Origin of the sequence: Nocardia sp. CC213A (assembly GCF_030766805.1) — a bacterium.
Taxonomy (GTDB): domain Bacteria; phylum Actinomycetota; class Actinomycetes; order Mycobacteriales; family Mycobacteriaceae; genus Nocardia; species Nocardia otitidiscaviarum.
The window spans coordinates 112,921-228,263 of sequence record NZ_JASFXA010000010.1 but is presented as its reverse complement, the minus strand read 5'-3'; the positions used below and the strand labels follow the sequence as shown (position 1 = coordinate 228,263).

The window sequence follows — 115,343 nt, the reverse complement described above, 5'->3', positions numbered from 1 at the left end:
CGCCGGGGTTCTGCCCGTACGGGTCGCCGCCCTGCGGATACTGATTGGGGTCGTACCCACCGCTCGTCATTGTCTCGCCGTCCTCATGTGAAGTTTCGTCCGGTGTGGTGTCGAATCCGTACGTTACGGACCTGGACTGCTCGCAACAAGCCAATCCGGATCGAGTGTCCACGGTTCGCGCGGCAGGTCCGCCGGGCGGAAACGGGGCAGCAACTCGGCCGGGCTGTGCGCCGCGTAGCCGAGCGACCGGGCCAGGTATCCCACCACCTCGTCGACGGTTTCGCCTCGGTCGAGCCGGTCACCGAGGGTGACCGCGCCGTCGCGTTTGGCCAGCCGCTGCCCGGCCTGATTCAGCACCAGTGGCACATGGGCGTACTGCGGCACGGACAGGCCGAGCAGCGTCGCCAGATACGCCTGCCGGGGTGTGGAGGGCAGCAGGTCGTCACCGCGCACCACCTGGTCGACGCCCTGCTCGGCATCGTCCACCACCACGGCCAGGTTGTAGGCCGGGATGCCGTCGCCGCGCCGCAGCACCAGATCGTCCACCGCGCCGCGGTAGGAGCCGTGCAGTTCGTCGGTGATCTCGAATTCGTGGACCTCGGCGCGCAAGCGGAGCGCGGCGGGCCGACCCGCGGCCCGGCGTTCGGCGCGCTGTCGAGCGGTCAGATCGCGGCAGGTGCCCGGGTACGCGCCCATGGGACCGTGCGGTGCCGTGGCCGCCTGCTGGATCTCCCGGCGCGTGCAGAAGCATTCGTAGGTGAGCCCGGCATCGGTGAGCCGGGCGATGGCCGCCTCGTAGTGCGGTGTCCGCTCGGACTGCCGCACCACCGGCGGATCCCACTCCAGCCCGATGGCCGCCAGGTCCGCGAGCTGCCGTTCGGCGGCTCCGGGCCGCACCCGGTCCAAGTCCTCGACGCGCATGAGGAAGCCGCGGCCGGTGGAACGGGCGAACAGCCAGGCCAGCAGGGCGGTGCGCAGGTTTCCCAGGTGCAGATCGCCCGAGGGGCTGGGCGCGAACCGGCCGTTGCCCACGGCGGTGGCCGGGCATGCGGCGGGCGCGGTCTGGTCGGTGGACACGTAGGTCCATGCTAGCGGCGGTACTCACAGCCCTGGCCGTCGGCGAGATGCCGGGGGTGGGTGCACCTGAGCGGCGGCCGATGCGGCGCGGGTGGTCAGCGGATTACTCACGCTCTCGGTCCGATGCCAGCAGCGTCAGCCGCACCCGCAACCTCTCCTCGGCGATGGATGTATCGGTGTCGAAGGTTGCGAGGAGCTCCTTCGCGCGGGCGACGAGTCCGGCGCTGTCGATACCGTACGGCGGTGGTCCGAAGGCCGAGAGGCGGTGCACGGCGCGCTCGAGGAGGGTGCGCGCACCCTTCCGATTCCCCCGCTGAATGTGGGTCAGGCCAACGGCATACTGGGCCAATCCCTGCCACAGCATCCTTTCGGCGAACGGCCCGTTCTTCCACGCGGCCTCCAGGACCTCATGGGCGTTGAAGGCGAGCCCCGCATCGAGGAGTTGCTGGGCGTACTCGAGCGTTTCCGCGGGTGCGAGTTCGAGATCGTCCGGTATGCGAGGTACGCCGACACTGCCCATGGGCAGCGGGCGGCCGAAACGATCACGGGGACGCGCATTCCGCGCACGTCCGCTCTCGTCACGGTCCCGGGAGTCGTCGGCATGCGGTGCATCGGCCATGGCCTCCATCATCCCGGATGTGCGCGACAGCGGCGGCGGTCCGGTTTGCCACCCGGATGCGCACACCCACCCGCAATAAACATGTGCCACCCGATATTCGCCCGTTCAGGCATTCTGCAATTATCTGGCAAATAGTTTGCCAGCAAACTTTGCCACGCATTCGCTGGTTGAATTCGAAAGAATGCGATCTCCTGTTGACGAACCCTGCTACTGTTTAGCCCGGGAATGGTCATCGGGGGAGCATTCCCGTCGTGAAGTGCAGAGAACGAGTTGACGGCACAGTTGCGTGCTACCTCAGGCGCACTGCGGAAGCCGGATTTCACCCTCTTCCGGCCTGTCACGAGAACGATGCCAGCAAGAACTCACGCATGATGCAGCAAAGGAGCTAGAACCGTGAAGGTGGATTTGGCAGGCGCCTCATGGCGCAAGAGCAAACATAGCGGACCGAATGGAAACTGTGTGGAAGTGGCGTTTCTGCGGGACGGCAACATCGCGGTCCGCGACAGCAAGGACCACGGCCACGGCCCGATCCTGGCATTCACGCCGGGCGAGTGGGATGCGTTCGTGATGGGCGTATCCGACGGAGAGTTCAAACGCGCCTGACTGTATGTATTGCCCTCCGCTGCGCTCCGGGCGGGGTTCGCGGCGCTGGAGGTCTCGATTCTTCCCTCCCGCCGCTCCCCCGCTTCCCTCCTCCGCTCTGGTCAGTCCAGAACCGAGACGCGCCGCGAACCCCGGAGTGTGTACCTCGGAGTTCGGGTGGGTGCTTGCGGTTAGTGGGGGTGGCCGTTGCCTTCTTCCTGGGCGCGGCGGAGGACGGCTAGTTGCTTGTGTTCTTCTTCTTGTTCGTTAGCTCGGTGTAGGTCGCGCTCGGCGTCGGGGTCGGGGCGGAAGAAGGCGCCGGTGCCGGGGCGGCCCGCGATGCCCAGTTCGTTCATCTTTCGGGGGACGCGGGCGCCCTGGTATTCCAGCGGGATCGGGTGGCCGTGGGCGTCGACGGGGCCCAGGGGCTGGTGCAGTTCGATGTACTCGCCGTGCGGAAGTCGGCGCACCACACCGGTTTCGATGCCGTGTTCGAGAACCGCGCGGTCACTGCGTTGCAGGCCCAGGCAGAGCCGGTAGGCCACGTAGTAGGCCAGCGGCGGCAGCAGGAGCAGGGCGAAACGGAATCCCCAGGTCGTCGCATTGAGCGAGATATGGAATCCCAGCGCGATGATGTCGTTGACGCAGGCCAGCGTGAGCACGAGGTAGAAGGTCAGCGACATGGCCCCGATCGCCGTGCGGGTGGGCACGTCCCGGGGGCGTTGCAGCAGGTTGTGGTGGGCGCGATCGCCGGTGAGCCGCTTCTCGATCCACGGATAGGCGATGAGCAGCACGAAGATCAGCGGCATGAGGATGGCCACCGCGAACGCGCCGGGCACGGTATGGCCGAAGATGTACAGCTCCCACGGCGGGAACAGTCGCAGGAATCCGTCGGTCCACATGAGGTAGAAGTCCGGCTGCGTACCCGCCGACACCTGGGAGGGGTTGTACGGCCCGAGATTCCAGATCGGATTGATCTGCAACAGCCCGCCCATGAAGGCGAGGATCGCCAGGTTGAACGCGAAGAACGCGCCCTGGTCCAGCGAGAACACCGGCACGATGCGGGTGCCGATCACATTGCGTTCGGTGCGTCCCGGGCCGGGGTACTGCGTGTGCTTCTGGTACCAGACCAGCGCGATGTGCGCGGCCACCAGCGCGATCATGATGCCGGGGAACAGCAGCACGTGCGCGATGTAGAGCCGCGGGATGATGATGGTCCCCGGGAAGTCCCCGCCGAACATGAGCCAGTGCAACCAGGTGCCGATGATCGGCGTGCTCATGGTGATGCCCGCGAAGGCGGCGCGCAGCCCGGTGCCGGAGAGCAGATCGTCGGGCAGCGAGTAGCCGAAGAAGCCCTCGAACATGGCGATGATCAGCAGCAGTGAGCCGAGTACCCAGTTGGCCTCGCGCGGTCGCCGGAACGCGCCGGTGAAGAAGACGCGGGACAGGTGCACGATCATGGACGCGGTGAAAAGCAGTGCGGCCCAATGGTGTACCTGCCGCACGAACAGTCCGCCACGCACATCGAAGGAGATCTCCAGGGTGGACTCGTAGGCGCGTGACATGGTGACGCCACGCAGCGGCTGGTAGGTGCCGTCGTAGACGACGTGCGCCATGGACGGGTCGAAGAACAACGTCAGATACACGCCGGAGAGCAGCAGGATGATGAAGGTGTAGAGCGCGATCTCACCGAGCAGGAACGACCAGTGGGTCGGAAACACCTTGTTGATGGATCGTTTCAGGAATGCGGCGGCTTGATACCGCGCATCCATGGCATCGGCTTGTTCGGCCGCTCGACGACCCGCACGTGAAGTTGCCATTCGCGGTCACCCCGCCCCCGCAGGAGAGTGAAATACTTCTACTACAGACGGTAGCACGCAGTGCCGTTGGGCCGGGCCGGAATTCCGGCCGATATGGTCGCGGGCGTGAACTCGCTGGCGCCTCGGGACGCGACCATGTACTGGCTGTCCACCCGCACCCGCAATGATTTGTTCCTGCTGTACTGCTTCGCCGATACCGGTGTGCCCACAGCGGAATTGCGTACCGCCATCGCAGAGCGAACCACCAGCATTCCAGATTTGCTGGTCCGGGTGCTGGACGTTCCTGCGAACCTTGCGTATCCGCGTTGGACGCCCTGCGAGTTCGCTGACAGCCAGTTCGTCGAGCATGTGCTCGAAAAATCCGACTGGTCTGAACTTCTCGCCGCCCTCGGCAAACTCGTGGACACCAGCCTCGACGCCGCCGACCGCCCTTGGCTGCTGCACCTGTTCCGCGGCGTCGCCGACGCCCCTACCGCGACCGGTCCCGTCATCGTGGCTGTCCTCCAACTCTCCCATGCCCTCGCCGACGGTCGCCGCGCCGCCGACCTCGCCCGCGCGCTGTTCACCGAGCATGACGAAGCGGCACCGATCCCCTTGCCGCTCAGTGGGAACCGCACGGCGGTGGAGCGGGTGAAAGACCGCGATCAGGCCGGGGACGGCAGGTCGTCGAGGCGGTCGGATGACCGTCGGCACGGCACATCGGCAGGGCCGTCCACACCGGATGATGCGACGGCAGCGCGGGGGAGTGGGGGCTCGGCCGGGAAGTGGGCCGCGGTGTTGCCCGATCGCGTGACGAGTTGGTTCGCTGCGGCGACCGCGCTGCCCCGCATACCGCTGGGCATGGCCCGCACCGTATTTCGCGGCTACACCGCCTACCGCGCGCAGCGTGAGCTGGCCGAACTCACCGAGCGGAACGAACTTCCACCACCGGCGTCCGGTTACCCGCCGAATCTGTTGCACGGCAATGGCGCGGTCCCCGGCCACTCGGTCCGCATGCTCGTGTTCGACACGGCGGACCTGCGTACACCCGGGCGCACCGTCACCGTCGTCGCGCTCACCGCGGTGTCACTGACCTTGCAGCGCTACCTCAGCGCCCGGGGCGAGCCAGCCGACGCCCTCGGCGCTCAGGTTCCCATGGCCGTCCCCGGCAACCCCGGCGGCCAACGCAACAGTTACCGCGACCTCTCGGTAGACCTCGCCATCGACGAACCCGACCTGTGCCGTCGCGCCGACCGCATCGCCGCGACCATGGCCACCCGCCGCACCCGGGCGACCCACCCCTTGCACGCCGCTCAGGACGCCGTGACCGCCGCCCTCCCGGCCCTACTCTTGCACCGCGACGTCACCACCTACCCGATCGACATCCTCCCCGACCAGGTTTCGGGCCACACCGTCGTCTCCAGCGTCCACCGCGGCCCCGCCGACCTGACCCTCGGCAACGGCCGCGTCCACTTCACCGCCGGTTTCCCGGCCCTGGGATCCGTCATGCACCTCACCCACGGCATCCACGGTCTCGGGGACACGGTCACCTTCTCGGTGCACGCCGATCCGGTCGTCATCCCGGACCCCGACACCTACGTCCGTCTGCTGTCCACCGCCGTGACCGAGGTGGTCGCCGCGCTGCGCTCGGTGCGTACAACCCCTTCGTGAGCGCCGGTCAGCCCGCCTTGGCGGCGGCCTTCGCCTGCTTCTTGAACTCGCGGACCTGGGCCAGGGATTCGGCGTCGGTGACGTCGGCGACCGAGCGGCGGGAGTGCTGCTCGCCGTAGGCGCCGGCGGCCTCGCGCCAGCCCTTCGCCGCCAGGCCGTCCTGCTTGCCCAGCAGTGCCAGGAAGATGCGGGCCTTCTGGTCGCCGAAGCCGGGCAGGGCCTTGAGGCGCTTCAGGACTTCCTTGCCGTCCGGGTCGCCGTCGGTCCACAGGCCGGCGGTGCGGCCGTCGTAGTGCTCGATGATGTAGTGCGCCAACTCCTGCACCCGCCGTGCCATGGAGCGCCCGTAGCGGTGGATGGCGGGCGGCGTGGCCCCGATCTCCTCGAACTCGGCGGGATCGGCGGCGGCGATGCGGTGGATGTCGAAACCGCCCATCCGGTCCGCGATCTTCTGCGGGCCGCGGAACGCGTGCTCCATGGGGAACTGCTGGTCCAGGGCCATGCCGACGAGCAATGCGAAGTCGTCGGTGGAGAGCAGCTCATCGGCCTGCGGATCCTGCGCGATACACAGCTTGCGGGTCGCCATGGCATCGATCATCGCACTTCGGCACGCACTGTCGAGCGAGAAGGGGTGCGACGGCGGCCGCATCCGTGCGCAACCGGGCGAAGAGCGCTATCGTGACGCATATCACAGACCTTGTGATGCGTCGTCCCCGAACACAAGTAGGCTCGGCCCATGCCTGACACTATGGCCTCCCCCACAGTGGGCTCCGTGCCGCATAACGGCACGCGGTCCGGGCTGGCACCGGATCGGTTCGACAAGAACGGCCAAGACCAACTCGTCGACGTCCGCGACCTACGCGCGGCACTACCCGCCATCCGCAGCCTGCGGCACTGGGCCCATGAGGCGCTCGCCCCGCAGCCCGGCGAAAGCGCCCTCGACATCGGCTCCGGCACCGGGTCCGAGGTGCTGGCCTTCGCCGACCGGGTCGGCCCCACCGGCCTGGCCATGGGCGTCGAACCCGACCCGGCCCTGCTGGCCGCCGCCGAACGGCGGGCCGCCGACCACGGCTCCCATGCGAAATTCATGTCCGGTGACGCCTACGGGCTGCCGTTCGGCAACGACACCTTCGACGTCGCCCTGTGCGAACGGGTCTTCCAGCACCTCACCGCGCCCGCCCGCGCCGCCGGTGAGATCGCCCGCGTGCTCGCCCCCGGCGGTCGCGTCGTGGTGATGGACAGCGACTGGGGCACCGCCATCGTGCATCCCGGCGACCGCCGCGTGGTGAACGAGGTCATCGACACCATGATCGCCAGCACCACCAACCCCTACGCGGGCCGCCAGCTCGCCGGGCAGCTCACCCGGGCGGGACTGGTCATCGACGACATCGGCTCGCACGCGCTGGTCCAGGACCGCAGTGCGGGCGCGGGCGCACTGGTCGCCCGCGTCGCCGATATGGCCGTCGCCCGCCGCGCCATCACCCAGGAGCAGCGCGACCAGCTGGTGGCTGACCTGGAGGCGGGCGCCGCCTCCGGCGATATCCACCTGTCGGTGACCATCTTCGCCGTCCTCGCGCACAAACCCGTCTGACGGCTGAGTTCACGCCGCCCGACGGCGGAGTTCATCCGGAGAAGACCGGCGGCGCGCACCGAGATCCGGTGCGCGCCGCGGCTCGTTCGCGGGCGGGCGTCCCTACTTCCCGTCCGCGAGCAGCTTCTCGGTGGCGGCGAGCAGGACGCAGGTCGCCAGGCCGTCCATGGCCTTCTCGAGTTCCGCTTCCTTGGGGAAGCTCGGGGCGATGCGGATGTTCTTGTCGTCGGGGTCCTTGCCGTACGGGAAGGACGCACCGGCCGGGGTCAGCGCGATGCCCGCGTCCTTGGCCAGCGCCACTACCCGGCTGGCGGTGCCCTCCAGCACGTCGAGGCTGATGAAGTAGCCGCCCTTGGGCTCGGTCCACGACGCCACCTTGGACGCGCCGAGACGGTCCTCCAGAATGCGCAGCACCAGTTTGAACTTCGGCTCCAGGATGGCGCGGTGCTTCTGCATATGCGCGCGCACGCCCTCGGCGTTGCCGAAGAAGCGCAGGTGACGCAGCTGATTCACCTTGTCGGGGCCGATGCTCTGCTTGGCGGCGTGCTTCAGGTACCAGTCCAGGTTGGCGGTGGACGCGCCGACGAAGCTGACGCCCGCACCCGCGAAGGTGATCTTCGAGGTGGAGGCGAAGACGAAGGGACGGTTGGGGTTACCGGCGGCAGCCGCCATGCCCAGCACGTCCAGCACCGGGTCGGCGGTATCGGTCAGCGGATGCACAGCGTACGCATTGTCCCAGAACAGCCGGAAGTCGGCGGCCGCGGTCGGCATCGAAACCAGTTCGCGCACCACCTCTTCGGAGAAGGTGACACCGGTGGGGTTGGAGTAGTTCGGCACCGCCCACAGCCCCTTGACGGTCGGATCGGCGGCCACCAACTCGGCGATGGCGTGCACGTCCGGACCGTCGTGGCGCATGGGGATCGGGATCATCTCGAAGCCGAGTGACTGGGTGATGGCGAAATGCCGGTCGTAACCCGGTGCCGGGCACAGGAATTTGCGCACCGGCTCCTGCACCCACGGCCGCTCCGAATCCGCGGTGCCGTGCAGCATGGCGAACACGACCATGTCGTGCATGATCTCCAGGCTGGCATTGTTGCCCGCCAGCAGATTCTCCACCGGGATGTTCAGCAGTTCGCCGAAGATGGCGCGCAGCTCCGGCAGACCGTGCAGTCCGCCGTAGTTGCGCACATCGGTGCCCGAGCCGTCCCGGTAGTCGTCGACGCCCGGCAGCGAGAGCAGATCCGCGGACAGATCCAGCTGCTCGGGCGCGGGCTTGCCCCGGGTCAGATCCAGCGTGAGCTTCTCGGTCTTGAGCTTCGCGTAGTTCGCGTCCTGCGTCTCGTGTTCCGATACGAGTTCCGCATGGCTCATCAAACCGATTTGCGTCTGCCGGGGCATCCTCGGGCCTTTCCAACGGCGTGGGGTCGATTTCCTTGGGGTCCGCGATGGGGGTCCGCGGACCCAGCCGCCCACGTTACTCGGCGAGCAGGCGGAAGTGGGAGGGATATACGCGGAGCCGATCGGCGAGCGGAGAAAACCGGCCCGGAAATGAAAAGGGGACCCAGCGCACCCGGCAGAGCCCGTTGACCCTTGCTGCCTTCCGGCCCTGGGGGAGTTCACAGGATGCGCGCCGCGCTGGATCCGTCGGCCAGTGTAGCCGCTCACTGAGCCGCCCGCCGCCCGGGGTCGCTACGATCTGTCGGACATTGCGGGGAGGGCCCGCTCTACATCGAGGGGAACAGGCAGTGACAGGCACGAATCCACCACCGGGCGGCGAGCAGAACCCCGGAAATCACTCCGAGACGGCCCAATGGTGGTCCACCCCACCCGCCGCAGCCGATGCCCAGCCGGCCACCGGTGATCCGACCATGCTGAACTACGCGCCGGGACAACAGGTTCCGGACCCGACCATGCTCAACCAGGGTGCGCCGCAGCCATCCGCACCGGATCCCACCATGCTCAACTACGGCGGGGGCATGGGCTACACGCCGCCCCCGCAGCAGACCTACCAGCCGGGCTACACCTCCGGTCCCGCCCCGGTGCAGCAGTTCGCCGCCGGGCCAGCGCAGCCCTACACCTCCGGTCCGGCTCCCCAGCCCGGCTACCCCGGCTATCCGACGCCCCCGCCGTCCGGCGGCAACAAGGCCGGTTTGATCGTCGGCGGCATTATCGGCCTGGTGGTGATCGTCGCTGTCGCCATCGGCGGCATCGCCCTCATGAGCGGTGGCGACGACTCCCCGAACACCGCCGGCGGTGAGACCGAGAACGCCAATGCCGACGGCAAGTACACGATGGACAATGTCGCCAACGCCTGCTCACTGATCGACCCGACCGCGCTGACCCGGTGGTCGCGCACCCCGGAGGGCTCGCCGACGCACACCGAGACCCAGCCCACCTCCTACTCCGGCGGCAAGCTCGAGTGCAAGGCGAGCTACACCGAGCCGAGCTCCGACAAGTACGTCGACAATGACGCCGACATCACACTCGAGGTGTCCTTCCTGGCCGCGGGCAGCAAGTACTACCAGCCCGACCCGGACTACAAGCGCTGGAAGGAATACGACACCCGCTCCACCGGCAGCGGCCTGGCCTCGGGCGATGTGACGGGCCTGGGTGAGGAGGGCTACTGGCACACCGAGACCCGTGACTCCAGCTATCGCAACAACCTCGACTACACGGTCGCGGTGCGCGACAGCAATGTGTCGGTCAAGGTGGAGATCAGCATCGCGCGCGCCGGCGCCGACACGATCAGCACCGAGGAAGTCGGCCAGATCGCCAAGGAGCAGGTCCAGAAGGCCCTCGCCGCCCTCCCGCAGAAATAGCCTCTCAGCTGCCCGTTTTGCCGTACACCCGGATCAGCCGCTATATTGCTCAGCGGAGGATTCGCCTAGTGGCCTATGGCGCTCGCCTGGAACGCGGGTTGGGTTAACAGCCCTCAGGGGTTCAAATCCCCTATCCTCCGCTCTCGAAGGGCCTCGTCCGGATCGATCCGGACGAGGCCCTTCGGCATTTCCGGCGATGAAATGGACGCGGCCGTTGCCGAGAGGCAGATCGGCGGGATGCTGGAGACGACGGCGTGCCCTGAGACGTGGTCGGCGAGGCAGAGGTCGGGCGAGGGCACTGCGGCGCAGCTGAGCGGATGGCGGCCGAGCTGTTACGTGAGCCCGCACCAGGTGGCGAACCCGCGCACGCTCTCGGTGGCGCGTGCTTCCTCACGGGCCAGTTGCAGCACGGTCTCGTGCACCATCGGGTGGTACCGAACCATCGACGGTGCAATGCTCTTCGCGGTCAGCAGCGCTTTCATGACGTCGCGGTGATGACCGCCCTGTAGCAGCCACGCCCGGCCGACGTCGATGTAGTGGTGTCCGGATCGGCTGCGCGGCGTGCCGGGCGGCAGCACCAGCGACGCCGCGCGGTCGAGCGCCTTCGCGCTGTCCATCGCCTCGACGCCGAGAGAAACACCCCAGATCGCCACGTTCACCGGCCCGAAGGTAAGCACAGGGTCGCGGTCGTGTCCGAGCCGGGCGGCGGTGTCGGTTGCTTCGGCGAGGTGGGCATCGGCGGCGCCCTGGTCTCCGGCTCGTGCTGCGGCCAAGCCCGATTGGAGGTGCAGTCCGCCCCAGGCGATGAGGTCGGATTCCTCGCCGGTTCCGAGGCGGGCTTCGACCTCGGCGCGGCTGCGTTCGAGGAAGGCGAGCGCGTTCCGGTAGTCGCCGCCGGAGGTCAGCAGGGAAGCGCGGTGGAACTGGCTCGCGGCGATCCACAGCGGATCTCCGGACTTCTCCGCCGCCCATGACATGCGGTCGATCGCCATGGCGGACAGGTCGAGGTATCCGAGTTTGTGGGCCATCGAGCGCGCGGAGTAGTAGAGCTCGGCGAGCAGCACGAACGCGCGGTCGCCTTCGACCTGCCCGTGTTTGCGGTGGGCCAGCGCGCGGGTTTCGGTCAGCAGATGTGGAAGCGCGGCGGCGAGCTTGTGGGCGGCGACGTCGCGGCGCATACGCCGGACCGCGAGGACATCCTCGGTGATCTGCGGCAGCGGCCGAACCTTGAGATCGGGGTCGTCGAGGTCGTAGGCGACGAGTTCGCTGCGCAGCAGGGAGATCGCGGCGTGCAGCTCGCGGTCGGCTTTGGTCGTGGGCGTGTAGGGCTGACCGGTCAGGTCGGTGATGCTCACCCGCAGGGCTTTGGCGCAGGCGGCGATCAGCGGCGCTGTCGCGGCGCGTTCGCCGCTCTCGGCCTTCGAGACGGCCGAGTAGGACACGTTCGCTTTCGCCGCGAGTTGGCGTTGTGTCATCCCTGCCATCTTGCGCGCGGTCGAGATCCGCTTGCCGACGCCGTCGTTCGGGTCACCCATGATCGCCCCAATCAGTCGATCCCCTGATCGCCAGATTCCCACAGATTGTGGGAGTTCGCATCGGGGATTTGTCGCAGGCTCGGAATTGCCCCTGGTGGCGGGGCTCACATTCGAGGCTTCGCCGCCGGGTAGCCCAGCGAAATCCGGTTCTCAGGAGGACCAGCATGCGGGGAGTCAGCAAGGCGCAAGAGGCGATCCTCTTCGCTCTCATCCACGGCGGGGCGCTGTCGGTCGATCAGCTCGCCCGCGAAGCCCGATGCCTCGGACTACGCACGCGGATCGCGGTCGGCGAGCTCGCCAATCGCGGCGCGGTCGTGTGCCCGTCCGGATCAGCGCGTTACCAGATCACCGCCACCGGCCGCGAACTCGCCGCCGCGGTGGGTGTGAATAGACGGCAGGTACGGGTGTGACGGGCGAGCGCGTACCCGGCCGCCTCGACCAGTGCCAGCAGGCACACGAGCGCACCGGCGGGCCGATGGCGTTCGTGCACGGCAGCGACGGGGTGCTGCGCCCGATCGATGACAGCGGTTGGCCTGTTTGTGAATTCGAGGAATTGGGGCGCGACGTCTATGACGCGCTCGCGCTGCCGGCTGGTGGCGAGCCCGAGGTGATCGACGTCGAGCCCGATTCGGTTGCAGACCATGAAGTCGAGGGGAACTGATGATCTCAATTCTGTTGTGGACGTTACTAATTGGCGGAAATGTGTACGCGCTGTGGTGGTTGGTGATGCGGCAGAGCAAGCCCGTCCCGGCCGACGAGCTGACCGTCGCCCTGGTGATCGAGCGGCTTGCCCGCGAGGCCGCACACGGGACCGACGCTGCGGGTAACGGTCGGCATCGGGCGGTGGCATGACCTACGCGATCCGACATAAGACCCAGAAGTAGTATCTTTCGACCTTGACACGACGCGAGGGGGCCTCGGCCATGAGCGACGACGCATCAACCTCAGAATGGCTCGACGAACAAGCCCAGAACAATCCGGCATGGCAGGAGTGGGCGCGGCCCGAGCGGATCGCCGCCCAAGTCGACAGGCTGTTCGCCGCTACCCTACCCGCGGTGCCGGGAGTTCCGCCGATGCCGGAGGCGGACCGCTACAGCGACACGATGTTGAACTGGGTAGCCGATGCGTTCGAGCACCTGCTGCCCGACGGGGACGCACTCACCGAGCCCGACAACGCTGACCTTGCCGATCAGTTCGTGTGCTATATCGGCGAGACCCTGCGTCAGCGGGCGGGCGGCGAGTGGTTCAACGAGAGTTTCCAGGATGGAAGCGTGCTGTACGGGATGCGCTTCACTCCGGCGATCGGGTACCGCCACGGTGCGTCTCCCGACGACATCACCGACTGGTTGTTCCGGGCCGTGGAAGCAGACGACGGCCCGGACTTCTTCCTGGAGATCGGCACGGAAATCTACTCCCGCGCAATCGCTTACGCCGACGCGCACGGGCTACCGCACGACCTCCGAGAAGTGAGGGAGCAGCACGGTCTCGCCTAGCCCGATGCCATGTCCACCGATGACGAATCCCGACGGCGCAGGGAAGCCGAAGCGATTCGCAGACAGCAGGCAGAACGACGGCGCGAGCGCGAGCGGGGTCGCAAGCACAACGAGAAGGGCCGCCTCTTCCATCGCGGCATGGCCCAGATGCGCGGCGAGACGCGCGAGAACGGCTGGAAGAACGAGCAGCGGATCAGCACCCCGTTCGGTGACCGGGTGCACGACACCGCCCGTGATCGCGGCGGGCGAGAGTTCTCCGAATACAAGTCGGGCCGTCACATCCGCGCGGACAGCCTTCTCCAGTTGGCGAAGGATCGGCACATCCTCGAGGCCGATCCGAATGCGCGCGGCGGCTGGCTGATCCGTGTGGACGCGCGTGTCGATCCCGCTGTTCAACGCCAGATGGACAAGATGCTCGCGTTGTTCCCCGGCAGGTTCACCGTCGAGAAGGCCACCCGGGAGGAAGTTAATCGCGCGATCGCTCTCGGCAAGCAGCTGGAGAAGGAAGCGCGGGGGCAACAGCTCGAGCTGTTCGACTCCACCCGGCTGCGCCAGCAGGAACGGGCCAGGGAACGTGCCGAGCGCGCACGCGAGATCGCCAGGACTCAGGAAGCTGCGGCCCGCGCGGTGGCCGAGAAGGCGGCACGAGAGCTTCGGCTCGCGCGGGAAGCACAGGAACAGGCGCTACGAGCGAAGATGCCGCGGGCACCCGACGAAGTGATCAATATCCTGCTCCGGTCCGGTCCGATGCCTGGCGAGGTTGTGCGCGAAGATCAGGATGTGGCGTCGCGTGGCGGTACGACCCGTGCGGGGCGGAACGCACGGGGAATCGAGCGCGGCATCGCGCGCGAGCGATAGCGACCGGCCTCCGTTGCCTCGGCTGCTCGGCTGCTCGGCTGCGGCGGCCAGGCGGAGCCTGGCCGCGCTGGGTCCATCCGGCAGTCAACTCGACGCGGCAGCGGCGAACGGGGTGGCCGACGGTGGGGCGGCGACCGCGTCGTGTCGCCCCCACATACCGCGTCGCCGCAGGATCGGCAGCACACCCTCGCCGAGCCAATACGCCTCCTCCACATGGGGATAACCCGACAGAATGAAGTGGCGGATGCCCAGCCGCGAGTATTCGGTGAGCCGTTCGGCGACCTCGGTGTGCGAGCCGACCAGGGCGGTTCCGGCGCCGCCGCGCACCAGCCCCACGCCCGCCCACAGGTTGGGCGCGATCTCCAGCCGATCGGTGCTGCCGCCGTGCAGTTCGGTCATGCGGCGCTGTCCCTCGGATTCGCTGCGCGCCAGACTCGCCTGCACGCGCGCCACGTCGGCCGGGTCGATGCCGGCGAGCAGCCGATCGGCCTCCGCCCACGCCTGCTCCGAGGTGTCGCGAGTGATGACGTGAATTCGTAAGCCGTAGTCGAGGACTCGGCCTCGGTCGACGGCCAGCCCGCGAATCCACTCCAGCTTCTTCGACACCGCGAACAATGGTTCGCCCCAGGTGAGGTAGGTGTCGGCGTGGGCGGCGGCCACCGGACCGGCGGCCGTCGACGACCCGCCGAAGAAGATGGGCGGCACCGGGTCCGGATGATTGTTCAGCAGCGCGTCGTCCACTCGAATGTGCTCGCCCGCGAAGCTGATCGGCTCTCGGGACGTCCACAGCCGCCGCACCACGTCCAGGAATTCTCCGGTGCGCCGATACCGCTGCTCCTTGTCCAGGTGGTCCCCGTACGCGCGCTGCTCGTGGCTCTCGCCACCGGTCACTACATTGAGCAGCAACCGCCCTTCGGAATGCCGCTGGAACGTCCCCGCCATCTGCGCGGCCAGGAACGGGCTCACCAGTCCGGGCCGCAGCGCCACCAGGAATTTCAGGGTGCGCGTGGACTCCACCAGCATGGCGGTAGTGAGCCAGGCGTCCTCGCACCACGCTCCCGTCGGCGTGAGCACGGATTCGAAACCGTTCTCCTCGGCGGCTCCGGCGATCTGGCGCAGATATCGCAGCGTGGCGGGCCGATCACCCGACATGGCGGTGCCGTGGCCGCCCGCGACGAGGGCGCGCGAGTCGCCGTAGGTAGGTAGGAACCAGTGGAATGACAGGGACACGGGAGGCTCCGATGCTGGCGGGAGGTTCGGGCGGGGGTCAGGCTGGGGCGAACAGGTCGTTGAAGCGGGTGTCGACGAAGTCGGCGATGGTCACCCGCCGCGGTATCAGCCCGGCCGCGGCGAAGGCGTCGGCCACCTGCTGCTCGGCCGCGACGGTGGCGTCGTCGATGGGGTGGTCCCGGTAGGGCGCGCGAGCTACGGCCAATCGGGTCACCGTCACGGGCAGCCCGGTGACCTGGGCGAAGATCGTCGCCCACGCCTCGGTATCGCCATTGGCCCAGCTGTGTGCGCGACCGATGCGGGCGAGCACGTCACGCAGCGCGGCGGCGGTCGCGGGATTGTCGAGCGCCCGTCGCCCGGCCACATAGAAGGAGTCGCCTCGCACATAGCCGCTGCCGTCCACCAGGATTCGGGCCGCCGCCTGCTCCTGGGCCTGGGCGGTGTAGGGATCCCAGGTGGCCCAGGCGTCGACGCGTCCGGTGCTGAGCGCGGCGAGCGCGTCGGCCGGTTGCAGATACCGCGGCTCGATATCGGCGAAGCCGAGTCCGGCCGAATTCAGCACGGACAGTAGATGGTGGTGTGCGGAGCTGCCCCTGGCGACGGCGATCCGCTTGCCGCGCAGATCGTTCGGCTCCCGCAGCGGCGAGTCCCGGGGGACCACGATGGCCTGTCCGCCGGTGCCGGTCAGATACGCCGAGACGATGCCGATCCCGGCATCGGCGGCGGCAGCGAACACCGGTGGGGCATTGCCGACGCCGCCGATATCGACCGCTCCGGCATGGACGGCCTCCACCATGGGCGGTCCGGAGGTGTATTGGGACCATTCGATGCGATAGGGGATGTCGGTCAGCTCACCCGCCGCTTCGAGCAGGGCTCGGGTGCCGGTGCCCTTCTGATCGCCGATGCGCAGCGTCACCGCCGACAGGTCGACCGAACCGTCGGGTCGCACGGCGTCGCGGTTGGCATCGGTGCCACCACAGGCGGTGACGAGTGTCGCGGCGAGGGCGAGCGCGGCGGCCGTGCGTCGTCGGCCGGTCATGCGGCTCCTTCCGGGGGGACGCCGAGTGTGGCGAGCAATTCGCAACGCAGCGCGAGGAATTCGGGGTGGTCGCGGCGGCGCGGCCGGGGCAGGTCTACCGCGAGGTCGCGGGCGATCCGGCCGTCGCCGAGCACCAGGGCGCGGTCGGCCAATAGCAGCGCCTCGTCCACGTCGTGGGTCACCAGCAGCACGCCGGGGCGGTGCCGCTGCCACAGTTCGAGCACCAGGCCGTGAATGGTGATGCGGGTCAATGCGTCCAGGGCGCTGAAGGGTTCGTCCAGCAGCAGCAGATCGGGGGCGCGCACCAGCGCGCGGGCCAAGGCGGCGCGCTGCGCCTCACCGCCGGACAGCGTGCCCGGCCAGACCTCGGCGCGCTCGGCCAGACCCACCTCCGCCAGCGCGGCCCGCGCGGCCCGCTCCGGCTCCGAATGCCGCAGTCCCAGCGTGATATTGGCCAGAACCCGCCGCCAGGGCACCAGGCGCGGTTCCTGAAACGCCACCGCCACCTCTCCGGCCACCGACAGCGCCCCGGTGTGCTCGGCATCCAGTCCCGCCAGCGCCCGCAGCAGCGTGGACTTGCCGGATCCGCTGCGCCCCAACAGCGCCACGAACTCCCCCCGCCGGATCTCCAGATCGATGCCGCCGAGCACGCGCCGCGTCCCGAATGCCCTGCCGAGGTCGCGGATTCGCGCGACAGGAGCTCCCCTGTCCGGATGCGTCCACGTGTTCCCGGCTTCCTGTGTGGCGAGCTCCGGATGCGCAGCCACTCGAGGCGCGGATGAGGCGTCCGCGTCCTCCGGACGGCTGGCCGTGGTGATCGTGGCCGCCGCTGGATACGAGGCCGCCGCCACCGCTCCCGGGTGCGCCGGGAAGGCATCCTTGTCCGGGGATGGGGCGATCACCGCCGATTCCGGGTGCGCGGAGGTTACGCCCACCGCCGGTTCGCAAGCCGCGGCTGCCGGGTGCGACGTGCTCGCGGCCGGTGGTGCGGCGTTGGCACCCGCCCCCGGCTGCGGGCCGGCGAGTGTGGCGGCGCTGTCTGCTGCTGCGCCGCGAAAACCGTTCAGGGCGTTAAGAATCCGCGTCGCCATGTGAGGGTTCTCCTTTCGATCAGCCGGACGACCGCGTCGGTGAGCAGTCCGAGCACGCTGTAGACGAGCAGGCCGACGACGATGACGTCGGTGCGCAGGAACTCCCGGGCGTTGTTGATGAGGTAGCCGAGCCCGGCGTCGGCATTGACCTGTTCGGCGACGATCAGCGCCAGCCAGGCCACGCCGAGCGCCTGGCGCAGCCCGACCAGGGTCTGCGGCAGTGCGCCCGGCAGCACGATGTGGCGTATCAGCGCGGGTCCGCCGAGCCGCTGCACCCGCGCGAGTTCGGCCAGTTTGCCGTCCACGCCGCGGATTCCGGCGAAGGTGTTGAGGTACAGCGGCCCCGCCACGCCGAAGGCGACCAGTGCGATCTTGGGCGGCTCACCGATGCCGAACCAGAGGATGAGCAGCGGGATGAGCCCGTAGAACGGCAGGGTGCGCAGCATCTGCATGGGCGGGTCCAGCGCGTATTCGCCGATCCGGCTCAGCCCGGCCACCACGGCGGCCCCGACTCCGAGCGCCGCGCCGATGGCGAACCCGATGACCGCCCGCCGCAGCGAGACGGTGACGGCGTCGGTCAGGGTGCCGTCGCGCAACAGTTCCAGCGTCGTCTCGAGCACGGTGGTCGGCGCGGCCAGCAGCCGTTCGGGCAGCACGCCGGTGGCGCTGGCGAGCTGCCAGGCGACGATGAGGACCAGTGGGCTGACCAGCCGCGGCCAGGGGCCGGGCAGGGAGCGGTGGGGCGTCGACCGTGCGGCGGGCCGAGCAATGAGTGCTGACAAAGCGAAACCTCGGTGGGACGGGAATTCCGCCGAGCGGCGGGTTGCTCGATGGTCCGCCGGACCGGGCGCGACCCGCACCGGTTGGAATCGGCATGATTCTTGGCAGCCCGGCATCGGCGCCTAGCTGATGTTATTCGCCGTTCACATCGACAAATCTTGTTAACACCATGTTGTGACCAGGAACAGTGACCGGACATTCACATGAATGTGGTAGAACTCACTCGGTTACGAAGGGTGGATTTGTCATGGAACCAACGGCCCGACAGCGCGCGGCGCTGGGCATGATCTGCGATACGTTCCTGCCGGGGGACGGGGCGTCCCTGCCCGCGGCGACCGAACTCGGGGCGGTCGACACGATCTTCGCCATACTGGGCCGCAATCCGCGCGAGGCCGAACGGAAGCAGCTGGCCATGCTGCTGGACCGGTGGGATTCGCGGTTGGCCGGACTGCTCACCGGCAGCGGCCCGCGCCGCTTCTCGTCGCTGTCGCAGCAGCAGCGGGAACAGGCCCTGCTGCGCCTCGGGGACTCCGGCCTCGCGCCCGCGCGGGCCGTATTCCAGGCGCTCAAACAGGCGGCGCTGCTCGCCTACAACGTCACGCCCGGCCCGACCGGAACCAATCCGCTCTGGGGGCGCATCGGCTACCCCGAGCCCACCGGCCCGCTGCCGTCGGCCCCGCGGCCCGCGCTCACCCCGCTGCGTTTCACCGAGAACACCTCGCTGAGCTGCGATGTGGTCATCGTCGGATCGGGTGCGGGTGGCGGCGTGGCGGCGGCGGTGCTCGCCGAGGCCGGTCTCGACGTGGTGCTGCTGGAACGCGGAAACTATTACGACGACCGCGATTTCGGTGCGGGCGAGCTCGACGCGCTGACGAAGCTGTACGCGCCCGGCCCGTCCGCCACCGCGGAGGGACAGCTCACGCTGGTGGCGGGCACCTGTCTGGGCGGCGGCACCGTGGTCAACTGGAGCACCTCGCTGCCGACGCCGGACGCCATCCGGCAGGAATGGGCCGAGCTGGGCGTCCCGCAGTTCGCCGACGCCGAATTCGGCGACGCGCTCGAGGCGGTGCGCAAGCGGATCGGCGTCACCGAGCAGCGCTCGCCGCTCTCGGCCCGCGACAGCGTCCTCGAACGCGGCGCACGGGCGCTGGGCTGGGCGGTGGATCCGTTGCCGCGCAATGTCTCCGACGCCTGTGACGCCGGGGTCGAATGCGGCCGCTGCGGTTACGGCTGCCGCCTCGGGGCCAAGCAGACGGTGACCAAGACCTGGCTCGCCGACGCCGCCGCCCGCGGCGCGCGCCTGGTGGTCGACGCCGACGTGCGCCGTATCGAAGTGAGAAACGGCCGCGCCGAGTCTGTTTCGGCGCTCACCTCGACTGGGGTGGAGATCGACGTGCGGGCGCGCGCCGTGGTGGTGGCCGCCGGCGCCATCCAGACACCGGCGCTGCTGCGCCGATCCGGCCTGCGCAACAAGAACATCGGCAGATACCTGCGGCTGCATCCCGCCGCCGCCGTCTTCGGGGTGTTCGACGAGGACATCCGCCCGTGGGAGGGTGCGCTCCAGGGACGGATCAGCCGCCACCACGCCGACCTGGACGGCCGGGGCTACGGTGTCATCTACGAGACCGGGCCGATCCATCCGGGACTGGCCACCGGCTTCATGAGCTGGCGCGGCGCGGCGGGCTTCCGGGACACCATGCTCGACTTCGCCCGGTCGAATTCGGTCGGCGTCATCACCCGCGACCGCGATCCGGGCACCGTCACCGTGGACGGCAGCGGCGAACCGATCGTGAAATACCGGCTCTCCGACTACGACGCCGCGCATCTGCACACCGGAATCGTCGGGGCCGCTTCGATTCTCGAGGCCGCCGGAGCGCGCCGGATCTTCTCGGGACATCAGGCGGGCATCGACTACGAGCCGGGCGTGCGCGGCTCCCACGACGACTTCGCCGCCGCGTGCCGCCGGGCGGGTTACGCGCCCGGGCGGTGCGCGATGGGCGCACTGCACATCATGGGTTCGGCGCGCATGGGCGGCACCCGCGAGCTGTCGGCCGTCGATCCGGACGGTGTCACCTGGGATGTCGCCAATATCGTCGTCGCCGACGGCTCCTGCTTCCCGACCGCGCCGGGGGTGAATCCCATGGTGACCATCGAGGCGATCGGCTACATGAACGCCACCCGTCTCGCGACGCGATTGAGCTAGTCCCGCACGGCATCCGGGACCGCTCACAGGGCTCGGATGCCCTCCAGCAGCGTATGCAGGACGCCGGTGTCGGCGTGCCCGGTCGGCGCGGGCGGCGGCGACCGGTGCAGCAGCCGCCCGTCGTCGATGAGGTCACCGATGAGCACCTTGGTCACGGTCAGCGGCAGCCGCAGATGCGCCGACACCTCCGCCACCGACAGCGGGGTGCGGCACAGTCCGATGATGGCCGCGTACTCGGGTTCGGTGCGGCGCGACGCCGCGCCCCGGTGGATGTCGACCACCAGCGTCGTCATATCCAGATCCGGCCGCCGAGCCCGGCCGCGACCACGGGTGACGGCGTAGAGGCGGACCAGCGGGCCCGCGTCCTCCTCGTACCAGTGCTCGCGCGCGTCGCTCATGGCTGTGGCCGGTCGACCGCCGTGAACCGCGGATCCACCGCCAGATGGGTGCCGACCCGCTGCACCGTCTGGTTCATCTCGTAGGCCACCAGCCCCATGTCGGCGGTCTCGGCCGCCAGCAGGGCCAGGCAGGCGTTCGCACCGGCGGCGGTGATGAACAGCACGGCGTGATCGAGTTCCACCACGGTCTGACACACCCCACCGGCCTTGAAGTGGTGACCGGCGCTGCGCGCCAGACTGTGCAGGGCCGAGGCCATGGCGCCGAAACGGTCGGCGTCGGCGCGGTCGAGTCCCTTGGAGAAGCCGAGCAGCAGGCCGTCGGAGGACAACAGCACCGCCGATTGCGCGTCGGGCAGCCCGCTGACCAGTTCGTCGAGCAGCCAGCCGAGGTCGATTCGCTGTGAAGTGGTCATTGTCGCCTTCTGTGGGTAGAGCTATTCGTTCGGGGTGCGGCCGGTGTCGGGGTGGGCCTGACGGCCCTGGCGGGTGCCCTTGGCTATCGCGCTCATGAGATCGCGCGCCTCGTCGGCGGTGCGCTGGCGCGGCGGGGCGGGGGCCACGGGGTCGGTGTTCGCCTTCGGGCCGGAATGGCGGTGGCGGCGAGGCAGTTCCGGTCGATCGTCCCGCGACGGCAGCGGCCGGGCGGGCGATGCGGTGGACGGCGCGGTGTCGACCGCGCGGTGCACGGTGCCGGGGCTCATCGGCAGTGAGCCCGGCCACGATTCGCGCAGCGGCGGCATGGGCGGCATGGTGATCTCGGCGAGCCGCCGCATATCCACCGAGGTTCCGAGGGGAGCGATGACCTCGGGGACGGCGATGACCTCGGGAATGCCGTCGACACCGGCGTCGACCGGCCGCGCCGCCTCCAGCACCGGATGCGGCACCAGCACGACCGCCCGCACCCCGCCGTAGTCGGATTCGGTCAGCCGCACCGAGAGCCCGTGTCGTCCAGCCAATTTCGCCACCACGAACAACCCGAGCCGGGTATCGCTGGACAGCGTCGCCACGCTGAAGTCCGGCGGATCGGCGAGCATGGCATTGCGTTCGGCGAACTCGGCCTCCGACATGCCGAGCCCCTGGTCGATGATCTCGATCGCCACCCCGCGGCCGACCACCACCGCCGATACCGTGACCGGTGATTCGGGTGGCGAGAAGGCGGTCGCATTGTCCATCAGCTCGGCGAGCAGGTGGATCACATCCGCCACCGCCTTGCTCGCGATCCGCACCTCGGGGATGCGCCCGGTCGAGATCCGGGTGTAGTCCAGGCTTTCGGCGACCGCACCGCGAATCAGGTCGATCAGCAACACCGGATTGCGCCAGCGGCGGCCGGGCTGCTCACCGCCGAGAATGACCAGGTTCTCGGCATTGCGGCGCGCCCGGGTCGCGAGATGGTCGAGCTGGAAGAGCAATTCGAGCTGATCGGCGTCGGTCTCCTCGCGCTCGGCCCGGTCCAGCAGGGCGAGCTGCCGGTGCACCACCACCTGACTGCGGTGGGCGATATTGAGGAAGACAGCATTGATACCCGTGCGGGTCTTGGCCTCCGCCACCGCGGCCGCCACCGCCGCCCCGTGGGCGCGGTTGAAGGCGTCGGCCACCTGGCCGAGTTCATCGGTGCCGAAGTCCAGCCGGGCGGCGTCCCGCTCGGCGTCCACGGCCGCGCCCGATCCGGCGCGGCGGATCAGTTCGGGCATGCGCTCATCGGCCAATTCCAGGGTGTGGCGGCGCAATCGGCGCATCCGGCCGATGAATCGGTTGGCCAGCAGCAGTGCCAGCAGGAAGGCGACGGTGGCCACCAGCAGCACCGCGCCGCCGCCGAGCAGGGCATCGCGGGTGGCGTCCGTGCCGCGCTGCTTGGCGACGGCGTGCGCGTCGCGGCTCTGGTCCTCCCACAGCTGCTGGAGCGCGGAATTGACCTGCGCGGTCGCCGACTGCCAACCGGCCAGATCGAGGGGGAGCGCGGTTTTCGGCTTGGCTCCGTCGGTGACCGCGCCGCGCAGCACGACGGCGTCCTGCATGGCCGTGACCCGCTGCCAGGCCGGACCGGCCGTGATGGCGTTGAGCTGGTCGAGCCGCTTCCCCTTCAGCACCGTAGCGGCGTAGGCCACCTGATCGCGGAATTCGCCCACCCGGCGCGAGAATTCGAGGAGCTGCGGTTCGGTCAGCTCACCGGTGGTCAGGGCCACCGAGCCCAGGGTGTCGGCCTGCGACAGCGCCTCGGCCGCGCGCAGCACCTCCACGCCGTAACCCAGTTCGACCGCGATCTCGGCGTCCGGGGCCACCCGGGCCGCCAGCACGGACGCGGCGATGATGGTGCCGATCACCTGGGTGAAGAAGGTGAACACCTGATCGGCCGGCACCCGCAGGGCGTCGATACCGGCGCGCAGCGTGGGCACCATCTCGAAAAGCCGGTTGTAGCCCTCGATATCGGCCGCCGAGTTGTTCGGGTTGAGTTCGGTGGCGGCATCGCCCTTGGCCTCCAGCGCGACCAGCGCGGCATCGGACTGCTGGCGAGCGGTGGCCAGTTGTGCGGCCGCGTCCTCGTCACCGGCCAGCCGCAACAGGGACAGCCGGCGTTCCTCCTCGAAGGCCGAGATCATGAGGATGGCCGGGCCGGTCGTGCTGCTGGCCAGGTCGGCCCATTCCGTGGAGCTGCGCGCGTCGTCCACCAGATACACGGCCGCGCCGCCGCCGATGGCCAGCAGGGTGACGCTGGAGATGAGCACGATGGACAGCAGCCGGGCCCGGATGCCGATCCGTCCCCGCACGTCGCGGAGGTCGCGTGCCAGTGCATCGGACCGTGCGGCGGACGCTGTGCGCAGGTTGTGCCGAATGCCCACGTAGATCTTCCCTGCTTCTCCGATGGCGCGCCTGCCGGTATTCGATGCCCGTGTGCTTGAGATGAGCGCAAGGTCACACTTTCTCGACGAAAGAGTAACGGATAGATGCCGACGCAACCACACGTCTCACTGACCGGTGTCCGGTCGTGCCACCCACCACGGCCGGATGCGCGCTGTTCGAACCTGGCGGGCCGGATTCGTGGGATGTTATGTTGATCGACATGACCGCCAGCCGCCCTCGCGCCACGCGGGTCACCTATGTGACCGTCGCGCTGGGCGTGCGGCTGCCGCGCCAGCGCGAGCTGTGTTGCTCCCGCCGTCGCGCAGTCGAGTTCTGATCCCGGGTCGCCACCGCCCCCGGGCATCCTCGCTGCCGCTGCCGATACGTCCTGTCGACATGTCCCGTCCGAGTACGGGACCGCAGCAAGGAATTCGCGTCATGTCCAGCCCCGCCCTCGAGCGACCGCATACTCCGACCGCGTCCACCCGCCCGGCTCCGGCCCGTCCCGCCGTGCCGCCGGAACTGCGCATCTCCGACAACCCGGCCGCCGCGGTGCTACGGGCCGCGGCGCGCGGTCCCATCTTCCGCGACAGCGCCGCCCGCGCCACGGGCGCGAGTATCGCCACCGTCAATCGTCAAGTGTCCGCGCTGCTTTCGGCCGGACTGCTGCGGGAGCGGGCCGATCTCACGGTCTCCGGTGCGGTCGGCCGCCCGCGGGTGCCCGTGGAGGTCGACACCGACTCCTTCGCGACGGTGGGTGTGCATATCGGCTGCGGTGTCACACGGATCGTCGCGGCGGACCTGTCCGGCCGGATGCTGGGCGGCCTCGAGATCGCCACGCCGCAGACCGGGCAGCAGGCCGCGCTGACCATAGTCGCGCGCAGTGCCAGAGCCTTCCTGGACCGGCTGCCGCGCCGACGGCCGCTGTGGGTCGGCGTCGCCGTATCGGGACGGGTGGACGCCGCCGCCGGCGAGGTCGACCACCCACGGCTGGGCTGGCGGTCCGCGCCGGTCGCCGCCGTCTTCAGTTCCGTACTGGACCTTCCGGTTTCGGTATCCGCGCATGTGGAGGCGATGGCCGCCGCCGAACTGCTGCTGACGCCACGCGAGACGGACAGCCGCCCCGGCAGCAGTCTCTACCTCTACGCGCGCGAAACCGTCGGTGTGGCGGTGACATTGGACGATCGGGTGCATACGCCCGCCAACGGTCCGGGCTCGATCGCGCATCTGCCCACCGGTTCGGACGCGGAATGCCCGTGCGGCCGTCGCGGCTGCCTGGAGGCCACCGTCGGTGAGCGCGAACTGCTCTCGCGCGCCGTGCGCCACGGCATCCTGCCCAAGCCGGAGGCACCTCGTCGCCCGCGCGTCACCGACCTCTACCGGGCCGCCGACACCGAGGCCGCCGCGCGTGACCTGCTCGCCGAACGCGCCGAGATACTGGGCCGAACCGCCGCGCTCATCCGCGACATGTTCAACCCGGACCGCGTCATCCTGGGCGGTCAGGCATTCACCGGCTACCAGCCCGGAATCGACCGTGTCGCACGGGCGTTCACCGAGAACACCGCCCTGCCCGACGCCGACCTGCGCATCAGCCGCTTCGGCGGCCGAGTCCAGGAGAGCGCCGCCGCGGTCACCTCGCTGAGCGTCTTCTACGCCGACCCGCTGTCGGCCGTCCGCCGCGCCACTCGCGCTCGCTGATCGCGGCGGGAGCGTCTCCGGTCCACGCCCGGGAGTATCCGGGACCGATGTCGCCCGGGGTGTACGTCGATGTGTCGAGACCCGCGCGAAACTACTTCCCGGGCGTGAACAACCCCTCCAGCACCGTGATGAAGTACGGGAAGTGCCCGGCGAACCGGTACAGGTCGCGGTCGCGTTCGAAGCCGCCGAACCAGTACAGGCCGGGACGGCCGTCCGAGTTCGGGTTGAGGTCGCGGAAGGCGCGCGTCCAGTGGTCGGTGCGGCCCGCGGCCACCGCGAAGGGCAGTGCGCGGGAGAAGACCAATTCCTGGTCCGGCGGCGGGATCTGCTCGCGCGACAGCGCGTCCAGGGCCCGTTGCATGCCGCGCACGCGGTCGGTGAGTTCGCGACCGGCCGCGGTGCGCGCGGGCAGATAGCGGGGGAGCAGCAGGGCCGCCACACCGCCGAGCGCGATCGCCACCCCGACCAGGGCGTGACCGGGACCCAGCGCCAGGCCGACGGTGGCGGCCGCGCCGACCGCGATCAGCCCGACGCCGAGCCAGAATTCCGTCCCGCGCCGGGCGCGATCCACATACAGTCCCTGCGCCACCGCATCGGCCACCAGCGCCTTGCGCACCGCCGTGGCGTCCAAGCGCCCCCGCAGTTCCGACAGCAGCACCGACTCCGCGCCCTCCGGCAGCAGCGCCGCGTACACCGCCCGCTCATGGTCGGTGAGCTGTCCGTCGGCCGGATTCACCCGGGTGATCCGCCAATCCGTATCGTCGATCGCCGTCACCCACAGGTACCGCCGTACCGCCAGATCCACCACCGTCGCGGCGAGATCGCGCGGATCCACATAGCCATCCAGCAGCAGCCCCGCCGTACCGGGCAGCACCCCGTCCGGGGAGGTGAACAGCACCCGATTGCCCTCGCGCAGCAGCGGATCGACCGCCTCGGCCTGCTGTGGTGTCGCCTGCCTGCGCGACCACACCACGAATCCGGCGGCCACCGCCACCCCGAGCAACTGGACCGCGAAGGCGGCGAGCACGGGAGTCGTGACGGAGAACGGACCCGGCGCGTCGGCATCGTCGATATCGGCATTGGCCGCCACCGTCCCGGGCGGCAGTTGCAGGGTCACGTCGATGACATCGCCCTTGCGCAGATCGGTCTTCTCCAGATGGGCGAAACCGTCCGGTTCGACCCGGATGTCCGCGCAGTCCCGCGGCTGTCCGGGTGGCCCGATGGTGCACTTCGTCACGCCCATCCGGAAATCCGGACTGCTCACCGTCGCCACCACCGACGCCACATCGGTATTCAGCACACCGGTCCAGTGGAACACCTGCGCTCCGGTCGTATCGCTGACCGTGTTGTGCACCGTGTACTCGAACGTCGACTCACCGGGACGCGCGGTAATGGTGAAGCGGTCGTCGGCGACCGTCGCCTCCCCGGCCCCGGTCGAGCGCACGTCGGTCACCCGGAAGGTGCGCGCCACACTCTCGCTGACCTGCACGCGCAGCGGCAGTACCTGACGGAACTCCTCGCCCTCGGGCACCGTCACCGTCTCGGTGACCCGCAGCAGCCCGTCGTCGCCGAGATCGACGTCGGCGACGATCCGCACCCCGTCCGGAGCGGGCTGGGCTTGGGCGGCCGGGGCGAGCAGGCCCAGCAGGGCGAGCAGCGCGACGACCAAGCCCCCCCGAAAAATCTGCATGGAAGGGTACTTTAGACAGCTTGCTATCCTTCCTCAGCGGCTGTCGGTGATATCGAGGTGACGAGGGGGTCCGGGGGAATGACTCGACCACCGTACGGACAGGGGCCGATTTCCCCTGGTGGACGGCCTGTTCCGCCGCCGCCCGGTCGCCGTCCCGGCGCTCCCGGTCCACGCCCGGAGCCGGGTTATCCACAACGGCCCGGCCCCGGTTATCCACAGCGTCAGGGATTTCCGCCGCCGCCCGGCTATCAACCGCATCCCGGACCGGGCGGGCCGCAGGCATCGCCGTACGGCATTCCGCTCTCGCCCCCGCTACCCCCGGTCGGCTACACACCGCACCAGCGCCCGCCGACGCAGCCGCCCGCGCCGCGGGGCCCCGCCCCGTACGGCCCGACCGCGCGCCCGACCCCGCCGCCGCGCCGTCGTCGTTGGGGCACAGTGCTGTTGATCGTCATCGTGGTGGTGACCGGTGTGCTGTTGCGCACCGCCCTGAGTGCCGGGGTGGACAAGCTCGGAGCGGGCGACTCGGTGGACACTGGTTACGGCCCGGATATCGGAGCGCTCGGCGTCGCCGAGACGGCGGGCAATCCGCTGCTCACCGATACCGACGCCACTCTCGTTCCGGCGGACTGCGATTACGCGCCGTGGAGCACCCAGGTGGAGCAGGCCCGCGCCTTCTTCGACTCCGCCGCCACCTGTCTGGAAGCGGGCTGGCGCGCGGTATTCGCCGAGGTGGGTCTGTCCTTCGAAGCGCCCGAGGTCACGGTGACCGCGTCCACCACCGGCATCACCACGCTGTGCACCGGCAACAGCAGCAATTTCGCCGCCTTCTACTGCTCCGCCGACAAGACCATCTACATGCCGATCAGCCAGTTGCAGACCGATGTCTTCAAGAACAACTGGGTGGTCTACCTGTCGGTGTTCGCCCACGAGTACGGCCATCATGTGCAGGCGCAGGCCGGAATTCTCGGCAAGGTGCACGCGCAGCGGCGCGAGGCGGGCGTCCGCTCCGACACCGGGCTCGAGCTGTCGCGCCGAACCGAGTTGCAGGCCAACTGTTTCGACGGCATGTACCTGTCTTCCTCCCGGGGCGGCGGGGCGCTCACCTCGGCGCAGATCGGCGTCGCGCGCAACGACGCCTACCATCGCGGTGACGCACCGGGGGATATGCGTGACCACGGCACCACGCAGAACGGCGGCGCCTGGTTCGAGGTGGGTCTCGACGAGAACCGCACCTTCGCGTGCAATACCTTCACCGCCCCGGCGAGCGCGGTGAACTAGAACCGGCACGCGCGGTGCACCGAAAGCGCGGTGCACCGGAAAGAACTCGAGCCCGTCGCGCGGCGACGGGCCCGAGTCGTGCATCGCGTCCCCTCGGGCTCAGTGCCCGAGCGGCCCCTCACCGATGCGCCGCGGTGAATGTCCGTGCACCCCTTCGGCGTAGGCGGTCTCGGCGTGCAGGGCGAAGTCGATGCCGCCCACCTCGTCCTCGTGGGAGACGCGGAAGCCGATCGTCGCGTCGATCACCTTGCCGATCAGGAACGAGATGCCGAAAGCCCAGGCGGCCACGGCCAGGACGCCCACCGCCTGCTTGCCGAGCTGGGTGAGCCCGCCGCCGTGGAACAGGCCCGCCGCGCCGCCCTCGCCGGTCATCACCTCGGTGGCGAGCAGGCCGATCAGCATGGTGCCCACCACGCCGCCGACGAAGTGCACGCCCACCACATCGAGCGAGTCGTCGTAGTTGGCCTTGAACTTCCAGCCCACCGCGAACGCGCACACCACACCCGCGGCCAGACCGACGATCATCGCGCCCAGGGTGTTCACGAAGCCGCAGGACGGCGTGATAGCCACCAGACCGGCCACCACTCCGGACGCCGCGCCGAAGGTGGTCGGCCGACCGTCGCGCACCTGCTCCACGGCCAGCCAGCCCAGCATGCCGAGGCAGCCCGCCACCAACGTGTTCAGGAAGACCGCGGCCGCGGTGCCGTCGGCCGCCAGCGCCGAACCGGCATTGAAGCCGAACCATCCGAACCACAGCAGGCCCGCGCCCAGCAGCACGAACGGCAGATTGTGCGGGCGCATGGCGTCCATCTTGAAGCCGACGCGCGGCCCCAGCACCAGTGCCAGCGCGAGCGCCGAAGCGCCGGAGGCGATCTCGACCACCAGGCCGCCCGCGTAGTCGAGTGCGCCGAATTCGGCGAGCCAGCCCTCGGAATTCCACACCCAGTGCGCGATCGGCGCGTACACCAGCGTCGCCCAGATCGGCACGAAGATCATCCACGCGGAGAATTTCGCGCGGTCGGCGATGGCGCCGCTGACCAGTGCCACGGTGAGAATCGCGAAGGTCAGCTGGAAGGTGACGAACAGCAGATCCGGAATACCGCTGTTGGCCTCGGTATCGGTCACCCGCACCGTGCCCGGATCGAATCCGGAGAGGGCGAAATGATCGAATCCGCCGATGAATCCCCCACCCGCGTCCGGACCGAAGGCCAGCGTGTAGCCGACCAGCAACCACACCACGGTGACCAGCGGAATGGAGATGAAGCTCATCATCAGCATGTTGAGCACGCCGCTGGAGCGCACCATGCCGCCGTAGAAGATCGCCAGGCCGGGTGTCATGAGCAGCACCAGCGCGGTGCTGGCCAGCAACCACGAGGTGGCGGCGGCATCGATTGTGGGCACGGGGTAACTCCTTCCACGCGTTTCGCGTTTCAGGGAAGTTACCGAAACCTCACGTTTCCGCGTTGTTACGAAGAGCGTTCGTGTGTTACGGATTGTGCACGCGATGTTACGAAATGCTCACACGCGCGTCGGAGCGCGGCTTTTCCCGGGCTGGACGTCGCGATTTCTTGTTCAGCGCGCGCAGGCCGCGCGGTCCGGGCAGGGGGAGACCGTCGTCACGCAGCACCATCCATTCCGCGGTGGTCATCCACTGCTGCTGGGCGCGGGCGTCGGCGGTGTCGTTGAATACCCGCCGCCCGCGATCGTCGCGCAGCTCATGGGCCAGCACCGACCAGCGCGGCGGGCGATCGTGTTCGGCGAACTGATCGCGCAGATATGCGGCCACCAGGGTGCCGATCGCGTTCACCGGTCGCAGCGACACCCGATTTCCGTATTTCGCCGAATGGAAACGCCGTCCGGCGCACAGGGAGCGCGGAGAATCGTTGTAGGCGATCCAGCCCGCGCGTTGGGCGCGCTCGATGAGCCACAGGTGTTTCACAGCGGTCGGCGGAATATCGCCGACGTGCTCGCGAATAAGTGCCACAACGGGTTCCGACAGCAGAATGTCGCGACGGGTCGGACCGTTTCCGTTCAGCGTCCAGTATTCGTCGGTGAGGGTGGCGATCACCCGGCCGAAATCGTCGATGCCGCGCTGTGCGCGGCGGCCCAGACGCTCGATGCGCTCGGCCTCGCGGCGCATGTCGTTCTGGGTGATCAGGGTGCGGATGGCGGGCAGGGTGGGTACCTGGCCGCGATGCAGGAGTTCGAGGATCGCACCGGCGGTGGCGGGGTCGGCGGCTGCCGTGACCGGCAGCGATTCGCGGTGCAGATCGAACTCGCGCGGGCTGATGGCTCGGCTCAGCAGATCCGCCGCGGTTCGATTGCCGGCGAATTCGGTACCGGAAAGCCAGGCGGCTGCGATGTCGTCATGCGACGGCACGTTGGGCGTTTCCTCCGAGAGATTTGGTTGCGCCCCGGTCGGGATGAGGGACCGGCCGGGGACACCAACCTGATGAAGGTTTGGCTACCGAAGTTGCCGATGTCCACGGTAGCCAAGCAATTGCGATCTTGCCGCATCCGTTGACGGTATCGTTATGTCCGTAATGCGGAGTTGAAACCGGGCGCAGGTCTGTAGACAGCGATCATGCACTACAGCGGTATCCGGCAAATTCCGTTCCCGAACTACGCTGAGAATTTGCTGTGCATTCTTCTCGCACCGGGGGACTGCGTGACGTCGGCGAACGGGGCGCTCGGTTCCTACGTGATTCACATCACGTTTGCGGGTGGGTGGCGAACGGGAAGCGAGGCGGATTTTCGGTCGAATCGGACGCGCCGAACCGGGTCGGGACATCGGCGCATGCGCTGTCGGTGTCCGCCGGTAGCCTCTCTGCCGTGGCTCTCTACCGGAAGTACCGACCGGCAACGTTCGCTGAAGTCGTGGGGCAGGAGCACGTCACCGATCCCCTGAGTACGGCGCTCGACACCGGTCGCATCAGTCATGCGTACCTGTTCTCGGGACCGCGCGGATGTGGCAAGACCTCATCGGCGCGCATCCTCGCGCGCTCGCTGAACTGTGTGGAGGGGCCGACGTCCACACCGTGCGGAGTGTGCGCGTCGTGTGTGGCGCTCGCCCCGGGCGGACCGGGCAACCTCGATGTCATCGAACTCGACGCCGCGAGCCACGGCGGCGTCGACGACACCCGCGAACTGCGCGACCGCGCCTTCTACGCGCCCGCCGAATCCCGCTACCGCGTCTTCATCGTCGACGAGGCGCACATGGTGACCACCGCGGGCTTCAACGCGCTGCTGAAGATCGTGGAGGAGCCGCCCGCCCACCTCATCTTCGTCTTCGCCACCACCGAACCGGACAAGGTGCTGCCCACCATCCGGTCGCGCACCCACCACTACCCCTTCCGGCTGCTGCCGCCCGCCACCATGCGCGGACTGCTCGGCCGCATCTGCGATCAGGAAGGGGTGCAGGTCGAGGAATCGGTGTACCCGTTGGTGATTCGCGCGGGCGGCGGTTCGCCGCGCGACAGCCTCAGCGTGCTGGACCAGCTGCTGGCCGGCGCCGGATCCGAGGGGGTCACCTATCCGCGCGCGGTGTCGCTGCTCGGCGTCACCGATATCGCCCTCATCGACGACGCCGTCGAGGCGCTCGCGACCGATGACGGCGCCGCCCTGTTCGGTGTCATCGACCGCGTGGTCGAATCCGGCCACGACCCCCGCCGCTTCGCCACCGACCTGCTCGAGCGCCTGCGCGACCTGATCCTGCTGCGCGCCGTCCCCGACGCCACCGACCGCGGCCTGGTCTCCGGCCCCGGCGACGTCCTCGACCGCATGCGCGCCCAGGCCGACGCCATCGGTCCCGCCACCCTCACCCGCTACGCCGAACTCCTGCACGAGGGTCTCGGCGAGATGCGCGGCGCGACCGCCCCCCGCCTGCTGCTCGAGGTCATCGCGGCCCGCATGCTGCTGCCCTCGGCCACCGACACCGAATCCGCGGCCCTGCAACGCCTGGAACGCATCGAACGCCGCCTGGCGGGTGCACCCCTGCCCCCGGCCGCCGGTAACGCCGCGCTCGGTAACCCGACCGCTGGCAACCCGACCGTTGGCAACCCGACCGCCGCCGACCCCGGCGTCGCGGGCAGCGCGACCCCGCAGCACGGCGCGCAGCCCTCGGCCGGACCCTCGGCGGCGCAGCCGAACCCCGGCGGCTCACCACGCCGTCGCGGCGCGGAAGCCCTCGCCGCCATGCGCGCCGAGAAGTCCGGCACCCAGGCATCCCCCGCACCCGGAACCCGCCAGCCCGAGCCCACCCCACCGAGTGGAGCGGCACCCTCCGGCAGCGCGACGGGAGGATCCACACCCGCGACGAGTGCCGCCGGGCCTGCGCACGGGGCGGCGGGTAAGCCCGCGCCGACGTCGCCGGGAGCCCCCGCGAACCGGGCGGCGGCGGGCAATTCCGCGCCGACATCCTCGAACAGCACACCGGCGGATACCCACGACGCACCGGACGCCAGCGCTGCCGCGAACCCGGGGGGTGGTGTGACCGATGCGGGGGGCAGCGCACCGGACCTCAACGCCATCGCGCAATCCGGCGACCCGGCGGCGGCGCCGTCCGCTGCGCGCCTGCCGTCCGGCACCTCCGCCGCCCGGCCACCCGAACTCGACCCGGTCACCGGCGGCCCGTCCGACCTGCCGACATCTGCGGCCCGGCCGGAAGTTGCCGCCCCGCAACAACAGTCATCCGCCGAAGCGGCCCCTAGCTCACCGGGCGGCGGCGTTTCCCAGGCTGGCACGGGATCGGCCGCAGGGTCGGCGGCCGCATCGGTCACCACCGCGTCGGCCGCCACCCAACCGGCTACATCACCTGCCGCCCAACCGGTTTCGCCCGCATCCCCCGACCCGGCCGCCGATTTCGAGCGCGCTCGCGAAACCCTGCTCATGCTGGTCGGCTACGCCAGTGCCCGCGCGGTCGCCGAACCGCAGTGGACCGAGAAGCTCACCGGGTGGGCCGCCCGCCTGCACACCCTCACACCGGCAGCCACCGCCGAAATCCAGACCGTGCTGACCGAGGACGCCGCCGCCCTGCGCGAACTTCTCGGCTCCGCCGCGTCCGTCGTCCACGGCGGGGGTGCGGCCGCGACCGGTGCTGCCGACGTCGGTCCGGCGAATGGCGGCGAGTCCGCTCCGGCCGGGTCCGGTGCTGGCAACTCGGTCGCCGATGCATCCGGCGGCGCTGCTGGATCCTCTGCGGCACAGGAGAATTCGAGCCTGGTAGAGGGCGCGTCCGCATCGGTTGGACACACCGCGCCACCGTCGGCCGGCGCGCGGGGCGACGACCCGACCGCGCGATCGGATGCACCTGCCCGGCAACGGGGGGCGGAGGGCGCCGGTGGCGCGCCCGCGCAGCGTGACGCGGACGGCGCGTCGCGGGCCACCGCCACCCTCGCGGACGGTGCTGCCCCGCAGGCGGTGCCCGCTTCCGTAATTGATGCCGGACTCCAGGATTCGGCTGCGGGGGCCGGTTCCACGGCCGGGCGCGGCGCCTCCGACGAGGGGGCGTTCGGTGCCGCTGGTGAGTATGGGCAGCCGCGTGATCGAGCCGCCGACGCGAGCGCTGCGGCGCAACACCGGACCGCTGACGCTGGTGCGTCGGCAGGGGATTCGGCATCAGCAGAGTCGGCCGGTCCCTCGACCGGTGGCGATCTCGCCGGTACCGGCGCGAACGCTGCCGGTGCGCGGGTACGGAATTCGGCTGCGTCGGCCGGGGAGGCGGACGCCCGGGCCGCGTCGGATACCGCGGCAACCACAGACCGTCGCGTCGGGGCCGCTGTCGATGAGACCGGGGCTGTAGGACCCGCCGCCGAGCCCAGCGCATTCGGTCAGTCCGGAGAAGAGGTCGGCGCCCCCGCGGCCTTCGGGGTAGCCGGTGCGCCGGAATCCGGGGCGGGCGGTGGTATACCCGCCGCCGGTCCGACGGCTGACGCCGCGATGGCCGGGGGTGCGGAACACGCGGTGGGCACGGGTGAGCCCGGAGGCGCGGGCGCGAATGCGGGCGCTGACCTGCTCGCGGGAGTGGGGGAATCGGCGGGTGCGGACGCGGCTGGAGAAGCCGCCGACAATGCCGCTGCCGACAATGCCGCTGCCGACAATGCCGCTGCCGACAATGCGGTCGCTGACAATGCTGCCGCCACTGCTGCTGCCGACAACGCTGCTGCCGACAATGCGGTCGCTGACAATGCTGCCGCCACTGCTGCTGCCGACAACGCTGCTGCCGACAACGCTGCCGCTGACAATGCTGCTGCCGCTGACCACGCGGCCCCCGCCGGGGCGGATCTGACCGTGATGGTGGAGGGTGCCTGGGTCGAGATCAAGGCGAAGGTCCGCGAGTTCGGGCCCGCGCTGCCCGCCCTGCTGGCCGCCGCGGCGGTCGCGCGGGTGGAGGGTGACGTCATCGTGCTGGCGCATCAGCACGCGGCGCTGGCGCAGCGGCTGTCGGAGGCGAAGAACCTGGAGGCGGTGCGATCCACCGTGCGGGCGGTGCTCGGGCGGGAGTTCGAGGTGCGCTGGGAGGTCGGGGGTGCCGCGTCGGGTGGTGCCGGGCGCGGGCGAGGTGCCGGGAACGCTGGACGCGGGGCGGGCGCGCAGGCTCCCGCGAAGAAGGCTCCGCCGAAGTTCTCGCGGCCGAGTCAGGCCAAGGCTGCTGCCGCGGTCGAGCCGCAGGCGGACACGTCCGGCGGGTGGGGTGCGTCGTCCTCGGGTTCCCGAGACGGCGACTCTTCCGCGGGCACTCCGGCATCCCCCCTGGACGACGATATTCCGCTGCCCGACGGGCCGGACCTTCCCGACGACCCGGGGCCGTCGGACTACTCGCCGGTAGGTTATGACGGGGTCCCACCTGCTTCGACAGCGGAGGAGGAGCGGGAGATGTTGGCCGATGCGGCCGTGCCCGTCCCGCCCGGTGATCGCCGCGACCCGGATGAGATGGCCTTGGAGTTGTTGCGGTCGGAGTTGGGTGCCAGCCCGCTGGAGGCTTGACAGCACCCGTGTGAGGCACCTTAAGTTAACCGGAGTTCGCATCCGGCGGTACTATGATCGGGTGGCCGTGAGTTCTGGCTCGGCGAGGTTCTAAGGTATGCCCAGGCGCAAGGGCTGCCGGAGCGTCGACAAGCCGGTTCGTGACGCGGTTTGTACAGCGTCAGGACGGTCGGTCGACAAGGCCGGTCGGCGAGGTAACCGCGGCCGCTCCGCACAACGCGGTGACGGCGCACCTTTAGAGAGGACAACTCCGATATGACCACAGAGGCCTACATTTACGAGGCCATCCGCACTCCGCGCGGCCGCAACAAGAAGGGCTCGCTGCACTCGGTCAAGCCGATCGACCTGACCACCGGTCTGGTCCAGGAGCTGCGTAACCGGTTCCCGAACCTGGACGAGGACCGCATCTCGGACATCATCCTCGGCGTCGTCTCGCCGGTCGGTGACCAGGGCGCCGACATCGCCCGCACCACCGTGCTGACCGCCGGCCTGCCCGACACCGTCGGCGGCATCCAGATCAACCGCTTCTGCGCCTCCGGCCTCGAGGCCGTCAACCTGGCCGCGCAGAAGGTCCGCTCCGGCTTCGACGACCTGGTCATCGCCGGTGGTGTCGAGTCCATGTCCCGCGTGCCGATGGGCTCCGACGGTGGCGCCATGTTCATGGACCCGGCCACCAGCTTCGACAGCTACATTGTCCCGCAGGGCATCTCGGCCGACCTGATCGCCACCATCGAGGGCTTCTCCCGCGAGGACGTCGACGGCTACGCCGTGCGCTCGCAGGAGCTGGCCGACACCGCGTGGAAGAACGGCTACTTCGCCAACTCGGTCGTCCCGGTCAAGGACATCAACGGCCTGACCGTGCTCGACACCGACGAGCACCGCCGCCCCGGCACCAAGGTCGAGGATCTGGCCAAGCTGAACCCGTCCTTCGCGGGCATCGGCGAGATGGGCGGCTTCGATGCCGTCGCCATGCAGCGCTACACCTACGTCGAGAAGATCGATCACGTCCACCACGGCGGCAACAGCTCCGGCATCGTCGACGGTGCCGCGCTGGTCCTGGTCGGCAACGAGGACGCCGGCAAGGCGTCGGGCCTGACCCCGCGCGCCCGCATCGTCGCCACCGCCACCTCCGGCGCCGACGCCACCATCATGCTCACCGGTCCGACCCCGGCCGCCGAGAAGGCCCTGGCCAAGGCCGGTCTGAAGCGTGAGGACATCGACCTCTACGAGATCAACGAGGCCTTCGCCTCCGTCGTCCTGAAGTTCCAGAAGGACCTGCAGATCCCGGACGAGAAGCTGAACGTCAACGGCGGCGCGATCGCCATGGGCCACCCGCTGGGCGCCACCGGCGCCATGATCACCGGCACCATGGTCGACGAGCTGCACCGTCGCAATGCCCGCTACGCGCTGGTGACCCTGTGCATCGGCGGCGGCATGGGTGTGGCCACCATCATCGAGCGCGTCTGACGCCCACTGACTTTTCTCTAGGAGAACGAGAATCAATGACTGAGAACATGATCGGCTGGGAGAAGGACGCCGACGGCATCGTCGTGCTGACCATGGACGACCCGAACCAGGGCGCCAACACCATGAACCAGCTGTACAAGGACTCGATGCGGGCCACCGTGGACCGCCTCGTGGCCGAGAAGGACGACATCACCGGTGTCGTCATCACCTCCGCGAAGAAGACCTTCTTCGCCGGCGGCGACCTCAAGAACATGATGCAGACCACCCCGGCGGACGCCGCGGCCATCATGGAGGAGCTGACCTTCATCAAGGACGACCTGCGTCGTCTGGAGACCCTGGGCAAGCCGGTCGTCGCGGCCATCAACGGCGCGGCCCTCGGCGGCGGCCTGGAGATCGCGCTGGCCACCCACTACCGCATCATCGCCGACGTCAAGGGCGCGCAGGTCGGCCTGCCCGAGGTCTCCCTCGGTCTGCTCCCGGCCGGTGGCGGCGTCACCCGCGTCACCCGCATGCTCGGCATCGCCAACGGCCTGATGCAGGTGCTGCTGCAGGGCAACAAGTTCAACGCCCAGAAGGCCAAGGCCACCGGCTTGGTCAACGAGGTCGTCGCCTCCGTCGACGAGCTGGTCCCGGCCGCCAAGGCGTGGATCAAGGCCAACCCGGACAAGGGCGTGCAGCCCTGGGACGTCAAGGGCTACAAGATCCCGGGCGGCACCCCGTCCACCCCGGCCCTGGCCGCCAACCTCCCGGCCTTCCCGGCCAACCTGCGCAAGCAGATCAAGGGCCAGAACATGCCCGCGCCGCGCGCGATCATGTCCGCCGCGGTCGAGGGCGCGCAGGTCGACTTCGACAACGCCTCGCTCATCGAGTCGCGCTACTTCGTCTCGCTGCTGACCGGCCCGGTCGCGAAGAACATGATCCAGGCGTTCTTCTTCGACCTGCAGTCGATCAACAACGGCGGTTCGCGTCCCAAGGACGTGCCGAAGCGTGAGATCAAGAAGGTCGGCGTCATCGGCGCGGGCATGATGGGCGCGGGCATCGCGTACGTCACGGCGAAGGCCGGCATCGACGTCGTGCTCAAGGACGTCACCATCGAGGCCGCCAACAAGGGCAAGGACTACTCGGTCAAGCTCGAGGAGAAGGCGCTCTCGCGGGGCAAGACCACCGAGGAGAAGTCCAAGGCGCTGCTGGATCGGATCACCCCGTCCGCCGATGCCAAGGATTTCGCGGGCGTGGACTTCGTCATCGAGGCCGTGTTCGAGAACCCCGAGCTGAAGAACAAGGTCTTCCAGGAGATCGAGGACATCGTGGACGCCGACGCGCTGCTCGGCTCCAACACCTCGACCCTGCCGATCACCCTGCTCGCCACCGGTGTGAAGCGGGCCGAGGACTTCATCGGCATCCACTTCTTCTCGCCGGTCGACAAGATGCCGCTGGTCGAGATCATCAAGGGCGAGAAGACCTCCGATGAGGCGCTGGCCCGGGTGTACGACTACACCCTCGCCATCCGCAAGACCCCGATCGTGGTCAACGACTCGCGCGGCTTCTACACCTCGCGCGTCATCGGCAAGTTCATCAACGAGGCCATCAAGATGCTCGACGAGGGCATCGACCCGCAGACCATCGAGCAGGCCGGTCTGCAGGCGGGCTACCCGGCGGCTCCGCTGAAGCTGTCGGACGAGCTGAACTTCACCACCATGCAGAAGATCTACAAGGAGACCGCGGCGGCCCTCGAGGCCGAGGGCGGCGAGATCGACGCCGCGTCGGCCGCGACCGCCGCGATCCTGGACAAGCTGGTGGGCGAATTCGACCGCAAGGGCAAGGCCGGTGGCGCGGGCTTCTACGACTACGAGAACGGCAAGGCCACCAGCCTGTGGTCGGAGCTGCGCTCGCTGTACAAGACCTCGACCGAACTGCCCGAGGGCGTCACCTTCCAGGATCTGAAGGACCGCATGCTGTTCGCGGAGGCCATCGAGACCCAGAAGTGCTTCGACGAGGGTGTGCTCACCACCACCGCCGACGCCAATATCGGCTCGATCTTCGGCATCGGCTTCCCGGCCTGGACCGGTGGCACCCACCAGTTCATCGTGGGCTACCCGGGTGGGCAGGAGGCCTTCGTGGCCCGTGCCGACGAGTTGGCCGCCAAGTTCGGCGACCGCTTCCAGGTGCCCGCGTCGCTGCGCAAGTAGTTCCGCTGCGGGCGCATATGCGCCACTGACTCGGTGCGTACCGTGTCAGCCGGGATGAACCACACGGCCCGGATCGCGAATATCGCGGTCCGGGCCGTGTCCCGTTTACTGACCTTGCTGATTCGAACCGGTCGGCACGCCGAGATACGCGGCGAATCGTCCACGCGCCCCGCACACCCGCGCTACGTTTGAAATATGCGCGGGTAGAACGCAGGACTGGCCCGTACGTTAGGTATGCGCTGGTTCCGAGTTCGAGGTGGGCGGAGATGAATCCACAGTCACGTTCGGGGAAACCCCGGGCAGACACAACTCCAGCCGACACGAACACGCAGAACTACCTCCCGGTCGGCCTGGTCGACGAGCTCGAGGTGATGGGACTCTTCGACGCCGAGGAGATCGGACGAGGCGGATTCGGCGTGGTGTATCGCTGCGCCCAGCGCGCCCTCGACCGCGAGGTCGCGGTGAAGGTGCTGTCGTCGGAGATCGACGCCGAGAGCCGAGAGCGCTTCCTGCGCGAGGAACAGGCCATGGGGCGACTGTCCGGGCACCCCAATATCGTCGAGATCCTGCAGGTGGACGTGACGGCGAGCGGGCAGCCGTTCATCGTCATGCCCTTCGCCGCGCACGGCTCCCTGGAGCGGCTCGTGCGCGAACGCGGACCGCTGAGCTGGTCCGATACCGTGCGGGTCGGGGTCAAACTGGCCGGAGCCATCGAAAGCGCGCATCGGGCGCATGTGCTGCACCGCGATGTGAAGCCCGCGAACGTCCTGCTCAGTCGATACGGGGAACCGCAGCTCACCGATTTCGGCATCGCGCGCATTCCCGGCGGGTTCCGCACCTCGACCAGCATGATCACCGGATCGCCCGCCTTCACCGCGCCCGAGGTGCTCAAGGGTGAGGAGCCGACCGTGCGCTCGGACGTCTACGGTCTCGGCGCCACCCTGTTCGCCCTGCTGACCGGGCACGCCGCCTTCGAACGGAAGGTGGGGGAGAAGGTCGTCTCCCAATTCCTGCGCATCACCAGCCAGCCGCTGCCCGATCTGCGCGAGCAGGACATCCCCTCCGATGTGGCCGCCGCCATCGAGGCGGCCATGGCGCCCGACCCACGCGACCGGTCCGCCAGCGCGGTGGAATTCGGGGAGCTGCTGCGCACGGTGCAGCGCGAGCACGGTCAGGTTCCCGATGAGATGGCACTGCTCGACAGCGCGTCGGCCGAGCCGGACAGCGCAACGGAATCGACTGCCGCCCAACCATATTCGCCGGTTCGCAGCGGTACGGTGGTGACGTCGCCGCGGCGGTCGCTGAGCTTCCCGCCGCTCGGCGGAACCCGCGCGGGCACCGCCACCGGCAACCATGCCGCGCATACCGGCACCACGATGCCGCCCACCGCGGTCACCAAATTCCGGCCGCCCACCCCGGCGCGGGAACCGGTCGCGCGCCCCCGGCTACTGGAACCGCTGCGGACGGCCGGGCAACGGCGGCTCGCGCTCATCCACGCCCCCGCGGGCTTCGGCAAGAGCACCCTGGCCGCGCAGTGGTGCGCCGAACTCACCGATCGCGGCGTGGCGGTGGCCTGGATCGGCATCGACGGCGACGACGACAACGAGGTGTGGCTGCTCGCCCACATCATCGCCGCCATCCGGCGGGTGCGGCCCGAGATCGGCGCGGGATTGGAACAGGCCCTCGAGGAGCGGCCCGCCGACGCGGTGCCGTTCGCGGTGTCCACCCTGATCGACGAGATTCACGCCGGCGGGTCCACCGTGGTCGTGGTGGTGGACGACTGGCACCGCATCACCGATACCGGCGCGCAGCGGGTGCTGGAGGCGCTGCTCGACAACGGCTGCCATCATTTGCGATTCGTCGTCACCAGCCGGGATCGGGCCGGACTGCCGCTGAGCCGGATGCAGGTGGCCGACGAACTGGTGGAGATCGGGTCGGGGCAATTGCGGCTGACCGAGGCGGAGACGCGGGACATGCTGGCCGACCGGTCCGGCTGCGATCTCACCGACCGGCAGATCGAGCAGATCCACACCGCCACCGACGGCTGGCCCGCCGCCCTGCAACTGGTCTGCATGACACTGCGCAAGGAGCACGACCCCGAACAGCTCATCGCGCGACTTTCAGGGGATACCAAGGCGATTCGCGAGTATCTCGCCGAGAACGTGCTCGACGCGCTGGAGCCGCGCACGCTCGGCTTCCTCAGCGCGGTGGCGGTGCCGGAACGGGTGAACGCCTCCCTGGCCGCCGCGCTCACCGGCGATCCGGACGCCGCCGGGCTCTTGGAGCAGGCGGAGGAGCGCGAGCTGTTCCTGCACCGGCTCGACGACGATCCGACCTGGTTCCGCATGCAGCCCATGTTCGCCGAACAACTGCGGGCCCGGCTGGACCGCACCGCGCCGGGCGAGCAGAAGACACTGCACCGCAAGGCGGCTCGCTGGTTCGCCGAGCACAATATGCTGCGCCAGTCGGTGGATCACGCGCTGGCCGCCGCCGATTTCAAGATGGCGCTGGATCTGGTCGAGAACGGCGGCATGGACCTCATCGACCGCTCGCGACTGGCCACCCTGTTCGGCACGGTGTCGAAACTGCCGGTGCAGCAGGTGACTTCGCGTTCCAAACTGCTCATGGCGTTGGCGCGGGCGAATGTGAACCTCCAGCAGTCCAGCGCGGCGCGTACGGCGCTGGGGCGGCTGTCGAATCTGCTCGCCCGCACCTCGCCCACCGATGCCGAGGCGGTGCGACAGCGCTGCCAGGCCGCGGTGCTGGCGGCCGTCGACCAGGTGGCGCGCGACCGCACCGAGGGCGTGGCCGAGCGCATCGCCGAATGTCTGCGCCTGGCCGACGATCTGCCCGCGTGGACGGTGTCCACGGCCGCGAATCTGGCGTCCTTCGTGCGGCTGTGCGACTTCGACTTCGACGGCGCGCGGGAGATGCAGGAGTGGGCAGCGGCCTATCACGCCCGTTCCGCCGATCCGCTGGGCGAGGTGCTCGGATTGTGCGGGCTGGGGGCCGCGGCCTACGAGCAACTCGATATCGCCACCGCCACCGGGGCTTTCGAGCAGGCGTGGCAGACCGCGCGCGATCGGTCCGGCCCGCGCTCGCACGCGGTGCGGGTGGCGGCGGCGCTGTTGGGTGAGATGACCTACCGGCGTGGCGATCTGGAGGCCGCCGAACGGCTGCTCGATCAGAGCCACCAGCTGACGGCCCGGATCGGCCCGGTGGACTTCCTCATCACCACCTTCGTGATCGGCGCCCGGGTCAAGGCCGTGCGCGGTGACCTCGAGACCGCCACCGCCCGCCTCGACGAGGGGGCGCGCATCGCCGCCGACCGCAAGGTGGCCCGCCTCGCGGCCCACATTCGCGCCGAACGCCTGCGCCTGGGTCTGCCGCCCGATCCGCTCACCGGTGGTCAGGTCACCGAACCGCTGGTGCGCGCCGTGCGCCACACCACCGGAACCGCTTGGCTCACCGCAGAAGCCGAGGAGGTCGCCACCATCCGCGCGCTGCTGGCCCGCCACTATCGCGGTTCGGACGGCTACTTCGGCACCGACGACATCGCCCCGCTGGGCACCGACGACACCGCCGTCAAACGCGCCCGCGCCCTGCACGCCCGCATCCGCGAACAACGCCGTCCCCGAGCCGAATTGGATTCCGCCCTGCTGCTGGCCGAATGCCTGTCCACCGCGGGCTGGGCGGGCGAATCCATCAGCGTGCTCACCCCCGTCGTGGTGCGCTGCGCCGAACTGGACTGGCCCCGACCGCTACTCGACGCGGGTCCGGGCGTCCTCGGCATTCTGCGCACCCTCCGTCACGAAATGCCTTTGGGCACCGGCGGACAGGAGCCCCAGGAGCTGCCCCGCCGGTTCCTGGACGCCCTGCTGTGACGAAAACACCGATCTCGAACCGCGCGCTGTCGTAGGGTTTCCCTACCTCCCTCCGAGGGGCGATGGACTTGGTCCAACATCGCGCCCAGGGAGGAGGTGAGGGTTCACGGGGAAGCACAGCAAAAGTCGCCATGAGTGGAATGCCCCGGTCAATCGGACTGCTGCCGTAATCAGCATTGTCGCGATTGCCGAGGCACTCTTCCGCTTGGTCCGCTGGTTGCGGGCCAGGTGACCCACAGGACGGGGCGTCACCCACATGGCGCTCCGTCCGCCAGCATCACTAAGGTGACAGCCCAAATGTACACCGTCCCCGGCGCACAACCAGCGTTTCGCTAAGGCTGCCACCAGGGGCGTAGCGGCACCGTCCATTCCTGGTCGGCGCCGAGCTTGACGCCCAGCACCTGGTGCAGCTGCACCACATTGCGTTCGAAGCCGAGCTGGCATCCCGCCATGTAGAGGCCCCAGACCTTGGCGGTGCCCTCGCCGACCTCGGCCACCGCCTTGTCCCAGTTCTCGACCAGGTTGTCGCACCATTCGGAGAGGGTGAGGGCGTAGTGGCGGCGCAGGTTCTCCTCGTGCAGGACCTCCAGGCCGACGTTCTGGATCTCGGAGATGATGCGGCCGGAGCCGATCAGCTCGCCGTCGGGGAACACGTAGCGGTCGATGAAGTCGCCCGCCTTGGTGGTGCGGGTGTTGTCGGGCCGGGTGATGCAGTGATTGAGGAACAGGCCGCCGTCACGCAGCTTCGACTTCATGAAGGTGAAGTACGCGGGATAGTTGTGCACACCGATGTGCTCGGTGAGGCCGATGGAGGAGATGGCGTCGAAGTCGCCCTCGGGCACGTCGCGGTAGTCGGAGTGGCGCACCTCGGCGAGATCGGTCAGGCCCTCCTCGCGGATCTTGCGCTGCGCCCATTCGGCCTGCTCGGCCGACAGCGTCGCGCCGATGACCTTGACCCCGCGCTTGGCGGCGTAGCGCACCATGCCGCCCCAGCCGCAGCCGATATCGAGCAGCCGGTCGCCTTCCTTCAGGCGCAGCTTGTCGAAGACCAGCCGGTACTTGTTCTCCTGCGCCTCTTCGAGCGTCTGGTTCTCGTTGTCGTACGCGGCGCAGGTGTAGGTCATGGACGGGCCGAGCACATACTCGTAGAAGGTGTTCGACACGTCGTAGTGGTGGTGGATGGCCTCGGCGTCGCGCAGCTTGGAATGGCGCAGCCCCTCCAACGCGACCCGCCGCCAGCGCGGCATGGCCTCCTGGGGCGGCGGCGGCACCGGCTTCATCAGCTCCCAGCCGAGCGAACGGGCGATGACCACCAGTTGCAGCGCGGTCGGGCGGCGGAACTTCAGCCCCGCCATGGCCTTCAGCAGCGCGTACGGGTCGCCGGGGTGCACACCGTGGGCGAGCATGTCACCGGCGATGTAGGCCCGGGCCATCCCGAGGTCGCCGGGTGCGGTGGCGATGTAGTTGACGCCGCGTGGGTTCTTGATCTCCAGGCCGAATTCCGAATCCGCGGGCCCCGTCGTACTGCCGTCGTAGGCGGTGAACCGGATGGGCATGTCACCGTCGATCAGGGTCTCGAAGATCTCGGCAATGGTGAGTTTGGTTCCGAGTTCCGCGAAGACATCGGAACGATCCTTGAATGTCGTCACTTGCGTTGCACCGCCTTCGAATACAGATCCAGTAATCGATGCTGGGGGTCGTAGCGTTCCTTCAGCTCGGTGTAGGTGTGCCCGCCGTAGAGCGCCGCGAACTCATCCTGGCCGTAGTAGGCATCCGAGTACAGGGATTTATGACCGTCCAGTTCGGAGACTTTCCGCTCTATGGCGCGGTTGGCCGCGCCCTCGGGCTGTCCGGGAACGGTCGGGACGGCCGACCAGAAGCCCACGTTCACATAGGTCCGCTTCGGTTCCAGCGGATACAGGGGCCAGGGCCGATCGCCCTGCTCGCGGTCGGTGTCGCGCAGGCGCAGGGGGCACAGCCAGATCGGTTCGATGGGAATCTCGCGCAGGAACCAGTGCATGAACTCCGCGGTGCGCTCGATCGGCACCTCGATGTCCTGCACCACCCGCTCCCGCGGTGGATTGCCCTTGCGGGCCTCGAGCTTGTCGCCGATGTCGTACTTGTGGTCCAGGGCGATGAGCTTCCAGTAGAAGCTGCTGCGCCGGTACTGCCGGGGCCAGAAGCGCCGGATCCGCGGATTCTGGGTGCCGAACGCCCGTGAGCACCAGAACCAGTCGGTGTCCCAGCGCCACAGGTAGTCGTGGATGGTGAGCCGGTCGCGCTTCGGCGCGGGGCCGTCGTGCTGGATGGACCGGTAGTAGATGTCCATACCGGTGTAATCGCTGACCGGGCCGGGTTCGTCGGTCTGCCGACCGAGGATCAGGTAGCTCTCGTCGGCGGTGAACACCACGCCGTCGAGGTAGTCGACCCGCTCGCCGTCGTGGGCGCGGTCGGCGACGATCCGGCCCATGGCGGCCTCGAGGTCGCCCAGATCGTGGAAGCGCAGGTGGCGCAGGGCCACATAGGGCGGCACCGGCTCCAGTTCGATCTTCAGGCGGGTCGAGTAGCCGAGTGTGCCGTAAGAGTTCGGGAAGCCCCGGAACAGGTCGGCGTGCTCGTTGTCGGGCGTGGCGGTGATGATCTCGCCCGAGCCGGTGAGGATGTCGATCTCCAGCACCGATTCGTGCGGCAGGCCGTTGCGGAAGGAGGTCGACTCGATGCCCAGGCCGGTCACCGCGCCGCCCAGCGTGATGGTCTTGAGCTGCGGCACCACCAGCGGGGCGAGCCCGTACGGCAGGGTGGTGGCCACCAGGTCCTCATAGGTGGTCATCCCCGCCACATCGGCGGTGCGAGCCTCCGGGTCGACCGCGATGACCTTCGTCAATCCCGACACGTCGAGTCCGGGGGCGGTGTTCTTGGCGCGGGCCCGGAACAGATTGGAGGTCTTCTTCGCCAGGCGGACATCGGCGTCGCGTGGAATGGCACGATAGGACGCCAGCAGTCGTTCGACCCCGGCCTCGTGCGCGGCGAAACCCGATTCCACTGCGGCCGGTGCGCGGCCGGCCTTCCCCAACAGACTCACTGCCACCTGTGGAACCTATCGCGGACCCGGCGAGTCGGCCAGCAGGATCACACCGGCGGGGCGGTTTTTCACGCACAGTTTGCATCCGTGTCGATGGGCGCTACCTGCGGCGGGGCGAATCTATTCCGACCCGGACCGTGACAATAGTTACTCTAGCTAACTTTATGGTCCCGAACGACGCCGCCGACATCGGAGCGGACCGATCCCGTCGCACCGGCGGCGGCGTAGCATAACCGGGCGGCAAGAGGCCGAGAGCCGGGAATCAGTAAGGAGCTCATGGTGGGACAGGTCAGCGCGTCCAGCTCGATCGTGGTGGCGGCCGAACCGAAGCGGGCGCTGGAGGCGATCGCGGACTACGAGACGGTGCGCCCGCGCATCCTCTCCTCGCACTACCGCGACTACAAGGTGGTCGAGGGCGGCAAGGGTGCCGGCACCGTGGCGGAGTGGACGCTCCAGGCCACCGAGAAGCGCTCCCGCAATGTGCGCGCCGCCATCTCGGTCTCCGATTCCATGGTGACCGAACGGGATTCGAACTCCTCCATGGTCACCACCTGGACCGTCACCCCGCAGGGCACCGGCTCCCTGGTCAACGTGCGCACCAGCTGGAAGGGCGCGGGCGGTATCGGCGGTATCTTCGAGGGCATCTTCGCACCGCTCGGCCTGAAGAAGATCCAGGCCGAGGTGCTGGAGAACCTGAAGCGCGAACTGGCCTGAGGCCCCGCTCAACCCGCCGCGATATCGAACAGATTGCCCTCCGGATCGGCGAGGGTGGTCCAGCGGACCCCGTACTCGTCGAAGTCGCCGATGTGCTCGGCCCCCAGGGCCAGCGCGCGGTCGATCTGCGCGGGCAGATCATCGGCGACGAGATCCAGATGCACCACGTTCTTGCCCGGATTCTTATCCGGTACGGCCAGGAACATGAGGGTGGGCGACGCACCCGCCGTGCGGCCGACGGTCGCGAAGAACTGATTGGCGTCGGGGTCGACCGGCCGCTCCAGCAGTTGTGACCAGAACGCGGCCAGGGCGGCGGCGTCGGCGCAGTCGATGGTGATATTGGCGATGGTGAGGGGCATGGCGGCGCTTCCTTTCCGAATGGGCGGAGTCGCGAGGGTCGAGTTCAGAGTCGGTCGATGGGCCAGCAGATCTCGGTGCGGTAGTCGGCGGGCGCGGCATCGCCGGGGCCGATCAGGTACACCTCGCGAATCGGTTCGGCCAGGGCGGTGTCGTGTTCGGCCACATGGCTGCCGAGAGCGCCGTAGGTCCGGTCGAAATCGTCGAACGGGCCGTGATGCACGGCGATGGCGAAGCGGCGGGCCGGGAGGTCGACGACCGCGCCCAGCGCGGCGGCGCGTTCCCGGTCGCGTTCCGCGACGGGAACGAAGGCGACCACCTCACCCTTGTCCTGCTCGAAGAACTCCACCGCGTAGGTGGCTCCGGCCGGGCCCGCGGGGGTGAGGTCGGCCGCGGCGAGCGATGCGGACAGGGCGGTGAACGCCGTCTCGCACCAGGCGTCGATGCCGTCGCGCGCCACCGTCTCCGCCATGGCCAGGGCGGGGAAGCTCGGGATCGAACGGTATTCCACGGCGACCGCGGTGGACGGCGTCAGCAGTGCGCGCAGCGACGCCACCACATCGCGCGTCCGCAGCAACTCGGCCTCCATGCGTTCCAGGTGCCCGCGCAGCGCCGCGTCCCGGGTGTCCTGGTCCGGGGCGGCCAGCACCTCCTGAATTTCCGGCAGCGGCATATTCAGATCCCGCAGGCGGCGGATCAGATGCGCCCGCTCCACCTGATCCGTCGAATACCGCCGGTACCCGCTGTGCGCGTCCACCACCGCGGGCTCCAGCAGCCCGATGTCGTGGTAGTACCGCAGCGCCTTCACGCTGAGATGGGTGAGCCGGGAGAACTCCCCGATCGGAACGATCGCTGTCATGCCATAAGGGAACACCCTCCTACCGGGGGAGAGTCAACGACCTTCGGTGTGCGGGGGCTGCGCGGGTCGCCGCCGTCGCGGGCACGACTACGCTGGACGGCGATCCCCACTCAGAGAGGAACACGTCCGTGGAACCCGGTGGACAGTTCGACATGCAGGCGTTGCTCGCCCAGGCCCAGCAGATGCAGGAAGCGGTCATGGCGGCGCAGCAGGAGATCGCCGCCTCCGAGGTGGAGGGCGAGGCGGGGGGCGGACTGGTGCGCGCCAAGATTCGCGCCACCGGCGAGGTGCTGTCGCTGGCCATCGACCCCAAGATCGTCGATCCGGAGGATGTGGAAACGCTCCAGGATCTGGTGATCGGCGCGGTCAACGACGCCATGGCCAATGCGCAGAACCTGGCCGCCGAGCGGCTGGGTCCGCTCGCCGGCGGTATGGGTGGCATGGGCGGCGGCGCGCTGCCCGGCTTCTGATCGAGGACGCCGGTGTACGAGGGTCCCGTTCAGGATCTCATCGACGAACTGGGCAAACTGCCCGGTGTCGGACCGAAGTCCGCGCAGCGCATCGCCTTTCACCTGTTGGCGGTGGAGCCGCCGGAGATCGATCGACTGCAGGCCGCCCTGCAGAAGGTGCGCGACGGCGTGCGCTTCTGCGAGGTCTGCGGCACCGTCTCCGACGGCGAACTGTGCCGCATCTGCGCCGATCCGCGCCGCGATCTCAGCATGATCTGCGTGGTGGAGGAGCCCAAGGACGTGCAGGCGATCGAGCGCACCCGGGAGTTCCGGGGGCGCTATCACGTGCTGGGTGGCGCGCTCGACCCGCTCAGCGGCGTCGGCCCGGACCAGCTGCGCATCCGGGAACTGTTGACCCGCATCGGAACCCAGGCCGACGGCGTGGACGTCACCGAGGTGATCATCGCGACCGACCCGAATACCGAGGGCGAGGCCACGGCCACCTACCTGGTGCGCATGCTCCGCGACTTCCCGGGCCTGTCGGTGACCCGCCTGGCCTCCGGCCTGCCGATGGGCGGCGACCTGGAATTCGCCGACGAACTCACCTTGGGGCGAGCGCTGTCGGGGCGGCGCGCGCTCTGAGCCGTCCGGCCGCTCAGCTCCGGGCGTCGCCGACCAGGTAGCGGACGCCGCCGGTCCAGATCTCCAGGGCGGCCGGTTCGGGGCAGGGGATCTGCTGGTGATTGCGGGTGATGCCGGGACCGGTGCCGGTGACGAGCAGCGACGCGACGCCGACGCTCGCGGCGGCCACGGTCGCGAGGACGACCAGACGCTTGCTGATCAGCACCGGAGGGCGCGTTTGCTGGCGTAGCTCCATGATTCTCCCTCGTCGGATGGGACACGGGAAAAGCGGGAACGTGCTGTGGCAGCGAAAGGCTAACGCTCGCGGGCGGCGCGAGCGGGGCATCAGGGGCCGCGAGGCCGAATCGAGACGCGTTCGATCGCGTTACGAGACCGACCGGTCGGCTCCGATCAGAGTTCCAGCCGCTCCCAGTCGAGCGCGTCGAAGTCGGCGCGATCCTCGGTGATCCACGCCCAAATGAGGTCGGCCACGGCGGCCGCATCGTCCACCGAGGTGGCGAAGTGTCGGTCGGGGGAGCCGTCGCGGTATTCGAGCGTGTACCGCCCGTCGGGGTGGCGGTAGGTCTGCACGTACCGCTGATCTCCCCGCTCCACGATCAGATAGGGTCCGGGATCCGCCAGCGCCGGCAGCCAGAGATCGAGCAATTCCTTGGTGACATAAGGGAATTCGCCCGCACCGCCGTGCGTGACCGTGGCCGGGATATGTCCGGCGGGATCGGCCAGCCAGGTCAGCTGCGGATCGTAGACGGCGTAGCCGCGCGGCGTGGCCAGCTCGAACAGCAGCGCCCGCACATGGCCGATGGCGTCGTACGGCGTGGAAACGACCAGCGTGGCACCGTTGTCCTTGCCGCCGAGCGGAGTGGAACTCAGGAAGCTGTCGGCTTCCGGCAGCTCCCCATCGCGCCGCTCCAACTCCGCGGCGATCTCGGCCACGACCCCGGCTTCGGGCTGCCCCTCCTGCGCGGTGAGGTAGGCGTCGACCTCGGCGGGCGTGCGCGCCACACCCGAGGGCAGCAGGATCTGGTCATAACTCACCCCGCCAGGCTAGCCCGCCTCTTCGCCCAGGGGTCAGCTGGTTCGGCGTAGGTGGAGGGGGGCGGCGGTGGTTTCGGGTGAGGTGCAGTGGCAGCCGCCCGCTATGTCGCCGCAGTCGACGATGAAGGTGTGGCGGGCGTGGGCGGAGTCGGGGCAGTCGGGGTCGGTGCATTCCACCGATCGGTCGGCGTGTTCGACCAGGGTGCCGTGGCAGTGGTCGAGGGCCGATGTGCAGGACGAGCAGACCGAGTTGGCCATGGAGCCTCCTTCAACCGTTCCCTACGTCCTAGCACTCGGCACCGACAGTCGGGGGAATCCGCGGCGTGTCGTCCGGACTGTCCGGAAAATGCCCGGGTGTCGGGGGAGCGCCGGGCGTGTCGGGTACCCCGGGGCGCGGTGCGGGCGAAAAGCGGTGCGTGAAGTGGGTTCTGTGGGCTGATCCGGGGGTGTTGCCGGGGTCGGCGTGGTGAACTTGGTTATGGGAATCAAGGTTTCCCTCGAACATCGCACTACCTACACCTTCGAGCGGCCGGTGCGGATCCATCCCCATGTGGTGCGGCTGCGCCCGGCACCGCATACGCGCACCACCATCGAGGCGTATTCGATGCGGGTGACACCCGCCGAGCACTGGGTCAACTGGCAGCAGGACGCGTTCGGGAATTTCCTTGCGCGCCTGGTGTTCAGCGAGCCCGCGCGCACCCTCGACATCGTGGTCGGGCTGATCGCCGACCTGGAGGTGGTGAATCCGTTCGACTTCTTCGTCGAGGAGTTCGCCGAGCACTTCCCGTTCACATATCCGCCGGACCTGGCCGTCGACCTGGAACCCTATCTGCGTCCCGTGGACGAGGGCGAGACCGGCTCCGGCCCAGGGGAACTGGTGCGCGACTGGGTGCGCCGCCATCCACCCGCGGGCCGGCCGCGCACCATCGACTTCCTGGTGACGCTCAATCAGGCGCTGCACCGCGATGTCGCCTACACCATCCGGATGGAACCGGGTGTGCAGACGCCCGACCACACCCTGCGCGCCGAACTCGGTTCCTGCCGGGATTCGGCCTGGCTGCTGGTGTCCATCCTGCGGGGGTTCGGCTTGGCCGCCCGCTTCTCCTCCGGCTACCTCATCCAGCTCGCCCAGGACGCGCCCTCCCTCGACGGGCCCTCCGGCCCGCCGGTCGACTTCACCGACCTGCACGCCTGGGCCGAGGTCTTCGTGCCCGGAGCGGGCTGGATCGGCCTGGACCCCACCTCCGGCCTGTTCGCGGGCGAGGGCCACATTCCACTGGCCGCAACCCCGCATCCGGTCTCCTCCGCGCCCATCACCGGCGCGACCGATCCGGTCCGGGCCACCCTGGACTTCTCCAACACCGTTCGCCGCATCCACGAGGACCCCCGGGTCACACTGCCCTACACCGACACCCAGTGGTCCCGCATCACCGCCACCGGCGCGGCCGTCGACGCCCGCACGGCCGCCGCCGATATCGGCCTCACCCTCGGCGGCGAACCCACCTTCGTCTCCATCGACGACCGGACCGGCCCCGAGTGGACCACTGCCGCCGACGGCCCGCACAAACGCGAACGCGCCGCCGACCTGGCTCGCCGCCTGCGCCGCATCTACGCCCCCACCGGCCTGACCCAGTACCGCCAGGGCAAGTGGTACCCCGGAGAACCCCTGCCGCGCTGGGAGATAGCCCTGCTCTGGCGCGCCGACAACCACCCCCTCTGGACCCGCCCCGATCTCCTCGCCGACCCCTGGCTCCCGCCCGAAGCCGAGCTCGCCCGGCACGGACAGACCGCCGGACCGCCCGATGAGCCGTCCCCGAACGACGTGGTGCGCCGCGCTCGGCGGGCCGACGCGGAGGCCGCGCGGGCGGTGATCGCGCACGTGGCGGCGGGATTGGGGTTGCCGACCACGCAGGTGCGGGCCGCCTACGAGGATCCCCTGCTGCGTGTCGCGGCGAAAGCCCGTGCGCCGGAGGGTGAACCGGTGCAGGACGAGGACGATCTCGCGCCGGGTGAGGATTCGGTGCAGGCGCGCAAGGCGCTGCTGGCGCGGCTCGACGCGGCGGTGAACGAGCCCGCCGCCTATGTGCTGCCGCTGCACCGGCGCGGTGACGAGGGCGGGTGGGCGAGTGCGGACTGGCGGCTGCGGCGTGGGCGAATCGTCTTGACCGAGGGGGATTCTCCGGCCGGGCTCCGGCTGCCACTGGGGTCGATCTCCTGGCGGACGCCGCCGATGCGACCGGAGTCGGATCCGATCGTGCTCCAGCCCTTCGGTGCGGACGGCTCGGCATCGAACCCCGCCGCCGTGGTGGAGCCCGCGGACCGTGCGCCCACCACCGCGTTGGTGGCCGAGGTGCGGGACGGTCGGCTGTGCGTATTCCTGCCCCCGGTGGAGGATCTCGACGCCTATCTCGACCTGGTGCGCCGGGTGGAGGCGGCCGTGGCGCACGTCGGGTATCCGGTCGTGCTGGAGGGCTACCCGCCGCCCACCGACCCCCGCCTGCACGCCTTGTCCATCACTCCGGATCCGGGCGTGATCGAGGTGAACATCCAGCCCAGCGACTCCTTCGCCGCCCAGTCCGAGCTGCTCGAAACTCTGTACGAACAGGCCGGACTGGCCCGGCTGACCACCGAGACCTTCGATATCGACGGCACTCACGGCGGCACCGGCGGCGGCAATCACATCACGCTCGGCGGCCGTACCCCCGCCCGCTCACCCCTGCTCCGCCGCCCGGACCTGCTGGTCTCCATGCTGACCTACTGGCAGCGGCATCCGGCCCTGTCCTACCTGTTCTCCGGCCGGTTCATCGGCCCCACCTCGCAGGCCCCGCGCGTGGACGAGGCCCGCGACGACGTGCTGTACGAACTCGAGATCGCCTTCGCCGAGATCGCCCGCCTGTGCGGCGGCAGCGGCACGGACGCGGTGGGCGCGGCACCGTGGCTGGTGGACCGCGCGCTGCGCCACCTCCTCACCGACCTCACCGGTAATACCCATCGCGCCGAGTTCTGCATCGACAAGCTCTACAGCCCGGACTCCGCGCGCGGCCGCCTCGGCCTGGTGGAACTGCGCGGCTTCGAGATGCCGCCGCATTTCCGCATGGCCATGGTGCAGTCCCTGCTGGTGCGAGCACTGGTGCTGTGGTTCTGGGAGCGTCCGTACACCGCGCCGCTCATCCGGCACGGTGCGAATCTGCACGGCCGCTACCTGCTGCCGCACCATCTGCTGGCCGATATCGCCGAGGTCGCCGCCGACCTGCGCGCGCACGGCATCGATTTCGACACCAGCTGGCTGGACCCGTTCGCCGAGTTCCGTTTTCCGCGCATCGGCACGGTGGTACTCGGTGATATGGAACTGGAACTGCGCACCGCCGTCGAACCGTGGCACACCCTCGGTGAGCAGACCACCGCCAGCGGCACCGCCCGCTATGTGGACTCCTCGGTGGAGCGCCTCCAGGTACGGCTGGTCGGCGCGGACCGTGGCCGCTACCTGGTCACCTGCAATGGCCACCCGGTGCCGCTGCTGCCCGCCGGGAAGGCGGATGTGCAGGTGGCGGGCGTGCGCTACCGGGCGTGGCAGCCGCCGAACGCCCTGCACCCCTCCATCACCGTGGACACCCCGCTGGTCTTCGACGTGGTGGACACCCGGTCGGAACTCTCGCGCGGCGGCTGCACCTATCACGTCTCGCACCCGGGCGGCCGGGCCTACGACTCGCCTCCGGTGAACGCGGTGGAGGCGCAATCGCGGCGCAACCGGCGGTTCGAATCTTCCGGACATACTTCGGGACCCGTCGATATCGCCGATCTGCGTGCCAAAATGGCCATACAGGCCACCGATGTCGGTGCGCCCGGGATCCTGGATCTGCGGCGGGCGCGGACGGTGTGGGGAGTGGTCGGCGACCGGTAGGCAAGCCTGGGAAGTGGTGGCGGTGACAGTGCTCGACCCGACGCAGCCCGGCGCCGCCGACGGACCCGACCGCTGGGACAAGGTCGCGGCCCGCCGGGAGGTAGCCGAGGAATTCGCGAAATACCGTGCGGCAGCGGCGGATACCGGAGCGGTGGACGCCTGCGGCCTGCCGACGCCCGGCTACTTCGACGAACTGGTCGACGACGCCGGCCGGGTCCGGCCGATGTGGACCGAACTGTCCGCCGAATTCCTGGACCAGGGTCGTTCCGGATTGCACCGCATGGACACCCGGGTGCGGCGGCTCATCGAGGACGACGCCATCACCTACACCGAGATCAGCGGATATCCGGATCGCGTCGAACCGACGGCGGCGACTCCGTGGCGGCTGGATCCGATTCCCCTGCTGGTCTCCGCCGACGACTGGACCGGGTTGGAGGCGGGGCTGGTGCAGCGCTCGCGCCTGCTGGACGCGGTGCTCACCGATGTGTACGGCGCGCGGCGCACCCTCACCGAGGGCCTGTTGCCGCCACAGCTGGTCTTCGGGCACCGCGGGTATGTGCGTGCCGCACACGGGATCTCACTGCCCGGACGGCAACAGCTGTTCCTGCACGCCTGTGACGTCAGCCGCTGGAGCGACGGCGAGTTCCGCGTGCTGGCGGACTGGGCGCAGGCGCCCTCGGGGGCGGGGTACGCGCTGGCCGACCGCCGCGTGGTCTCGGCCGCCATCCCCGAGGCGTTCGAGCTGGCCAGCCCGCGCCCGCTCACCCCCTTCGTACGGGCCATGCGCCTCATGCTGGTGGAGGCCGCGCCGTGGGCCGGGGACGAGGAGCCGGTGGTCGTGGTACTCAGCCCCGGCGTCCATTCCGAAACCGCCTTCGATCAAGCGTATCTGGCGTCGGTGCTGGGCTTTCCGCTGGTGGAGAGCGCCGATCTGGTGGTGCGGGACGGGCGGTTGTGGATGCGGTCGCTGGGCACGCTGGAACAGGTCGATGTGGTGCTGCGCCGGGTGGACGCCGAATTCTCCGATCCCCTGGACCTGCGGCCGGATTCGCGGCTGGGCGTGGTCGGATTGGTGGAGGTGCTGCGGCGCGGCGCGGTGACGGTGGTGAACACGCTCGGCAGCGGGTTGCTGGAGAGTCCGGCGCTGGCGTCGTTCCTGCCGCGGTTGTCGCGGGCGCTGCTGGACGAGGACTTGACACTGCCCGGCGTGCCGTCCTATTGGGGCGGCGACGATCTCGAGCGGGCGCATCTCATCGCACATCTGGATCGGCTCATCCTGCGTTCGACCGTCGACGACAGCACCGTCTTCGGTCCGGTGCTCTCGCGGGCGCAGGTGCAGCGGTGGCGTGCCCGCATCGAGGCCGAGGGATGGCGCTGGGTCGGCCAGGAACCGGCCCGCTTCTCGGTCGCCCCCGCCGTGACCGGGCGCGGGGGATTGGCCGCCGCACCCGTCGCGCTGCGGCTGTTCTCGCTGGCGGGCCGGGTCGGCTACCGCGCCATGGCGGGTGGGCTGGGGCAACTCCACCACGGTGGCGCGCCCCGGGCCGAGGTTTCCGAGGCCGCCGCCAAGGACATCTGGGTCCGCACCGCCCCCACTCTCGTCCCCGCCGCCGAGATCCCCGACGAACGCGAACGCCCCACCCCCGCCGCCGCACACGAGGCGGTGAACTCCCCCCGCGTCCTCGACGACCTGTTCTGGCTGGGCCGCTACAGCGAACGCGCCGACGCGACCGTCCGCCTGCTCACCGCCGTCCACGACCGCTACCAGGACTACCGCTACCGCCCCTGGCTCGAGGGCGCCGAAGCCATGCCGACCCTGGTCACCGCCCTCTCCCGCCTCACCGGCACCCCCTATCCCCTGCGTGGGCACGCCGGCCGGCCGGCCCGCCATTCCGAGGCCGACCCGCCCGATTCGTCCGCCGTTCAGGCCGGTTCGCCCCTGCCCGAGGCCGCAGCGCCGGACTCGCCCACGGACTCGCCCACGGACTCGGAGACGCCACCGCGAGAGGCATCCGCGCCGGATGCGGCCTCCGGTCGCGCGATGGCGGCCGAGCAGGTGCAGGGCCCCGGCGGACAGTCCCAGCGCATGGGTTCGGCAACACCGACCGACGGTCCGTCACCTTCGCGGCAATCCCCTACGGCACAACGGAGTCGGCGGCACGGCTCATTCGATCATCCGACGGAGCCGATCGCGCTGCCCGGGGCGTCGTGGCGGGATCACCGGTATCTGGTGACCCTGACCATCGATCGGGAGCTGCCGGGGGCGTTGGCGTATGCGGTGGAGCGGTATGCGAACACCGCTCGGGCGGTGCGAGATCAGGTGACGCCGGGCGTCTGGGTGACCCTGGGTGCCATCGACCGGGCGTTCGCCGAGTATCGGACGACGCGGGGGGATCGGGTGGCGGCCCTGAGCGAGGTGCACGCACGGGTGCTGTCGGGGCTGGAGTCGCTGGCGGGGATCGACGCGGAGATCATGGTGCGCGATACCGGGTGGCAGGTGCTCGATATCGGGCGGCGCATCGAACGGGGGCTGGCCGTGACGGCGCTGTTGGCGGCGGCGTTCGCCGAAACGCATCCGCCGGGGATCAGCCGGGTGCTCACCGAGGCCGTGCTGCAGGCGACCGCGTCGTCGGTGAGTTACCGTCGGCGGCACCGGGATTCGCTGCGGGTGGCGGCGGTGGCCGAACTGCTGCTCTTCGATGCCGCCAATCCGCGGTCGCTGGCCTATCAGCTGGAACGGGTCGAAGCCGAGCTGCTGGCCCTGCCGGGCGGTTCGGCCACCACCCGCCCGCAGCGGCTGCTGGCGGATGCGCGGCGCATGCTGCGGCGGCTCGATCCGGCCGATCTGGAGGCCACCGACGCCGAGGGCCGTCGCACCGACCTGGTGGACCTGCTCGACGGTCTGCACCTGCGGCTGCGCACGTTCGCCGAATCCTTCGAAGCCACCCGGCTTTCCGTGCCGCGTGATATTCAGCCGCTGTGGGGCAGCGCCCGGGTGGTCGGATGAGCGGTCGAGCATGCGCGAAAGGACACGGTATGAGCGAGCGATCGGAAGAACCGGTGGCGCCGGACCGTCTGCGGGAAGTTGCCGGCGGTGCGTGCTCGCGTCGCTACCGCGTGCTGCACCGCACCGTCTACACCTACTCCGACGCGGTCGGCAGCTCCTACGGCCGGGCCTACCTGTCGCCGCGCGAATTCCCGGGGCAGCGGTTGCACGCCCACGAGATCCGCATCGACCCGGTGCCGTCGGACCGCTCGGTCGGCGTCGATGTGTACGGCAATATCACCCTGTACTTCCACGTCACCGCCGAGCATCGCCGCCTGGAGGTGACCGGCGAGTCGGTGGTGGAGGTGACGCGCCCGGAACATCCGCGCGGCACACCGCCCTGGGAATCCGCGCGCCCCGACGGGAAGCGCGGCCCGCTGGCGGTCGACTTCGCCCTCGACCTGCATCCGCCGGAGATCACGCCCGAGGTGAAAGCCTATGCCGCCGAATCGTTTCCGCCCGGCCGCCCGCTGCTGGACGCGGTCGCCGAACTGAATTCCCGCATCCACCGCGACTTCACCTACACCTCCGGCTCCACCACCGTCACCACCCGCGTCGCGGATGTCTTCGCCGCCCGCGAGGGTGTCTGCCAGGATTTCGCCCGCATCGGCGCGGCCTGCCTGCGTTCCCAGGGGCTGGCGGCCCGCTACGTCTCCGGCTACCTGTCCACCCGTCCGCCGCCCGGCCGGGAACGCCTGATCGGCGTGGACGCCACCCACGCCTGGACGGCGGTCTGGCTGCCCGGCGGCGACCCCGGCGATCCGGGTCGCTGGATCGGCTTCGACCCCACCAACGACCAGTTCGCCGACGACCGCTATGTCACCCTGGCCTGGGGCCGGGACTACGCCGATGTGCCGCCGCTGCGGGGCATCATCTACACCGACGCCAAGGAATCCACGATCGCGGTGTCGGTGGATATGGCGCCGATCGAGGTGTGAGATGCGAGATTTCAGCTGTCCACAGTGCGGCCAGCGCCTGGCCTTCGAGAACTCCCTGTGCCTGAGCTGCGGCAGTCCACTCGGCTTCAGCCTGGCCGACCGCACCCTGGTGGTTTTGGCGCCGACCGGCGAATCCGAGGGTACCGTCGACGCGAACCGCTTCCGGCTGTGCCGCAATCAGCATCTGGCGCAATGCAATTGGATCGTTCCGGTGGTCCAGGGTGGCGTGCTGTGCGAATCCTGCCGCCTCACCCGCACCCGCCCGGAACCACTGGAGGGCACCTGGCTCACCGCCTTCGGCGAGGCGGAGGCCGCCAAGCGCCGCCTCATCGTGGAACTCGCCGAACTCGGGCTGCCGCTGGTCGGCCGCGACACCGATCCGGAACGCGGCCTCGCCTTCGACCTGCTCTCCAGCGCCGACGAGCAGGTCACCACCGGCCACGACAACGGCGTCATCACCCTCGACCTGGCCGAGGGCGACGACGTGCACCGCGAACAGCTCCGCGTCGAGATGGACGAGCCCTACCGCACCCTGCTCGGCCACTTCCGCCATGAGATCGGCCACTACTACTTCCCGGTCCTGGTGCAGCGGCTCACCCCGCACAATCCGTCCGGGGACGCGCCGCGCGGCGACACCCTCGACCGCTTCCGGGAACTGTTCGGCGACCCCTTCGCCGACTATCAGCAGGCTCTCGACCGCCACTACGCCGAGGGTGCGCCACCCGGCTGGGAGGACAGCCACGTCTCCTCCTACGCCACCATGCACCCGGCCGAGGACTGGGCCGAGACCTTCGCCCACTACCTGCACATCCGCGACACCCTCGATACCGCCGCCGCCTGCGGATTCGCCCCCGCCGGGGCCACCCTGGACCGCCCGCAGGTGGGCCGTTCCGGCTTCGATCGCATCATCGACCTGTGGCTGCCGCTGGCCTGGGCGCTCAATATGCTCAACCGGTCCATGGGGCACCGCGATCTCTACCCGTTCGTGCTGGCCGAGCCGGTGCTCGACAAGATGCGATTCATCCACGAACTCTGCGCCGAGCGGCAGTGAACGCGTAGCGCGCGGTGTGGCGCGCCTCGCCCCCGCTTCCGTCGGCGTATCGCCGACCTGTAAACTCCGATCATCATGCAGCGGGCACTTCTCCTTTGCCGCCGCGACGGGGTCTGATTCGGACCGGCTCCTGTCGCGGGGATCTGCCGTGCCGGTCAACCCATAACACTGGGATCCAGTCACACTTCGGAGAGAACACGCATGTCACCCGCTGACGCTTTTACGTCTTTCAATGTCGCAGCCGGCACGCGCACCATCACGCAGCCGTCCAAGCCCGCGCCCGCCGACCAGCCCGCCTGGAACAGGCAGCAGAACTCCTCCATGCCGGTGTTCCGGTACCGGCCCTTCGCCGAGGAGGTCGAGCCGATCACCCTGCCCGACCGCACCTGGCCGGACAAGGTCATCGACCGCGCGCCCTCCTGGTGTGCCGTCGACCTGCGCGATGGCAACCAGGCGCTCATCGACCCGATGAGCCCGGCTCGCAAGCGCCGCATGTTCGACCTGCTGGTGCGCATGGGCTACAAGGAGATCGAGGTGGGCTTCCCGTCCGCCTCGCAGACCGACTTCGACTTCGTCCGCGAGATCATCGAGGACGGGGCGGTGCCCGACGACGTCACCATTCAGGTGCTGACCCAGTGCCGTCCCGAACTGATCGAGCGCACCTTCGAGGCGTGCAACGGTGCGCCCAACGTGATCGTGCACTTCTACAACTCGACCTCCGTCCTGCAGCGGCGGGTGGTGTTCCGCGCCGACCGCGCGGCCGTCAAGAAGATCGCCACCGACGCCGCCACGCTGTGCCTGGAGATCGAGCAGCGCTACCCGGACACCAACTGGCGCTACGAGTACAGCCCGGAGTCCTACACCGGCACCGAGCTGGACTACGCCCGCGAGGTGTGCGACGCGGTCTCCGAGATCATCGCGCCCACCCCCGAGAAGCCGCTGATCATCAACCTGCCCGCCACCGTCGAGATGGCCACCCCGAACGTGTACGCCGACTCGATCGAGTGGATGAGCCGCAATCTGGCCCGCCGCGACTCCATCGTGCTGTCGCTGCATCCGCACAACGACCGCGGCACCGCCGTGGCCGCCGCCGAACTGGGCTACCAGGCCGGCGCGGACCGCATCGAGGGCTGCCTGTTCGGCAACGGCGAGCGCACCGGCAACGTCTGCCTGGTGACGCTGGGCATGAACATGTTCTCCCGCGGCATCGACCCGCAGATCGACTTCTCGAATATCGACGAGATCCGCCGCACGGTCGAATACTGCAACCAGCTGCCCGTGGCCGAACGCCACCCGTACGGTGGCGACCTGGTGTACACCGCCTTCTCCGGCAGCCACCAGGACGCCATCAACAAGGGCCTGGACGCCATGAAGGCCGCCGCCGACGCCGCGAACGCCGATGTCGACGACATCACCTGGGAGGTCCCGTACCTGCCCATCGACCCCAAGGACGTGGGCCGCACCTACGAGGCCGTCATCCGGGTGAACTCGCAGTCCGGCAAGGGCGGCGTCGCCTACATCATGAAGACCGACCACGGGCTGGTGCTGCCGCGCCGCCTGCAGATCGAGTTCTCGCAGGCCATCCAGAAGATCACCGACGGTGAGGGCGGCGAGGTGACGCCCAAGGAGATGTGGGACGTCTTCGCCGAGGAGTACCTGAACCCGATCACGCCGCTGGAGCGCATCCGGCAGCGGGTCACCGCCTCGGAGACCGACAACGGTGTGGACCACATCGAGGCCGTCGTCAAGGTGGACGGCGTCGAACAGGAGATCTCCGGCGAGGGCAACGGCCCGCTCGCGGCCTTCGTCGACGCCCTGTCCGGCATCGGCTACGACGTGCGCATCCTGGACTACTCCGAGCACGCCATGTCCGCCGGTGACGATGCCCAGGCCGCGTCGTATGTGGAGGTTGCCATCGGCGACACCGTGACCTGGGGCGTCGGCATCGCCACCTCGATCACCACCGCCTCGCTGCGCGCCGTGGTCTCGGCGGTGAACCGCGCGCTCGCCCGCACCGCGACGTCGGCGCACGGCTGAGCGCCGTCGACCGCCGGGACGACGCCGCGCGTGCCCGGTGAGTCACCCGATCCGCATGAGATCGGGCGGCCTGCTCCGGACGTGGGGCCGGCCGCCCGCTCGGGTGTGGGGCTGCCTGCTCGGGTATCGGGCTTCCCGGTCATGGGATCGGTCGCGTTGGCGTCGTCCGTGCTGGAGAGGCGGGAGAGCGGTGGCACAGTATCCGGTGCGGGTGAGTGGGTGATGCTAGCGTTGGAACGCATTAGCGCCGAGCTCTCTGTTCGCGCCGTCGAGCAGATGGGGGACACGTGACCACGAAAGACCAGAATTCGACCTCGCCACCCTGGTTGCAGGGGCCGGATGCCGACGAATCCGCCGCGGCCGACGCCGCGGCGAATGCCGATGAACAGGAGTCGGGGGCCGAGACCGCCGACGATGCCGTCGACGCGAAGGAGCCCGCGGGCGAGGCGGAGCCGGAGTCCGGGTCCGGGTTCTTCCCCCCGGTGCCCGATTCCATCGACCAGACCACCGTCTTCCAGCCCGACGGGCCGTTCGCGCACGGACAGTCGGGTGGTTTCCCGCAGCCGGGGCCGTTCGCGCCGCCCGGTGAGGGGCCGTTCCAGGGCTCGTTCGCGCCGCCCGGAGCCCCCGGCGAGGGGCCGAATCCGTACGGGCCGAACGGACAGTTCCAGCCGGGCCCGAATACCGGCGCGTACCCGCCACCGGAGCAGGGGGCGTGGGTTCCGCCCGGCGGACCCGGCTTCCCGCCCACCGGCGCGTACCCGCCGCCGGGCTTCAATCCCGGTGCGGGCGAAGGCGGCCCGCAGTCCGGACCGTACGGCGAGATCCGGCAGGAGACCCCGTACGGGGAGATCCGGCAGGAGATCGGTGCCGACGGCATGGTGCGCCGGGTCTTCGACCAGCCGGGCGATCAGCCCGCCGGCGGTGGGCAGACCGAGCATTTCGGCGCTCCGGGCCAGAGCGGACAGGCCCCGGCGGGTGCGGACCACTCCGGCGGCCCGATCTACAGCTGGTCGCCGCCGCCCGCGCCACCGCAGCAGCCGCCACCGCAGCAGAATTTCCAGCAGCAGCCCGGGCAGAACTATCAGCAGCCGGGGTGGAACCAAGCGCCGCAGGGCTTTCCGCAGCAGGGTGGGCCGCAGCAGCCGCCGCCGGGCCACTCGGTCAACGACCTGAACCTGTTGCGTCGCGCCCGCCGCGCGCCGCGCGGCGGCTGGCGGCGTGCCGTGCACAAGATGTCGGGCGGTGCCATCAATCCGGGCGAGTCGCCCGCGGACATCATCCACAACGAACTCGTCGACCGGGTGAACCAGCCGGTGCGCGGCGACTACCGGATCGCCATCCTGTCTCTCAAGGGAGGCGTCGGAAAGACCACCACCACAGTCGGTCTCGGCTCCACCTTCGCCTCCTTGCGCGGTGACCGGGTGATCGCCATCGACGCCAACCCCGACCTCGGTACGCTCGCGCACCGGGTGCCGCGGCAGACCCGCTCCACCGTGCGGAATCTGCTGGAGGACAACCACATCACGCGTTACTCGGATGTGCGGGCGCACACCTCGCAGGCTCCGAGCCGCCTGGAAGTGCTTGCCTCCGAACAGGATCCGGCGGTTTCCGAGGCGTTCAGCGAGGCCGACTACCGCAAGGCCATCGGCATCCTGCAGCAGTTCTACAACATCATCCTCACCGACTGCGGCACCGGCCTCATGCACTCCGCCATGGCCGGTGTGCTGGATATGGCCAGCTCGCTGGTGCTGGTGACCTCGCCCGCCATCGACGGCGCCCGGTCTGCCTCGGCCACGCTGGACTGGCTGGACCACCACGGCTACCACAAGCTGGTGGAGCGAACCGTGGTGGTGGTCAACGCCTCTCGCAAGGGTTCGTCGACCGTCGACCTGGACCAGCTGCGCAAGCTGTTCCTGGACCGTACCCGCGCCGTCCAGGTGGTGCCGTTCGACGACCACTTGGCCGAGGGCGCGGAGATCGACCTGGAGCTGGTCAGCAAGCCGACCCGCCGCGCACTCCTGGAACTGGCCGCCATGGTCGCCGACGACTTCGGCTACCACGCCATCCAGCAGCGGGGTTACCAGCCGCCGCGTTAGCAGGGCGGCCCCGCGTTCCGCGACAGCGGCACGACCGGTGTATTCGGTTGTGCCCCTGCGGTGTCAGCGGGGCCTGTCGGTTGCGGTGGCCTGCTGCGCGGCGGTGCGGAAGGCGGCCAGGACGGCGGCGACCGCGGGGCGGCGGTCGGCGTGCGGACGGGTGGCCAGGTCGTAGAGGCGGGCGGCGCGGACACCGGCCAGGCGCAGCATGACCAGGTTCGGGTCGCGGACGGCGAAGCGGGGCATGAGGGCGATGCCGCAATCGGCCGCGACCATGGCCTCGATCACCGAGAAGTCGTTGAGTCGCTGGGTGATTCGCGGTTGCACGCCGGTGACGGTGGCGATGGAGCGCAAGACGTCGTCCACGGGGAAGCCGCCGCGCACCGACAGCCACTCCTCATCGGCCAGTTCGGCGGGCACGACCGCGCCGCTGCGGGCCAGGCGGTGTTCGGGCGCGACCAGCACATCGATCGGCTCCCGCATGAGCACCCGGGAGTCGACCCGCGGCCCCGCCACGGCCGGCGCGTGCTCATCGCGGTGGGTGAGCACCACGTCGTAGTCCGCCAGCAGCCGCAGCACCTCCGACGGCGGCAGGTCCTCGTCGGCGGCGACCACGTCCACTCCGCTGCCCGCCAGCTCGCGCAGCACCCGCGGCAGCAGTAGCGCGGCCCCCGACGGGAACAACGCCACCCGCACCTGCCCGCGCGGCGAGCCGCGATACGACTCCATCTCGGCGACGGCCCGATCCATGGCCGCCAGCACCTCGTCGGCGCGCACCACCAGCGCCCGCCCCGCATCGGTCAGCCGCACCCGCCGCCCGTCCGGCTCCAGCAGCGCCACCCCCGCCTCCCGCGCCAGTACCTTCAACTGCTGCGACACCGCCGACGGCGTCATGGACAGCGCCGCCGCCACCGCCGCCACCGTTCCACGATCCGCCAACTCCCGCAGCACCCGCAGCCGCTCGACCGCCATCGCCCCGCCCGCGGGCTGCACCACCCGCCGCGCCCACCCGGTCCGCTCCGGTATCCCGGACGGCACAGACTTCCCCTCCGCCGCGTCGGTACTGGCCGGCGGAGTCCGCCCCGCCGCATCCTGCGCCGCGACGGTCGTGCCGCCGACCCGTCGAGGTGGCCGCACGGTCCTGGGCAGACCGCTCCCGGCCGCCTCGCCCTCCGCACGCGCCGACCGCCGCGCGATATTCGCCCGCGCACCCGCCACGGGTAGCGAGGTCTCCGTGGACGCGGTCGGACCGTCGGCGGCATCGGACCTCGTTGGGCGTTGGGTTGTCGCCGTATCGCCGGTGGTCGGTGGGTTGTGCTGCGGCATACTTCAGTTTTACTACACTATTAGTGCATAACAATTCGATTGTTCTTACCTATAGAACACTTCACGATGCGTGCATGAGTAGTCGTGACCGCCTGATCGGGCTCACCGTTGTCGTGCTGTGGGGGTTGAACTTACTGGCGATTCGGGTGGGCCTGGATCATTTCCCGCCGTTCTTCTTCGTGGGATTGCGGTTCGCGGTGATCGCGGTGCCGGTGCTGCTGTTCGTGCCGCGGCCGCGGGTGCCATGGGGGTATCTGCTGATGTACGGCACGGGGTTCGGGGTGTTGCAGTTCGCCTTCCTGTTCACCGCCATGCGGGCTGGGATGCCGACCGGTTTGTCCTCCTTGGTACTGCAGTCTTCCGCACCGTTCACCGTCCTGCTCGGCGCACTGCTGCTGCGCGAGCGGCTGCGTCCGGTCCAACTGGTCGGCATTGCCGTGGCCATGGCCGGTATGGCGGTCATCGGATGGGATCGCGCGCACTACGCGGCGCTGCTGCCCCTGTTGCTCACCCTGGCCGGTGGATTGAGTTGGGCGTTCGGCAATATCGGATCGCGGCTGGCGATGGCGGATACCGAGGGGGTGAACCCGCTGCACCTGACCCTGTGGATGGCGGTGGTCCCGCCGCTGCCGATGTTCGCGCTCTCGGCGCTGACCGAGGGCCCCACCACGGGCTGGCGGGACCTGGCCGAATCCTTCACCGCGACCGGCTGGCCCGCCCTGGCGGCCCTGGCCTACATCGTCCTGCTCGGCACCATCGCGGGCTCGGGCCTGTGGACCCTGCTCATGAGCCGCTACCCGGCGGGCACCGTCGCCCCGCTGTCCCTGCTGGTGCCGGTGGTCGGCATCGCCGCCGCCTGGGCCTTCCTGCACGAAACCCCGACCGCCCTGTCTCTGCTGGGCGCGGCCGTCGTCATCATCGGAGCCTTCACCGCCACCTCCACCGCCCGCCCCGCACTCGTAGCCGACACGGCCATGGCCGCTTCCTCTCCCGCACCGGTCGTGGCTGCCTCGCGCACCGGCAGGAGCTGAATCAGGCGAACCGGGTATTCGCCCGCGAAGTTCGCAAATTCGCTGGCTCTCGGTTCGAGATCTCGCACCCCAACCGACCACAGGGCGGGATCCGCTGCCTAGGATCGGTCCCGGCTGGGAGGTTTGGGAATGGCAGGACAGCGCATGTCCGTGTCGCGGCGGTCGGTGCTGCGCGGCACGGTCGCGGCGGGCGTGGTGACCGCGGGGGCGGTGACGACCGGGCTGCGGTCCGCCCCCGCGCGGGCGGCGGCGGGCCGTCGGGTGGCGGTGCTGGGCGGCGGCGTGGCGGGAATGACCGCCGCGCACGAACTCGCCGAGCGCGGCTTCGAGGTCACCGTGTACGAGCGGCGGGCGCTGGGCGGCAAGGCGCGCAGCATGCGGGTGCCGGGCAGCGGCCGGGGTGGTCGTCCCGATCTGTGGGGCGAGCACGGCTTCCGCTTCTTCCCCGGCTTCTACCACCACATTCCGGATACCATGCGGCGAATCCCGTTCGCGGGCAACGCCAATGGTGTGTGGGACAACCTGATCGCCGCACCCGAGGCGCGTTTCTCCCGTCGCGACAACGACGACGTGATCATGCCGCTGGGCAAGGCGGGCCGGGTCTGGGCGACGCCGGAAGACTTCCGCGAGACGGTCAGCTCCGCCATCTCCACCACGGCGAAGATGCCGTATCAGGACGCCCTCTACTTCGCCAACCGACTGCTGGTTTTCAACACCAGTTGCGACGCCCGCCGATACGGCCAGTGGGACAAGGTGTCCTGGCGCGACTACGTGGGCGCGCGCAACCGGTCGAGCGAATTCCGCATGCTCATGTCCCGCACCCTCACCACCCTGCTGGTGGCGGCACGGGACGATCTGGCCAGCACCCGCACCATCGGCAATATGGGCGAGCAGTTCCTCGGCAATCCGCTCGAGATCGGCAATGACGGTGCGCTGGACCGGATTCTGGACGGCCCCACCAATGAGGCGTGGATCGACCCGTGGGCGGCGCGGCTGCGAGAACTCGGCGTGCGCTTCGTCGCGGCGGAGGTGCGCGGACTCGACGTGAGCGGCAACCGCATCGGCTCGGCCCGGGTGGTGACCGCCGCCGGCGCGGCCGAAACGGTGGCGGCCGACCACTTCGTGTGCGCCCTGCCCGTGGAGGCGGCACGCAGCCTGCTCACTCCCGAAATCCTGGCGCTGCGACCGGAATTGGCGGGCATGCACCAGCTGATGGTGGACTGGATGACGGGCCTGCAGTTCTTCCTGCGCCGCCCGACCGCCATCGCGCGCGGCCACGTGGCCTACGTGGACTCGCCGTGGTCGCTGACCTCCATCTCCCAGGATCAGTTCTGGCCGCGCGTGCGACTGTCCGAACACGGGGACGGCACCGTCGTCGACTGCCTGTCGGTGGACATCTCCGACTGGAACACCCCCGGCCCGCTCTACGGCAAGACGGCCAAGGAGTGCACTCACGACGAGATCGTCCGCGAGGTCTGGGCGCAGCTGAAGGCCCACCTCAACGACCGCTCCGAGCTGCTGCGCGACGAGGATCTGCACTCCTGGTTCCTCGACACCGGCATCACCTGGAATGCCGCCACCCGCCGCAACGAGAACGCCGACCCGCTGCTGATCAATACGGCCGGATCGTGGGCGCTCCGCCCGGAGTGTCACGGCGCCATCGAAAATCTGTATCTGGCAGGCGATTACGTGCGGACGAATGTGGATCTCGCCACCATGGAGGGAGCGTCGGAGTCGGCGCGCACGGCGGTGAACGCCATCCTGGACGTCACGGGTGCCACCGCCCCGCGCTGTCGCCTGTTCACCCTGTACCGGGCGGCGGAGCTGGAGCCCTTCCGGCAGTTGGATGTCGCGCGCTACGCCAGCGGCCAGCCGAACCTCTTCGACGGTCCGGTCTGATTGTTCACAACCCCCTGGTGCCGCAGCCGGGTCGGGGCGTTCAATCGAATCCATGAGCGAGATCACCGACCCCGAGGAACTGCGAGAACTGTTGGGCGCGGTGAATCCTCGCGCCGCCGCCAAGGAACGCGTCCAATTGCACCCGCGCGACCGCGAGTGGATCGCGGCGTCTCCGTTCGTGGTGCTGGCGACCAGTGATGCCGCGGGCAATTGCGACGCCTCCCCGAAGGGTGACCCCGCCGGATTCGTTCGGGTCCTCGATGATCGGACCATCGCGATCCCGGAGCGTCCCGGTAACCGTCGCGCCGACGGCTACCTCAATATCCTGGACAACCCGCACATCGGCGTGCTGTTCGTGATCCCCGGCCGCACCGAAACCCTGCGCGTCAACGGCCGCGCCCGCCTGGTCCGCGACGCCCCGTACTTCGACGACATGATCGTGCGCGGCCACCGCCCCATCCTCGCCGTGGAGGTCGACATCGACCAGATCTTCTTCCACTGCGGCAAGGCGTTCCTGCGCTCCAACCTCTGGCACCCCGACCGCTGGCCCGCCGACACCCTCCCCACCCAAGCTCACCTGGTCAAAGAACTACAACCGGACACCCCCCAATCCCTCGAGGAACTGACCCACTACTACTCCGAACCCAACTACGCCCGGTCCCTCTACAGGTCCTGATCCGCCGAGGGGGAACTGGTGGCGGGGGTCTCCCGCGCGATACCGCCACGGATTCCCCCTGACCGTTCGGTCTGTGCGAGAGGGATCACGCGGACCGCGTGTGGCGGGGTGCGGTGGCGGCAATAGACTCGCGGCGTGGCAGACATTTCGGTGCGCGGGCGGGTGGCGCTGCGGGCGGCGACCGCGGCGTCGTGGGCCTCGCAGAAGGCCGGGCGCGGTAAGGGGTCGATGATCGGCGGGCTGATCGCGCTGAAGATCGACCCGTCACTCATGACGCAGCTCGGCCGGGGACGGCGCACGGTGCTGGTGACCGGCACCAATGGCAAGTCCACCACCACCCGGATGACGGCGGCCGCGCTCGGCACCCTGGGCCGGGTCGCCACCCAGGCCGACGGCGCGAATATGGACGCCGGCATCGTGGCCGCGCTGACCGCGAATCGCACCGCGCCGCTGGCCGCGATCGAGGTGGACGAGCTGCATCTGCCCCATGTGGCCGATGCGCTGAATCCCTCGGCGGTGGTGCTGCTCAACCTCAGTCGCGACCAGCTGGACCGGGTCGGCGAGATCAATATGATCGAGCGCCGCCTGCGCGCCGGCATGGCCCGGCATCAGCACGCCGTGCTCATCGCCAACTGTGACGACGTGCTGGTCACCTCCATCGCCTACGACCACCCGAATGTGGTGTGGGTGGCGGCCGGCAGCGGCTGGCAGGTCGATGCCACCAGCTGCCCGCGCAGTGGCGAGCCCATTCTGTGGGAGGGCGACCACTGGTACAGCACCGGCACGGATTTCAAACGCCCGCAACCGGATTGGTGGGTGGACGAGCACACGCTGTACGGCCCGGACGGACTGGAGCTGCCGCTGAGCCTGGCGCTGCCCGGACGTGCCAACCGGGGTAATGCCGCGCAGGCGGTGGCGGCGGCCATCGCGCTGGGGGCCGATCCGGCGCGGGCCGTCGCGGCGGCGGCGACCGTGAAGGAGATCGCGGGCCGCTACCGCACCGTTCAGGTCGGCGACCACGCGACCCGACTGCTGCTGGCCAAGAACCCCGCCGGTTGGCAGGAGGCGCTGTCCATGATCGACCCCGCCGCCAAGGGTTTGGTGATCGCGGTCAACGGCCAGGTGCCCGACGGCGAGGACCTGTCCTGGCTGTGGGACGTGCGGTTCGAACACTTCGAGGGCACCCGGGTGGTGGCGGCGGGCGAGCGCGCCACCGACCTCGCGGTCCGCCTCACCTACGCCGGGGTACAGCACACCATCGTCGCGGACCCCCTGCGCGCCATCCGCTCCTGCCCGCCGGGGCAGGTGGAGGTGCTGGCCAACTACACGGCATTCCGCGACCTGAACCGCGACCTGGAGGAGAAGGCGGGGGTGTGCGCATGAGCGAGCGAAGCGACCGACCGGAGGACACGACCGAACAGCCGAAGGACACCGCCGAGCGGCCGAGGGATACCGCCGACCACGGCGCGTCCGCATCCGGTCGGGACGGCGCTGCCTCGCGGCAGGCCGCTGGCTTCGGAGAAGATGCGCCTGCCGGGTCCGCGGACACCGCTGGCTCGAGCGCTGCGGTGGCCCCGTCGGCGGGTACCGGTGAGCTTGCGGCCGTAGATGGTGCTGAGGCGGCGTCGTCACCGGCTGTCGGTGAGCATGCGGTGGCCGGGGGCGATGCTTCGTCGCCGGCGGCGGCGGATATCACCGCGGCGCGGATCCAGGCCGCCGTACGGGTGGAACAGGCTGCGGCGCAAGGGAAGCGGTCGAGTGAGTCCACGGTGCGCATCGGTCTGGTGCTGCCCGATGTCATGGGCACCTACGGCGACGGCGGCAATGCGGTGGTGCTGCGGCAGCGGTTGCGGATGCGCGGCTACGACGCCGAGATCGTCGAGATCTCGTTGAGCGAGCCGGTTCCCGACTCGCTCGACATCTACACCCTGGGCGGTGCGGAGGATTCCGCGCAGCGCCTGGCCACCCGCCACCTGCAGCGCTACCCCGGCCTGCAGGCCGCCGCCGGGCGCGGGGTGCCGGTGCTGGCCATCTGCGCGGCCATCCAGGTGCTCGGCCACTGGTACGAGACCTCCTCGGGCGAACGCGTGGACGGTGTCGGCCTCATCGACGTCACCACCTCCCCGCAGGCCGAGCGCGCCATCGGTGAGGTGGTCACCAACCCGATCCTCGCGGGTTTGAGCCAGCCCCTCACCGGCTTCGAGAACCACCGTGGCGGCACGAAACTCGGCGGCGCGGCCACCGGTCTGGCCCGCGTCACCCGCGGTGTCGGCAATGGCGTCGGCGACGGTCTGGAGGGTGTGGTGCAGGGCTCGGTCATCGGCACCTACATGCACGGTCCCGCCCTGGCCCGCAACCCGGAACTCGCCGACTACCTGCTCACCAAGGCCCTCGGCGTCGATTCCCTCCCGCCCCTCGATCTCCCCGAGGTGGAGCAGCTCCGCCGCGAACGCCTGCGCGCCTGAGTCGACGCGTTTCCTACACGGTCGGCCCGTTCGTGTGGCCGATCCATTCGTGTTCGGCTTGTTCGCGTGGTCGATTCGTTCGTGCGGTCGACCCGTTCACGTAATCGATCCGATCGCGTGGTCGGCCCGTTCGAGTGACCGGCCCGTTCGAGTGACCGGCCCGACCGCGGTGAACCGATCGCGCGCATGGTCCGACCGCGCCGGACGCGATCGGACGTCGGGACCCGCCGCACCCACCGGGACGCGGGGTCGGCGGGATACGGTGGCGCACATCGGAAAACCGAGAAATCATAGCCGCCGAACATGGCGCTCGCAGGGATATTGCGAACGTGTTGAGGTGCGGGCGGCAGCCCGGTAGTGTCGCGCGCGGCCATTGGTTGATGAGGAGGTGGCCGGTTGCGGAGACGCGCCGTCTTGAAGGCTGCCGGGGTGGCGGCTTTGCTGGCGGGCGTCGGGACGGGGGCCGCTACGCGCGGCGCCGGACCGGCGTCGGCGAATTTCCTGTGGCATGCGCTGTTCGAGGCATGGGTGCCGGAAATCTTTGCGCCGCTACCGGATCCGCCGGAGCACACCGAGGCCATTGTCATCGGCTCGGGGTTCGGCGCGGCGGTCACCGCCCTGCGGTTGGCCGAGGCCGGGGTGCGGAATACGGTGCTGGAGCGCGGCTCCCGGTGGCCCAACGACCCGTGGCGGGAGATCTTCACCGGTGACGACCTGCCGGACGGGCGCGGGTTCTGGCACCGCAACACCTTCACCGGCGTGACCAAGGTGCCCATGTCGTTCGCCAGCTTCGGCGGTGTCCTCGATGTGACCGAGTACCCGGGTATCGACGTGTGGCGGGCCGCGGCGGTCGGCGGCGGCTCGGTGGTCTTCACCGGGGCCATGGTCGCGCCCGAGCGGCATCTGTTCGATGCCGTCTTCCGCGGCGTCGTGAATTACGACGAACTGGACCGCGTCTACTACCCGCGGGTGCGGCAGATGCTGCGGCTGAGCCCCATGCCCGCGGACGTGTACGGCTCCGCGCCGTTCACGCATTCACGCATCTGGGATCAGCAGGTGCGGGCGGCGGGCTATCAGCCCACGGCCAACGATTCCGCCTTCGACTGGAACATCATTCGCGGTGAGCTGGCGGGCACCACCCGCGCCTCCGCCATCGCCGCGCGCAGCAATCTCGGCAATTCCAACGGCGCGAAGTTCGATCTCAACCAGAACTACCTGCGCTACGCCGAGGCCACCGGCAATACCGGCATCTATCCCGGCCACCGGGTGGACGCCATCGCGCAGGACGGCGACCGGTACGCGGTCACGGTGACCAAGCTGGCCCCCACCGGGCAGGTGCTGTCCACCCGCATCCTCACCTGTGACCGCCTGTTCCTGGGCGCGGGTTCGGTGGGCACCTCCGAACTGCTGGTGCGCGCCCAGGCGACCGGTGCGCTGCCACACCTCAACGAGCACGTCGGCGACGGCTGGGGCACCAATGGCGACGCGGTGCTGGCGCGCGGCGCGAACGCCCTCACCGGGGTCGGCAACGGCGTCCCGAGCGCCAGCCGCATCCTGGACGAATCGGGTGTTCCGCTGACCCTGGAGAACTGGTATGTGCCGGGCATTCCGGTGGACACCGGGGCCATCGCGTCACTGGGGATGGTGCTGGACCCGACCCGCGCCCGCTTCGGCTACGACCGCGCCACCGACCGGGTCGGCCTGACCTGGCCCGCGCACGCCCAGAACCAGGTGCTGGCCGCCTGCCGTGCCGTCGACGACCGGATCGCCGAGCGCGGCCGCGCGATCGTGGACTACACGCCCATCGGCTACGACGCCCAGGCCTTCTTCACCGCCCACCCGCTCGGCGGCGCGGTGCTGGGCCGCGCCACCGACGCCTACGGCCGCGTGCACGGCCACCCGGGCCTGTACGTGATGGACGGCGCGGCCCTGCCCGGCAGCACCGCCACGGCGAACCCGTCCCTGACCATCACCGCCGTCGCCGAACGCAATATCGAGGCCATCCTCCGCGCCGGGCGGTAGCCGCCGGATCGCCCGGCCCGGTTCGGTTCCGCCCGCGGCACCGGCGCGGCAACTACTCTCGGCTTGGCTGTTTCGAGGTGGAAGGGGCCGTCGTGAGCCAGTTCAGCGGCGCGGAGGGTGAGTACCCGCGCAAACCGCCGGTGCTGTGGACAGATTTCGCCATGCTGGCACTGGCCGTCGTCTCGGTGGTGCTGGTCGGCTGGGTGACGTTCTTTCCGGTGGCGGACAGCACCTATCGGACGATCGTGGTGGTGGACTGGATCATCTGCGGCGTCTTCGCGATCGAGTTCGTCTGGCGCTGGCGGCGCGAGGGCTGGCCGTGGTCGTTCCCGTTCGTCTACTGGTACGAGGTGCTGGGCATGATCCCGGTGACCAGCCCGTTCTTCCGCGGCTTCCGGCTGTTGCGGATCGTGGTGGTCGTGGTGCGCCTGGCGCGGGTGGCGGACCGGGCGTTCGGCGACCGGGTCACCGCCGCGGTGGTGAACCGCTCGGTCGGAACCATTGTCGAGACCATCAAGCGCCCGGTGACGGTGGCCGTCATGGACGAGGTCGCCCAGGTGTTGCGGACCGCCCATTTCACCCGCAATATCTCGGCGGCGCTGGAGGAGAATCGCGCCGAGCTGGATCAGATGATCCTGGAGACCATCCGCCAGGATCCGCAGTTGGGTCGCGTGCGCTATCTGCCCTTCCACGAGGAGATCATTCGCGGCATCGCCGACGCGAGCTTCCGCGTGGTGCTCGACGTGCTGGCCGACCCGCGCACCGACGAGCTGGTCGCCGATGTGTTGCGGGAGAATGTGGATCAGATGCGCGAAGCAGTGCGAGCGGGCGTGCGGGTGCCGGATTCGTTCGACCATCGGCCGCCGCCCGTCCCGGACCGGTCGGCCGTGCTCGAGCGCTGACCGGTCCGGGACGGCTGCCTACACCGCGTGGCCGTGTCGGATCTCGTCGCGGAACCGCGCGTGCCGCACCGTCTCCCAGACGATGAGCACGGCCAGCACGGCGCACAGGATGCCGAGCGCCGCCAGGGCGGGCAGCGCGGCGGCGACGGGGATCAGCGCCAGCAGCGCCACCGCGGTCACCAGCCGCTGCGTGCTCACCTGACCCGTCGCGTATTGCTTGAAGCCCACGAGGGCGACCAGGTACAGCACCACGCCGCCGAACAGCCCGTACAGCGGAATGCCGTACAGCTTGTCCGCCAATGTGTGTCCGTCGGCCCCGCCCACGTAGTTCAGCACCTTCTTGAGGCCCACGGAGAGTCCGATGATGCCGACGATCATGGGGAAGTGCCAGTAGGTATAGCAGGCTCGCGCGATCTTGATCCGCCGTGCCCCGTCGGCCCGGTGCATGGCCTGCTCGACCGTGAGCGCCGCGATATCGAAGTACGCCCACCACAGCAGCCCGGAGATGGCCAGTCCCAGCATGGATCCCAGTGCGATGGGCCAGGAGATGGGCAGCCCGGACACGCCGATGCCGATGGACACGATGGATTCGCCGAGCGCCACGATGATGATGAGCCCGTGCCGTTCGGCGAAGTGCTTGACGGAGTTGAGTCGCCAGTCGGTGCCCGCGATCATCGTCCAGAGCATGTCTCCGGCCACGGCGAGCATCCACAGCGCGATCTGCCAGGCGCCGTGCGTGAATGCCGCGAGTACGAGCAGTCCGCCGCCGATGGTCAGCGACCCCAGGCCCCAGCGCACCACCTGTCCGCGTAGTTGGGCGTCCTCGGAGCTGGCGACCATGAACACGACGATGTGCACCAGCCGCACCACCAGGTAGCCGATGGCGAATACCAGGGGTGCGTACCAGCCGCCCGGAAGGTCGTGGAATGCCTCGGGAATCGCGAGCGCCATGAGGAAGGTCGCCCCCATGGCCACGAATATGCCGAGGCGGGTCACGCCCTCGTCGGCTCGGACCACGTTCCCCAGCCAGGAGTACGCGACCCACAGCCACCACATGAGGGCCAGCACCACGAGTGCCCGCAATATGTTCACCGCGGTGGTCTCGTGGGCCGCGAGATCGGCGACCATGGTGAAGGCGAAGACCAGCACCAGGTCGAAGAACAGTTCCAGTTGAGTGACGGCGGAGCCCTCGGACACCGCTGTCGTCCGCGATCGGCGCGATTCGCTCATGAAGGACATCGTGGCAGGAATCGCCCGAAAGGAGCGGACCTCCGGCGGATTTCCGCCGCCGGCGTAATGGTCAGGCCAGTCCGGGTTCGAACGATCCGCCGTACAGCGGCCCGGCGTACCCGCGCGGCTCGTACGCGCCCTCGGGGTACGGCTCCGGTTCGGCCTCCGGCTCGATGCCCGCGTAATCCTCGACGTAGGCGATGAAGTTCTCCACCAGCGTCTCGCTCTCGCGATTGGCGGTGCGCTTGAGCAACATGCCGGGCACCGGAATCGGGAGGCGGATCTCGGAGTGGTACCAGACCTCGGTGCCGTCCTCGGTATCGGCGATCTCGAACCAGCCCTTGCCGCCCGCACCGGCGCTGGATTCGGTGACCTTCCACTCGATTCGGTCCTGGGTGCAGGTGTATTCGACCACCTGCCGGTCGGGTCGGCCCATGAGATTGGCCGACACGTAGACCCGCTTGGGCCGCCCATAGTTGTCGCGAGTCGCGACACGCACATCCTGGTGGGAAGGCGACCAGTCGGGCAGTCGCTCGACCGTCAGCAGCGCCTCCATCACCTGTTCGGGATCGACGTCGACAACGAATCGGTGATCAGTCTTAGTACGCATTACAACCCTCCAGCTTCAGGGGCCGATTGTGACGAGCGTCGCTCTCGGAGTCAACCTACCGGTCCGGTAGCTGGTACTCGCGGAAACTGATACATGCACGAATTCCGCTGTCCGGCAACGGGATCGGACGACCCTGGAGGGTCTTCGAGAATCTTCGGGAGGCCGCGGTGAAGTACGCGGAATACGGCTTCAGCCGCGAGCTTTCACTTCCCAGTCCGGGCCCGGGAAGACCAGGCTCTCGTGGCCGTCGTCGAAGCGCACCACATAGGGCGGTGCGCCCTCGTCTCCGCGCACCTCGACGATCTCGCCGGTGCGTTCCCGCAGCCCGACGGCGTGGGTGTGAACGACAAGCTGGTCACCGACATTCGCTCGCATGATGTGCATTATCGGTTGTTCGTGATGCGCGTCACAAGTGCTGAAGCGCGTCGAAAGCATTCTTGACACCACTCCGAATGTAGTACTACAGTTCTAATCACTACGGACGAAGTACAACGAGCGAGGCGGTAATAGTATGCGAAACCTGGTCTACTACGTGGGCGTCTCCCTCGACGGCTACATCGCCGGACCGGGCGGGGAGTTCGACTTCTATCCGCTCTCCGACGAGATGGCCGCGTGGATCACGCAGCGGTACCCGGAGTCGGTGCCCACCCACCTCCGCGAACAGGTCGGACTCGCCCCCGACGCGCCCAACCGGGAATGGGACACCGTGGTGATGGGCCGCGGCACCTACGACCCGGCCTATCTGCACGGCATCACGAGCCCGTACGCCCACCTGAAGCAGTACGTCGTCTCGACGACGCTCGGCTCCGTGGACGACCCGAACGTGACCGTGGTCGACGGCGATCCGGTCGCGCTGGTGCGTCGGTTGAAGAAGGAAGAGGGGAAGAACATATGGCTGTGCGGCGGCGGCAAGCTGGCGGGCCAGCTCCTCGACGAGATCGACGAGCTGGTCATCAAGAGCTATCCGGTGATCGCGGGGGCCGGAATCTCGGCGTTCACCGGCAACTTCACGCCGACCCGGTTCCGGCCCACGCGGCGGCAGGACTTCGACAACGGGGCACAGGTCACCTGGTTCAACCGGGCGTGACCCGTGGGGTCACGCCGAGTCGGCGAGGAAGGACAGCCGTATCGTCCGGCTCGGGTTGTCGACGTTGAGGTCCACGAACGCGATGGACTGCCAGGTGCCCAGCGCCATCGCGCCGCCGAGCACCGGCACCGTGGCATAGGGCGGGATCAACGCGGGCATGACGTGCGAGCGGCCGTGCCCGCGCGAGCCGTGGGCGTGCCGCCAGCGGTCGTCGGCGGGCAGCAGATCGCGCAGCGCGGCCAGCAGGTCGTCATCGCTGCCCGCGCCCAGTTCGATGATCGCGATGCCGGCCGTGGCATGCGGTACGAAGACGTGCAGCAGCCCGTCGCCGCCGCCCGCCGCCTCGCGCAGGAACTCCTCGCACAGCCCGGTGATGTCGTGCACCACCTCGCTGTGCCCGGTCTTCACCTCGAGCACCGTGCTCTTCATCGTTCACCTCCCGAATTCGCTCCCCGCCATGGTCCCGCCGGGCCGCGCTCTCGCCAATAGAGGTTATGCATGAAACCGCGCCGCCCGGTCGCGGCCGCGCCGGTGGCGGGTGGACACCGCCGCACCCGCGTCACCACCGAAGTCAATCTGTTCGTCATATTCGCGCGGCATTGCATGGGTCACAGCCGGGAGGTGGGCGCAAAACCCCTGGACGCTCATCGGTAGGCTGGGTGCTCGATAGCAGCAGTTTGTCGATCTTGGAGGATTCCACCGTGGCTCTCGTCGTTCAGAAGTACGGAGGATCTTCGCTCGAATCGGCCGAGCGCATCCGTCGCGTCGCTGAGCGGATCGTCGAGACCAAGAAGCAGGGCCACGACGTGGTGGTCGTCTGCTCCGCCATGGGCGACACCACCGACGAGCTCCTCGACCTCGCCCAGCAGGTGGCTCCCGCGCCGCCCGCCCGCGAGATGGACATGCTTCTCACCGCCGGTGAGCGCATCTCCAACGCGCTGGTGGCCATGGCCATCCATTCGCTCGGCGCCGAGGCCCGCTCCTTCACCGGCTCCCAGGCCGGTGTGGTCACCACCGGTGCGCACGGCAACGCGCGCATCATCGACGTGACGCCGGGTCGCCTGCGCGAAGCCCTCGACGAGGGCGTCATCGTGCTGGTGGCCGGATTCCAGGGTGTCTCCCAGGACAGCCGGGACGTGACCACGCTGGGTCGCGGCGGTTCCGACACCACCGCGGTCGCGCTGGCCGCCGCGCTCGAAGCCGATGTCTGCGAGATCTACACCGATGTGGACGGCGTGTTCACCTCGGACCCACGCATCGTCCCCGATGCGCAGAAGCTCGAACAGGTCTCCTACGAGGAGATGCTGGAACTGGCCGCGACCGGGGCCAAGGTGCTCATGCTGCGGTGTGTGGAGTACGCGCGCCGCTACAACGTGCCCGTGCATGTGCGCTCGTCGTACACCGACAAGGTGGGCACCTACATTTACGGATCGATGGAGGACATCCCCTTGGAGAAAGCAATCCTCACTGGCGTCGCGCACGACCGCAGCGAGGCCAAGGTGACCGTCGTCGGCATTCCGGACGAGCCGGGTTACGCCGCCAAGGTGTTCCGCGCGGTCGCCGATGCCGAGATCAATATCGACATGGTGTTGCAGAACATCTCGAAGGTGGAGACCGGCAAGACCGACATCACCTTCACCCTGCCCAAGAGCGAGGGCCCGCGCGCAGTGGAGCTGCTGACCAAGCGGCAGGGCGAGATCAACTTCTCCCAGGTGGTGTACGACGACCACATCGGCAAGGTGTCCCTGGTTGGTGCGGGCATGAAGTCGCACCCGGGCGTCACCGCCACCTTCTGTGAGGCGCTCGCGGACGCGGGCATCAATATCGACCTCATCTCGACCTCCGAGATCCGCATCTCGGTGCTGGTCAAGGACACCGATCTGGACGAGGCCGTGCAGGTGCTGCACCGCGCCTTCGATCTGGGCGGCGACGAGGTGGCGGTCGTGCACGCCGGAACGGGGCGCTGACATGATCGGGTCAAGCGCGGAGGCGGCAGCGCAGCGTAACCACGTAGCGCTCCCGATCATGTCGAAAGGACACTGAGCCATGGGTGTACGCGTAGGTGTCGTCGGCGCGACCGGTCAGGTCGGCGCCGTCATGCGGAAGCTGTTGGAAGAGCGTGATTTCCCGGCCGATCAGGTGCGGTTCTTCGCGTCGTCGCGGTCGGCGGGCAAGACCCTGCCGTGGCGCGGCACGGAGATCGTGATCGAGGACGCCGAGACGGCGGACCCGACCGGACTGGATATCGCGCTGTTCTCGGCCGGCGCCACCATGTCCCGAGTGCAGGCCCCGCGCTTCGCGGCGGCCGGTGTCACGGTCATCGACAACTCCTCGGCCTGGCGCAAGGATCCCGAGGTGCCGCTGGTCGTCTCCGAGGTGAACCCGGAGCAGACCCGGAACCTGCCCAAGGGCATCATCGCCAACCCGAACTGCACCACCATGGCCGCCATGCCGGTGCTGAAGGTGCTGCACGACGAGGCCGGACTGCAGCGCCTCATCGTGTCCAGCTACCAGGCGGTGTCGGGCTCCGGCCTGGCCGGTGTGGAGGAGCTGGCCTCGCAGGTGCGCGCGGTCATCGACGACGCCGAGAAGCTGACCCACGACGGCTCCGCCGTGGAGTTCCCCGCGCCGAACAAGTACGTCGCGCCCATCGCCTTCGACGTGATCCCGCTGGCGGGTGCGCTGGTCGACGACGATTCCGGCGAGACCGACGAGGACCAGAAGCTGCGCAACGAGTCCCGCAAGATCCTGGGCCTGCCGGAGCTCGCGGTGAGCGGCACCTGTGTGCGCGTCCCGGTCTTCACCGGCCACTCGCTGTCCATCAATGCCGAGTTCGCGCGACCGCTCTCGGTCGAGCGCGCCACCAAGCTGCTGGAGAGCGCCCCGGGCGTCAAGCTGGTGGACGTCCCCACTCCGCTGCAGGCGGCCGGTATCGACGAATCCCTGGTCGGCCGCATCCGCCAGGATCCGGGCGTCCCCGACGGCCGCGGTCTGGCCCTGTTCATCTCGGGTGACAACCTGCGCAAGGGCGCGGCGCTCAACACCATTCAGATCGCCGAGGTGCTGCTCGAGAACCGCTGACGCGGCGGCTGTTCCGCACGAGGCCGATCGCCCCCGATCCCGCTGGGTTCGGGGGCGATCTCTTCTCTCACTCCGTCGCCAGCGGGCCGTGCCGGTCCAGGTGCAGGTAGGTGTAGACGGTGGTGATCAGGCAGACGATGGTCGCCAGCAGCAGCAGCCCGAGGCCGTCGGTGATCATGTTCATGAGTCCGCCGACGAGTCCGCCGAGCAGGAACGACGACCAGATCAGGAAGTGGCCCAGCCAGGCGGCGGCGGTGGCCGCGCCCGCGAGGTGGCGTTCGAGCCCCTGGCCCATCTTCACCAGGGCTCCGGTGAAGTAGGTGATCGGCACCGACACCTCCCCGTTCTTCACGAACGAGGTGTTCAGCGCCCCGGTGCCGAAGGCCACGAACAGGATCGGCACCAACTCGATGTCCGGAGCTCCGGCGGGTGTCTCCGTGAAGAAGTCGATGACCGTGGCGACGGCGAGGCTCATCGTGGTGAGCAGCGTCGGCCCGTGCGGATGCTGGGTCCAGAAGTGTCGCCGACACCAGGACGCCACGAATACTCCGGCCACGAAACTGACGATGAGCAGGATGGCGGCCAGGGCCATGGAGCTGCGCCCGTCGAACCAGTTCACGATGGCACGCTCGGAGTTGCCGGTCATGAAGGTGACGAAGTAGCCCTCGGTATGCAGGAGTGCCGCAGCGCCGATGACACCGGCCATGGCGGCGAGCACCCAGGACAGCCGTGCTTCGGCGTCGAACATGCCCGCGTAGGGGCTGTCTTCCGTTTCCGGCACAGGTAGAGCTCCTTCCGGGAGGATGTGAGCGCTACCAGTCTTACCGATGCATCCTGAGAATCAGCTGTCGCCAGTCTGTATTGCTAGCCAGTTGCTATCAATCGACCCATGAGTCGCTGCGCAGGGGGAATCGGAGAATTCAGTCATCTGGACGATGCTCGATGCGCCGGAGAGTTTCCTTTCGTGGTGCGCGCGGAGAGGATTCCCTCGCGCTCCAGGCGGGCGGTGATGTTCTGTACCGTCGGTCCCTCGCCGAAGCTGGAATATCTGGTTGCCGTCACCGCGCAGGCCGCGAACCACATTGCGGCACCACCGATTCCGACTCCGAGTAGGAAGAACCACAGTTCGCCGGGCATGGTCACCTCTTGACGTCCGTATCGTTCGTGTCGATCGACAGCTCCCACCCATGACGGTAAACACAGAAAAATTGCGGTGCAATAAGAAAAATCCATGTTCCATACTGTGCGCCGTAAGCTCGCCCGGTCTGCAATCCTTGTCGGCAGATCCGATCGGAAGGAGTGAGCATGGATTCGTTACGAAGGCGCTGCGGGATCTGCCGGGCGCACACATCGATCCTCTGGCGGTGATCGCCGGCAAAGCCCATCAGGTAGAAGGAGTTTGACCCGGTGGCCGAAAGTACCCTTGGGGCACGGGTAGCGGAGTTGCGCCGGCGTAGAGGGCTATCGCAGAAGGAGCTTGGCGCCGCCATCAGGCGGTCGGAAAGCTGGGTGTCGCAGGTAGAGCGGGATGTGCTGCCGGTCGAGAGACTGTCGGTACTGCAACGGCTCGCCGATGTTCTCGGAGTCGCGGTCCGAGATCTGCGGCCGGAAGCGGCCGAACCGATGTCGACCGACCGTGCGGGCGGCGAACGCGTGGGTTCAGCGGTTTTCGAGCAATTGCGACTCATGCTCACCGGCCATCCGGCGCTGGACCGGCTGTTCGGCGACGAGACCGGTCGCGAGCCGGTCGAGGTGCCGCGGCTGGCCGCACGCGTCGATCTGGCCTGGCAGCTGGCACACGAGTCACGGCTCGTCGAAGTGGGCGGCAGCCTGCTGGAGCTCATTCCGGATCTGGAGCAGGCGGCACGCGTCGCGGCGACGCGGCGAGAGGTGCTCGGCCTGCTGTCGCGCGCCTATCAGGCGGCGGCAACGGCATTCACCCGCCAGGAGGAGGTCGACGCCGCGTGGGTGGCGGCCGACCGGGCGCTGGCCGCGGCCGAGCGCTCCGGCGATCCACTCAGCGTGGTGGCCGGAACCTATCGAATGGCACAGGCATTCCTGCGACTACAGCGGTTCGAGCAGGCCGAGCAGGCCGCGCGGACCTGTGTGGCGGCACTGGAACCGCTGGTGGACGACGACCAGCGGAGCACGCCGGAAATCCTGTCGCTCTACGGATCCCTCCAACTCATGCTGGCGGTGATCGCGGCGACGGAAGGCAATCGCGCGCAGTCGCGGGCGGGCCTGGCCGCCGCACGCGGGGCGGCCCTGCGGATCGGGGACGACCGCAACGATTTCGACACCGAATTCGGACCGACCAGTGTCGCCGTGCACGCGGTGGCGGTGGCCGTCGAATTGGGTGACGCCGGTGAGGCCCTCGATATCGCGCGGCACGTGGACGCCTCCACGCTCACCCCGGAACGACAGGCGCGCTTCCTGGTGGATGTGGCGCGGGCGCACGCGCAGCGACGGCAGGCGCATCAGGCGCTGGAAGCCCTGCTGACGGCCGAACGGCTGACGCCCGAGCTCGTACACACCCACCACCGCGCACGGGAGGTGATGCGCGATCTGTTGCAGTTCGCGGGACGCCGACCGTCGGAGGAATTGCGGGAGTTGGCCGGGCGCGCCGCGGTGACCCCCTAGTTCCCGGCCCGAATGCCAGGAGTGCGTGGGTCGGGGCCGAGGCATGCCACGATCAGGCACCCCGGTGGTGCGTCGGCGAAGGGCGGCGCGAGCGGAATGTCCAAGCAGGACAGCACATTGCAGCCCGGATAGGCGGCCGGTCCGAGGCCGAGGACGGCGAGCGCGATATCGCCGTCGAAGTACCGGCGCGGGTCCAAGCGCAGGGGCGGCTCGACGTAGCGGCCCGGGTCGGGTATCGGGCTGTCCCGGAATGCCCGCAGCAGCCGTCGGAAGAATTCGTGCGGCACTTCCACGCCGTATTGCAGAATTCCGGTGACTCCCCGGTCGGTATGGGTGCCGAAGACGCCCGTCCACACCACCATGAGATCCAGGCTGGGCACGATGTACACATGCTGTAGTCCGAGTCCGGACATGGAATACACGTCATCCGGGAGGAATTCCGGATTTTCCGCGCAACCCGGACCGAGCCAGAACAGATAGCCGTAACAGGAACTGGTCGCCGACGGTGTGATCGCCTGTCGCAGGTACGCTTCCGACACGATGCGCCGCCCGCCCCAGTCGCCGCCCGCGGCCACCAGCATGCCGATGCGGGCCAGATCGTTCGGCGGAATCATGAGATGCGCGTATCCGTAGGTGTTTCCGGAACGGTCGCGCGCCCAGTAATAGTCGGTCGGCGGAATGCCGAGCGGATCGAAGAATTCCCGCTGGGCGAAGCGCTGCAATGGTTCGCCGACCGCCCGTTCGATCACGTAGGCCAGCAGGTCGACATTGCGCTGGCTGTAGACGAACCGGGTGCCCGGCTCGTAGTCGAACGGGACGCCGAGCGCCTGCACCGCGCTGTTGGGGTCGATCGGGATGACGCCGCTGAACCCCTCGGTGATGACGCCGATGCGCAGCCCGGAGGATTCGGTGAGCAGGTGCTCCACCGTGAGCGAGCGGTGCTTCGCGCTGCCGAGCCCGGGCGGCAGGTAGCGGTCGATGGGGGCACCGATATCGAGTCTGCCCCGATCCCAGGCGATTCCGGCGAGCAGTGCGACCACGCTCTTGGTGATGCTCCAGACGTTCCAGGGGGTGTTGCCGGTCTGCGCGTTGGTGGGACCCTCGCCGATCAGGCAGTTGTGCCGGAAGACCTGTACGTTGAGCCGATTGCGGGTGGCGGCGAAGGCGAGGGCGTCGGCGAGCAGGGCGGAGTCCAGGCCGGTGGATTCCGGTCGGGCGCGTTCGAATTCGCGTCCCGACGGCGTGGCGCATGTGGTGCTCGCCCGCGGGCCGGGGTCGGCTTCCGCCCGCACGGTGCCGCCGACCAGCGATCCCGCCGTCAGTAAGAGTGCCGTGACCGTTGCGAGCCCCCTGCGCACCATGTGCACAGGCTATCTGTCAAGCCCCCTGGGCAGCGGTAGAAATACCGGTCACCGCCGGGCGAATCGGCGAATCGCGTACACCCCCGCGCCCGCCGCCAGCACGGCCGCGCCGGTGAGCACCGAATTCGTCGGCAGCGACAGCCCGACCACCACGCAGCCGATCGCGCCCACCACCGGAACCGCCCGGGGCGGACGGTTTTCCGCGGCCGTGAGGGTGGCGGCCGAGACATTGGCGATCAGGTAGTAGACCAGGACCGTGAACGAGGAGAACCCGATGGCGGCCCGGATGTCGAAGCTCACCGCCACCACCGCCACCACCGCGCCGACGGCCAGCTCGGCCCGGTGCGGCACCCCGAAGCGCGGATGCACCGCCGCCAGCACCCCCGGCAGCTGCCGGTCGCGGGCCATGGCCAGGGCGGTCCGGGAGACGCCGAGCACCAGCGCGAGCAGCGAACCGGCCGCCGCGACCACCGCGCCCACCCGCACCACCGGGGCGAGTTCGGGCACCCCCGCCGCGCCGACGGCCCGCGCCAGCGGATCGGCGTACTCCGCCAGCCCTTTCGATCCGAGCACCAGCAACACCGCCACCGCGACGAGCGCGTACACCGCGAGCGCCAGCCCGAGCGCGAGTCCGATGGCGCGCGGAATGGTCCGGCGCGGATCGCGCACCTCCTCACCGAGGGTGGCGATGCGCGCGTATCCGGCGAAGGCGAAGAACAGCAGGCCGGCGGCCTCGAGCACGCCGCGCGCCCCGATGTCACCGTCCAACCGGGCCGCCCCGCCGTGTTCGCCGAACAGGCACACGGCGACCACGGTCGCCAGCACCACCAGTACCGCCGCCACGATGACCCGAGTGGCCAGCGCTGATCTCTGCACGCCCACATAGTTGATCGCGGTGATCACGGCCACGGCCGCCACGGCCACCACCCGCGCGTGCTCCGGCCACGCGTAGGCCCCGACGGTCAGCGCCATGGCCGCACAGGACGCCGTCTTGCCGACCACGAATCCCCACCCGGCCAGATATCCCCAGAACGGTCCCAACCGCTCCCGGCCGTACACATACGTGCCGCCCGACACCGGATACAGCGCCGCCAGCCGCGCCGACGACGTGGCGTTGCAGTACGCGACCACCCCCGCCACCCCGAGTGCGAGCAGCAGCCACGACCCCGCCGCCGCGGCCGCCGGGGCGAGCGCCGCGAAGATCCCCGCCCCCACCATCGATCCGAGCCCGATCACCACCGAATCGCTCAACCCGAGCCGCCGATGCAGTGCATCGTCCTGAGTCGCCATGCCCACATCGTCGCCGCCCCGACTCCCACGCGCGACCCGACCCGCACGCCACCGGCCCCTCGGAAGGGTTCCTCGGAAAAAGCGAAGCGCCGCCAGTCGGGGGGATTCCTGGCGGCGCGGCTCTCGCAGCATCGCTGCGAAGGGTGTCGACGTCCCACAAGCGCCTCTCGGCGAGTGGTCGCTCGAAGCGACGAAGGGTGCGGCCCGGGGCTGTCCGGACGCCGACAGTGGTTCACAACGGCGAGGGTGCGGGATGTATTCCGGGGCGGCGGTTGTGATCCGCGCGACCTCGAGGGTGGCTGGCTGACCACTCGGCGTGTCGGCGTGCCTAGGCTGGGCCGACGTCTACCTGCGTAGATCCTTTTTCTGGAGTGACTCCAGAAAATTTTCTTGACTTATTCCAAATTAGAGGGAGACTGGGTTCATGCACACCGGGTACGACGCGCGGGAGCGATTGCGCGAAGTCGGCCTGCGGGTTACCGCCCCGCGGGTCGCGGTGTTGGACGCGGTGGTCGCGGCGCCGCATTCGGATGCGGACTCCGTGGCCGCCACGGTGCGGGAACGGCTCGGGTCGGTGTCCACGCAGGCTGTGTACGACGTACTCAGGGCCTGTGTGGGAGCCGGGCTGTTGCGGCGGATCGAACCGGCGGGTTCATCGGCGCTGTACGAGGCCCGCACCGGGGACAACCACCACCATCTGGTGTGCAGGAGTTGCGGCACGGTCGTGGATGTCGACTGTGCCGTGGGCGCGGCCCCCTGTTTGGAACCAGCCCGGACCCACGGCTTCTCGATCGATGAGGCCGAGGTCGTCTTCTGGGGGCTGTGCCCGGCCTGTCGTCCGTAAGATGCCTCGCAGCCCGAGGCAGTACAGCCGAGGAGACGTCGAATGACCAAGCCGACCACCACCAATACCGGTATCCCGGTCGTCAGCGACAACGAATCGCTCACCGCCGGTACGCAGGGCCCGATCCTGCTGCACGACCACTATCTGATCGAGAAGCTGGCCCAGTTCAACCGCGAGCGGGTGCCGGAGCGGATCGTGCATGCCAAGGGCGCGGGCGCGTTCGGTGAACTGGTGGTCACCGGTGACGTCAGCCGATACACCAAGGCCAAGCTGTTCCAGCCGGGTGCGCGCACCGAGTCGCTGGTGCGGTTCTCCACCGTCGCCGGTGAGCAGGGCAGCCCCGACACCTGGCGCGATCCGCGCGGTTTCGCGGTGAAGTTCTACACCGAGGACGGCAACTACGACATCGTCGGCAATAACACGCCGATCTTCTTCATCAAGGATCCGATCAAGTTCCCCGACTTCATCCGCTCGCAGAAGCGCCTGCCGGGCAGCGGACTTCGCGACCACAACATGCAGTGGGACTTCTGGACCCTGCGCCCCGAGACCGCGCACCAGGTCACCTGGCTCATGGGCGACCGCGGCATTCCGAAGACCTACCGCCACATGGACGGTTTCGGTTCGCACACCTACCAGTGGGTCAACGCCCAGGGGGAGCGCTTCTGGGTGAAGTACCACTTCAAGACCGACCAGGGCATCGAATTCCTGACCCAGGCCGAGGCCGACCGCATCGCGGGGGAGGACGCCGACTTCCACCGCCGCGACCTGTGGGACGCCATCGAGCGCGGCGAGTTCCCGAGCTGGACGGTGAAGGTCCAGGTCATGCCGGTCGCCGACGCCGAGGGCTACCGCTTCAACCCGTTCGACCTGACCAAGGTGTGGTCGCAAAAGGACTATCCGCTCATCGAGGTCGGCAAGTGGACGCTCAACCGCAATCCGGGCAACTTCCACGTCGAGATCGAGCAGTCCGCCTTCGAACCGTCGAATGTCGTTCCGGGCATCGGCTTCTCGCCGGACAAGATGCTGCTGGGCCGCGTCTTCGCCTACGCCGACGCGCACCGCTACCGCATCGGCGCCAATTACGCGCAGCTGCCGCCCAACCGGGCCAAGGCCGCCGAGGTGAACTCCTACTCCAAGGAGGGGCCGATGCGCTACGACTACAACCCGGCGGATGTGCCGGTGTACGCGCCGAATTCGTTCGGCGGCCCGCACGCCGACCCGGAGCGCGCCGGTGACGAGGGCCTGTGGAACTTCGATCCGACCATGGTGCGCGCGGGTTACATCCAGCACGCCGAGGACGGCGATTTCACCCAGGCGGGCACGCTGGTCCGCGAGGTGCTCGACGACGCCGCGCGAGATCGCCTGGTGGCCAATGTGGTCGGGCACGTGCTGGGCGGTGTGCGGGAGCCGGTGCTGAGCCGGGTGTTCGAGTACTGGAAGAACGTGGACAGCGATCTCGGCAAGCGCATCGAGGAGGGCGTGCGCGCCGGGCTCAACGGCCACTGAGTGAAATCCGCGCTGCCCCCGGCTTTTTCGGCCGGGGGCAGTTGTATGTCGGCCGTGTCGCCCCCGGTCACCGTGCGCGGCGCGCCTCGAGTCCGTCGATGAGCAGTTCGAGTTCGGTGTCGAAGAATTCGTCGCGGCTGCGCGCCGAATCCAGCTCGCGGTGTCGGGCGTAGCTGCGGTGCAGGCGCGGGTACGGTTCGCTCATTCGCTGCGAGGCGATCATGATCTGCTCCATCCACTCCTGTTCGCCGAGACCGCTGCGCGTGACCGTGGTGATCATGGCGGTCTCGGTGGTGGTGGCCCCGATCAGATACGCGAAGATGGCGTTGGTGGCGCGGTCGGAGGTGGTCGCGTCGAATCCGGCCACCTCGAGAATGCCGAGCATGCCGTCGGTCATTCGCATCACATTCGGGCCGAGGTAGACCAGCCCGGCGGTGCTCAGCACGGCGGGCATCCACACGTGCCGCAGCATGGTGGCGCGCATGCTCCGGCCGAACTCCATCAGGTCGGTGCGCCAGCTCTCCGCCGCCGGCCGCTCGGGCAGACGTATCTCGCCGAATACCTCGTCCACGACGAGTTCCAGCAGTTCCTCCTTGTTCGCCACATGGGTGTAGAGCGAGGTGGCCCCGGCATTGAGCCGGGTGCCGAGTCTCCGCATGCTGAGCGCCTCCAGGCCCTCGCTGTCCAGCAGTGCGATGGCCTCCGCGACGATCTGCTCCCGGTTCAGTGCCGGGGTGTCGCGCCGCGTGCGCTGGGGACGCATCCATACCGTCGCAAACTGCTCAGCCTTCGCTGTCATGGCCTCTCCTCTTCTGTCCGCGGCCAGCATAACCGCTGTTAGAACGCTGTTCGATGTGTCGAACAATGTTCTCCCTTGCGAACACTGTTCGCATGACCGTACAGTGTTCGCAAATGCCGAACAGTGTACGGCGAACTGGATCGAAGAGGGATTCGACATGAGTGATATCGCAGGCGCGGCGGTGAGCATCGAAGCGCCACAACGTAATCCGAAGCGCTGGTGGATTCTGGTGGTGCTCTGCCTGAGTTCCCTGGTGCTGGTGATCGACAATATGGTGCTGAACGTCGCCATCCCGCAGATCTCCACCGAACTCGGCGCGACGTCCCAAGACATCCAGTGGATCATCGACGCCTACATCCTGGTGTTCGCCGGACTGCTGCTCACCTCGGGGAGCCTCTCGGACCGGTTCGGTCGGCGGCTCGTCATGGTGGTGGGCCTGGTGGTCTTCGGCGTGGCCTCGATGCTGGCCGCCTATGCCGACACTCCGCAGTTGCTGATCGCGGGCCGGGTGCTGATGGGCGTCGGCGGTGCGCTCATCATGCCGAGCACGCTGTCCATCCTGATCACGGTGTTCGACGAGCAGGAGCGGCCCAAGGCCATCGCGTCCTGGAGTGCCGTGGCCATGGTCGGCATGGTCGGCGGCCCGATCGTGGGCGGTGTGCTGCTGGAACACTTCTGGTGGGGTTCGGTGTTCGTGCTGAACGTGCCGATCGCGATCGTCGCCATCGCCGCGGCCCTGCTGCTCATGCCGGAGTCGAAGGGGCCGTGGGCCAAGCCGGACCTGTCGGGCATGGTGCTGTCGATCGTCGGCACCACCGCGCTGGTGTGGACGATCATCGAATGGCCGACCGCGGGGTTCGACGGCACCTGGGGCGCACTGCTGATCGCGGTGGCCGGTCTGGCCGCGTTCGTGGTCCGGGAACTGCGGGCGGAGCACCCGATGGTGCCGTTGCAGCTGTTCCGCAACCGGGTGTTCACCGGCTCCAGCTTCTCGCTGGTGCTAGTCACCTTCGCCAATGGTGGCCTGCTGCTGGTGCTCACCCAGTACCTGCAGTTCGTGCTGGACTACTCGCCGATGCGCACCGCGCTCGCCTTCACCCCGTTCGCCCTGACGGCGCTGGTGTTCAACGGCATCGGCGCGGGCCTGGTGCAGAAGGCCGGTGTGCGCCCGGTGATGTTGGTCGGAATGGCGGTGCTGGCAAGCGGTTTCGTCATGCTGTCGCTGCTCACCACCGATTCCGGATTCTGGAAGCCCGCCCTGGCCATGACCCTGGTCGGCGCGGGTGCCGGTCTGGCCATGCCCGCCGCCATCGGCGCGCTGATGAGCGCGATCCCGCCGGAACGGGCCGGTGTCGGCTCCGCGCTCAACGACACCATCCAGCAGACCGGCGGTGCGCTGGGCGTGGCGGTGCTGGGCGCGGTGCTGGCCGGCACCTACACCGAGGAGATGCCCGCCACGGCCCCGGCCGCCGCCCGCGAAAGCATCGCCCCGGCCCTGACCAGCGGCGACGGCATGCTGATCACGGCCGCCAAGGACGCCTTCACCACCGCCATGTCGGCCACCTTCCTGGGCGGCGCGGCCAGCGTCCTGGCCGCGACGGTCATCGCCTTCTTCCTGATGCGGGGTGCGAAAGCGGCTGGGGGAGGGGAAGTACCGGCCGAACCATCCGCACAGGAGGATGCGCCGGGCGGCGGAGACGACGATCTGGTGACCTCCGGGTAGCGCCTGGCGCACGGCGAAGAGGGCGCGGACGCGATCTGCGGGCAGATAGCGGACGCGCTGGTCGCTGTGGCGCGGACGCCTCAGCGCAGCAACCCGAACCAATAGATCAGGGTGGCCAGAATGAAGACGACCACGGTTTCCATATCGCTCCCAATCTGCTTGCCGCACTTGTTTCCATGATGCCTCCAGGCACCGGAGGCCGGCCAGGCCATCCATGAAACAAGATCGCATGGCGACCGGATCGTGATACACGAAAGAGCCCGCCGGACCTGATCGGCCCGGCGGGCTCTACCCTCCGCCCGCGAAACCCGACACCCCTCGTGGTCGAGTAGCGCGGCCCCACCCCGACCCGCCGCCGTCGCTCCTCCCCGAGACGACCTGGGCGGGCGTTACCCCCCCGGCGGGATCCGCCGGGCTCGGCACCTCCCCGTGCTCGAGCCCGGCGGCTCCCGCCGTGCCCGTACGGCCCGCCGCCTCCCCGCGGCCGAGCCCTGCGAGCGTCCCCCCGTCCGATGGTCCGCGCTCCCGGACGCGAGACCACCGGTATTCCGGCCACCGCCGCCGGGCCCGACACCCCTCGTGGACGGGTCCGATCGACGATGGAGGTTCGTGTCGCCCGGGCACGACCCGACACCCCTCGTGGCCGGGTCGCGCCCCGGCTGCCACCCCCGATGGTGGTTTTCGGGTGACACCGGCTGTTCCGGTGTCGAGACATACGATGTCGCGCCCGGCTTGGCACGCCCTTAACAAGACCTTGCAACCTGAAACTCGCAGGCCGACAGTTGTTTTCGGCGCTGTGGGCGCGGTGCTCAGCGTGAACGCTCGGCAGCTGCCAGCGTGGTGTAGCTGTTGGATAGCGGGCTGGGGAGATTCCGTGCCTGGAAGGCCACGGTGAAGACAAGTGCGGCGAGCGTCAGATTCCTCGCGTTCATGGCAAATATGTAGCAGAAATACAGGTAGATCCAATCGGGACACGCAGAGTCGGCGTGGCGGGCAAAACGCCGATATCGGCGGGTCGCGGCGTGTCGTCATTCTCCGCTCGGCGTGTGTCGATTGGTAGCGAGTTGGTAGCGCGCTGGCGCAACCGGATTGGGTATGGTGCGCGGCGAATTCGCTCGGAGAACTTCCTATTTCAGCATCGTCGGCATTTCACATGCCGCCGATGCGCTTTCGTATGCGCACTCGAGGAGGAGCTGTTGAACGTGTGGCGATCGCGGTGGTGGCACCCCGTGCTGCCGCTCGCCGTCCCGGTCCTGGCCGTCGCGGCCGGATCCGCACCGGCGCAGGCCGAGGTGATCACCGACTACCCCGTGGTCATCGATGTCAGCGCCACCCCGGGCGGTCTGTGCGACGGCCCGCTCCAGGGCACCACATCGGTCTGGTACCCGCCCGGCATCCCACTCCGGGCCGATATCGAGTGGCGGATGCGCGCCGGCGACCGGCTGCTGCGCAGCGGTACGGCGCGTGTCGAGGGCGAGGTGTTGACCATTCCCTTCGAGATCGCCCGGCACGAGATTCCGGCCTCCGGCCCGCTGCGGGTGGATGCCCGTGCCCATCTCCCCGGCGGCGCCGTCACCGAGTTCGGCACCCCGTGGCCGCTGTACCCGGTGCGGGAATGCGATGCGCTGCACGTGGTCTCGGTCGGCGACGCGGTCATGTGGGGGCAGGTGCTCGACCTGGAACACAAGTTCGCCCACCTGACCGCCGAAACCTTGGGCGCGCGGACCGGCCGCGCCGTGGAACTGCACGACTACTCGGTGTCCGGAGCGGTTCTCGACGCCCCGACCGTGCCCGCGGGCAATGACGACGCGGGGTGCCTCGAACAGCATTACGCGCGAGAGGTGTACGGCACCATCGCCATGGAGTCGGTGCCGCTGGACGAACGCCTGCCCGATGTGTTCTGCCAGTTGGAACGTGCCGCCTCGGAGGCGGAGGCGGGCGGCTACCGGGTGGACCTGGTGCTGGTGAACGGCTGCGTCAACGACCTCGACCCCTTCTTCGGCATTCCGCTCGGCGTCACCCCGGGCAGCGCCGACCTGGTGAGTGCCGTGCGGCGCGAATGCGGTGGGGAGGGTGCGGATCCGGTGAATCCGGCCGCGGACGTGCCCTATTACAGCGGGGCCAAGCTCGGCTACGGCGGCCGTGGCATGCGCGCCGCCCTGGAACGTGCGCACGGCCTGCCCGGCGCGCCGAAAGTGCTGGTGTCCAACTACTTCCACGGTTTCGATGCCGAGCTGCTGCCGGACGGACTGCCCCGCTGGTCGGAGTTCGTGCGATTATCCGCTGCCGCCTTCGGGCAGGCCGCGCACGAGGCGAACGCCGCCGCCGGAGTCGATTTCGCGGTGGCCGCGGACGGACTGGTGGCGCGCGACGGCGTACCCGGCGCGACGAGCCGACTATGGCTGAATCCCTTCGGCGACGAGTCGGTCACGCTGCGGGCACTGACCTGCCCCGAGACCGATCATGAGGCCCCGCAGTGCCGTATCCCCGTGCTGGGACGGCCCGATGTGGACGGGGCGCGACAATACGCCGAGGCGTTCCTGTTGCATCCCCGGATGCGGGAGTGGTTCGGCGGGGGCGGGCCGACGGGGGAGGGCTTCACGATCTCCCACGAGTCCGGGCCGGTCGGGCAGACGGTGCATTTCGACGCCACGGCGGCGGGCAGCGCCGTCCGCGAGTACGACTGGTACTTCGGGGACGGCATCCATGTCACCACCACCGCGCCGACGGTCGCGCACACCTACACCGGGCGCGGACCCCATCGGGCGCGGCTGGTGGCGACCGACGTGGAGGGCAACCGCACCCTGTACGAGTCGGGCGCGACCATCACGATCGGCTGACGGCCCCGCCGCGGTCGTCGATCGCTGATCCCACACACCCCTCCCGGGACCGAAGCGGGTGCAACCGGTCCCGGAAGGGGTGGGGTGGTACCGCTCCGGCAGGGAAGCACAACAGCGCGGTACCGAGTCTCGCGGTGCTACATATCGGCGGTGATGAACTCCGCGGCCTTCTCGCCGATCATGTAGCTGGGCGCGTTGGTGTTGCCGCCGGTGATGCTGGGCATGATGGAGGCATCGGCGACGCGCAGGCCATCGATGCCGTGCACCTTCAGCGTCGGGTCCACCACCGCGCGCTCGTCCACACCCATGCGGCAGGTGCCGACCGGGTGATAGATGGAGTGGATGCGGTTGGGCAGCTCCGCCCGCAGCGCGCTCTCGTCCATGAGGTCGGGGCCGGGGGCGAGTTCCTCGACGACGTCTCCCGCGATGGCCTTGTGCGCCATGATCTCCCGGATGATGCGGATGCCCTCGACGAGGAATTCGGTATCGCGGGAGTCGGTGAGGTAGCCCGGATCGATGAGCGGGGAGGCGTACGGATCGGCCGAGGCCAAGCGCAGTTCACCACGGCTCTTCGGGTAGATGAGGCTGGGGAAGATGGTCAGGCCCGGCCGCCGGTCCACCATGTGCAGTTTGTCCTCGTCCTGGTTGGGGATCGGGTAGGACCACGGCAGGGTGTGGATCTGCATATCCGGGTAGTCGCCCTCGGCGAATTTGGTCCTGACGAAGCCGACCGCCTCGAACACCGTGCGGCCCATCCACGAACTGCCCGGACGCCGCAGCTCGCGCAGGATGCCGCGGGCGAAATAGGTGGGGATGCCGCGGTGGATGGCCTTCTTGGAGATGTAGGTCATGGGCACGAACAGGTGGTCGTGCAGGTTCTGTCCGACCGGCAGGTCCGCGTGCACATCGATGCCCAGATCGCGCAGGTGCCCGGCCGGGCCGATGCCGGAGAGCATGAGGATCTGCGGCGAGCCGACCACGCCGCCGGAGACCACGACCTCCTTGGCGGCCCGGATGATCCGCCGCCCGCCCTTCTTGTCGGCGACCTCGACACCGGTGGCGCGGCCGTTCTCGATGACCACGCGGGTGACGTGCGCGTGGGTGACCACGGTGAGGTTCGGGTTGGGCCGGTCGGTGATGAAGCCGCGGGAGGAGCTGTAGCGCAGACCGTTTCGCACGCTCTGCTGGAAGATGGAGATGCCTTCCTGCGATGTCCCGTTGTAGTCGTCGATGATCGGCGCGCCGAGGGTCTCGGAGGCGGCGATCATGAACTCCTGGGTGATCGGGGTGAGGTCCTGCTGCCGGGTGACCTCGATGGGGCCGCCCGCACCGCGCACGTCGGACGCGCCGTCCTCCCAGTTCTCCAGCCGCTTGTAGGCGGGCAGCACCTCGTCGTAGCTCCAGCCGGTGTTGCCCTCGGCGGCCCAGGAGTCGTAGTTGGCGCGATTGCCGCGCACGAAGAGCATGCCGTTCACGGAGCTGGAGCCGCCGAGCACCTTGCCGCGCGTCATGGGGATCTTGCGCTCGTTGGCGTGCTTCTGCGGGACCGAGTACTGCTTCCACACCACGCGCTGCTTCAGCTGCGGCACGGTGTGCACCATGGTGATCATGCCGGGGCTGGTGACCAGCCGGGTGTTGTCCTTGCGCCCCGCCTCCAACAGGATCACGCTCGCCCCGGCCTCGGCGAGGCGGCCTGCGACCACCGCACCGGCGCTGCCCGCGCCTACGACGACGTAATCGGCTTCGGTTGCGGCGTCCGCGGAGCGCGGAGAAGCGGTCATTTTCGTTACCTCATCCTCGAGTGTGCCTCTGATCACTGTAGAACAAGTTCTAGTCTCAGCACATCCGGCGGGACTTGTCCAGATCCGTAGATCAACTTACGCACAGGCAGTGGGTGTGAATCCCATCCAGTGGGATGCCTTTCCGTTATGTGGAGGGCGAAGAACCGGTTTCATGGCCGGTGCTGGCGGGTAGCTGCATGGGCGCTCGTGTCCGGTGGCGAAATCGATGGCCGCGACCCCTGGTCCGCGGCGAGGTCGCATGGTTGAATCTGCTGTAGAACTTGTTCCAATTTCGCATCGTGGCGGCGACAGGCCGCAGGAGGAACAATGACTGTTCCGTCGATACCGACCGGATTCGATTTCACCGATCCCGCACTCTGGGCGGACCGAAGTCCGGTCGAAGAATTCGCCGCGCTCCGGCGCACCGCACCGGTCTGGTGGAATGCGCAGACTCCTGAACAGGCGGCCCCGTTCGAGGACGGCGGCTACTGGGTGATCAGTCGCCTGGAGGACGTGAAGGAGATATCCCGCCACCCCGATCTGTTCTCCTCGAACGAGAAGGGCGCGATCATCCGCATACCGGGCGACAGCACGCCCGAACAGCTGGATCTGACCCGTAACGCGCTGCTGGTCAATATGGATCCGCCGAAACACACCAAGATCAGACGAATAATCTCCAAGGGATTCACCCCGCGCGCCGTGGAGGGATTGCGCGCCGCGCTCACCGAGCGCGCTCACCGAATCGTGGCCGCCGCCAAGGAAACCGGCGGCGGAGATTTCGTCGAACAGGTCGCCTGCGAACTCCCGCTGCAAGCCATCGCCGAATTGCTCGGCGTACCGCAGGACGACCGGCACAAGCTCTTCACCTGGACCAATGAGACGCTGAACTACGACGATCCGGAGTACGGCGGCGACTCCAACGCCGCATCCGCCGAGATCCTGGGCTATGCCTGGAATATGGCCGAACAGCGGCGGGCCTGCCCGGTCGACGATATCGTCAGCCAACTGGTGAATGCCGATGTCGACGGCGAGGCGCTGGGCTCGGACGAGTTCGGATTCTTCGTGATTCTGCTGGCCGTGGCGGGCAACGAGACCACGCGCAATGCCATCACCCACGGCATGAAAGCCTTTGTCGACAATCCCGAGCAGTGGGAGCTGTACCGGGAGCGGCGGCCACGCACCGCGCCCGACGAGATCGTGCGCTGGGCGACGCCCGTGACCGCGTTCCAACGCACCGCCACCCGCGATACCGACATCGGCGGGGAGCGCATTCGGGCGGGCGATCGCGTCGGATTGTTCTACAGCTCCGCCAACTTCGACGAGGACGCCTTCGACGAGCCCTTCCGATTCGATGTGCTGCGTGATCCCAATCCGCATGTCGGCTTCGGCGGCACCGGAACGCATTTCTGTGTCGGCGCGAATCTGGCGCGGCTCGAAATCGATCTCATGTTCAATGCCATCGCCGACGCCATGCCGAATCTGAGCGAGGTCGAGCCGCCGCAGCGGCTGCGGTCCGGATGGATCAACGGCATCAAGCACTGGCCGGTTCGCTACGCGTAGTCCGGCCGTCGGGTAACGGTCACGAACTCGTTCTAGGATCGGGCCCATGACCGACCTACGCGAGATTCCGCTGCGCACCCTGTCCGACGAACCCACCACCCTGGCCGAACTGGCCGGGGACAAGGTGGTGCTGCTGGTGAACGTGGCCTCCAAGTGCGGCCTGACCCCGCAGTACGCGGGCCTGGTGGAGTTGCAGCAGACCTACGGTCCGCGCGGCTTCACCGTGGTCGGCGCACCCTGCAATCAGTTCATGGGGCAGGAGCCCGGCAGCGCCGAGGAGATCCAGACCTTCTGCGCCACGAACTACGGCGTGGACTTCCCGCTGCTGGAGAAGGTGGAGGTCAACGGCGAGGGCCGCCACCCGCTGTACGCGGAGCTGACCGAGACCCCCGATGCCGAGGGTGCGGCCGGTGACATCCAGTGGAACTTCGAGAAGTTCCTGATCGGGCGCGACGGCAAGGTGCTGAGCCGTATTCGCCCGCGCACCGAGCCGACCGACGCCGCCGTCACCGGCGCGATCGAGGCCGCGCTCTGAGATCCGCGACATGCGAACACGCCGGGGCGGCGGGGGAGTTCCCCCGGCCGCCCCGGCGTCCAGTTCAGGGCCGCCGTCGGCGGCGGTAGCGCACGGCGCAGGGCTGTTCCAGCTGCACCACCATCTTGGAGTGGTCGTTGCGGTAGCTGTCGGACGGTTGTGCGAGTTCGAATTCCCAGTCCCGCAACAGGATGGAGAAGATCGCCTTCAGCTGCATGAGCGCGAACGCCGCGCCCACGCAGCGGTGGCGGCCCGCGCCGAAGGGGATCCAGGTCCAGCGATTGGCCAGATCCTCCTGGTTCGGGTCGAGATAGCGGTTCGGATCGAAGCGGTCCGGCTCCGGGAAGTCCTCCGGAATGCGGTTGGAGACAGCGGGTGTCGCGGCCACCAGGTCACCGGGTGCGATGCCGTGGCCGCACACCTCGAATTCGTCCCGGGCCACCCGCATCAGGATGATGAGCGGCGGATGCAGCCGCAGCGTCTCCTTCAGTGCCGCCTCCAAGCGCGGAATCTGGCGCAGCGCATGGAAACTCACGTCCTGGCCGTCGGCGTAGAGGGTGTCCAGCTCGGTCACCACGCTGTCGAGCACCGCGGGATTGCGCAGCAGTTCGATGATCGTCCACGCCGCCGTGCCCGAGGTGGTGTGGTGCCCGGCGAACATCATGGAGATGAAGATGCCGGTGATCTCGCTGGCCGAGAAGCGCGGCTGCCCCTGCTCGTCGCGCACCGACACCAGCACGTCGAGCATGTCCCGGTCCGCTTTGCCCTCCGGCGGATTCGCCATTCGCCCGGCCATGATGTGGCGTACCAGTTTCACCAGCTGGTGGCGGGCCTCGTCGCGGCGGCGGAAGCTGTCGATGGGCGCGTAGGGGTCCACATAGCAGTAGGCGTCGGTGCCCTGCTCGAGCTCGTGATAGAGCCGGGCGAAGCGGGCGTCGAGTTCCTCGCGGAACTTCACGCCGATCAGGCAGGCCGAGGAGGTGTAGATGGTCAACTCGGCGAAGAATTCGAGCAGGTCGATCTCGCCCTCGTCGCCCCAGCGCGCGACCATGCGGTCCACCTCGCGGGCGATGGTGCTGGCGTGTCCGCGCATCTGCTCGGCGCGCAGGGCCGAGTTGTGCAGCATTTCCTTGCGCCGCTCCGGCGGGGCGTCGAACACCACGCCCTCGCCGAAGATGGGCTTCATGAACGGGTAGGCCGCGGCCTGGTCGAGTTCGTCGTCCGAGGCACGGAAGAAGAACTCGTTGGCCTGCGCGCCGGACAGCAGGATCACGTCGTTGCCGGCGAGCCGGAAGGAGCCGATATCACCGCATTCGGTGCGCACCCGGCGCATGAGGGCGATGGGATCGGTGCGGAACTCCTCGAGATGGCCGTGTTCGTGTTCGCCGCCGGAGACCTGTCGCGGTCGCACCAGGGTCATCGGAAACCTCCCAACGGTACCGGTGTTGGACACCTGTCTGGACGGTACTACGGAAGGTGTTGTGCGGCAAGGGATCCCACCGAATTCGGTGTCATTTCGAAAGATTTCCGCGCGGGATTCAGTGCGGCAGCACGAGCCGCGCCGACTTTTCCAACTGGTCGGCGATTTCGATATAGGACGCATAACCCATTCCGGCGCGCACCAGCGCACCGGCGTACAGCGATTCCAGCGTCTCCACGATTTCCGGATCGGCATCCGCGCCCAGGGCGGCCACGAGCCGATTGCGGATCTCGGTGCCGATGCGCAGGCGCAGATGCGCCACATCGGGATCGGTGCCGAGCAGGGCGCTGGTCACCGCGCCCGCCAGCGCCGGTTCGTCGGCCACCAGCATGGCGATCTGGCGCAGCACCTCGATCACGCGCGCGGTGCTGTCGACATCGGTCTCGACCGGCGGTTCGGTGGCGGCGAGCCGCCGCCAGAACAGCTCCGCGACCAGGTGTTCCTTGGAGGAGAAGTAGGTGTAGGCGGTGGCGGTGCCGACCCCGGCGGCGGCGGCAACCATGCGCACCGTGAGACCCGCGAAACCCTCGCGCGCGAGCACCTCCATCGCCGCCCGGGTGAGCTTGTCGACGGTGTCGGCCTGCTTCTCGGTGAGGCGGCGGCGGGTGGCCTCCATGCTCACCACCGGACGGGCGGAAAGGGAATCGGACACGTGTCTGGATGCTACTATGGGTCGGCTCCCCGAGCAACTCGCACGATGTTCGCGAGGTATCAATACGGGTGCCCCGGAACTGTTTTGGATGAGGCAGGCAAGGATTTCATGACACAGGCCGCCGCGGGGATTTCCGCCGCCACCGCCGAATTGTTCGCACTCGCCGAACAGGCCACCGGATTCATGCCGCCGGAGGAGGGCCGCGCCCTCTACGCCGCCGCGCGCGACCACGCCGGTGACGGTGTTATCGTCGAAATCGGCACCTACTGCGGAAAATCCGCGATCTATCTCGGCGCGGCCGCCCGCGAAACCGGGGCGACCGTCTACACCGTCGACCACCATCGCGGCTCCGAGGAGCATCAGCCCGGCTGGGAGTACCACGACACCACCCTCGTCGACCCGGAGACCGGCGTCTTCGACACCGTGACCGCGTTCCGCCGCACCATGGTGCGCGCCGGACTCACCGACACCGTGGTCGGCATCCTCGGCTCCTCCACCGCCGCCGCCCGCATCTGGCGCACCCCCGTGCGCCTGCTGTTCATCGACGGCGGCCACACCGAGGAGGCCGCGCAGCGCGACTACGACAACTGGGCGCACTGGGTGGCGGGTGGTGGCCTGCTCGCCATCCACGACGTCTTCCCCGACCCCGCCGACGGCGGGCAAGCGCCCTTCCACATCTACCGCCGCGCCCTGGACTCCGGAAAGTTCCGTGAACTCTCGGCGACCGGCTCCCTACGCATCCTCCAGCGCACCGCCGCCTGCAACTGAGCGGGACCGCGCCGACGACCCCGGCAGCGCGGGCCGCGTGTGCGATTCGGGCGCATCGCCGCGCGCCCGCAGCCACGTGATGGTCGGTGTGCGCTACGGCGTTCGGAAGGCGACTCGTCCGGTTGTCGACGAAACGGTGGGTGCGGTGGCGCGCTCGGAACGGCACTCGTCCGGTTGGCGACGGACGTGGTTGTCGGTTCCCGCGCGTAGCCTCGGGGACGTGGAGGAATCGGCATCCTCGCCCGCCTATCAGGAGCGGCCGTCGGCGGCGGTCGCGGGGGCCGTGGTGTGGACGCGGACCCTGCGGTCCGCGGTCGAAGCGCCGGTGCTGCCGGACGGGTGCATGGATCTGCTGTGGATGGACGGCGAACTGCGGGTGGCGGGTCCGGATACCCGCGCGCGAGAGGTCACCTTGGCGGCCGGGACGCGGATCGCCGGTATCCGATTCCCGCCGGGTACGGCTCCGGCGCTGCTGGGGGTGCCCGCGCACGAATTGCGGGACGCCGGTGTCGAAATCGACGCCCTGTGGTCACCCGCCGAGGCACGCCGGGCGAGCGAGCTGGTGGGGAAGTCCGCGAACCCGGTAGCCGGTGTGGAGGCGGTTGCCGCCGCGCGGGCCGCGGTCACCGAACCCGCCGATCCGGTGGTGCGCTGGATCGCGGAGCAGCTCGCGGCGGGCCACTCGGTGGCGCAGACGGCGGCGGCGACCGGGTTCGGCGCACGCCGACTACACCGGCTGTCGCTGGCGAGCTTCGGATACGGCCCCAAAACCCTGGCCCGGGTGCTGCGGCTGCAACACGGCCTGGCGCTGGCCCGCGCGGGCGTGCCGTTCGCTGAGGTGGCGGCCCGCGCGGGCTACGCCGACCAGGCGCACTTCGCGCGTGAGGTGCGCGACCTCACGGGAATGACCCTGCGCCGACTGCTCGCGGTGCAGGGGGCCGATCAGGCGTCCAACGCGGCGTAGAGGTCCACGCCATTGCCGTCGGGATCGTGCACCACCGCATAGCGCTGCCGCCACGGAGCGTCGAAGGGTTTCATTTCGGCGTGGTGGCCCGCCGCGACCAGTTCCTCGAAGAGGCGGTCGACGTCGGCGGGTGAATCGCAGTGGAAGGCCAGGCCGATGCGGCCCTCGCCCTGCGGCGGTCGCCAATTCGGATGGAAGGAGGCGATGACCGCCTCGGTGTCCAGGGTCAGGCGGAAGCCGCCCGGCAACTCGGCCTCCACATGGCCTTCCCCGAGGACGGGGCCGAATTCGAGTCCGAGGCGGCGGTAGAAGGTGAGGCTGGCGTCCAGATCGGCGACGACCAGGCCGATCACATCGAGTCGAGGTGTCATAGCCTGACCGTAGGCCGTGCCCTCGCCGCCGGTCTTGAAGAAATCGGACAGCCGGACACTCGGCCCGACCGGACACTCGGCCCGACCGGACACCCGGTTCAGGACGATCGGTTCGACTCGGCGAACCGCTACGGCTGCCGGAGGGGCGGATGCGGCCGCGGCCGCGGCCCTATTCGCCCTCCGGGCTCCACACGATGCGCCCGCCCTGGAAGTCCTGGGCCTTCCCGCCCTGGTAGTCGTATTCGTCGCCGGTGGGCAGCCCGTAGCGACCGTTCTCGCCACCCGCGGCGACCCACTGATCCCGGATCGCGCCCCACACGATGTGCGTGCCGGTGGCCTTGGACCAGTACACCGCTCCGCCCTCGAACAGGTTGTAGCGGCCGTTGCCCTTGTTGGTCTGGGCCTCGTCGCTGATGGGGAAGCCGAGCGGGCTGTTCTCCCAGCCGACCGCGCCCCACTTGTCGCGGATCACGCCCCCGACGTAATGCGCGGCGGTGCCGACCGACCAGTAGACGGACCCGCCCTGGAAGTGGTTGTAGCGGCCGGGCTTTCCGAGCGTCGACTCCTCGTTCGTCACCGGATACCCGAGCGTCCCGCGCTCCGACCCCAGCTGCCGCCACTTGTCCCGGATGAACCCGGTCACCGCGTGCGCGCCCACCGCCTCGGTCCAGTAGATCGATGCGTTCCGCTCGAAGTCCTGGTACTTGCCGCCCTTGGCCGCATCCGACTCCGGCCCGACCGGATCGCCCAGCGCCTCGGGACCGCCCAGCGCGTCGTAGGTGACCTCGATGGCCCCACCCACCTCGAAGGCCCCGACCGGCCGCGCCGCGGCGCTGTTCGTGCCCAGGACCAGCACCCCGGCCGCCGCCACGGCCAGCGCGAGCGCACTCCGGGCACGTGGGGACGACTTGCTCTCGCGACGTATCGAACTCAACGCACTACCTCGGATTCCCGGCTGGACAGCTACCGCCGCCATCCTCCAAGGCCCGGCCGCGCTCGGCAAGACAGTGAATCCGTCGTCCATCGAGATCACATTCGGACGCCGCCGCGGTCGTCCTCCGGCCGCGAGGAGTCCGCGCGGGCGTCGGGGTGTGCCCCGGTCCGCGAACGCCGGTCGAACCGACCGAGGGCGACAGCGGCGTGGAGCGCGTCCGTCAGCCTCGGATATCCGCGCACTCACAGGTCAGATGGGTCGTCACCGGGGCTGCGGGCAACAGGTCGCGGAAGATGCCATTGGCCGGGGTGGCGCGGCTCAGCGCATCGGCGGCGAGGATCACGGCCGCGCCCGTCCAGGTGGTGCGTTCCTCGGGCCAGCGTTTGCCGTCGGCGAAGACCAGACCGGTCCAGTAGGAGCCGTCGGATTCCCGCAGGTGCTGCATATTCGTGAACAGGCGCAGGGCGCGCTCGCGCTCGCCGAGGGCGTCCAGGGCCAGCACCAGTTCGCAGGTTTCCGCACCCGTCACCCAGGGCCGGTCGGCGACGCAGCGAATGCCGAGCTCGCCGACAACGAAGTCGTCCCAGTGCGCGCGGATGCGCCGTCGACCCGCATCGCCGCGGATCGCGCCGCCGAGGATGGGGTAGTACCAGTCCATGGAGTAGCGGCTCTTGTCCAGGAAGGCTTCCGGGTGCTCGCGCAGCGCGTGCCCCAGCCGCATGGCCGCGACCTCCCACTCGGGCTGCGGGTCGCCGACCCGCTCGGCCAGCGCCAGGGCGCAGCGCAGGCTGTGGAAAATGCTGGAGCAGCCGGTGAGCAGTGCCTCGCCGGAGCTTCCGGCGGGGCCGAGCGACCAGTGGATCTCCCCGTAGCGCCCGCGCTGGAGACCGATCACGAAATCCATGGCGCGGCGCACCGTCGGCCACATCTCGTCGGCGAAGGCGCGGTCGCCGGTGCGGGTGAGGTGATGCAGCACCCCGGTGGCGATGTAGGCGCAGAAGTTGGTGTCCGCGTCGGCGTTCTCCACGGTGCCCCGGCGGAACTGCATGGGCCAGGAGCCGTCCGGCCGCTGGGCGACGGCCGACCAAGCGTAGGCCGCCCGCGCGTGCTCGTACAGTCCGGCCACGGTGAGCGCCATCGCCGATTCGAGGTGATCCCACGGATCGGTGTGCCCGCCGTCGAACCAGGGAATGGCACCGTCGGATTCCTGTGCGGCGGTAATGGATTCGGCCGTGCGCAGCAGTTCGTCGGCGGTGAGCACCCCGGGCACCCCGGGTAGGTCAGTAACCGCCAAGGCGCACCGCCGGTTTCGTGAAGTACAGCGCCACGCTCTTGCCGATGAGCGGATCGAGCAGCCGTTCCGCCACCCGGGTGAGCGGCGGTGCGGACATCATGTCCCACAACAGCATTCGGTGATACGCCGATACCAGCGGATGCTTGTCCGCGGACACCCCCACCGCGCATTTCAGCCACCAGTACGGCGCGTGCAGAGCGTGCGCGAACTCGGTGCGCACATGCCGCACACCGCGCGAGCAGATCTTCTCCCGCAGTTCGTCGGCCTTGTAGATGCGCACGTGGCCGCCCTCATTGGCGTGGTACTCGTCCGACAGCGCCCAGCAGATGCGTTCCGGCAGCCACCGCGGCACCGTGACCGCCAGCGCCCCACCGGGTTTGAGCACCCGCACCAACTCGTTGATCGCCTGGCCGTCGCGCGGGATGTGCTCCAGGATCTCCGAGGCGATCACCACGTCGAATTCGCCGTCGCCGTAGGGCAGGTCGAGGGCGTCGCCGCGCACCGTCTCGGCCTTGGCGTAATCGGGGCTCTCCCCGGCCTCGGCCATGGCCTCGAACATGACCCGCACATCGGCGAGGTCCTCGGCGTTCTGATCGAAGGCCACCACGTCCGCGCCGCGTCGATACGCCTCGAAGGAGTGCCGTCCGGCCCCGCAGCCCACGTCGATGACCCGGACGCCGGGTCCGATGCGCAGGCGGTCGAAGTCGACGGTCAGCATGTGCGTGCCTCCTGGGTGGACGCGCCGAGCGGCGCGATGGCGGGGCGGATGAGATGTCGGGCGATGGCCCGTTCGTAGACGGTGACCGTCTGCGCGGCGACGGCTTCCCAGCTGAAGACGGACAGGGCGCGGCGGCGTCCGGCCGCGCCCAGCTGACGTCGCCGGTCCGGGTCGGCCAGCAGCGCGCCCAGCACCCGGGTCAGTTCGTCCACATTGCCGGGCTCCACCAGTTCCGCGCAGTCGCCCACCACCTCCGGCAGCGCACCGGCCCGGCTGGCGACCAGCGGCGTACCGCTGGCCATGGCCTCCACGGCGGGCAGCGAGAACCCCTCGTACAGGGAGGGGATGCAGGCGATCTGGGCGGAGCTGAGCAGCCGCGCCAGTTCCTCGTCGGCGAGTCCGCTGACGGCGGTGACGATATCGGTGAGGCCGAGTTCGGCGATGAGCTTCTCCGTGGGTCCGTTCGGTTCCAGCTTGGCCACCAGCCGCAGTTCCAGGTCGTGGGCGGTGCGCAGGCGCGCGATGGCTTTCAGCAGGTGACCGATGCCTTTGAGCGGCTTGTCGGCGCTGGCGACCGCCACGATGCGGCCGCGCACGCGGGGCAGCGGATGCGGCCGGAACAGTTCGGTGTCGACACCCAGCGGCACGGTGTGCAGTTGTCGGGCCGCCACCCCGAAGTCGGCGCGGATATCGGCCGCCGACGACGAGGACACGGTGATCAGGTCGGGCAGCTGGCGCGCCACCCGCATCTGCATCCCCAGGAATCCGTACCACCTGCGCACCAGCGGTTTGCGCCGCCACGGAGCCGCCGCCAGATCCACCGCCCGGTCCCGGGTGATCGGGTGGTGGATGGTCGCCACCAGCGGCAGGTGCCGGGCGATGTCGAGCAGTCCGGTGCCGAGGCACTGATTGTCGTGCACCACGTCGAAATCGCCGGCGCGAGCGCGCAGCAGCTTCGCGGCCCGCAGGCTGAAGGTGCGCGGCTCCGGGAATCCGGCGGTCCACATGGTGCCGAGTTCCAGCAGGTCCACGCCGTCGCGGAGCTCGCCGGGGCGCGGGGTGCGGAAGGGGTCGGACTCGCGGTACAGATCCAGGCTCGGCACCTCGGTGAGCCGCACCCGGGGGTCGAGCAGTTCGGGATACGGCTGTCCGGAGAACACCTCCACCCGATGCCCCAGTTCGGCCAATCCCCGGCTGAGGTACCGGACGTAGACGCCCTGCCCGCCACAGTGTGTCTTGCTGCGATACGACAGCAGGGCTACGCGCACGTCGGTGTGCCTTTCCGTGATGAAGCGTGGTGAAGCGAAAAGCGGGCTGGGTGAGTCGAACTCAGTCGTGCAGCCCGAGCGGTGCGAGTTTGCCCGCCAACCGGTCGAGGTAGGCGAAGACCTCGTCGTCGGATTTGTCCGGCAGGCCGTAGAGCACGTCGGTGACCCCGGCGTCGGCCCAGCGGGCCAGCCGCTCCGGGTCGGGTTTGAAGTCGAGCGCCACCACGCGGGGCGCGCCGGTGCGTCCGGCCTCCTGCCAGTGCTTCATGAGCAGTGCCGTGGACGCCTGCACATCCGATTCGGTCGGGGTGGTGATCCAGCCGTCCCCGGTTCGGGCGATCCACCGGAAGGTCTTCTCGGTGCCGCCCGCGCCGATGAGCACCGGAATGTGCGACTGCACCGGTTTGGGCCAGGCCCAGCTGGGTCCGAAGGAGACGAACTCGCCGGAGTAGCTGGCCTCCTCCTGGGTCCACAGCGCCCGCATCGCCTCCACGTATTCGCGCAGCACCGTGCGCCGCTTGTTGCCCGGCACCCCGTGGTCGGCGAGTTCGTCGGTGTTCCAGCCGAATCCGGCCCCGAGCGTCACCCGCCCGCCGGACAGGTGATCGAGGGTGGCGATGGTCTTGGCCAGGGTGATGCAGTCGCTCTCGGTGGGCAGCGCCACCGCCGTGGACAGTTCGATGCGCGAGGTCACCGCCGCCGCGGTGGCCAGCGCCACCCAGGGGTCGAGGGTGCGCGTGTACCGGTCGTCCGGCAGTTCGGCGCTGCCCGTGAGCGGGTGCGCCGCTTCCCGTTTCACCGGAATGTGGGTGTGCTCGGGCACGAAGAAGGAGCGGAAGCCGCGCTCCTCGGCGGCCTGCGCGGCGGTCGCGGGCGCGATGCCCCGATCGCTGGTGAACAAGACGATGCCGAATCGCATGCGCGTCAGTACCTCTCAGTTGCCCTTGGCGGCGGTCACACCCGCGCGCCGACCGTAGAAGCTGCCATCGCCGAGCGAGCAGCCGCTGGCGTACCCGCCCGCGCAGATGCCCGAGGTGACCCGCCCGGCCGCGAACAGTCCGGGAATCGGTTCGCCGTCCACGTGCAGCACCCGCGAATCCAGATCGGTGCGCAGGCCGCCGAGGGTGAAACCGCCGGTGTAGCCGCGCAGGTCATACGCGCCCAGCGGGGTGCCGATGGGCTTGACCCATTCCGGCTTCTTGTGCAGGAACGGGTCCTCGCCCTTGGCGGCGTGGTGGTTGTACAGGTCGATGGTGGCCTGTAGCGCGTTCTCCGGCAGGCCCATCTCGGTCTCGAGTTCGGCCACCGTCTCGGCAACCCAGGTGGGGGCGATGCGCAGGAACGACATGGAGGACTTGGTCTCGAAGGCCGCCTCCAGGGCGGCCTCGTCGATGACCAGATACGCCTGGTTGTGCTGCTCCTGCAATACCGCCTGGCCCATCCGGCCCGGATAGGTGTCCTCGGTGATGAAGCGCTGGCCCAGCCCGTTCACCAGAATGCCGCGCACGATGACCTGCGGGTCGGCGATGAAGGCGACCTCGGTGGCGTCCATGTGCGCGAGGTCCGCGCCGAGCGACTGGGCCACCCGGATGCCGATGCCATCGTGCTCCTCCACCGTCGCGGCGGGACGGCCGAAGATCTTGGGCGCGAACTGTTCCACCATCTGGTGCGCGTAGGCGAAGCTGCCCGTGGCCAGCACCACGCCGCGTTCGGCGCGCACGTGCACCGGCTTTCCGTAGCGGGTGGCCGCCACCCCGACTACCCGGCCGGAGTCGTCCACGATCAGCCGCCGCAGCCGCACGTCGTATTCATGGCGGACACCGAGCTTTTCGGCGGTGTCGGCGAGCGGCTTCATGAGCATGTAGCCGCCGCCCTTCTCACCCAGCTTCTTGTCCGGGGTCAGGGGCAGGTGCCCGCGCGGTGCCGGGTCGGCGATGGTGTTGAACGGCGCGGCGTTCTCCCCGCCGGAGTACATCAGTCCCTGGTCGGTAGGCGGTTCGTAGCCCGGTTCGCCCCAGAACTCCTCCTTGAACGGCACGCCCTGGGCGACCAGCCAGTTGTAGTGTTCGACGCTGCCCTGGCAGTAGTCGTGGATCTTGGCCTTGTCCACGCCGGGGCCGAGGGCGGCGGTGAGGAACTTCTCCATGTTCTCGGGGGTGTCGGAGAAGCCGAGCGCCTGCTGCAGCGGGGTGCCGCCGCCCAGGTAGATGAAGCCGCCGGACATGGCGGCGGCCCCGCCCCAGCCGCCGGTGCGCTCGAGCACCAGGGTGTCGGCGCCCGCGCGGGCGGCTTCGATGGCGGCGCAGGCGCCGGCCACGCCGAAGCCGACGACGACCACGTCGGCCGTGTGATCCCAGGTCGGCACCTCGCTGGCCCGGAGCGGTCGCACGGTGGTTGTCTCGGCCATGGTGTTCGTATTCCTCACTGTTGAAACGCCGATACTGTTGAAACGCCGATTACTTCTTCTGCTCTTGCGCGATGACCTTCCCGACCTTCTGGTCGAGCGTGGTGCCCGCGGGCCAGCCCACGTAGTGGCACAGGAACAGCGCGATCTCACGCAGCTGCTCCGCGTCCAGCTCCTCGTTGCGCAGGGCCGCGCCGAGCTGGATCTCGGCGATATCGAACAGGCCCTGGGCGGTGAGCGCGCCGAGCAGCAGCAGCCGCCGGTCACGAATCGACAGGCCGGGGCGCGACCAGATATCGGCGAAGAGGTGATCGGCGGTGACCGCGAAGTGCGCGCCGGGCCCGTCCTGGAACTCCCAGCCGTACACCTCGGACATCTTCTTCAGGCCGCGCTGTCGACGCTCGTCCGGTGCTGTGCTCACTGCTGCTCCTTCTTCGCGACCGTGCCGGGACCGACGCCGAGGCCGGTGCCCAATTCCTCGAAAGCCTGTGCAGCCAGCGGTAATTCGACGCCGAGCCGGGATCCGAGCGCCAGTGCGAGCGCGAGATCCTTCTCACCGAGATCGCGGACGTGGCTCAGGATGGGGAACCAGAAGTCGTCGGCGGCCACCGGTGCGGTGATGTCCCGCAACATGATGGAGCCGGGACCGCCGGTGTATGAGTCGGAATGGCGCACCACCCTGCCCAGTTCGGTGATGTCCAGCCCCGCGGCCTCGGCCAGGCGCTGCGCCTCCGACGCCGCGGTGAAGGCGATGAAGTGCAATAGATTGCGGGCCAGCTTCATCCGTGTCCCCGCGCCCACCGCGCCCGCGTGCACGATGAGCGAGGCCCAGCGCCCGAACGGTTCACGCACCGTGGCGAAGGCGGACTCGCTGCCGCCCACCATGACCGCCAGCGCCCCGCTCTCGGCCGCCGGAGCGCCGCCGCTCACCGGGGCGTCCACGAATTCCACCCCGTGCTCGGCGCAGTCGGCCGCCACCGCGACGGCCGTATCGTCGGAGATGGTGGAGTGCACCGCGACGACCGTCCCCGGCTTCGCGGTGCGCAGGATGCCGTCCGGACCGGTGACGACCGCGCGGACCTGCGCGTCGTCGAGCACCGCCACCGACACCACGCCGCAGCGCTCGCCCACCTCGGCGGCGCTCACCGCCCCTTCGGCGCCCGCGCTGGTGAACGGCTCCACCACCTCGGGCCGCATATCGCACACCACCAGTCCGCCCGGCCACTCCAGCAGCCGCCGTGCCATGGGTGCGCCCATATTGCCCAGGCCGATGAATCCGACCGCGGTCTCGCTCACGATCGGAACACCTGTCCGCCGTCGACATTCAGGATCTGACCGGTCACCCAGGCGGCGTCGTCGGACAGCAGGTACAGGCAGGCCCCGACCAGATCCTCCGGGGTGCCGAGGCGTTTGATCGCCAACTGCTGCCGCACCATGGAGTCGACGATATTGCCCGGCACCACATTTCGTGTGGCCTCGGTGTCGATCGGGCCGGGTGCGATGGCGTTGACGCGGATCTTGGAGCCGCCCAGTTCGTGTGCCAGCTGCTGGGTGAGGCCGTTGATGCCGACCTTGGCCAGGCCGTAGAAGCCGGAGTAGGTCCAGGCGGCCGTGGAGGACTGGTTGACGATGGACCCGCCGCCGTGCTCCGACATGGGCTGCCAGACCGCGCGGGTCATATTCAGCGCACCGTCGAGGTTCACGCTCATGAACTTCTTGTAGTAGTCCCACGGCACGGTGAGCAGCAGGTCGAGCTTCATATCGCCGTAGATGGCGGCATTGTTCACCAGGTGGTCGACGCCACCGAATTCGGCGACGGTGAATTCCACCGCGGCGGCGGCGGATTCGGGGTCGGAGACGTCCACCCGCCGGAACACCGCCGTGCCGCCCTCGGCGGCGATCTCCTTGGCGGTCGCCTCGCCGCGCTCGCTGTTCAGGTCGGCGACGACGACTTTCGCTCCCTCGGCGGCGAGCGCACGCGCGTACGCCGCGCCGATGCCCTGTGCGGCACCGGTGACGATTGCGGATCTTCCCGTGAAGCGGGCCATGGTCGAACTCCTTCAGCAGCCGGTCGCGATCAATTTGGTCTCGGTGTATTCCTCGAATCCGGCGACGCCCATCTCACGTCCGATCCCGGACTGCTTGTACCCGCCGAAGGGCGCGTCGGCGGAGTACCAGATGCCGCCGTTCACGCTCAGCGTCCCGGTGCGCACGCCCTCCACCACGCGCCGCACCCGCTCGGGGTCGCTGCCCCACACCGAGCCGGACAGGCCGTAGGGGGAGTCGTTGGCCAACCGGACGGCGTCGTCGTCGCCGTCGTGCGGAATGATCACCAGCACCGGTCCGAAGATCTCCTCCTGCGCCACCGTGGCCGAATTCGGCAGGCCCGTGATGAGGGTGGGTTCGATGTAGTAGCCGGTCGCCGCGTCGGCGGGGCGGCCGCCGCCGGTGACGACGGTGCCGCCCTCGGCGCGGGCGAGGTCGAGGTAGCGCTCCACCCGGGCCCGCTGGCGCTCGGAGATCACCGGGCCGCAGACGGTTCCGGGCAGCGACGGGTCGCCGGGCGCGATGCCGCCGAGCGTGCGCGCGGCGATCTCCACCGCTTGGTCGTGGGTTTCGCGTGGGACCAGCAGCCGGGTGCTGATGGCACAGCCCTGGCCGGCGTGCACGCAGACGCCGAAGGCCGCGTAGCTCACCGCCGCCCGCAGATCGGCGTCGTCGAGCACGATGAACGCCGATTTGCCGCCGAGCTCCAGGAACACCTTCTTCAGGGTGGCGGCGGCGGTGGCCATGACCGCGCGGCCGGTCTGGGTGGAGCCGGTGAAGGAGATCATGTCCACGCGCGGATCGGCCACCAGCTGGGTGCCCAGGGCGTGGTCGTCGGAGGTGACGATATTGACCACTCCGGCCGGAATGTCGGTCTCCTCGGCGATGATCCGGCCGACGGCCGCCGCGCACCAGGGCGTATCGGGGGCGGGCTTGAGCACCACGGTGGTGCCCGCCGCCAGCGCCGGACCCAGCTTGGCGACATTGATCTGGTGCGGGAAGTTCCAGGGTGTGATGGCTCCGACCACCCCGATGGGCTCACGCCGCACTCGCCGGGCGCTCTTGATGCCCATGGGCTCGGCGACGCCGAGATCGGTTTCCCACGCGTAGTTCTCGGCCAGATCGGCGAAGTACCCCAGATCGCCGACCGGTCCTTCGAGCTGCGGACCGCTGGTGAGCATGCGCGGCGCGCCCGCTTCGGCGATGGTGATCTCGCGCAGTTCCTCGATGTGCCCGCGCAGCGCGTCGCGCAGCTGGCGCAGGCAGCGCGCGCGGAAAGCATGGTCGCGGGACCAGTCGGTGGTATCGAAGGCGGTGCGCGCGGCGGCGATGGCCGCGTCCATATCGGCGCTGTCGGCATTGGCGGCCGGGCCGAGCGCCTCCTCGGTGGCCGGGTTGACGGTGGTGAAGACACCCGCGCCGCCGGGCAGCAGCTTGCCGCCGATCAGCAGCTGTGACCCAGCGCTGGTGACGAGGCCGTTCATCGGTAGCTCCTCTGCTGTCCGGACACGTGTACGGACTATATGTTCGGAGTTCGAAGCCACGCAAGAACCTGTTTCAGTATGACAACTCGGCGCAGGGCTCGCGATTTATCCGGAAATGGGCGAATTCGTTGTCTCACCCAGGCCGCTCCAGTACCGTACAGACACATGTCCAGCTATGTGTCTTCCATGGCGGGCGGGTGCCGACAGTACTCGGTGAACGCGTTCTCGAACGGGAGGTGTGCGCGATGACAGCCGCATCACTGGAACCGCTACTCTTCGACCCCTACGACTACGCCGTCCACGAGGACCCGTACCCGCTGTACCGGCGGCTGCGCACCGAAGCGCCGCTCTACCACAATCCCGAGCTGGGTTTCTGGGCGCTGTCCCGGCACGCCGACGTCTCGGCCGGGTTCCGCGACAATATCGGCCTCTCCAGCGGCAACGGCGTCTCCCTGGACCCGGCGGCCTGGGGTCCGCACGCCCACCGCACCATGTCCTTCCTGGCCATGGACGATCCCGCGCACCTGCGCCTGCGCAAACTCGTCTACCAGGGCTTCACACCGCGTCGGGTCACCGAGATGGGCGACCGCATCCGGGAGATCACCCTGCGCCACCTCGAACCGGCCCTGGCCTGTACCGATTTCGACTGGATCGACGACGTCGCGGGGCGGCTGCCCATGGACGTCATCTCCGAACTGCTCGGCGTCCCCGAGGCCGACCGCGCCGAGATCCGGCGCATGGCGGACCTGCTGGTGCACCGCGAGGACGGTGTGCTCGACATTCCGCCCGCCGCCATGGACGCCGCCCTGCACCTGGCCGGGTACTACGCCGAGATGGTCGCCGAGCGCCGCCGGTCCCGCACCGCGGATCTGACCTCCGCGCTGCTCGCCGCCGACGCCGACGGTGACCGGCTCACCGACGAGGAGATCATCGGCTTCATGTTCCTCATGGTGGTGGCGGGCAACGAGACCACCACCAAACTCCTCGGCAACGCCCTGTACTGGGCGGCGCGCCACCCGGAGCAGTACGCCAAGGTGGCAGCCCACCCGGAACTGGTGCCGGACTGGGTCGAGGAGACACTGCGCTACGACGCCTCCACTCAGATCCTGGCCCGCACCGCCACCGCGGAGCTGAGCTACGCCGACGGCACCATCCCGGCGGGAGCCAAGGTGCTGCTGCTCATCGGCGCGGCCAATCGCGACGACGCCGTCTTCCACCAACCCGACCGCTACGACATCGAGCGCGGCGACAAGAGCGGGCTCATCAGTTTCGGTCGCGGCGTGCACTTCTGCCTGGGCGCGCATCTGGCACGGCTGGAGGCGGAGATCGTGCTGCGCGAATTCGCCACCCGGGTACGCGATTACGGCGTGGACGAGGCCGGGAGTGCGCGTGTGCACTCGATCAATGTGCGCGGTTTCGCGAAACTGCCCGTCACGGTGGAGGTTCGGTAATGCCCCGATTCGCACCACATCCCGAGCGCCGTCCGGTGCTGATCGCCGGAGCCTCCTCCGGCATCGGTGCGGCTACCGCGCTCACCCTGGCCGAACAGGGATATCCGGTGGCGCTGGGTGCGCGCCGGGTCGACCAGTGCGAGGAACTGGCGGGCAAGATCCGCGCGGACGGCGGCGAGGCCATCGCCCATCGGCTCGATGTCACCGACGGGGCGTCCGTCGACGCGTTCGCCACCGCCGCCGAGAACGCACTCGGCCCGATCGAGATCGTCGTCTCCGGAGCCGGGGACCTGGAGTTCGGCCGGATCCACGCCACCGATCCGGACGTCTTCGACCAGCAGTTGCGGGTCCACCTCGGCGGCGCGCAGCGGCTGGCCCACCGGCTGCTGCCCGGCATGATCGAACGACGCCGCGGCGATTTCGTGGTCATCGGCTCCGACTGCGCGGATCGGCCCCGCCCCGGCATGGCCGCCTACAACGCCGCCAAGATCGGTGCGGAAACCCTGGCGCGGCAGCTGCGGATGGAGTTGGAGGGCACCGGTGTGCGCGCCTCGGTGGTGCGCCCCGGCCAGACCCGCACCGGCATGGGGATGAACGCCGCGCCCGAGGTGGTCGGTCCGCTGCTGGAGGACTGGGTGAAGTGGGGCTTCGCCCGGCATTCGCACTTCCTGCGCGCCGCCGACATCGCCGCCGCCGTCGCCGCTGTGGTGAGCACCCCGCGCGGGGCACACCTGGTGCTGGTGGAGGTGCAGCCCGAGGCCCCGCTCACCACCGACGACGGGAGCCGGTGATGCGTCTCGTCGTGGATCTCGATCTCTGCCAGGGGCATGCGGTCTGCCAGGACGAGGCCCCGGACCTGTTCGACGTCCCCAAACAGGGGCAGGTGCGCATTCTGCGCGCCGACCCCGGTGCCGATCTGGCGGCGGCCCGCCTGGCCGTCCGCTACTGCCCGACCCAGGCGCTGTCCCTGGTCGACGACGACAAGGAGTCGTAATGCCTTTCCCGCGTGCGGAACTCGACGAGATGGTGCGCCGCTGGGTGGACGAGAACCAGCGCTGCGAGGCCCTCGGCGACTGGAAACCACTGGCGCACTTCTACACCGAGGACGCCACCTACGGCTGGAACTATGGCCCGCAGCAGGAGTTCATGGCCGTCGGCCGCGACGAGATCCGCGACATCGCGCTCGGCCAGGAGATGTTCGGGCTGGAGGGCTGGACCTACCCGTATCAGGAATTCGTCGTCGACGACCGCAGCGGCAGCGTCATCGGCCTCTGGAAACAGGTCAACGAGAAGCACCGGCCCGACGGGCGGCCCTACAGCCCGGAGGGCATCGGCGGCAGCTGGTTCCGCTACGCCGGGAACTTCCAATGGTCCTGGCAGCGCGACTTCTTCGACTTCGGCAATGTGTCGGCGCTGTTCGTGGAGATGATGACCGACAACGCGCTCTCGCCCGGCATGCAGAAGCGCATCGAGCGGTCGGTATCCGGGCAGCCGCTGCCCGGCTGGTATCCGGTCGGCCAGGGGCCGGTCCCGCAATGGTGACATCGGTCCCGAGCCGTTTCGACAGCCTCTTCCGCGCGGAGCTGGCCGTGCTGGTGCCGGAACTGCTGCTGTGCGGTCACCTCATCGACCGCTCCGGCATGGCGCACACCATCGCCGCCTTCGGGCGCGCGGGAATGACGGCCGTGGCCATCGAGGAATGGCAGCTGGCGAGCCCGGTCTACGCGCGGCGCTTGCGCGCGGCGCTGCGCATTCCGGGCGACGGCGTGGACGCCGTCTTCAAGGCCATGCAGCTGGATATCGGCGCGCCACCGCAGTTCATGGACTTCCGGTACCGGGTGATCGACCACGACCACGGCGAATTCCATCTCGACCACTGCGGTGCGCTGGCCGATGTGGAGCCCATGGGGGAGGACTACGTGGTGGCCATGTGCCACCACATCGAGGACCCCACCTTCGACGCCACGGCCCTGGCCACCAACCCGCGCATCCGGGTGCGACCCGTGCACCGGCCGCCGCGGGTGCCCGCCGACCGGCATCCGGTGTGCGCGTGGACCGTCACCATCGACGACAGCCATACGCCGCCCCCGCCCCCGGCCAATGCGCACCGCACCGCGAATTCCCGTGCGGCACTGCTGGAATTGCCGCCCATCGAACGGGAGGGCCCCGGGCTGCACGACTACGCCGGACCGCTGCTCGCCGACCTCCGCTTCGGCGACTTCTCCCGATCGGCGCTGGTCCGGATGGCCGACGAGGTGTGCCTGCAACACCACCTGCTCACCCTGGGCTTCCGGATCGCGCTGGCCGAGCGCGCCGACGAGCCGACCGCCCTGGCCATCGCGCGCAAACAGTTCACCGGTATCGCCGGACTCACCGCTGAGCGCATCCGACGCGCCCTGGGTCTCGGCGACGACACGGCGGCACTGGCGAAAGTGCTACGGCTGCATCCGGCCTGGAATCCGGCGGCCTATGTGGGAGTCGAGGTGGCCGTGGAGACCGTCGGCGGAAATCAGGCCGTGGAACTGCGGCTGCGCCGCGATTGCGACGCCGTCGCCGACGGCGCGTGGCCCGCACTGCTCGACTCCGATCATCTGGAACCCCTCGATGCCATGGCGCGCGGTGTGAACCCGCGCTTCCACACCCGCCTGCGCGTGGCCGACGACGACCTGCTCGTCGTCGAGATCGCCATGGCCGCAACGCCGTTCCGGGAGGCCGACGAGGTGGCTGTCACCCGATTCAGCACCGGTGCGGACTTCACCTTCACCGAACACGGCAGCACCCCACTGCCGCTCACCACCGGATAGACCAGAAAGCGACAAGCCATGGCGTGCAATTTCGCCGATCTGTACGAGCACTCCGTCGACGCCATGCCGGATCGGGTCGCCGTCATCCAGGGCGACCGGCGGCGCACCTTCGATGAACTCGAGCAGCGCGCCAACCGGCTCGCCCACCATCTCGCCGCGGCCGGTGCGGGACCCGGCACCCACATCGGCTTCCTCATGCACAACAGCGTCGAGACCCTGGAGACGCTGCTCGCCTGCTTCAAGATCCGGGCCGTCCCGATCAATATCAACTATCGGTACCGGGCCGACGAGCTGCGCTACGTCTTCGACAACGCCGACCTCGAGATGGTGGTGCACCACCGCTGCTACGCGCCGCTGGTCGAAGAGGTGCGCCCCCAGGTGCCGTCGTTGCGGCACGCGCTGGTGGTCGAGGACGATCAGGGCGGCGCGGGGACGGCGAGCACCTCGGTGCCCTACGAGCAGGCGCTCGAG

99 protein-coding genes, 1 tRNA gene and 1 other RNA gene (2 of these 101 only partly in view) are annotated in these 115,343 nt (G+C 69.2%); 51 read left to right on the top strand and 50 right to left on the bottom strand.

Annotation, left to right across the window (positions count from 1 at the left end; all coding sequences use genetic code 11):
* From QJS31_RS20315 to QJS31_RS20305, 3 genes are all read right to left on the bottom strand, one after another.
* Window positions 1-70: the 5' portion of an RDD family protein gene (locus tag QJS31_RS20315; protein WP_306357399.1), read on the bottom strand. It extends 662 nt beyond the left edge of the window; the window shows 70 of its 732 coding nt (coding positions 1-70); its start codon is at window positions 68-70; its stop codon lies beyond the left edge, outside the window.
* 53 nt (window positions 71-123) lie between these two features.
* Window positions 124-1,077 (bottom strand): tRNA glutamyl-Q(34) synthetase GluQRS, encoded by a 954-nt coding sequence (gene gluQRS, locus QJS31_RS20310; RefSeq protein WP_282785130.1) that lies wholly within the window; start codon window positions 1,075-1,077, stop codon window positions 124-126.
* Window positions 1,078-1,180: 103 nt separating this feature from the next.
* The gene (locus tag QJS31_RS20305) at window positions 1,181-1,696 is read right to left on the bottom strand and encodes a DUF309 domain-containing protein (RefSeq protein WP_282785129.1); all 516 of its coding nucleotides are present in this window, start codon (window positions 1,694-1,696) and stop codon (window positions 1,181-1,183) included.
* Between the two features lie 393 nt (window positions 1,697-2,089).
* On the opposite strand from QJS31_RS20305, the gene QJS31_RS20300 reads away from it, so the two are divergent.
* Complete coding sequence (locus tag QJS31_RS20300; protein WP_029932862.1) at window positions 2,090-2,299, top strand: DUF397 domain-containing protein; 210 nt, start codon at window positions 2,090-2,092, stop codon at window positions 2,297-2,299.
* 170 nt (window positions 2,300-2,469) lie between these two features.
* On the opposite strand, the gene QJS31_RS20295 is transcribed toward QJS31_RS20300, so the two are convergent.
* Window positions 2,470-4,098: a cytochrome bc complex cytochrome b subunit gene (locus tag QJS31_RS20295; protein ID WP_282785128.1), complete on the bottom strand. Its 1,629-nt coding sequence runs from the start codon at window positions 4,096-4,098 to the stop codon at window positions 2,470-2,472.
* Between the two features lie 105 nt (window positions 4,099-4,203).
* On the opposite strand from QJS31_RS20295, the gene QJS31_RS20290 reads away from it, so the two are divergent.
* Window positions 4,204-5,748: a wax ester/triacylglycerol synthase domain-containing protein gene (locus QJS31_RS20290; protein WP_282785127.1), complete on the top strand. Its 1,545-nt coding sequence runs from the start codon at window positions 4,204-4,206 to the stop codon at window positions 5,746-5,748.
* Window positions 5,749-5,755: 7 nt separating this feature from the next.
* On the opposite strand, the gene QJS31_RS20285 is transcribed toward QJS31_RS20290, so the two are convergent.
* Window positions 5,756-6,334 carry an HhH-GPD-type base excision DNA repair protein gene (locus QJS31_RS20285; RefSeq protein WP_282785126.1) on the bottom strand — a complete coding sequence of 193 codons (579 nt, stop codon included), beginning with the start codon at window positions 6,332-6,334 and terminating at the stop codon, window positions 5,756-5,758.
* 162 nt (window positions 6,335-6,496) lie between these two features.
* On the opposite strand from QJS31_RS20285, the gene QJS31_RS20280 reads away from it, so the two are divergent.
* Window positions 6,497-7,339 (top strand): methyltransferase domain-containing protein, encoded by an 843-nt coding sequence (locus tag QJS31_RS20280; RefSeq protein ID WP_372341673.1) that lies wholly within the window; start codon window positions 6,497-6,499, stop codon window positions 7,337-7,339.
* 102 nt (window positions 7,340-7,441) lie between these two features.
* Here the strand turns inward: QJS31_RS20280 and QJS31_RS20275 are convergent, their stop codons facing one another.
* Together QJS31_RS20275 and ffs are read right to left on the bottom strand one after the other, a co-directional pair.
* Entirely contained in the window at window positions 7,442-8,737 is a 1,296-nt protein-coding gene (locus QJS31_RS20275; protein WP_306357398.1) for an aminotransferase class I/II-fold pyridoxal phosphate-dependent enzyme, read from the bottom strand.
* Between the two features lie 153 nt (window positions 8,738-8,890).
* Window positions 8,891-8,985: signal recognition particle sRNA small type (gene ffs, locus QJS31_RS20270), an RNA gene on the bottom strand.
* A gap of 99 nt (window positions 8,986-9,084) precedes the next feature.
* Between ffs and QJS31_RS20265 the strand changes: the two genes are divergently transcribed.
* On the top strand, window positions 9,085-10,158 hold the full coding sequence (locus QJS31_RS20265; RefSeq protein ID WP_306357397.1) for a hypothetical protein: 1,074 nt from the start codon (window positions 9,085-9,087) through the stop codon (window positions 10,156-10,158).
* 54 nt (window positions 10,159-10,212) lie between these two features.
* Window positions 10,213-10,298, top strand: a tRNA-Ser gene (locus QJS31_RS20260).
* 192 nt (window positions 10,299-10,490) lie between these two features.
* On the opposite strand, the gene QJS31_RS20255 is transcribed toward QJS31_RS20260, so the two are convergent.
* Window positions 10,491-11,693: a helix-turn-helix domain-containing protein gene (locus QJS31_RS20255; protein WP_306357396.1), complete on the bottom strand. Its 1,203-nt coding sequence runs from the start codon at window positions 11,691-11,693 to the stop codon at window positions 10,491-10,493.
* A gap of 164 nt (window positions 11,694-11,857) precedes the next feature.
* Between QJS31_RS20255 and QJS31_RS20250 the strand changes: the two genes are divergently transcribed.
* The 5 genes from QJS31_RS20250 to QJS31_RS20230 all read left to right on the top strand — a co-directional run bounded on the left by QJS31_RS20250 (window position 11,858) and on the right by QJS31_RS20230 (window position 14,044).
* Complete coding sequence (locus QJS31_RS20250) at window positions 11,858-12,103, top strand: hypothetical protein (RefSeq protein WP_282786124.1); 246 nt, start codon at window positions 11,858-11,860, stop codon at window positions 12,101-12,103.
* Window positions 12,100-12,354 carry a hypothetical protein gene (locus QJS31_RS20245; protein ID WP_282786123.1) on the top strand — a complete coding sequence of 85 codons (255 nt, stop codon included), beginning with the start codon at window positions 12,100-12,102 and terminating at the stop codon, window positions 12,352-12,354. The genes QJS31_RS20250 and QJS31_RS20245 overlap by 4 nt, the downstream gene beginning before the upstream one ends.
* A 65-nt stretch (window positions 12,355-12,419) precedes the next feature.
* Window positions 12,420-12,545: a hypothetical protein gene (locus QJS31_RS20240; protein ID WP_282786122.1), complete on the top strand. Its 126-nt coding sequence runs from the start codon at window positions 12,420-12,422 to the stop codon at window positions 12,543-12,545.
* A 71-nt stretch (window positions 12,546-12,616) separates the two neighbouring features.
* A complete protein-coding gene (locus QJS31_RS20235) occupies window positions 12,617-13,186 on the top strand; it encodes a hypothetical protein (RefSeq protein ID WP_282786121.1) in 570 nt (189 codons plus the stop codon).
* 9 nt (window positions 13,187-13,195) lie between these two features.
* Window positions 13,196-14,044 (top strand): hypothetical protein, encoded by an 849-nt coding sequence (locus QJS31_RS20230; RefSeq protein ID WP_282786120.1) that lies wholly within the window; start codon window positions 13,196-13,198, stop codon window positions 14,042-14,044.
* 84 nt (window positions 14,045-14,128) lie between these two features.
* Here the strand turns inward: QJS31_RS20230 and QJS31_RS20225 are convergent, their stop codons facing one another.
* The 4 genes from QJS31_RS20225 to QJS31_RS20210 form a co-directional block, all read right to left on the bottom strand.
* The gene (locus QJS31_RS20225; protein ID WP_282782616.1) at window positions 14,129-15,274 is read right to left on the bottom strand and encodes an LLM class flavin-dependent oxidoreductase; all 1,146 of its coding nucleotides are present in this window, start codon (window positions 15,272-15,274) and stop codon (window positions 14,129-14,131) included.
* 37 nt (window positions 15,275-15,311) lie between these two features.
* Window positions 15,312-16,313 carry an ABC transporter substrate-binding protein gene (locus QJS31_RS20220; protein WP_306357395.1) on the bottom strand — a complete coding sequence of 334 codons (1,002 nt, stop codon included), beginning with the start codon at window positions 16,311-16,313 and terminating at the stop codon, window positions 15,312-15,314.
* Entirely contained in the window at window positions 16,310-16,999 is a 690-nt protein-coding gene (locus QJS31_RS20215) for an ABC transporter ATP-binding protein (RefSeq protein WP_282782618.1), read from the bottom strand. Before QJS31_RS20215 ends, QJS31_RS20220 begins: the two co-directional genes overlap by 4 nt.
* A 377-nt stretch (window positions 17,000-17,376) precedes the next feature.
* Window positions 17,377-18,186: an ABC transporter permease gene (locus tag QJS31_RS20210; protein ID WP_282782612.1), complete on the bottom strand. Its 810-nt coding sequence runs from the start codon at window positions 18,184-18,186 to the stop codon at window positions 17,377-17,379.
* 245 nt (window positions 18,187-18,431) lie between these two features.
* On the opposite strand from QJS31_RS20210, the gene QJS31_RS20205 reads away from it, so the two are divergent.
* Window positions 18,432-20,387: a GMC family oxidoreductase N-terminal domain-containing protein gene (locus QJS31_RS20205; RefSeq protein ID WP_306357394.1), complete on the top strand. Its 1,956-nt coding sequence runs from the start codon at window positions 18,432-18,434 to the stop codon at window positions 20,385-20,387.
* A 23-nt stretch (window positions 20,388-20,410) separates the two neighbouring features.
* Here QJS31_RS20205 and QJS31_RS20200 read toward each other — a convergent pair whose 3' ends face one another.
* The 3 genes from QJS31_RS20200 to QJS31_RS20190 are packed head-to-tail and all read right to left on the bottom strand — an operon-like array spanning window position 20,411 to window position 23,622.
* Window positions 20,411-20,785, bottom strand: a complete 375-nt coding sequence (locus tag QJS31_RS20200) for a DUF742 domain-containing protein (RefSeq protein WP_195144811.1) — start codon at window positions 20,783-20,785, stop codon at window positions 20,411-20,413.
* The gene (locus QJS31_RS20195; protein ID WP_195114816.1) at window positions 20,782-21,198 is read right to left on the bottom strand and encodes a roadblock/LC7 domain-containing protein; all 417 of its coding nucleotides are present in this window, start codon (window positions 21,196-21,198) and stop codon (window positions 20,782-20,784) included. Before QJS31_RS20195 ends, QJS31_RS20200 begins: the two co-directional genes overlap by 4 nt.
* Before the next feature lie 21 nt (window positions 21,199-21,219).
* Window positions 21,220-23,622: a nitrate- and nitrite sensing domain-containing protein gene (locus QJS31_RS20190; protein WP_282782604.1), complete on the bottom strand. Its 2,403-nt coding sequence runs from the start codon at window positions 23,620-23,622 to the stop codon at window positions 21,220-21,222.
* A gap of 439 nt (window positions 23,623-24,061) precedes the next feature.
* Between QJS31_RS20190 and QJS31_RS20185 the strand changes: the two genes are divergently transcribed.
* Complete coding sequence (locus tag QJS31_RS20185; RefSeq protein WP_306357393.1) at window positions 24,062-25,321, top strand: ROK family protein; 1,260 nt, start codon at window positions 24,062-24,064, stop codon at window positions 25,319-25,321.
* A gap of 91 nt (window positions 25,322-25,412) precedes the next feature.
* Here the strand turns inward: QJS31_RS20185 and QJS31_RS20180 are convergent, their stop codons facing one another.
* The gene (locus QJS31_RS20180; protein ID WP_306357392.1) at window positions 25,413-27,011 is read right to left on the bottom strand and encodes a DUF2207 domain-containing protein; all 1,599 of its coding nucleotides are present in this window, start codon (window positions 27,009-27,011) and stop codon (window positions 25,413-25,415) included.
* A 438-nt stretch (window positions 27,012-27,449) separates the two neighbouring features.
* Between QJS31_RS20180 and QJS31_RS20175 the strand changes: the two genes are divergently transcribed.
* Complete coding sequence (locus QJS31_RS20175; RefSeq protein ID WP_282785888.1) at window positions 27,450-28,292, top strand: neutral zinc metallopeptidase; 843 nt, start codon at window positions 27,450-27,452, stop codon at window positions 28,290-28,292.
* Window positions 28,293-28,391: 99 nt separating this feature from the next.
* Here QJS31_RS20175 and QJS31_RS20170 read toward each other — a convergent pair whose 3' ends face one another.
* Both QJS31_RS20170 and QJS31_RS20165 read right to left on the bottom strand, forming a co-directional pair.
* Entirely contained in the window at window positions 28,392-29,693 is a 1,302-nt protein-coding gene (locus QJS31_RS20170) for an ammonium transporter (RefSeq protein WP_282785887.1), read from the bottom strand.
* 106 nt (window positions 29,694-29,799) lie between these two features.
* Window positions 29,800-30,672: a hypothetical protein gene (locus tag QJS31_RS20165; RefSeq protein WP_282785886.1), complete on the bottom strand. Its 873-nt coding sequence runs from the start codon at window positions 30,670-30,672 to the stop codon at window positions 29,800-29,802.
* A 452-nt stretch (window positions 30,673-31,124) separates the two neighbouring features.
* On the opposite strand from QJS31_RS20165, the gene QJS31_RS37400 reads away from it, so the two are divergent.
* The 4 genes from QJS31_RS37400 to QJS31_RS20145 all read left to right on the top strand — a co-directional run bounded on the left by QJS31_RS37400 (window position 31,125) and on the right by QJS31_RS20145 (window position 42,816).
* A complete protein-coding gene (locus tag QJS31_RS37400) occupies window positions 31,125-35,276 on the top strand; it encodes a DNA polymerase III subunit gamma and tau (RefSeq protein ID WP_372341670.1) in 4,152 nt (1,383 codons plus the stop codon).
* A 255-nt stretch (window positions 35,277-35,531) separates the two neighbouring features.
* Window positions 35,532-36,743: an acetyl-CoA C-acetyltransferase gene (locus tag QJS31_RS20155; RefSeq protein WP_282785818.1), complete on the top strand. Its 1,212-nt coding sequence runs from the start codon at window positions 35,532-35,534 to the stop codon at window positions 36,741-36,743.
* A gap of 35 nt (window positions 36,744-36,778) precedes the next feature.
* Entirely contained in the window at window positions 36,779-38,932 is a 2,154-nt protein-coding gene (locus QJS31_RS20150) for a 3-hydroxyacyl-CoA dehydrogenase NAD-binding domain-containing protein (protein ID WP_282785817.1), read from the top strand.
* 266 nt (window positions 38,933-39,198) lie between these two features.
* On the top strand, window positions 39,199-42,816 hold the full coding sequence (locus tag QJS31_RS20145; protein ID WP_306357391.1) for a serine/threonine-protein kinase: 3,618 nt from the start codon (window positions 39,199-39,201) through the stop codon (window positions 42,814-42,816).
* A gap of 332 nt (window positions 42,817-43,148) precedes the next feature.
* Here the strand turns inward: QJS31_RS20145 and QJS31_RS20140 are convergent, their stop codons facing one another.
* Both QJS31_RS20140 and QJS31_RS20135 read right to left on the bottom strand, forming a co-directional pair.
* Window positions 43,149-44,465, bottom strand: a complete 1,317-nt coding sequence (locus QJS31_RS20140; protein WP_282785055.1) for a cyclopropane-fatty-acyl-phospholipid synthase family protein — start codon at window positions 44,463-44,465, stop codon at window positions 43,149-43,151.
* Window positions 44,462-45,898: an FAD-binding oxidoreductase gene (locus tag QJS31_RS20135; RefSeq protein WP_372341674.1), complete on the bottom strand. Its 1,437-nt coding sequence runs from the start codon at window positions 45,896-45,898 to the stop codon at window positions 44,462-44,464. Before QJS31_RS20135 ends, QJS31_RS20140 begins: the two co-directional genes overlap by 4 nt.
* 279 nt (window positions 45,899-46,177) lie before the next feature.
* On the opposite strand from QJS31_RS20135, the gene QJS31_RS20130 reads away from it, so the two are divergent.
* The gene (locus QJS31_RS20130) at window positions 46,178-46,612 is read left to right on the top strand and encodes an SRPBCC family protein (protein WP_143984402.1); all 435 of its coding nucleotides are present in this window, start codon (window positions 46,178-46,180) and stop codon (window positions 46,610-46,612) included.
* 8 nt (window positions 46,613-46,620) lie between these two features.
* Here QJS31_RS20130 and QJS31_RS20125 read toward each other — a convergent pair whose 3' ends face one another.
* Both QJS31_RS20125 and QJS31_RS20120 read right to left on the bottom strand, forming a co-directional pair.
* Window positions 46,621-46,971: a VOC family protein gene (locus QJS31_RS20125; RefSeq protein WP_306357390.1), complete on the bottom strand. Its 351-nt coding sequence runs from the start codon at window positions 46,969-46,971 to the stop codon at window positions 46,621-46,623.
* Window positions 46,972-47,015: 44 nt separating this feature from the next.
* Window positions 47,016-47,828 (bottom strand): MerR family transcriptional regulator, encoded by an 813-nt coding sequence (locus tag QJS31_RS20120; RefSeq protein WP_306357389.1) that lies wholly within the window; start codon window positions 47,826-47,828, stop codon window positions 47,016-47,018.
* A 128-nt stretch (window positions 47,829-47,956) separates the two neighbouring features.
* Here QJS31_RS20120 and QJS31_RS20115 point away from each other — a divergent pair, with 128 nt between their 5' ends.
* Window positions 47,957-48,298 (top strand): YbaB/EbfC family nucleoid-associated protein, encoded by a 342-nt coding sequence (locus tag QJS31_RS20115; protein ID WP_029932836.1) that lies wholly within the window; start codon window positions 47,957-47,959, stop codon window positions 48,296-48,298.
* Between the two features lie 12 nt (window positions 48,299-48,310).
* Window positions 48,311-48,919 carry a recombination mediator RecR gene (recR, locus tag QJS31_RS20110; protein ID WP_029932835.1) on the top strand — a complete coding sequence of 203 codons (609 nt, stop codon included), beginning with the start codon at window positions 48,311-48,313 and terminating at the stop codon, window positions 48,917-48,919.
* 13 nt (window positions 48,920-48,932) lie between these two features.
* On the opposite strand, the gene QJS31_RS20105 is transcribed toward recR, so the two are convergent.
* The 3 genes from QJS31_RS20105 to QJS31_RS20095 all read right to left on the bottom strand — a co-directional run bounded on the left by QJS31_RS20105 (window position 48,933) and on the right by QJS31_RS20095 (window position 50,212).
* Window positions 48,933-49,154, bottom strand: a complete 222-nt coding sequence (locus QJS31_RS20105) for a hypothetical protein (RefSeq protein ID WP_306357388.1) — start codon at window positions 49,152-49,154, stop codon at window positions 48,933-48,935.
* 155 nt (window positions 49,155-49,309) lie between these two features.
* Window positions 49,310-49,954, bottom strand: coding sequence for a hypothetical protein (locus tag QJS31_RS20100; protein ID WP_306357387.1), 645 nt, complete (start codon window positions 49,952-49,954; stop codon window positions 49,310-49,312).
* A gap of 33 nt (window positions 49,955-49,987) precedes the next feature.
* Window positions 49,988-50,212: a hypothetical protein gene (locus QJS31_RS20095; RefSeq protein ID WP_306357386.1), complete on the bottom strand. Its 225-nt coding sequence runs from the start codon at window positions 50,210-50,212 to the stop codon at window positions 49,988-49,990.
* Between the two features lie 220 nt (window positions 50,213-50,432).
* On the opposite strand from QJS31_RS20095, the gene QJS31_RS20090 reads away from it, so the two are divergent.
* The 6 genes from QJS31_RS20090 to QJS31_RS20065 all read left to right on the top strand — a co-directional run bounded on the left by QJS31_RS20090 (window position 50,433) and on the right by QJS31_RS20065 (window position 63,026).
* A complete protein-coding gene (locus tag QJS31_RS20090) occupies window positions 50,433-53,855 on the top strand; it encodes a DUF2126 domain-containing protein (protein ID WP_282781115.1) in 3,423 nt (1,140 codons plus the stop codon).
* A gap of 22 nt (window positions 53,856-53,877) precedes the next feature.
* Window positions 53,878-56,862: a circularly permuted type 2 ATP-grasp protein gene (locus tag QJS31_RS20085; RefSeq protein ID WP_372341802.1), complete on the top strand. Its 2,985-nt coding sequence runs from the start codon at window positions 53,878-53,880 to the stop codon at window positions 56,860-56,862.
* 29 nt (window positions 56,863-56,891) lie between these two features.
* Window positions 56,892-57,839, top strand: coding sequence for a transglutaminase family protein (locus QJS31_RS20080; protein ID WP_282781117.1), 948 nt, complete (start codon window positions 56,892-56,894; stop codon window positions 57,837-57,839).
* Between the two features lies 1 nt (window position 57,840).
* Entirely contained in the window at window positions 57,841-58,890 is a 1,050-nt protein-coding gene (locus QJS31_RS20075; RefSeq protein WP_282781118.1) for a putative zinc-binding metallopeptidase, read from the top strand.
* Between the two features lie 201 nt (window positions 58,891-59,091).
* On the top strand, window positions 59,092-60,927 hold the full coding sequence (leuA, locus tag QJS31_RS20070) for a 2-isopropylmalate synthase (RefSeq protein ID WP_306357385.1): 1,836 nt from the start codon (window positions 59,092-59,094) through the stop codon (window positions 60,925-60,927).
* A gap of 287 nt (window positions 60,928-61,214) precedes the next feature.
* Window positions 61,215-63,026, top strand: a complete 1,812-nt coding sequence (locus QJS31_RS20065; RefSeq protein ID WP_306357384.1) for an AAA family ATPase — start codon at window positions 61,215-61,217, stop codon at window positions 63,024-63,026.
* 63 nt (window positions 63,027-63,089) lie between these two features.
* On the opposite strand, the gene QJS31_RS20060 is transcribed toward QJS31_RS20065, so the two are convergent.
* Entirely contained in the window at window positions 63,090-63,998 is a 909-nt protein-coding gene (locus QJS31_RS20060; RefSeq protein ID WP_282781126.1) for a LysR family transcriptional regulator, read from the bottom strand.
* A 428-nt stretch (window positions 63,999-64,426) separates the two neighbouring features.
* Here QJS31_RS20060 and QJS31_RS20055 point away from each other — a divergent pair, with 428 nt between their 5' ends.
* From QJS31_RS20055 to QJS31_RS20025, 7 genes are all read left to right on the top strand, one after another.
* Window positions 64,427-65,383, top strand: a complete 957-nt coding sequence (locus QJS31_RS20055) for an EamA family transporter (protein WP_306357383.1) — start codon at window positions 64,427-64,429, stop codon at window positions 65,381-65,383.
* A 129-nt stretch (window positions 65,384-65,512) separates the two neighbouring features.
* Entirely contained in the window at window positions 65,513-67,282 is a 1,770-nt protein-coding gene (locus QJS31_RS20050) for an FAD-dependent oxidoreductase (protein WP_306357382.1), read from the top strand.
* Between the two features lie 52 nt (window positions 67,283-67,334).
* On the top strand, window positions 67,335-67,958 hold the full coding sequence (locus tag QJS31_RS20045) for a pyridoxamine 5'-phosphate oxidase family protein (protein WP_282777775.1): 624 nt from the start codon (window positions 67,335-67,337) through the stop codon (window positions 67,956-67,958).
* Between the two features lie 135 nt (window positions 67,959-68,093).
* Window positions 68,094-69,341 carry a MurT ligase domain-containing protein gene (locus tag QJS31_RS20040; protein WP_306357381.1) on the top strand — a complete coding sequence of 416 codons (1,248 nt, stop codon included), beginning with the start codon at window positions 68,094-68,096 and terminating at the stop codon, window positions 69,339-69,341.
* A 341-nt stretch (window positions 69,342-69,682) separates the two neighbouring features.
* Window positions 69,683-70,423: a type 1 glutamine amidotransferase gene (locus QJS31_RS20035; RefSeq protein ID WP_282777783.1), complete on the top strand. Its 741-nt coding sequence runs from the start codon at window positions 69,683-69,685 to the stop codon at window positions 70,421-70,423.
* Between the two features lie 396 nt (window positions 70,424-70,819).
* Window positions 70,820-72,445, top strand: a complete 1,626-nt coding sequence (locus QJS31_RS20030) for a GMC oxidoreductase (protein WP_306357380.1) — start codon at window positions 70,820-70,822, stop codon at window positions 72,443-72,445.
* Between the two features lie 92 nt (window positions 72,446-72,537).
* Window positions 72,538-73,347, top strand: coding sequence for an ion transporter (locus tag QJS31_RS20025; protein WP_282777770.1), 810 nt, complete (start codon window positions 72,538-72,540; stop codon window positions 73,345-73,347).
* An 18-nt stretch (window positions 73,348-73,365) separates the two neighbouring features.
* On the opposite strand, the gene QJS31_RS20020 is transcribed toward QJS31_RS20025, so the two are convergent.
* The 3 genes from QJS31_RS20020 to QJS31_RS20010 form a co-directional block, all read right to left on the bottom strand.
* A complete protein-coding gene (locus tag QJS31_RS20020) occupies window positions 73,366-74,577 on the bottom strand; it encodes a low temperature requirement protein A (protein ID WP_306357379.1) in 1,212 nt (403 codons plus the stop codon).
* Between the two features lie 70 nt (window positions 74,578-74,647).
* Entirely contained in the window at window positions 74,648-75,187 is a 540-nt protein-coding gene (locus QJS31_RS20015; protein ID WP_306357378.1) for an SRPBCC family protein, read from the bottom strand.
* Window positions 75,188-75,376: 189 nt separating this feature from the next.
* Window positions 75,377-75,562, bottom strand: a complete 186-nt coding sequence (locus QJS31_RS20010) for a DUF1918 domain-containing protein (RefSeq protein ID WP_282777764.1) — start codon at window positions 75,560-75,562, stop codon at window positions 75,377-75,379.
* A 136-nt stretch (window positions 75,563-75,698) separates the two neighbouring features.
* Between QJS31_RS20010 and QJS31_RS20005 the strand changes: the two genes are divergently transcribed.
* Window positions 75,699-76,274: a dihydrofolate reductase family protein gene (locus QJS31_RS20005; protein ID WP_282777763.1), complete on the top strand. Its 576-nt coding sequence runs from the start codon at window positions 75,699-75,701 to the stop codon at window positions 76,272-76,274.
* A 9-nt stretch (window positions 76,275-76,283) separates the two neighbouring features.
* Here QJS31_RS20005 and QJS31_RS20000 read toward each other — a convergent pair whose 3' ends face one another.
* Window positions 76,284-76,703 (bottom strand): secondary thiamine-phosphate synthase enzyme YjbQ, encoded by a 420-nt coding sequence (locus QJS31_RS20000; RefSeq protein WP_282777762.1) that lies wholly within the window; start codon window positions 76,701-76,703, stop codon window positions 76,284-76,286.
* Window positions 76,704-76,975: 272 nt separating this feature from the next.
* Here QJS31_RS20000 and QJS31_RS19995 point away from each other — a divergent pair, with 272 nt between their 5' ends.
* Together QJS31_RS19995 and QJS31_RS19990 are read left to right on the top strand one after the other, a co-directional pair.
* The gene (locus tag QJS31_RS19995) at window positions 76,976-78,241 is read left to right on the top strand and encodes an aspartate kinase (RefSeq protein WP_029932813.1); all 1,266 of its coding nucleotides are present in this window, start codon (window positions 76,976-76,978) and stop codon (window positions 78,239-78,241) included.
* Between the two features lie 79 nt (window positions 78,242-78,320).
* Window positions 78,321-79,355 (top strand): aspartate-semialdehyde dehydrogenase, encoded by a 1,035-nt coding sequence (locus QJS31_RS19990; RefSeq protein WP_306357377.1) that lies wholly within the window; start codon window positions 78,321-78,323, stop codon window positions 79,353-79,355.
* A gap of 67 nt (window positions 79,356-79,422) precedes the next feature.
* On the opposite strand, the gene QJS31_RS19985 is transcribed toward QJS31_RS19990, so the two are convergent.
* Both QJS31_RS19985 and QJS31_RS19980 read right to left on the bottom strand, forming a co-directional pair.
* A complete protein-coding gene (locus QJS31_RS19985; RefSeq protein WP_282777780.1) occupies window positions 79,423-80,103 on the bottom strand; it encodes a YoaK family protein in 681 nt (226 codons plus the stop codon).
* 176 nt (window positions 80,104-80,279) lie between these two features.
* Window positions 80,280-80,588 (bottom strand): hypothetical protein, encoded by a 309-nt coding sequence (locus QJS31_RS19980; RefSeq protein WP_147287022.1) that lies wholly within the window; start codon window positions 80,586-80,588, stop codon window positions 80,280-80,282.
* Window positions 80,589-80,762: 174 nt separating this feature from the next.
* On the opposite strand from QJS31_RS19980, the gene QJS31_RS19975 reads away from it, so the two are divergent.
* Window positions 80,763-81,995, top strand: coding sequence for a helix-turn-helix domain-containing protein (locus QJS31_RS19975; RefSeq protein WP_282777757.1), 1,233 nt, complete (start codon window positions 80,763-80,765; stop codon window positions 81,993-81,995).
* Here the strand turns inward: QJS31_RS19975 and QJS31_RS19970 are convergent.
* Together QJS31_RS19970 and QJS31_RS19965 are read right to left on the bottom strand one after the other, a co-directional pair.
* Window positions 81,992-83,356, bottom strand: a complete 1,365-nt coding sequence (locus tag QJS31_RS19970) for a serine hydrolase (protein ID WP_306357376.1) — start codon at window positions 83,354-83,356, stop codon at window positions 81,992-81,994. The two genes, QJS31_RS19975 and QJS31_RS19970, sit on opposite strands and share 4 nt — an antisense overlap.
* A 48-nt stretch (window positions 83,357-83,404) precedes the next feature.
* On the bottom strand, window positions 83,405-84,646 hold the full coding sequence (locus QJS31_RS19965; RefSeq protein ID WP_282777753.1) for an APC family permease: 1,242 nt from the start codon (window positions 84,644-84,646) through the stop codon (window positions 83,405-83,407).
* A 424-nt stretch (window positions 84,647-85,070) separates the two neighbouring features.
* On the opposite strand from QJS31_RS19965, the gene QJS31_RS19960 reads away from it, so the two are divergent.
* Together QJS31_RS19960 and QJS31_RS19955 are read left to right on the top strand one after the other, a co-directional pair.
* A complete protein-coding gene (locus tag QJS31_RS19960; RefSeq protein ID WP_029932806.1) occupies window positions 85,071-85,490 on the top strand; it encodes a Fur family transcriptional regulator in 420 nt (139 codons plus the stop codon).
* A gap of 42 nt (window positions 85,491-85,532) precedes the next feature.
* Complete coding sequence (locus tag QJS31_RS19955) at window positions 85,533-86,996, top strand: catalase (RefSeq protein WP_029932805.1); 1,464 nt, start codon at window positions 85,533-85,535, stop codon at window positions 86,994-86,996.
* A 67-nt stretch (window positions 86,997-87,063) separates the two neighbouring features.
* Here the strand turns inward: QJS31_RS19955 and QJS31_RS19950 are convergent, their stop codons facing one another.
* A complete protein-coding gene (locus QJS31_RS19950; protein ID WP_306357375.1) occupies window positions 87,064-87,795 on the bottom strand; it encodes a TetR/AcrR family transcriptional regulator C-terminal domain-containing protein in 732 nt (243 codons plus the stop codon).
* A 157-nt stretch (window positions 87,796-87,952) separates the two neighbouring features.
* Here QJS31_RS19950 and QJS31_RS19945 point away from each other — a divergent pair, with 157 nt between their 5' ends.
* Window positions 87,953-89,518, top strand: a complete 1,566-nt coding sequence (locus QJS31_RS19945) for an MFS transporter (RefSeq protein ID WP_306357374.1) — start codon at window positions 87,953-87,955, stop codon at window positions 89,516-89,518.
* Window positions 89,519-90,327: 809 nt separating this feature from the next.
* Here QJS31_RS19945 and QJS31_RS19940 read toward each other — a convergent pair.
* Window positions 90,328-90,450, bottom strand: coding sequence for a hypothetical protein (locus tag QJS31_RS19940; RefSeq protein ID WP_306357373.1), 123 nt, complete (start codon window positions 90,448-90,450; stop codon window positions 90,328-90,330).
* A gap of 270 nt (window positions 90,451-90,720) precedes the next feature.
* Between QJS31_RS19940 and QJS31_RS19935 the strand changes: the two genes are divergently transcribed.
* Entirely contained in the window at window positions 90,721-92,358 is a 1,638-nt protein-coding gene (locus QJS31_RS19935; RefSeq protein ID WP_306357452.1) for a PKD domain-containing protein, read from the top strand.
* Window positions 92,359-92,495: 137 nt separating this feature from the next.
* Here the strand turns inward: QJS31_RS19935 and QJS31_RS19930 are convergent, their stop codons facing one another.
* Window positions 92,496-94,139, bottom strand: a complete 1,644-nt coding sequence (locus QJS31_RS19930; RefSeq protein WP_306357372.1) for a GMC family oxidoreductase — start codon at window positions 94,137-94,139, stop codon at window positions 92,496-92,498.
* 327 nt (window positions 94,140-94,466) lie between these two features.
* Between QJS31_RS19930 and QJS31_RS19925 the strand changes: the two genes are divergently transcribed.
* On the top strand, window positions 94,467-95,699 hold the full coding sequence (locus tag QJS31_RS19925) for a cytochrome P450 (protein WP_306357371.1): 1,233 nt from the start codon (window positions 94,467-94,469) through the stop codon (window positions 95,697-95,699).
* A 46-nt stretch (window positions 95,700-95,745) separates the two neighbouring features.
* Entirely contained in the window at window positions 95,746-96,234 is a 489-nt protein-coding gene (locus tag QJS31_RS19920) for a glutathione peroxidase (protein ID WP_029932795.1), read from the top strand.
* Between the two features lie 64 nt (window positions 96,235-96,298).
* Here the strand turns inward: QJS31_RS19920 and QJS31_RS19915 are convergent, their stop codons facing one another.
* Both QJS31_RS19915 and QJS31_RS19910 read right to left on the bottom strand, forming a co-directional pair.
* Complete coding sequence (locus QJS31_RS19915) at window positions 96,299-97,654, bottom strand: cytochrome P450 (protein ID WP_306357370.1); 1,356 nt, start codon at window positions 97,652-97,654, stop codon at window positions 96,299-96,301.
* A gap of 118 nt (window positions 97,655-97,772) precedes the next feature.
* Window positions 97,773-98,336 carry a TetR/AcrR family transcriptional regulator gene (locus QJS31_RS19910; protein WP_282785987.1) on the bottom strand — a complete coding sequence of 188 codons (564 nt, stop codon included), beginning with the start codon at window positions 98,334-98,336 and terminating at the stop codon, window positions 97,773-97,775.
* 138 nt (window positions 98,337-98,474) lie between these two features.
* On the opposite strand from QJS31_RS19910, the gene QJS31_RS19905 reads away from it, so the two are divergent.
* On the top strand, window positions 98,475-99,134 hold the full coding sequence (locus QJS31_RS19905) for a class I SAM-dependent methyltransferase (RefSeq protein WP_282785985.1): 660 nt from the start codon (window positions 98,475-98,477) through the stop codon (window positions 99,132-99,134).
* A 220-nt stretch (window positions 99,135-99,354) separates the two neighbouring features.
* Window positions 99,355-100,098: a helix-turn-helix transcriptional regulator gene (locus QJS31_RS19900; RefSeq protein ID WP_282785984.1), complete on the top strand. Its 744-nt coding sequence runs from the start codon at window positions 99,355-99,357 to the stop codon at window positions 100,096-100,098.
* On the opposite strand, the gene QJS31_RS19895 is transcribed toward QJS31_RS19900, so the two are convergent.
* The 11 genes from QJS31_RS19895 to QJS31_RS19845 all read right to left on the bottom strand — a co-directional run bounded on the left by QJS31_RS19895 (window position 100,077) and on the right by QJS31_RS19845 (window position 110,617).
* Window positions 100,077-100,469, bottom strand: coding sequence for a VOC family protein (locus QJS31_RS19895; RefSeq protein WP_282785983.1), 393 nt, complete (start codon window positions 100,467-100,469; stop codon window positions 100,077-100,079). The two genes, QJS31_RS19900 and QJS31_RS19895, sit on opposite strands and share 22 nt — an antisense overlap.
* A 169-nt stretch (window positions 100,470-100,638) precedes the next feature.
* The gene (locus QJS31_RS19890) at window positions 100,639-101,403 is read right to left on the bottom strand and encodes an LGFP repeat-containing protein (RefSeq protein ID WP_306357369.1); all 765 of its coding nucleotides are present in this window, start codon (window positions 101,401-101,403) and stop codon (window positions 100,639-100,641) included.
* 220 nt (window positions 101,404-101,623) lie between these two features.
* Entirely contained in the window at window positions 101,624-102,697 is a 1,074-nt protein-coding gene (locus tag QJS31_RS19885) for a prenyltransferase (protein ID WP_306357368.1), read from the bottom strand.
* Window positions 102,684-103,415: a class I SAM-dependent methyltransferase gene (locus tag QJS31_RS19880; protein WP_282785613.1), complete on the bottom strand. Its 732-nt coding sequence runs from the start codon at window positions 103,413-103,415 to the stop codon at window positions 102,684-102,686. The genes QJS31_RS19885 and QJS31_RS19880 overlap by 14 nt, the downstream gene beginning before the upstream one ends.
* The gene (locus QJS31_RS19875; RefSeq protein WP_282785614.1) at window positions 103,409-104,683 is read right to left on the bottom strand and encodes a glycosyltransferase family 4 protein; all 1,275 of its coding nucleotides are present in this window, start codon (window positions 104,681-104,683) and stop codon (window positions 103,409-103,411) included. The genes QJS31_RS19880 and QJS31_RS19875 overlap by 7 nt, the downstream gene beginning before the upstream one ends.
* 61 nt (window positions 104,684-104,744) lie before the next feature.
* Window positions 104,745-105,602 carry an LLM class F420-dependent oxidoreductase gene (locus tag QJS31_RS19870; RefSeq protein WP_306357367.1) on the bottom strand — a complete coding sequence of 286 codons (858 nt, stop codon included), beginning with the start codon at window positions 105,600-105,602 and terminating at the stop codon, window positions 104,745-104,747.
* A 15-nt stretch (window positions 105,603-105,617) separates the two neighbouring features.
* Complete coding sequence (locus tag QJS31_RS19865) at window positions 105,618-107,090, bottom strand: FAD-dependent oxidoreductase (protein ID WP_306357366.1); 1,473 nt, start codon at window positions 107,088-107,090, stop codon at window positions 105,618-105,620.
* 49 nt (window positions 107,091-107,139) lie between these two features.
* Window positions 107,140-107,463, bottom strand: coding sequence for a carboxymuconolactone decarboxylase family protein (locus tag QJS31_RS19860; RefSeq protein WP_051036701.1), 324 nt, complete (start codon window positions 107,461-107,463; stop codon window positions 107,140-107,142).
* Between the two features lie 41 nt (window positions 107,464-107,504).
* Window positions 107,505-108,344, bottom strand: coding sequence for an NAD(P)-dependent oxidoreductase (locus QJS31_RS19855; protein WP_372341675.1), 840 nt, complete (start codon window positions 108,342-108,344; stop codon window positions 107,505-107,507).
* A gap of 35 nt (window positions 108,345-108,379) precedes the next feature.
* Window positions 108,380-109,135 carry an SDR family oxidoreductase gene (locus QJS31_RS19850; protein ID WP_282779898.1) on the bottom strand — a complete coding sequence of 252 codons (756 nt, stop codon included), beginning with the start codon at window positions 109,133-109,135 and terminating at the stop codon, window positions 108,380-108,382.
* A gap of 12 nt (window positions 109,136-109,147) precedes the next feature.
* Window positions 109,148-110,617, bottom strand: a complete 1,470-nt coding sequence (locus QJS31_RS19845) for an aldehyde dehydrogenase (RefSeq protein WP_282779896.1) — start codon at window positions 110,615-110,617, stop codon at window positions 109,148-109,150.
* 245 nt (window positions 110,618-110,862) lie between these two features.
* Between QJS31_RS19845 and QJS31_RS19840 the strand changes: the two genes are divergently transcribed.
* The 6 genes in view from QJS31_RS19840 to QJS31_RS19815 are tightly spaced (at most 18 nt apart) and all read left to right on the top strand, a layout consistent with a single transcriptional unit that may run on beyond the window.
* A complete protein-coding gene (locus QJS31_RS19840) occupies window positions 110,863-112,068 on the top strand; it encodes a cytochrome P450 (RefSeq protein WP_282779893.1) in 1,206 nt (401 codons plus the stop codon).
* The gene (locus QJS31_RS19835; RefSeq protein ID WP_282779891.1) at window positions 112,068-112,859 is read left to right on the top strand and encodes an SDR family oxidoreductase; all 792 of its coding nucleotides are present in this window, start codon (window positions 112,068-112,070) and stop codon (window positions 112,857-112,859) included. The genes QJS31_RS19840 and QJS31_RS19835 overlap by 1 nt, the downstream gene beginning before the upstream one ends.
* Complete coding sequence (locus QJS31_RS19830; protein ID WP_282779889.1) at window positions 112,859-113,062, top strand: ferredoxin; 204 nt, start codon at window positions 112,859-112,861, stop codon at window positions 113,060-113,062. The genes QJS31_RS19835 and QJS31_RS19830 overlap by 1 nt, the downstream gene beginning before the upstream one ends.
* A complete protein-coding gene (locus QJS31_RS19825) occupies window positions 113,062-113,610 on the top strand; it encodes a nuclear transport factor 2 family protein (RefSeq protein ID WP_282779887.1) in 549 nt (182 codons plus the stop codon). The genes QJS31_RS19830 and QJS31_RS19825 overlap by 1 nt, the downstream gene beginning before the upstream one ends.
* Window positions 113,604-114,872, top strand: coding sequence for a hypothetical protein (locus QJS31_RS19820; RefSeq protein ID WP_306357364.1), 1,269 nt, complete (start codon window positions 113,604-113,606; stop codon window positions 114,870-114,872). Before QJS31_RS19825 ends, QJS31_RS19820 begins: the two co-directional genes overlap by 7 nt.
* Window positions 114,873-114,890: 18 nt before the next feature.
* Window positions 114,891-115,343, top strand: the start of a protein-coding gene (locus QJS31_RS19815; RefSeq protein ID WP_306357363.1) for an acyl-CoA synthetase. Its footprint extends 1,161 nt past the window's final position; the window shows 453 of its 1,614 coding nt (coding positions 1-453); it begins with the start codon at window positions 114,891-114,893; the stop codon falls past the right edge of the window.

What these genes read in the sequence shown, in the direction of transcription:
- QJS31_RS20305 (WP_282785129.1), bottom strand. Translation starts at nt 1,696, where the DNA reads ATGGCCGATGCACCGCATGCCGACGACTCCCGGGACCGTGACGAGAGC.
- QJS31_RS20295 (WP_282785128.1), bottom strand. Translation starts at nt 4,098, where the DNA reads ATGGCAACTTCACGTGCGGGTCGTCGAGCGGCCGAACAAGCCGATGCC.
- QJS31_RS20285 (WP_282785126.1), bottom strand. Translation starts at nt 6,334, where the DNA reads ATGGCGACCCGCAAGCTGTGTATCGCGCAGGATCCGCAGGCCGATGAG.
- QJS31_RS20280 (WP_372341673.1), top strand. Translation starts at nt 6,497, where the DNA reads ATGGCCTCCCCCACAGTGGGCTCCGTGCCGCATAACGGCACGCGGTCC.
- QJS31_RS20275 (WP_306357398.1), bottom strand. Translation starts at nt 8,737, where the DNA reads ATGCCCCGGCAGACGCAAATCGGTTTGATGAGCCATGCGGAACTCGTA.
- QJS31_RS20255 (WP_306357396.1), bottom strand. Translation starts at nt 11,693, where the DNA reads ATGGGTGACCCGAACGACGGCGTCGGCAAGCGGATCTCGACCGCGCGC.
- QJS31_RS20250 (WP_282786124.1), top strand. Translation starts at nt 11,858, where the DNA reads ATGCGGGGAGTCAGCAAGGCGCAAGAGGCGATCCTCTTCGCTCTCATC.
- QJS31_RS20240 (WP_282786122.1), top strand. Translation starts at nt 12,420, where the DNA reads ATGCGGCAGAGCAAGCCCGTCCCGGCCGACGAGCTGACCGTCGCCCTG.
- QJS31_RS20235 (WP_282786121.1), top strand. Translation starts at nt 12,617, where the DNA reads ATGAGCGACGACGCATCAACCTCAGAATGGCTCGACGAACAAGCCCAG.
- QJS31_RS20230 (WP_282786120.1), top strand. Translation starts at nt 13,196, where the DNA reads ATGTCCACCGATGACGAATCCCGACGGCGCAGGGAAGCCGAAGCGATT.
- QJS31_RS20220 (WP_306357395.1), bottom strand. Translation starts at nt 16,313, where the DNA reads ATGACCGGCCGACGACGCACGGCCGCCGCGCTCGCCCTCGCCGCGACA.
- QJS31_RS20205 (WP_306357394.1), top strand. Translation starts at nt 18,432, where the DNA reads ATGGAACCAACGGCCCGACAGCGCGCGGCGCTGGGCATGATCTGCGAT.
- QJS31_RS20200 (WP_195144811.1), bottom strand. Translation starts at nt 20,785, where the DNA reads ATGAGCGACGCGCGCGAGCACTGGTACGAGGAGGACGCGGGCCCGCTG.
- QJS31_RS20195 (WP_195114816.1), bottom strand. Translation starts at nt 21,198, where the DNA reads ATGACCACTTCACAGCGAATCGACCTCGGCTGGCTGCTCGACGAACTG.
- QJS31_RS20185 (WP_306357393.1), top strand. Translation starts at nt 24,062, where the DNA reads ATGTCCAGCCCCGCCCTCGAGCGACCGCATACTCCGACCGCGTCCACC.
- QJS31_RS20180 (WP_306357392.1), bottom strand. Translation starts at nt 27,011, where the DNA reads ATGCAGATTTTTCGGGGGGGCTTGGTCGTCGCGCTGCTCGCCCTGCTG.
- QJS31_RS20155 (WP_282785818.1), top strand. Translation starts at nt 35,532, where the DNA reads ATGACCACAGAGGCCTACATTTACGAGGCCATCCGCACTCCGCGCGGC.
- QJS31_RS20150 (WP_282785817.1), top strand. Translation starts at nt 36,779, where the DNA reads ATGACTGAGAACATGATCGGCTGGGAGAAGGACGCCGACGGCATCGTC.
- QJS31_RS20145 (WP_306357391.1), top strand. Translation starts at nt 39,199, where the DNA reads ATGAATCCACAGTCACGTTCGGGGAAACCCCGGGCAGACACAACTCCA.
- QJS31_RS20125 (WP_306357390.1), bottom strand. Translation starts at nt 46,971, where the DNA reads ATGCCCCTCACCATCGCCAATATCACCATCGACTGCGCCGACGCCGCC.
- QJS31_RS20120 (WP_306357389.1), bottom strand. Translation starts at nt 47,828, where the DNA reads ATGACAGCGATCGTTCCGATCGGGGAGTTCTCCCGGCTCACCCATCTC.
- QJS31_RS20105 (WP_306357388.1), bottom strand. Translation starts at nt 49,154, where the DNA reads ATGGAGCTACGCCAGCAAACGCGCCCTCCGGTGCTGATCAGCAAGCGT.
- QJS31_RS20095 (WP_306357386.1), bottom strand. Translation starts at nt 50,212, where the DNA reads ATGGCCAACTCGGTCTGCTCGTCCTGCACATCGGCCCTCGACCACTGC.
- QJS31_RS20090 (WP_282781115.1), top strand. Translation starts at nt 50,433, where the DNA reads ATGGGAATCAAGGTTTCCCTCGAACATCGCACTACCTACACCTTCGAG.
- QJS31_RS20080 (WP_282781117.1), top strand. Translation starts at nt 56,892, where the DNA reads ATGAGCGAGCGATCGGAAGAACCGGTGGCGCCGGACCGTCTGCGGGAA.
- QJS31_RS20075 (WP_282781118.1), top strand. Translation starts at nt 57,841, where the DNA reads ATGCGAGATTTCAGCTGTCCACAGTGCGGCCAGCGCCTGGCCTTCGAG.
- leuA (WP_306357385.1), top strand. Translation starts at nt 59,092, where the DNA reads ATGTCACCCGCTGACGCTTTTACGTCTTTCAATGTCGCAGCCGGCACG.
- QJS31_RS20060 (WP_282781126.1), bottom strand. Translation starts at nt 63,998, where the DNA reads ATGGCGGTCGAGCGGCTGCGGGTGCTGCGGGAGTTGGCGGATCGTGGA.
- QJS31_RS20055 (WP_306357383.1), top strand. Translation starts at nt 64,427, where the DNA reads ATGAGTAGTCGTGACCGCCTGATCGGGCTCACCGTTGTCGTGCTGTGG.
- QJS31_RS20050 (WP_306357382.1), top strand. Translation starts at nt 65,513, where the DNA reads ATGGCAGGACAGCGCATGTCCGTGTCGCGGCGGTCGGTGCTGCGCGGC.
- QJS31_RS20045 (WP_282777775.1), top strand. Translation starts at nt 67,335, where the DNA reads ATGAGCGAGATCACCGACCCCGAGGAACTGCGAGAACTGTTGGGCGCG.
- QJS31_RS20020 (WP_306357379.1), bottom strand. Translation starts at nt 74,577, where the DNA reads ATGAGCGAATCGCGCCGATCGCGGACGACAGCGGTGTCCGAGGGCTCC.
- QJS31_RS20015 (WP_306357378.1), bottom strand. Translation starts at nt 75,187, where the DNA reads ATGCGTACTAAGACTGATCACCGATTCGTTGTCGACGTCGATCCCGAA.
- QJS31_RS20010 (WP_282777764.1), bottom strand. Translation starts at nt 75,562, where the DNA reads ATGCGAGCGAATGTCGGTGACCAGCTTGTCGTTCACACCCACGCCGTC.
- QJS31_RS20005 (WP_282777763.1), top strand. Translation starts at nt 75,699, where the DNA reads ATGCGAAACCTGGTCTACTACGTGGGCGTCTCCCTCGACGGCTACATC.
- QJS31_RS20000 (WP_282777762.1), bottom strand. Translation starts at nt 76,703, where the DNA reads ATGAAGAGCACGGTGCTCGAGGTGAAGACCGGGCACAGCGAGGTGGTG.
- QJS31_RS19990 (WP_306357377.1), top strand. Translation starts at nt 78,321, where the DNA reads ATGGGTGTACGCGTAGGTGTCGTCGGCGCGACCGGTCAGGTCGGCGCC.
- QJS31_RS19985 (WP_282777780.1), bottom strand. Translation starts at nt 80,103, where the DNA reads ATGTTCGACGCCGAAGCACGGCTGTCCTGGGTGCTCGCCGCCATGGCC.
- QJS31_RS19980 (WP_147287022.1), bottom strand. Translation starts at nt 80,588, where the DNA reads ATGGATTTTTCTTATTGCACCGCAATTTTTCTGTGTTTACCGTCATGG.
- QJS31_RS19970 (WP_306357376.1), bottom strand. Translation starts at nt 83,356, where the DNA reads ATGGTGCGCAGGGGGCTCGCAACGGTCACGGCACTCTTACTGACGGCG.
- QJS31_RS19965 (WP_282777753.1), bottom strand. Translation starts at nt 84,646, where the DNA reads ATGGCGACTCAGGACGATGCACTGCATCGGCGGCTCGGGTTGAGCGAT.
- QJS31_RS19960 (WP_029932806.1), top strand. Translation starts at nt 85,071, where the DNA reads ATGCACACCGGGTACGACGCGCGGGAGCGATTGCGCGAAGTCGGCCTG.
- QJS31_RS19955 (WP_029932805.1), top strand. Translation starts at nt 85,533, where the DNA reads ATGACCAAGCCGACCACCACCAATACCGGTATCCCGGTCGTCAGCGAC.
- QJS31_RS19950 (WP_306357375.1), bottom strand. Translation starts at nt 87,795, where the DNA reads ATGACAGCGAAGGCTGAGCAGTTTGCGACGGTATGGATGCGTCCCCAG.
- QJS31_RS19945 (WP_306357374.1), top strand. Translation starts at nt 87,953, where the DNA reads ATGAGTGATATCGCAGGCGCGGCGGTGAGCATCGAAGCGCCACAACGT.
- QJS31_RS19940 (WP_306357373.1), bottom strand. Translation starts at nt 90,450, where the DNA reads ATGAACGCGAGGAATCTGACGCTCGCCGCACTTGTCTTCACCGTGGCC.
- QJS31_RS19930 (WP_306357372.1), bottom strand. Translation starts at nt 94,139, where the DNA reads ATGACCGCTTCTCCGCGCTCCGCGGACGCCGCAACCGAAGCCGATTAC.
- QJS31_RS19925 (WP_306357371.1), top strand. Translation starts at nt 94,467, where the DNA reads ATGACTGTTCCGTCGATACCGACCGGATTCGATTTCACCGATCCCGCA.
- QJS31_RS19920 (WP_029932795.1), top strand. Translation starts at nt 95,746, where the DNA reads ATGACCGACCTACGCGAGATTCCGCTGCGCACCCTGTCCGACGAACCC.
- QJS31_RS19915 (WP_306357370.1), bottom strand. Translation starts at nt 97,654, where the DNA reads ATGACCCTGGTGCGACCGCGACAGGTCTCCGGCGGCGAACACGAACAC.
- QJS31_RS19905 (WP_282785985.1), top strand. Translation starts at nt 98,475, where the DNA reads ATGACACAGGCCGCCGCGGGGATTTCCGCCGCCACCGCCGAATTGTTC.
- QJS31_RS19895 (WP_282785983.1), bottom strand. Translation starts at nt 100,469, where the DNA reads ATGACACCTCGACTCGATGTGATCGGCCTGGTCGTCGCCGATCTGGAC.
- QJS31_RS19880 (WP_282785613.1), bottom strand. Translation starts at nt 103,415, where the DNA reads ATGCTGACCGTCGACTTCGACCGCCTGCGCATCGGACCCGGCGTCCGG.
- QJS31_RS19870 (WP_306357367.1), bottom strand. Translation starts at nt 105,602, where the DNA reads ATGCGATTCGGCATCGTCTTGTTCACCAGCGATCGGGGCATCGCGCCC.
- QJS31_RS19865 (WP_306357366.1), bottom strand. Translation starts at nt 107,090, where the DNA reads ATGGCCGAGACAACCACCGTGCGACCGCTCCGGGCCAGCGAGGTGCCG.
- QJS31_RS19860 (WP_051036701.1), bottom strand. Translation starts at nt 107,463, where the DNA reads ATGTCCGAGGTGTACGGCTGGGAGTTCCAGGACGGGCCCGGCGCGCAC.
- QJS31_RS19855 (WP_372341675.1), bottom strand. Translation starts at nt 108,344, where the DNA reads ATGGGCGCACCCATGGCACGGCGGCTGCTGGAGTGGCCGGGCGGACTG.
- QJS31_RS19850 (WP_282779898.1), bottom strand. Translation starts at nt 109,135, where the DNA reads ATGGCCCGCTTCACGGGAAGATCCGCAATCGTCACCGGTGCCGCACAG.
- QJS31_RS19845 (WP_282779896.1), bottom strand. Translation starts at nt 110,617, where the DNA reads ATGAACGGCCTCGTCACCAGCGCTGGGTCACAGCTGCTGATCGGCGGC.
- QJS31_RS19840 (WP_282779893.1), top strand. Translation starts at nt 110,863, where the DNA reads ATGACAGCCGCATCACTGGAACCGCTACTCTTCGACCCCTACGACTAC.
- QJS31_RS19835 (WP_282779891.1), top strand. Translation starts at nt 112,068, where the DNA reads ATGCCCCGATTCGCACCACATCCCGAGCGCCGTCCGGTGCTGATCGCC.
- QJS31_RS19830 (WP_282779889.1), top strand. Translation starts at nt 112,859, where the DNA reads ATGCGTCTCGTCGTGGATCTCGATCTCTGCCAGGGGCATGCGGTCTGC.
- QJS31_RS19825 (WP_282779887.1), top strand. Translation starts at nt 113,062, where the DNA reads ATGCCTTTCCCGCGTGCGGAACTCGACGAGATGGTGCGCCGCTGGGTG.
- QJS31_RS19820 (WP_306357364.1), top strand. Translation starts at nt 113,604, where the DNA reads ATGGTGACATCGGTCCCGAGCCGTTTCGACAGCCTCTTCCGCGCGGAG.